Raw genomic sequence first — 110,787 nt, forward strand, 5'->3', positions numbered from 1 at the left:
AACCGGATCAACGGTGCGCCGATCTGAATGAAAGTCCGCTCGTGCCATCGCAGCCGGGGCGGATCGTGTTCAAGACGGGCGGTATTTCAGCAGCCTGCTAGGTCGCTTGCTTCGGATTGCCGTGCCCGAATTTCAGCCGATCGGTGCTCATCCCGATTACCAGGAATCGGCCACGGTGGTGGCGTTTCCCGCGCGCAATGCCAGGAAGGTTTGATGTCGGTCCGTATCCGCAAGGCAGTTTTTCCGGTGGCTGGTCTGGGCACCCGTTTTCTTCCAGCGACCAAGACCGTGCCGAAGGAAATGCTGCCGATCATTGATCGGCCGCTGATCCAGTACGCGGTTGACGAGGCGATCGAAGCCGGCTGCGACACACTGGTGTTCGTCACCAACCGCTACAAGCACGCGGTCGCTGACTACTTCGACAAGGCCTATGAGCTCGAGCATAAGCTTGAGCGCAGCGGCAAAACCGAGCAGCTCGAGCTGATCCGCAATGTCCTGCCGTCCGGCGTTCGTGCGGTGTTCGTGACCCAGGCCGAAGCCCTGGGCCTAGGCCATGCCGTGCTGTGTGCGAAGGCTGTGATCGGCGATGAACCCTTTGCGGTGCTGTTGCCCGACGACCTGATCTGGAACCGTGGCCCAGGCGCGCTCAAGCAGATGGCCGACGCCGCTCAGGCGTCAGGCGCAAGCATGATCGCGGTGCAGGACGTGCCACGCGAGCAGACCGGCAGCTACGGCATAGTCGCGACCGACGCATTCCACGCGCGGCAGGGCCGCATCCGCGCCATCGTCGAGAAGCCCAGGCCCGAGGCAGCGCCGAGCACGCTTGCGGTGGTGGGCCGTTATGTACTGAACCCACGCATCTTTTCGCTGCTCGAATCCACGCAGCCCGGTGCCGGCGGGGAAATCCAGCTGACCGATGCGATTGCCGCGCTCCTTTCCGAGGAAGCCGTCAATGCCTACCGTTTCCAGGGCACGCGTTTCGACTGCGGCACCCACATAGGCTTGATCGAAGCGACCATCCGTTATGCGCTCGATCACGAGAAGCTCAGCGATTCGGCCCGTCAGTTGATGCAGAATGCGCTGGCCGAGCTGGGCGTCGAAGAACTCGGCTGAAGATCGCGTCGCCTCTGCCGGCGTCGCCCACGTACGCAGACTGGCATGATGACGACCTGATTCGTCGTCGCTTCTTCCTATCCCGGTGGCGTGTCCGGCATCGATGGCAGGCCTGAGTTCCAATTACTACAGTGCCACTGTGCCGGATCACGCGGTCGGGCACGGCGCGCTGCAGGGCGCCTGCTCGACCGGGGTCTGCGTGATCGGTGGGGGCTTTGCCGGGCTCAATACGGCCCTTGGGCTCGCCGAACGTGGCTTGCGTGATGTCGTGGTGCTGGAATCCCATCGCGTCGGCTTCGGCGCTTCCGGCCGCAATGGCGGGTTCGTGTTCGGTGGTTTTTCACTCGGCGAAGCGAGCCTGCTGCAGCAGCTCGGGCCTGAGCGGGCTCGGGGCATGTATGCAGGCACCGTCGCTGCCGTCGAATTGATCCGCGCCCGCAGCCAGCGCTATGCCATCGATTGCGACCGGGTCGACGCCGGTGTCATCTGGGCGAACTGGTTCCGCGATGCGGGACTGCTGCACGCGCGCCAGCGCCTGCTGGACGAGCACTTCGCAGTCCGCTGGCAATGGCTATCCGAGGCTAATCTGCTGCAGCAAGTGCATAGCCGCCGCTACCATGGCGGTCTGTTCGAGCCCGATGCCTTCCACTTCCACCCACTCAAATACGCGCAGGGGATTGCCCAGGCTGCGATTGCCCAGGGCGTCACGGTCCATGAGCAGTCACCGGTCGCCGGTCTGCAACGGGTGGGGCAGGGTTGGCGGGTTTGCACGCCCACTGGCGTTGTCGAGGCCGAACAGGTGGTGCTGGCCTGTGGCGGTTACCTGGCTGGATTGCGGCGGCAGGTGGATGCGGCGGTGCTGCCGATTGCCACCTATGTGATGGTGAGCGAGCCGCTGGGAGCGCGCCTGGACGAGGTCATGACGACACGTGCCGCGGTCTACGACACCCGTTTCGCTTTCGACTACTACCGTCCGTTGCCGGACAGTCGCCTGCTATGGGGCGGTCGCATTTCGGTGCGGGATCGCGCGCCGGCGGCGGTCAGGCGATTGTTGTACCGGGACATGCTCAAGGTGTTCCCGCAGCTGGATGGGATTCGCATCGATCATGCCTGGTCCGGTTTGATGAGTTACGCACGGCACCAGATGCCGCAGATCAGCTGTATCGAGCCCGGCTTGTGGCTCGCCCAGGCCTTCGGCGGCCACGGCGTGGCGCCGACGACGTTCGCCGGCGAGTTGCTGGCGGACGCGATCACGCAAGGCAGTACGCGCTGGCGTGAGTTTGCCGACTATGGTCTGGTATCGGCTTTGAAGCCGGCCGGCTTTGCGGGTGCCCAACTGCGCTACTGGTGGGCCGAGTTCAAGGATGCATGGAAAGACCGGATGGAACGGACGAGGCAGTGATGAGCGAGCAGGGCACGATCACCTGGGGTGATTTCGAGAAGGTGTTGATCTGCGCAGGGACTGTGCAACGCGTGGAGGAATTCCCTGAGGCGCGCAAGCCGGCCTGGAAACTGTGGGTGGACTTCGGCCCCCATGGCATCAGGAAAACCAGTGCGCAGATCAAGCACCTTTATCCGGCCGACGCGCTGGTCGGTCGCCAGATAGTGGGCGTGATCAACTTCCCGCCCAAGCAGGTCGGACCGTTCGTGTCGGAGTTTCTGCTGACAGGCTTCCCGACCGAAGACGGCGTGGTCATCACCACCATCGAGCGGCCGGTGCCCGACGGAACCCGTCTGGCGTGACACGGCGACACAGGCCGAGGCGAACCTCGGCCTGTGAACGCGGGCGAAGTTATTGCGCTGTAACGCGGGCGTTTTCGCCGTTGCCCTGGACGTAGACTTTCTGCCCGACGCGCAGGCTGGAAGGCGCTTGCGTCACCGAAACCAGCACGCCGTTGCTCATGCGCACGATGATCTGCTGGCCTGGAAGCGGCTTGTCGTGCTTCTTCTGCACTTCGTTGCCGGCGACCGCACCGCCGATGGTGCCCAGCACCTGCGCGACATCGCGGCCGCTGCCACCACCGATCAGACTACCGACGCCCAGACCGATTGCGCCGCCGACGACGGCACCGACGCCGGTGTGGTGGTTACTGTTGATCTGCACATCGGTGATCTGTTCGATGACACCGGTGCGGATCTCGACTGTGCCGGCCATCGAGCCGGGGCTCGTCGTGGCGCATGCGGACAGCAATACAGTCAGGGCCAGAGCCAATAACGCCCGGAAAGAGGCAGCGCGCTCGAACATGGGATTCTCCTTGAGATGGGTCGAACAGGGTGTGGCGATACGCATTCCGTGCGCCGCTGCGTGCATCCCCAGGCGGCGAGCCACGATGCGGGTCCATCCTAGGCATGGGAAGGGCGATCTTCTTGTGAAGACCCGGTGGACAGACCATCCGGCGCCAACAAAAAACGGGCAGCCCTGGCTGCCCGTTTTCGTAATCGAACGATCCGCTGAGCGATCAGAGCGCTTCGAAGATGCCCGCCGCGCCCATGCCGGTGCCGATGCACATCGTCACCATGCCGTACTTGAGCTGGCGACGGCGCAGGCCGTGCACGATGGTGGCGGTGCGGATCGCACCGGTGGCGCCGAGCGGATGACCGAGCGCGATCGCGCCGCCGAGCGGATTGACTTTGGACGGGTCCAGGCCGGAATCCCGGATTACGGCCAACGCCTGCGCGGCGAACGCTTCGTTGAGTTCGATCCAGTCGAGCTGGTCCTTGCTCAGGCCGGCCTGCTTGAGCGCCTTCGGAATCGCCGCGATCGGGCCGATGCCCATCACTTCCGGGCGCACGCCGGCGACCGAGAAGCTGACGAAGCGGGCGAGCGGGGTCAGGCCGTAGTCCTTGATCGCCTGTTCGGAAGCCAGCAGCACCGCACCGGCGCCGTCGCTCATCTGCGAGCTGTTGCCGGCAGTGACGCTGCCGCCGAACTGGCCGTTGCGGAACACCGGCTTGAGCTTGGCCAGACCTTCGAGTGAAGAGTCCGGACGCGGGCCTTCGTCGATCTCGACCAGCGTCTTCTTCATGCGAATGGTGTTGCCACTGGCCAGGTCGGGGATGCGCGAGATCACTTCATACGGCGTGATCTCGGACTTGAACTCACCGGCCTGGATCGCGGCAATGGCCTTCTGGTGCGAGGCCAACGCGAAGGCGTCCTGGTCTTCGCGCGAGACCTTCCATTCCTCGGCGACCTTCTCGGCGGTGATGCCCATGCCGTAGGCAATGGCAACGTTCTCGTCCTTGGCGAACACCTGCGGGCTCAGAGCGACCTTGTTGCCCATCATCGGCACCATCGACATCGATTCGGTGCCGCCGGCCAACATCAGGTCGGCGTTGCCGAGGCGGATCTGGTCGGCCGCCAGTGCCACGGCCTGCAGGCCGGAGGAGCAGAAGCGGTTGATGGTCTGCGCAGCGACGGTATTCGGCAGGCCGGCCAGCAGCGCGCCGATACGCGCCACGTTCATGCCTTGCTCGCCCTCGGGCATGGCGCAACCGATGATGGCGTCGTCGATGCGGCCCAGGTCGATGCCCGGCGCCTGCGCGACCACGGAGCGCAGCACGTGGGCGAGCATCTCGTCGGGACGGGTATTGCGGAACACGCCGCGCGGGGCCTTGCCGACCGGGGTGCGGGTGGCGGCGACGATGTAGGCGTCCTGGATCTGCTTGGTCATTGTTCTTTCCAAAGCGTGATTGGTGATTGGTGATTTGTGATTCGTGGGAGCGGAGCTTCGCGACGGCGCTTTTCGCTGAGCCGAATCACGAATCACGGCCGGGTCAGTTCCGCAGCGGCTTGCCGGTCTTGAGCATGTGCGCGATGCGTTCCTGCGTCTTGGGCATCTGTGCCAGCGCGACGAAGTGTTCGCGTTCGAGCTTGAGCAGCCATTCCTCGTCGACCAGCGCACCGCGGTCGACTTCACCGCCGCAGATCACGGTGGCGATGCGGGTGGCGATCTCATAGTCGTGCTTGGAGATGAAATAACCTTCCAGCATGTTCACCAGCATCATCTTGAAGGTGGCGATGCCGACATCACCGGCGACCTGGATGCGGCGCGCCGGCAGGGGCGGACGGTAGCCGGATTCGGCCAGTGCGCGCGCCTGCTGCCTGGCGACATGCAGCAGCTCGAAGGAATTGAAGACAACCGTGTCGTTGTCGCGGGCGAGCTTGAGCTCACGCGCCTCGAAGGCCGAGGCCGAGACCTTGCCCATCGCCACGCTTTCGAACGCGGTCTTGAGCTGCGCGAACACGTCGCCGCCCGGGCCAGCGGCCTCGGACGCGCGCACCGCGAACTCCTTCAGGCCGCCACCGGCAGGCAGCAGGCCGACGCCCGCTTCGACCAGGCCGATGTAACTTTCCAGCGTGAACACGGCCTTAGCCGAGTGCATCTGGAACTCGCAGCCGCCGCCCAGTGCCAAGCCACGCACTGCGGCCACGACCGGCACCAGCGCGTACTTGATGCGCTGGCTGGTGGCCTGGAAGTTGGCGACCATCGCCTCGAAGCCCTTGACGTCGCCGGCCTGCAACAGGCCCAGTGCGCCGGCCAGGTCGGCACCCGCCGAGAACGGCTCCTTCGGCTGCCAGATCACCAGGCCCTTGAAGTCGCGTTCTGCAATGGCGATGGCTTCCTGCAGGCCGTTGAGCACGTGGTCGTTGACGGTGTGCAGTTTGGTCTTGAAGCTGACCACGGCGATGTCGTCGCCTTCGTCGACCCACAGGCGCACGCCGTCGTTCTCGTAGACGGTGCGGCCGTGCGAGAACTTCTCGCCCAGCAGCGGATCGGGGAAACGCTGGCGCGCATAGACCGGATTGCCCGAGCGCGCCACGTTGGCGTTGCGCGCCGGGCTGTAGCTGCCGTCGGCGAAATGCACGCCGTCGCGACCGTCGAACACCCAGTCCGGCAGCGGCGCACTGCTCATCGCCTTGCCGGCGACGATGTCCTCGGCGATCCAGTCGGCGACCTGCTTCCAGCCGGCGGCCTGCCAGGTCTCGAACGGCCCCAGCGACCAGCCGTAGCCCCAGCGCATGGCGAAATCGATGTCACGCGCGGTGTCGGCGATCGACTCCAGGTGGAATGCGCTGTAGTGGAAGGTATCGCGGAAGATCGCCCACAGGAACTGCGCCTGCGGATGCGCGCTGGCGCGCAGCGCGGCGAACTTCTTGGCCGGGTCCTTCTCCTTGAGCAGGCCGGCCACTTCCGGGTCGAGCTCACCGGCAGAGGCGCGGTAGTCCTGCGCCTTCAGGTCGAGTACCAGAATGTCCTTGCCGCGCTTGGTGTAGACGCCGGCGCCGCTTTTCTGGCCCAGTGCGCCCTTCTCGATCAGCGCCGCCAGCCACTTCGGTGATTTGAAGTACGCGTGCCACGGATCGTCGGGCAGCGTGTCGGCCATGGTCTTGATGACGTGCGCCATCGTGTCCAGGCCGACCACGTCCGCGGTGCGGAACGTCGCCGACTTCGGCCGGCCGATTGCCGGGCCGGTGAGCGCGTCGACGGTGTCGAAGCTCAGGCCGAACTGCTCGGTGTGGTGCATGCCGGCCAGCATCGAGAACACGCCGATGCGGTTGCCGATGAAGTTCGGGGTGTCCTTGGCGATGACCACACCCTTGCCCAAGGTGGTGGTCAGGAAGGTTTCCAGCGCCTCGAGCACATCGGCGTCGGTAGTCTTGGCCGGGATGAGCTCGGCCAGGTGCATGTAGCGCGGCGGGTTGAAGAAGTGCACGCCACAGAAGCGGTGGCGCAGCTGCTCGGGCAGCACTTCGGCCAGCTTGTTGATGCCCAGGCCCGAGGTGTTGCTGGCCAGCACGGTGTGCTCGGCCACGAACGGGGCGATCTTCTTGTACAGGTCCTGCTTCCAGTCCATCCGCTCGGCGATGGCCTCGATGATCAGGTCGCAGTCGCGCAGCTGCTCCAGGCCGGTCTCGTAGTTGGCCGCGGTGATGCGCTCGGCCAGGGTCTTGCTGGCGAGCGGGGCAGGGCTGAGCTTGCCCAGGTTGGCGATGGCCTTGGCGACGACGCCATTGGGGTCTCCTTCCTTCGCGGGCAGGTCGAACAGCACCGTGTCGACACCGGCATTGGTCAGGTGCGCAGCGATCTGCGCGCCCATCACGCCGGCACCGAGGACGGCGACACGGCGGACAAGAAGTTTCTTAGACATGTTATGCAAATCCTTGTTTTTACAAGAAGTAAGCTTTCAGGCGTTTAGCTCTTGAAACCGGCAGCGGCGAAGCGGATCAGCTCACGCGCGGCACGTTCACGATGCGCCGCCTCGGTGATACCGGCGGGACGCTTGATCAGACCGAAATCGGCCATGGCGTAGGTCAGCGCACCGGCCAGGAAGTCCAGGCGCCAATACAGCTCTTCCTTGCTCAGGCCCGGCATGCAACCGGCGATGGCCTTGGCAAAGTCGCGCAGGACATGGCCGTAATGGTCGGAGAGGAACTTGCGCAGGCGGTCGTTCTTCTCGGCATAGGCGCGGGCGACCACGCGCACGAAGGCACCACCGCCGTGGCGGTCCTGGGCCATGGCCAGGGCCGGTTGGACGAAGGCGGCCAGGATCGGCTCGAGTTCGCCGGGATGCTGTTCCACCGCGGATTTCAATGCCCCCAGGCGCTGGGCGCTCATCTCGTCCATGCGGCGGCGGAAGACCTCGTTGACGAGGTTTTCCTTGCTGCCGAAGTGATAGTTGACCGCGGCGATGTTGACGTCGGCGCGGCTGGTGACCTGGCGCAGCGAGGTGCCGGTGAAACCGAACTGGGCGAAAAGCTCCTCCGCGGCGCCGAGGATGCGGTCCTTGGTGGAGAAGTGGGTGGTGGTGGCCATGTCGGTCCTGAATCAAACGCTTGTTTGGATGCTAGTCCGGGCCGGCTGAACCGTCAACGGAATCTTCGGCGTGACCGTGCAAAAGCGCCTGCCAATCCGCTAGAATTACCGGAGCCTTGTTGGCTAAACCCGCGTCCCGACGCGGGTTTTTCTGTTATCCTCGGGCGCGAACCTCAGGTTCAGCGGCCCGCCTACCCGGAGAATTTCCATGGCGCTGGAGCGCACCCTGTCCATCATCAAGCCCGACGCCGTCGCCAAGAACGTCATCGGCGAGATCTATTCGCGTTTCGAAAAGTCCGGCCTCAAGGTCGCCGCGGCGCAGATGAAGCACCTGTCCAAGGCCGAGGCCGAAGGCTTCTATGCCGTGCACCGCGAGCGCCCGTTCTTCAGCGCGCTGGTCGAGTTCATGATCTCCGGCCCGGTGATGATCCAGGTGCTCGAGGGCGAGGGCGCGGTGCTCAAGAACCGTGACCTGATGGGTGCCACCAACCCGAAGGACGCCGCGCCGGGCACGATCCGCGCCGACTTCGCCGACAGCATCGACGCCAACGCAGTGCACGGTTCGGACAGCCTGGAGAACGCCGCGAACGAAGTCGCGTATTTCTTCCCGGCGACCAGCGTCTACGCCCGTTGATCGAGATACGTTGATAGTAGACAGGCCATGACCACGCAACGCGACAGCATCGAACTCACGCTCGCCGACGCAGGCACTGCCGCGGCGATGGAGTCGGCTGCGCCTGCCGCGGTCGTGGCCGGCAAGTCCGCGGTCGGCTCGGGCAGGACGAACCTGTTCGATCTCGACCGCGCTTCGCTCGAGCGTTTCTTCGAAGAGACGCTCGGCGAGAAGAAGTTCCGTGCGCACCAGGTGATGAAGTGGATCCATCATCGCTACGTCACCGACTTCAACGACATGACCGACCTGGGCAAGGCGCTGCGCGCCAAGCTCGAGCAGCACGCGCATGTGCACGTGCCGCAGGTCGTGTTCGACAAGGCATCCACCGACGGCACCCACAAGTGGCTGCTCGGCATGGACCCCAAGAACGCCATCGAAACGGTCTACATCCCCGACAAGGGGCGCGGCACGCTGTGCGTGTCCTCGCAGGTCGGCTGTGCACTCAACTGCACGTTCTGCTCGACTGCGACCCAGGGCTTCAACCGCAACCTGTCGACCGCCGAGATCATTGGCCAGGTCTGGGTGGCGGCACGGCACCTGGGCAATGTGCCGCACCAGCAGCGCAAGCTCACCAACGTGGTGATGATGGGCATGGGCGAGCCGCTGGCGAATTTCGACAACGTCGTGCGCGCGATGAGCATCATGCGCGACGACCTCGGTTACGGCCTGGCGAACAAGCGCGTGACCCTGTCGACGGCCGGCATGGTGCCGATGATCGACCGCCTGGCGGAGGAGAGCGACGTGTCGCTGGCCGTGTCGCTGCACGCGCCTTTTGACGAGCTGCGCAGCGAGCTGGTGCCGCTCAATAAAAAGTATCCGATCGAGCAGTTGATGGACGCCTGCGTGCGTTACGCACTGCGCAAGCGCGGCACCTCGGTCACCTTCGAATACACGCTGATGAAAGGCGTCAACGACCAGCCGCAGCACGCGCGGGAGCTGGCGCGGCTGATGCGCCAGTTCGACAACGCTGTGCAGATGAAGGACGCGGCCAAGGTCAACCTGATCCCGTTCAATCCGTTCCCTGGGACGCGTTTCGAGCGACCGGAGGAGGCGACGATCCGCTCCTTCCAGAAGCTGTTGAATGACTCGGGCCTGATCGCGCCGGTTCGCCGCACCCGCGGCGACGACATCGACGCCGCCTGCGGCCAGCTCAAGGGGCAGGTCATGGATCGCACCCGCCGCCAGGCCGACTTTCGTAAACAGTTGCAGGCGCAGGGGCTGGGTGATGCGGCGGCTTGACGCCACTGCCAGCTGCCTTCCCACGCGTGGGACCGCCAGCGGTTTCTCGAAGACTTCAGTGGGCGCCTGCGCGCTATCGGCCGTCCGTCACCGGCAACGGGCGCGGGCGGGTGCCCGTACGTTGTTGCTTGCGTCACAAATCCAGCAAAAACCCGGCGACACGGCAGTCTCCGCAAGATACGTTCAGCGCATGAGGGCGGAGTTCCCTGATGCGCAGGGCTCCGGGACAGGGGATGGCGGTAAGCGATGATGCAGTCGAACGAAGTCGCGCCTGACGGCGGCGTCAGCTGTGGCGCACGCCTGAAGCAAGCTCGGGAACAGGCAGGCCTGTCGCACGAGGACGTCTCGGCGCGGTTGAAAATGCCGGTGCGGGTGGTCCGTTCACTCGAATCCGGCGATCTGTCTCAGTCCGGGGCGCCCGTGTTTCTGCGCGGACAGTTGCGCAGCTATGCCCGGCTGCTCGGAATCGACCTCGAGGATCTGCTGAGCCAGACGCCGGTCGCCGCGGTCGCTCCCTCGGTACTGGTCAGCCACACCCACACGCCGCGCTACCGCCGCGTGCTTGAGCAGGCCACCAAGCGTGCGGTTTACATCGTGATGACCGCCGCGCTCGCTGTGCCGGTCTGGCTGGTGACCCGTCCGCACCAGAACAGCAACCTTGCGGTGCAATCGCTGGAAGTGCCGGCCACGGCCACGGCCGAGCCCGCAGCGGCCCAACCGCCATCGCCCCCAGCACAGCGCACACCGTTGATCGCATCGATCGCGTCGTTGCCGGCCAGCACGACCCAGCAAGCGGCGTTGTCGCTGACGCTCACTGGCGACAGCTGGGTCCAGGTGTATGCCGCCGACGGCCATACCATCGAGCAGGGCCTGCTCGGTGCCGGCCAGCAGCGTAACTACGCGGCCGGTGAGGTCACGCGCATGGTGCTCGGCAATTCCGCTGCCGTCGAAGTGCGGCAAGCCGGCAAGCCGGTCGATCTGGCACCGTTCAGCCGCGCGAACGTCGCGCGCTTTACGCTATCCTCTGACGGCTCCCTCGCGCCGGTCGCCGACTGACCCGCGACGCGGGTCATTCCTCGCCACTGGCCTGCACCGCGGGCCAGTGCTCAATCATTAGTGTTCCCGCCGTGCGGCGGGGGCGACACCGCATGGCAGCCTTCGAATGGCGATAGACGATCTTCTCGACGAGCACGAACAAAGCGAACGCGTCCTCCAGTGGCTACGCAACAACGGCGCCGGCCTGATCGGTGGCATCCTGCTCGGTCTGGCCGCGATCGGTGGCTGGAAGTGGTGGGAACACCGCGGTGAGCAGGAGCAGCGAGCCGTGGCGGAGCGATACCAGGCCGCGGTGGTGGCGATCCAGGCCAAGGACAAGCAGGCCGAGGCGAAAATCAAAGGGCTGGGCCAGGGCACGTACCGCACTCTGGGCGCGTTGGAACTCGTCCGCTCCCAGGTCGCTGCCGGCCAGCGTGATGCCGCGATCGCGACCCTGCGCAGTATCAAGACCGACGACGCGGCACTGGCCGAGGTCGTCAACCAGCGCCTGGCGCGGCTGTTGATCGATGCCAAGCAGCCCGATGCCGCGCTGAAGCTGGTGGTCAACGCGACCAGTCCGTCGGCAATCGAAGTCCGCGGCGATGCGCAGTACGCGCTTGGCCAGCGTGACCGCGCCCGTGAAGCCTATACCCAGGCTCTGGCCAAGCTCGATGTGGCCTCGCCGCAGCGTCGCCTGCTCGAACTCAAGCTCACCGAAGTCGGCGGTACGCCCGCCAAGCCCGAGGCCAAGTCCTGATGAAGCCCCGCTCGATGCTGCTCCGTTCTTCCCTTGTGCTGATGTGCGCGTTCGCGCTAGGCGGCTGCGCCACCGTCAAGGGCTGGTTCGGCGGCGACAAGAAGGATGACGGCAAGCCGAACGAACCTGCCGAACTGACCGAGATCGCGCCGTCGGTGACGGTGTCCAAGCTGTGGTCGGCGCAGGCCGGCAAGGGCGAAGGCCGTACGGGCGTGAGGCAGGGGCCGGTCATCGCCGACGGCCGCGTTTACGCTGCCGCCATCGAAGGCGGAGTCCACGCCTTCGATCTGCAGACCGGAAAATCGGTGTGGCAGTACAAGCCCGACAAGAAGGCCGAACTGCGTCTGTCCGGTGGTCCCGGCGTGGGCGAGGGCCTGGTCGTGATCGGCGGTCTCGACGGCGAGGTGATCGCGCTCGATGCCGCCAGCGGCGCCGAGAAGTGGCAGGCCAAGGTTGGCAACGAAGTCATCGCCGCTCCGGCGGTGGGCATGGGCATGGTGTTCGTGCGATCCAACGACGGCCGGGTCACGGCTTTGGACGCGACCAGTGGCGAGCGTCGCTGGTTCTGGGCGCATGAAGTGCCGATGCTGTCGGTGCGCGGCAACGATGCGCCGGTGCTCGGCCCCGGTTTCATCTTCGTTGGCAACGACGACGGTACGGTCAGCGCGCTGTCGGCCACCGACGGTCGCCCGCTGTGGGAACAGGCCGTCGCGCAGGCCGAAGGCCGCACCGAGCTCGACCGCATGGCCGATGTCGACGGCGCGCCAGTGCTGGAAGGCACCACGCTTTACGCCAGCAGCTTCAAGAAGCAGACCATCGCCATCGACGCCCCCAGTGGACGCCCGATGTGGTCGAGCAGCCACGGCGGCGCCGGTCGTATCGGCGTGGGCAGCGACCGCCTGGTCGTGTCCGACCCGGCGGGCACCGTGTACGGCCTCGACAAGGCCGGCGGCAGCGCGTTGTGGCAGCAGCCGGCACTGGCCCGTCGCAACCTGACGGCACCGGCCGTGCAGGGCGATTACGCGGTGGTCGGCGATTTCGACGGCTACCTGCATTGGCTCAAGCTCGACAATGGCGAGTTCGCCGCACGTGCCCGTGCCGGTGGCAAGGCGCTGCGCGCCGCGCCGGTCGTGGCCGATGGCATTCTCGTGGTGCAGAACGTCGAAGGCGAACTGACCGCGTTCCGTCTCGCACAGTAAACACGCCGGGATCTGCCCGGCCCAACCCCGGCCTTCCAAGGTCGGGGTCGTTTCTTTTCTATCGGGTAGGTTCCCATGTTGCCGTTAGTTGCCCTCGTTGGTCGCCCCAACGTCGGAAAATCCACGCTGTTCAACGCGCTCACGCGCAGCCGCGACGCCCTGGTCCATGACCAGCCCGGCGTCACGCGTGACCGCCACTACGGCGTGTGCCGCCCCGAAGGCCAGCGGTCGTTCGCCATCGTCGACACCGGCGGCATCGCCGGCGAGGACGAAGGTCTGGCCGGCGCCACCGCCAAGCAGGCCCGTGCCGCGGCCGAGGAGGCCGACCTCGTACTGTTCATCGTCGATGGCCGCGAAGGGGCCTCGGCGCTCGACGACGACATCCTGGCCTGGCTGCGCAAGACCGCCAGGCCGACCCTGCTGGTGGTCAACAAGACCGACGGCCTCGAGGTCCAGGCCGCGCTCAACGACTTTGCCCGCTACGGCTTCAACGACGTGGTCGCGGTGTCCTCGGCGCACCGCCAGGGCATCGACACGCTGATCGAGCAGGTGCTGAAGAAGCTGCCGGAAGAAGGCGCGGCGACCGAGCTGGACAGCGACCCTGCGCGCATCCGCGTGGCCTTCATCGGCCGCCCCAACGTGGGCAAATCGACGCTGGTGAACCGCCTGCTCGGTGAGGAGCGCATGATCGCCTCCGACGTGCCCGGCACCACGCGTGACTCGGTGGCCATCGACATGGAACGCGATGGCCGTTTGTACCGGCTGATCGACACCGCCGGCCTGCGACGCAAGTCGAAGGTCGACGAGGCGGTTGAGAAGTTCTCGATCATCAAGACGCTGCAGGCGATCGAGCAGTGCCAGGTCGCGGTGGTCATGCTCGATGCCGGCGAAGGCGTGACCGACCAGGACGCCAGCGTGCTCGGTTATGCGCTCGACGCCGGCCGTGCGCTGGTGGTTGCGGTGAACAAGTGGGACGGCCAGACCGACTACCAGCGCCAGCAGGCCGAGCAACTGCTCGCGCGCAAGCTCGGCTTCGTCGACTGGGCCGAGGCGGTGCGCATCAGCGCCAAGCACGGCTCCGGCCTGCGCGAGTTGTTCAAGGCGATCCACCGTGCGCATGCGTCGGCCACGCACGAGTTCAGTACCAGCGAGGTCACCAAGGCGCTCGAGATCGCCTACGAGACCAATCCGCCGCCGGTGGTGCGCGGGCACGTCGCCAAGCTGCGTTATGCGCACCCGGTGGCCAGCAACCCGCCCACCTTCGCCGTGCACGGCAACCGCCTGCGCACGCTCAGCGATACCTACAGGCGTTACCTCGAGAATTTCTTCCGCAAGCGCTTCAAGCTGGTCGGCACCCCGGTGCGCTTTGTTTTCAAGGAAGGCGCCAACCCGTACGAGGGCAAGAAGAACGTCCTGACGGACAAGCAGGTGGCCAAGAAGCGGCGTTTGATCCGGCACGTCAAGCGCGGCAAGTGAGGTTTGGCCCGCGCGAAGCGCGGCATTGCCGAAACGTCATCCCTGCCCACTGTTCGTCATTCCCGCGAAGGCGGGAATGCATGGATTTTGTGTTGCAAGGTACCCAGCGTCTCAGCCTGCGTCCTTGGATTCCCGCCTTCTCGGGAATGACAGGTTGGCGTTCACGGGAATGACGGCCGGCGGGTCACAATAGGCCGTCTCCCGGAGCGCCCATTGACCGCCCACCTGCCAGCCTCCCAGATCACCCTCGGCATCCTCGCCGGCGGCCGCGCGAGCCGCCTTGGTGGTACCGACAAGGCCTGGCTCGAGCGCGATGGCATTGCCCAAGTCATCCGCTGGCAGCGCCGCTTTGCCCTCGAGACCGCTGCCGTACTGGTCAGCGCCAATCGCGACCGGGATCGCTATGCCCGATCCGGGCTGCAGGTGGTGGCTGATCGCACGAGCATCGACATCGGGCCGGTGGCCGGTATCGATGCACTTGCCACGGCCTGCAGGACGCCGTGGTTGTTGACGGTTCCCGTCGATCTGGTCGGAGTCAACGAATGCCTGCTGCCGACGCTGCTGGCCGGGGCGACCGACAACGGCGCGTTTGCCGTCGACGATGACGGGACGCAGCCGCTGGTCGCGTTGTGGCGGGTACTGCCGATGCGCACCGCGGTTGAAGCAGTCATCGCCGCGGGCAACGGCGCCGTGCACGCGCTGCAGGCCGGGCTCGGCATGGCGGCGGTGCGCCTGGACGGCGTACGCTTCGGCAATCTCAATACTCCCGACGACCTGGCTGCGGCCGGCGTCACGATCCCTCGATGACCGAATTCCCGACCGGCTTGTTGTACGGCGACGCGCTCGCCATCGTCCGCGAAGTCGCGGCCGGGCACCGCCTCGACACCGAGACGCTGGCGTTGTCGCGGACCCACGGCCGCGTACTGGCGCGCAACGTGCTGGCACCGCTGTCGTTGCCGCCGTTCGACAACAGTGCGATGGACGGTTTTGCACTGCGCTACGCCGACCTGCACGGCGGGATCAGCGCACTGCGCCTGGTCGGCGAGCAGTTCGCCGGCCGTGCGCTCGACCTCAGCGTGACCGCCGGCGAATGCGTGCGCATCACCACGGGTGCGCCGATGCCGGCCGGTGCCGACACGGTCGTCATCAAGGAGAACGCCCGCGTCGAAGGGGATCGCGTCATCGTGCACGGCGATACGTTGCGCGCAGCCAATGTGCGCCGAGCCGGTGAGGATGTCGCACAGGGCGATGCAGTGCTCCAGGCCGGACAAGTGCTCACTCCGGCGCGGGTGTCGCTGGCGGCGTCGCTCGGACTGGCATCGCTGCCGGTGGCGTGCAGGCCGACGGTGGCGGTGTTCACCAGCGGCGACGAACTGGTCGAGCCGGGCATGTCGCTGGCGCCGGGTGAGATCTACGACAGCAACCGCGAGTTGCTGATGGGGCTGCTGCGTGCCGATGGCCTGGAGCCCACCGCTTGGCCTCGCTTGCCCGACGACCCGAAGCGGGTCGAGATTGCCCTGCGCGATGCGGCCTGTGCGTTCGACGTCGTGATCACCTGCGGCGCGGTCTCGGCCGGTGAGAAGGACCATATCCCGGCGGTGCTGGCGCAGTTCGGCCAGACCCACTTCTGGAAGGTGCAGATGAAGCCGGGCATGCCGTTGCTGTTCGGCAGCCTCGACCAGGCGCGTGTGCTCGGCCTGCCGGGCAACCCGGTGTCGGTGTTCGCGACCTGCCTCACCTTCGGACGTGCCCTGATCGATGGCCTGCAGGGTCGCAGTGAACCGCGACCGGTCTGGCGGGCACAACTGGCCGCGCCGATCGACAAGACGCACGCGCGGCGCGAGTTCGTCCGCGCGCACGTGTTCAGTGGCGAGAACGGGGTGTTGCGGGCCGATCCGAGCCCGGCCGTCGGCTCGCACCGGTTGCGCGCGGTGGCCGAGTCCAATGCGTTGATCGTCGTGCCCGAAGGCCCGCAGCGCCTGGCGGCGGGCGCGGTGGTCGAGTTGCTGCGCTACGCGTGAGCCCGGGCGCTGATGGCGCGATAATGCCGCCATGAGCATCGAACGGACTTTCATCGAACCGGCTGTCATTGAACCGGCTGTCATTGAACAGATCCCTCCGGCCGAGGCCTTGCGCCGGCAGCGTGCAGGCGCGGTGCTGATCGACGTGCGTGAATCACACGAACGCGCTACCGGTCATGCCGAGGGCGCACGTGGCATCGCCAAAGCGGAACTCGAAGCCGATCCGCTGGCAGTCTTGCCCGATCGCAATGCTGCGGTGCTGCTGATCTGCCAGTCGGGTGCGCGCTCGCTGCAGGCCGCGCAGGCGCTGGTCCGGGTGGGCTATCGCCGGGTCGCTTCGGTCGAGGGCGGTACCACCCGCTGGGGTACTGAAGGCCTGCTGCTGGTCCAGCCTGAGGGCGACTTCGACTTCTACGATCGTTACTCGCGGCACCTGCGCCTGGCCGAGGTCGGCGAAGCCGGGCAACGCAAGCTGCAGGCCGCGCGCATCGCCATGGTCGGTGCCGGCGGGCTCGGCTCGCCGGCGGCGTACTACCTGGCCGCGGCCGGTATCGGCACGCTGGTGCTGGCCGATGACGACGTCGTCGATCGCAGCAACCTGCAGCGGCAGATCCTGCATACCGAGGCACGCATCGGCGTGGCCAAGGTCGAGTCCGCGCGGATCGCCTTGTCGGCCTTGAACCCGCAGATCACCATCGAAACCTTCGCCGAGCGCATCACTGCGGAGAATGTCGAGCGCCTGATCGGCGATGCCGATGTCGTGATCGACGGTGCCGACAATTTCCCGGTGCGTTATCTGCTCAACGACGCCTGTATCAAGCGCGGAAAACCGCTGGTGTACGGTGCGATCCACCGCTTCGAAGGTCAGGTCAGCGTGTTCGATGCCGGCCGTCACCGCGGCGTCGCGCCTTGCTATCGCTGCCTGTTTCCGGAGCCGCCTCCGCCCGAGGCCGCGCCCAACTGCGCCGAAGCCGGCGTGCTCGGCGTACTGCCGGGAGTGATTGGTTCGTTGCAGGCGACCGAAGCAATCAAGCTGGTCCTGGGCATCGGCGAATCACTGGCCGGGCGTCTGCTGCATTTCGATGCGATGGCGATGCGCTTTCGTGAAACACGCCTGTCACCGGACCCGGATTGCGTCGTGTGCAGGCCCGGATGTGAATTCCCCGGATACATCGACTATGCGAAGTTCTGCGCCATTACCTGACCTCTGACCGGGGGCGCTTCATGGCAAGCAGGCGGCTGCAGTGGCTGGCGTTGGTCGTCCTTGTCGGCTGCCTGGTCCCGCAGGCGGCGGCTGCGCAGGTCTGTAGCCCCGCGTCGCCCCTGTCGGTGCCGGACACGTACCCGGCACGCATTTCGGCGATTGCCTGTGGCGAAAACGCCTTGTGGTTCACCCCTTTCATCGACAGTGCCGGCCGCCTCGCCAGCACCACGGCGACGGAGGCCGAGGCGGCGCGCCTCAAGGACGGTGTCACGCCCGCCTGGCGGCGGGTCGTCGAGTACTGGAAGGGCAGCGGCCTGCTGTACCAGATGGCGGGTTTTCCAGGAGCCACCGAATGCGGCTACGCCACCGACTCCTCGTTGCAGTCGGCCTCGTGCCGGGCTTTCCTGATCGACAACCCGTGGTCGGCAGTGTTCGTGTCCTACGTGATGGGCCGGGCCGGCGTGCCGGGGTTCCGGCTTTCGCCCAGCCACATCGACTATGTCCGCGATGCCTACCTGCATGCCGACAGCAGCCCTTTCCTGTTCGCCGATCCCGACACGACGGCGCCCGCCACCGGCGACCTGCTGTGCTTCGTGCGGATGCGTTCGACCGTGTTCGGCTACCGCGGGCTGAAGGATTTTCTCGACCGCAGCCCCGGGCAGTCCCTCAACATGCATTGCGACATCGTCGTGGCCACGCCCCAGGGCGGTGCCGGCAAGCTGTATCTGGTCGGCGGCAATGTGCTGCAGGGCGTCACCATGCGAGTGCTGGGCCTGAACCGGAGCGGCCGGCTGTGGTCGCTGCCGCGGCATACCGGCAGCGCCAGCGACTGCCGCCCCGACAACGAAGCCGGTTGCAATTTCAACCGGCAGGACTGGGCGGTGTTGCTCAAGCTCAAGCCGATGCAGGCCTTGCCGATGGTGCCCGCGTCCACGCCTGCGCAGTTGAAGTGCTGCGTGACCTGCACCTTGCCGATGCCACCGAACGTGCAACGCTGCGCATCCGTGCGGCCGGTGCCGGAGCAATGACAAGGCAAGCGGGGGCGGCCGCGTGACTTCAGTTCACGAAGTCGCGCAATGCCGCGCCGAATGCGGGATCGTCGCGGATGGTGTTGTGGCTAGCCCGTGGCAGGACGACCACTTGCGGCGCCTGCGGTAACGCGGCGATGAGCCGCGCGGTGCTGGCCGCCGGGATCACCTCGTCCTGACCGGCGCGGATCACCAGCACTCGGCCACGGAAGCCGGCGAGGTGTCCTGCGGAGTCGAAGCGCTCGCGCAGCAGGGCGCGCACCGGCAGCAGCGGGTAATGCGTCTGCGCCACGTTGGCCAGGTTGTCGAACGGCGCCACCAGTGCCAGCCGGGCCACCGGGCGTGCCGAAGCCAGGTAGCTGGCCACGCCGCTGCCGAGGCTGCTGCCGATCACCGTGATCGGCTGCCCGGGGTGCTGGACCTGGATCAGGTCGTAGAGGGCCAGCGCATCGGCGAACAGGGCCTGCTCGCTCGGCGTGCCCTCGCTGGCGCCGTAGCCACGGTAGGCGACGAAGTACACGCTGTGGCCCGGGAACCAGCGGGCGAAGTCGTCGCGATTGCCCTCGATGCGCTCGGCATTGCCACCGAAGTACAGCAGCGCTCGCGGTCGCCCCGGGTTGACGACCCAGCCGTGCAGGTGGACACCATCGCGAGCCATCACGAAGTCGGCTTCGCTGGCGTTGCTGAGTGTGGCCTGCGGGAAATAGATGAAGTCGCGCTGGCGGAAGTACATCCAGCCGCACAGCGCCGCATAGGCCAGTACCGGCAGGGTGATCGCGGCTAGCACGGGCGCGCGCGCCACGCCCGGCTCAGCCGCTGTGCTTGCGTTGTGCCGCTTCAAAGGCCGCCAGTTGCTCGGGTGTCGCCTCGCGCTGGTGCTGCGCCTTCCATTGCGCAAACGGCAGGCCGTAGACGGCCTCGCGCGCCTCGTCGCGGGTCATGGTGATGCCGCGCTGCTCGGCGGCCTCGCGGTACCAGTCGGACAGGCAGTTGCGGCAGAAGCCGGCATGGATCATCAGGTCGATGTTCTGCACCTCCGGGCGCTCGTGCATGAGGTGCTGGATCAGGCGGCGGAAGGCAGCCGCCTCGATCTGGGTGGTTTCGAAATCGGTATCGGTCATGGCGGCCTCCGATGGGGCGGGGGCGAACAGGGGGTGGCGGGTAAGCGGATGTTGAATCAGCGATAATGCGCGGCCTCGACTGTAGCGCAGCGACTGCATGACCGCCTCGACCCCACCTGCCCATTCGGCCCGCATCCTCGACGGCAAGCGTATCGCCGAGGACCTGCTCGACAACCTGAAGGCACAGGTCGATGCACGCATGGCCACCGGCAAGTCGCCGCCGGGCCTGGCGGTGGTGTTGGTCGGCAACGACCCGGCGTCGAGTGTCTATGTGAAGAACAAACGGCGGGCGGCGCAGAAAGTGGGCATCCGTGCCATCGACTACGACCTGCCGGCCGATACCGGCAATGAGGCGCTGCTGGCCCTGATCGATCGACTCAATGCCGATCCCCAGGTCCACGGCATCCTCGTGCAGCTGCCGCTGCCGGATCGCCGCGATGCCACGCAGCTGATCCACCGCATCGATCCGCGCAAGGACGTCGACGGTTTCCACCCCGAGAACGTCGGTCACCTGGCGCTGCGCCAGTTCGGCCTGCGCCCGTGCACGCCACGCGGCATCATCACGCTGCTTGGCTACACCGATCGCGCCGTGCGCGGGCAGAGCGCCACCATCGTCGGCGTCAGCAACCATGTCGGCCGACCGATGGCGCTGGAGCTGCTGATCGCCGGCTGCACCGTCACCAGCTGCCACAAGTTCACGCCCGCATCGGTGCTGGAGGTCTCGGTGCGCAACGCCGACATCCTGGTCGTGGCGGCTGGCCGCCCCGGCCTGATCCCGGGTGAGTGGGTCAAGCCCGGTGCGGTGGTCATCGACGTCGGCATCAACCGTCTCGACGACGGTCGCCTGGTCGGTGATGTCGGCTTCGCCGCCGCGGCTGAACGCGCCAGTTGGATCACGCCGGTGCCAGGCGGTGTCGGCCCGATGACCGTGGCCACGCTGATGCAGAACACGCTGGAAGCGGCTGAAATGGCCGATTCCGGACGGGGTTGGTCGCCGGTCAGGTGACCAGCTCCTGCCGCTGATCTGTGGTGGAGCGGCGCCCTTGCCCCAGCCATTAAGTTGGGGGTGGTCGCGCCGCAGCCGCGAGGGGCGGATACGGCGCTGCGCTACGTCATTGTTGGTCTCCGAAGCCTGGAACACGTCGTCCCGTTTGCGATGCCAGCGCTGCAAGGCGTAAACGCGGTACAATGACGCGCTTCATCCTCCCGGCCCCTGCCCATGCTGCGCATCCAGGCTGAAGCCCTGACTTACGACGACGTCTCCCTCGTCCCGGCGCATTCGACTGTCCTGCCCAAGGACGTCTCTCTCGCCACCCGCCTCACCCGCGACCTGACCATCCGCCTGCCGATCCTGTCGGCCGCGATGGACACCGTCAGCGAAGCCCGCCTCGCGATCGCGTTGGCGCAGTTGGGCGGCATCAGCATCCTCCACAAGAACATGAGCCTGGAGGCGCAAGCCGCCCAGGTGGCCACGGTCAAGAAGTTCGAGGCCGGCGTGATCAAGGAGCCGTTCACCGTCGGCCCCGAGACCACCATTGCCGAGGTGCTCAAGCTCACCCGTGCCCGCAACATCTCCGGCGTGCCGGTGGTGGACGGCGGCCAGCTGGTCGGCATCGTCACCAGCCGCGACATGCGTTTCGAGACCAAACTCGACGATCCGGTCCGCCACATCATGACCAAGAAGGATCGCCTGATCACGGTGCATGAAGGCGCATCCGACGACGAAGTGCTCGGCCTGCTGCACAAGCACCGCATCGAGAAGGTGCTGGTGGTCAACGACGGCTTCGAGCTGCGCGGCCTGATCACCGTCAAGGACATCCAGAAGAAGTCCGACAATCCCAACGCCGCCTACGACAGCAGCGAGCGCCTGCTGGTCGGTGCGGCCGTCGGCGTCGGCGGCGACACCGAAGCGCGCATCGAGGCGCTGGCTGCGGCCGGCGTCGACGTGGTGGTGGTCGACACCGCGCACGGTCATTCGCAGGGCGTGCTCGATCGCGTGAAGTGGGTCAAGAAGAACTTCCCGCAACTGCAGGTCATCGGCGGCAACATCGTCACCGGCGATGCCGCGCTGGCGTTGATGGACCACGGTGCGGACGCGGTCAAGGTCGGCGTCGGCCCGGGCTCGATCTGCACCACGCGCATTGTCGCCGGTGTCGGTGTGCCGCAGATCACCGCGGTGGCGATGGTCGCCGAGGCACTGCAGGACCGTATCCCGCTGATCGCCGACGGCGGCATCCGCTACTCGGGCGACATCGGCAAGGCGATCGTCGCCGGTGCCTCCACGGTCATGGTCGGCGGCCTGTTCGCCGGCACCGAGGAAGCACCGGGCGAGGTCGAGCTGTTCCAGGGCCGCGCCTACAAGAGCTACCGCGGCATGGGCAGCCTCGGCGCGATGGAGCAGGGCTCCAAGGACCGTTACTTCCAGGACGCTTCCGACGCCGACAAGCTGGTGCCGGAAGGCATCGAAGGCCGCGTGCCTGCGCGCGGCCCGCTGCGCAATGTCGTTCACCAGTTGGCCGGCGGCCTGCGCGCGACGATGGGTTACGTCGGCTGCGCGACGATCGAGGACATGCGCAAGAAGCCCAGCTTCGTGCGCGTGACCAACGCCGGCACGCGCGAAAGCCACGTGCACGACGTGCAGATCACCAAGGAACCGCCGAACTACCGGGCCGGCTGATGCCGGCCCGACGTGATTCGTGATTCGGGATTGGTGATTCGAAAAGCCGGTCCCGCTCCGACCCGTCGGCTCTTCCGAATCACCAATCACGATTCACCAATCACGCCCATATGACCGACATCCACAGCGACAAGATCCTGATCCTCGATTTCGGCGCGCAGTACACACAGCTGATCGCCCGCCGCATCCGCGAGATCGGTGTGTACTGCGAAATCTGGGCCTGGGACCACGACCCGGCCGAGATCGCAGCATTCGGCGCCAAGGGCATCATCCTGTCGGGCGGTCCGGAATCGACGACTGAGCAGGGCGCACCGAAGGCGCCGCAGGAAGTGTTCGACAGCGGCCTGCCGATCCTCGGTATCTGCTACGGCATGCAGACGTTGGCCGCGCAGTTGGGTGGTGCCACCGAGGCTGCCGATGCGCGCGAATTCGGTCATGCGCAGGTCGAGCTGGTGGTGCGCGATGCACTGCTCGGCGGGCTTAGCGACCACGACGGCGAGCCGCGCATCGACGTGTGGATGAGCCACGGCGACCATGTCGCCAAGGCGCCGCCGGGCTTCACCGTGACGGCCCGCACCGACCGCATTCCGGTCGCGGCGATGGCCAACGAAGACAAGCGCTGGTACGGCGTGCAATTCCACCCCGAGGTGACCCACACCAAGCAGGGCACGACGCTGCTGCGTCGCTTCGTCACGCAGATATGCGGCTGCCAGACGCTGTGGACCGCCGCGCATATCATCGAGGACCAGATCGCGCGCGTGCGCGCGCAGGTCGGCTCCGACGAAGTGATCCTCGGGCTGTCCGGTGGCGTCGACTCCTCGGTCGTGGCGGCGCTGTTGCACAAGGCGATCGGCAACCAACTGACCTGCGTGTTCGTCGACACCGGCCTGTTGCGCTGGAACGAGGGCGACCAGGTGATGGCGATGTTTGCCAGCGAGGCCGATAAAGGCGGCATGGGCGTCAAGGTCGTGCGCGTCAACGCCGCTGACCGCTACTTCAACGCACTAGAAGGCGTCAGCGACCCGGAAGCCAAGCGCAAGATCATCGGCAACCTGTTCGTCGAGATCTTCGACGAGGAGTCGAACAAGCTCAGCAACGCCAAGTGGCTGGCGCAGGGCACCATCTACCCGGACGTGATCGAGTCGGCCGGCAGCAAGACCGGCAAGGCCCATGTCATCAAGAGCCATCACAACGTCGGCGGCCTGCCCGAAGACATGAAGCTCGGCCTGGTCGAGCCATTGCGCGAGCTGTTCAAGGACGAGGTGCGGCGCTTGGGCGTCGAGCTCGGCCTGCCGCACACGATGGTCTACCGTCATCCGTTTCCTGGCCCGGGCCTGGGTGTACGCATCCTCGGCGAGGTCAAGCGCGAACACGCCGAGCTGCTGGCCAAGGCCGACCACATCTTCATCGACGAGCTGCGCAAGGCCGACCTGTACGACAAGACCAGCCAGGCGTTCGCGGTGTTCCTGCCGGTCAAGTCGGTCGGCGTGGTCGGCGACGCGCGCGCCTACGAATGGGTGATCGCCTTGCGCGCGGTCGAGACCATCGACTTCATGACGGCGCACTGGGCGCACTTGCCGTACGAGTTTCTAGGCAAGGTTTCAAATAGAATTATCAATGAGTTACGAGGCGTTTCTCGTGTCGTTTACGACATCAGCGGCAAACCGCCTGCAACCATCGAGTGGGAGTGATCCGCACGATCGGCTGAAAGCGGGTCATGGGATGAGCCGACAGGGGGAGCGATGAGGAAGGTCGTACTGTGCGTGTTGCTCGCGGCGCTGGCATCGTGGTATTTCCATTTTGGGCGCAAGATGACCGAGGACTCGGTCAAAGCGTTCTATGACATGCAGACCGGACTGCTGGCCAAGCTGGATGGCGAACCGCTGTGCCGGTTCATGGCGAAGGAGTACCACTCCAGCGACGTGATCTACAGCGGGGCCGGCACCGAACGCACCGAACTCGACAGGGAAGCGGCCTGCGAGCACCTCAAGCAGGGCCTGTTGTTCTTCCAGAAGATGTCCAGCGCGACCCAAGGCCGGGTGGAGCCGACCTTCGACCAGCAGGTCAAGAACGTCAGCTTGAGCGAGGGCAGCAAGCTCGCCACCGTCGAGGGGGTCATGACCGTCAAGGTGGGCGACATTCTGATCGGGCGCACGCGCTTCACCGAAAGACTGGTCCGCCGCAACGGCCGGATCGTCTCGCTGGGTGGCGAGTCGAAAACGTGGATGTATGGACTCGACTGATCACGAGCACTGGATGCGCCACGCGCTGGCGCTGGCCGAGCGCGCCGAGCGTGAGGATGACGAGATCCCGGTCGGTGCGGTGCTGGTGTCGGCTGACGGCGAAGTGCTGGGCGAGGGCTGGAACCGCAACATCACCGAGCACGACCCGACCGCCCATGCCGAGATCGTGGCGATGCGTCAGGCCGGCCGTCGTCTTGGCAACCACCGCCTGTTGGGTGCCACGTTGTACGTGACCCTGGAGCCGTGCGCGATGTGCGCGATGGCGATGGTGCACGCGCGGATCGCGCGCCTGGTGTACGGCGCGACAGACCCGAAGACGGGGGCGGCCGGCAGCGTGTTCGACCTGCTGGCTGATCCTCGCCACAACCACCGCATGGCAGTGCACGGGGGCGTGCTGGGCGACGAAGCCGGCGCACGCCTGACGGCCTATTTCCGTCGCAAGCGCGGCAAGCCGGTGTGACCGGGAGCTGGCTGGCGCGCACTGTGACTCAGTCGTTGCGCAGGTCGACCTTGTCCTTGTCGAGCTGCTCCTTGAGCTCCAGGTCGAGCATGCGCAGGCCGAGCTTGGCCTCGTGACCCAGGCATAGCGAGGCCGCAAACATCAACAGCACGCCGACCATGGCCAAGCCTGTCGGCAACAGGTCGAGCCGGTAGCCGAAGAAGGCGTCCACAGCGATGCCGATGCTGGTGCCCACGAAGGCGCTGATCGCCGCGTACAGCATGCGCACCGACGCCAGCACCAGGTAAGAGCGGCGGCGATGCGTCGCGATCCGCGACTCCAGTGCGACACGCGCCGGGCCCTGCGCGGTAGCGCTGAGCACCTCGATCTCGGCGCGCATGCGATCGACCACGCGCGCCAGGCGGTTGTTCGACGAGATCAGCAGCGAGCTGGCCGCGGTCAGGAAGAACGCGGGCGTGATCATGGCCGAGACGACGGCGTAGTGCGAAGGATCGATCGCGACGGGCGAGGGCATGGGCGGTTCCGGAAATGTGTGATGCCAGGCCGGCATCAGTGGCCTGGTTGTATGATGCTACCGACATCCCACAAGTGCGAGCGCATGGCAGCTGCAACCGCGATGAACGACGAGCATCTGATCTGGATTGATCTGGAGATGACCGGCCTGGACACCGACGCCGACTCCATCCTCGAGATCGCCACGCTGGTCACCGACAAGCAGCTCAACGTGCTGGCCGAAGGCCCCGAGCTCGCCATCGCGCATCCGATCGCACGGCTCGAAGCGATGGACGACTGGAACCGCAACCAGCATCGCAAATCCGGCCTGTGGCAGCGAGTGATCGACAGCGCGGTCACCCTCGAACAGGCGGAAGCGCAGACGCTCGATTTCCTCGCGCATTGGGTGCCGGCCGGCAAATCACCGATCTGCGGCAATTCGATCTGCCAGGACCGGCGCTTCCTGCACCGGCAGATGCCGCGACTGGAGAGGTACTTCCACTACCGCAATCTCGACGTCAGCACGATCAAGGAACTGGCGCGACGATGGGCGCCGAGCGTGCTGGCAGGCGTGAGCAAGGAGGCCAAGCACACCGCGCTCAGCGACGTGCATGATTCCATCGCTGAACTGCGCCACTACCGCGCCTCGATGGGCAAGCTGGGCGGACAGTAGCCAGCCCCATCCACGGGATGCTTGTTTCGGTGTTTTCGTAACGACCTGTGCCGTCGCGGCGATGACCTTGTTGCGGCCGACGGCTCGCCGTTACTTCGGCCCGGTAGCCGGCCCGTTGAGAACCAGGCTGACGCCGTCGCCCGCGTCCTGCGCGACATGGTGGTACATGTGCACATCGCGCTGCGGGTAAGGGATGCTGATGCCGGCCTGGTCGAAGGCCGCCTTGATCCGCTCGTTGAGGTCGCACTTGGTGGCGAAGTGGTCGGCATTGCTGACGTGGCAGCGGATGCCGAGCTTCACCGCGTTGTCGGCCAGCTCGTACACCACCACGTCCGGCTCTGGCTCAGCCAGGATGCGCTTGTCGGCGCGCATGATCTCCATCACCGCAGTGCGGGCGGCCTCGATGCTGTCGTTGTAGCCGATGCCGATCACCAGTTCGATGCGCCGCGTCGTGTCCGGGGTCAGGTTGATGATCGGTGCGGTGGTGATGAGGTTGTTGGGCAACACGATCGTCTGGTTGTCGGCACCGCGCAGCCGGGTCTGGAAGATGCTCACCGCCTCGACCGTGCCGCTGCTGCCGCCGATCTGGACGATGTCGCCGGCACGGAATGGCTTGAGCGTCACCAGCATCACGCCAGATGCCACGTTGGACAACGAATCCTTCAGCGCCAAGCCGATTGCCAGGCCGGCCGCGCCGAGGATCGCGATGATCGAGTTGGGCTGGACCTTGAAGAAGACCTGCAGGATCGCCAGCACCAGCAACACGACCAGCACCACGTAGGTGAGCCGGCTCATGAACTGCATGGCGGTGGGCTCGACGTGCGCCCGCGTCAGCGCCCGCGAGACGATACGCGCCACCCACTTGATCACCCGCAGGCCGATGTAGAGCACCAGCAAGGCGCCGGCCAGCTTGAGGCCGAAGCGGATGGCCATCTCGGTCATTTGCTCCGTCGAAAGCAGGCTGATGTCGGGCATGGCTCGGGCAGCAGGTGCGACGGCGCTCGGCTTCTCTAGCAAGGTATTCCTCCAAATGCGACGCCCCGCTGGGCGGGGCGTCTGGTTTGTCGCGACTGTACGGGCACAGGCGTTAGCCGGTTGTCATCACGCGGCCTGGGCTTTCGCCTTGGCCTTGGCCAGGCGCAGCCAGGTGTCGACCACGGTGTCCGGGTTCAGCGACACCGATTCGATGCCCTGCTGCATCAGCCATACGGCCAGATCCGGGTGATCGCTCGGGCCCTGGCCGCAGATGCCGATGTACTTGCCCTTGGCGCGTGCGGTCGAAATCGCCATCGCCAGCAGCTTCTTGACCGCCGGGTCACGCTCGTCGAACAGCTTGGCAACGATGCCCGAATCGCGGTCCAGGCCCAGGGTGAGCTGGGTCAGGTCGTTGGAGCCGATCGAGAAGCCGTCGAAGATGTCGAGGAACTCGTCGGCGAGCAATGCGTTCGACGGCACCTCGCACATCATGATGATCTTCAGGCCGTCCTTGCCTTGCTCCAGGCCATTAGCCCGGAGCACTTCGACCACCTTGCGGCCTTCGTCGAGCGTGCGCACGAACGGGATCATGACCCAGCAGTTGGTCAGGCCCATTTCCTCGCGCACCTTCAGCACCGCGCGGCATTCCAGCGCGAAGGCATCGGTGAAGCTCGGATCGACATAGCGGCTGGCGCCACGGAAGCCGATCATCGGGTTCTCTTCGTGCGGCTCGTAGCGCGAGCCGCCGATCAGGTTGGCGTATTCGTTCGACTTGAAGTCGGACAGGCGCACGATCACCGGGTTCGGGGCGAAGGAAGCGGTGATCGTGGCGATGCCTTCGGCCAGGCGATCGACGTAGAAGTCGACCGGATTGCCGTAACCGGCGGTCTTGGCGTCGATCTTCTTCTTCGTTTCCGCATCCTGCTGCGCGTATTCCAGCAATGCCTTCGGATGCACGCCGATGTGGCTGGCGATGATCATTTCCAGGCGCGCCAGGCCGACGCCGGCATTGGGCAGCATCGCGAAGTCGAACGCGCGCTCCGGGTTGGCGACGTTCATCATCACCTTGAGCGGCGCCGGCGGCATCTTGTCGAGGTCGGCGGTGTGGCGCTCGAAGGGCAGGGTGCCGGCGTAGATGAAACCGGTGTCGCCTTCCGAGCAGCTGATCGTGACCTGCTGGCCGTCCTGGATGGTATCCAGCGCATTGCCGGTGCCGACCACGGCCGGAACGCCGAGCTCGCGCGCGATGATCGCGGCATGGCAGGTGCGACCACCGCGGTTGGTGACGATCGCGGCCGAGCGCTTCATCACCGGCTCCCAGTCCGGGTCGGTCATGTCGGCGACCAGCACGTCACCGGGCTGCACGCGGGCCATGTCGGCCAGGCTGCGCACCACGCGCGCGGTGCCGCTGCCGATCTTCTGGCCGATCGCGCGGCCTTCGCAGATCACTTCACCGCGTTCGGTCAACTGGTAACGCTCGATCTGGGTGGCCTTGGCGCGCGACTTCACCGTTTCCGGGCGCGCCTGAACGATGAACAGCTTGCCGCTGACGCCGTCCTTGGCCCACTCGATGTCCATGGGGCGGCCGTAGTGCTTCTCGATCACCAGCGCCTGCTTGGCGAGTTCCTGCACGTCGGCGTCGTTGATCGAGAACGTGTTGCGCAGCTCGGCCGGGGTTTCCTCGGTGCGCACGCGCTCGCCGGGCTGGTCCGAATAGACCATGCGCAGCTGCTTGGCGCCGATCGAGCGACGCAGGATCGCCGACTTGCCCTGCAGCAGGGTGGGCTTGTAGACGTAGAACTCGTCCGGATTCACGGCACCCTGCACGACCATCTCGCCCAGGCCGTAGCTGGAGGTGATGAACACCACGTCGCGGAAGCCGGATTCGGTGTCGAGGGTGAACAAGACGCCCGACGAGCCGACATTCGAGCGCACCATCAGCTGCACGCCGGCCGAGAGGAACACGTCCTCGTGCTTGAAGCCGTGGTGCACGCGGTAGGCGATCGCGCGGTCGTTGTAGAGGCTGGCGAAGACTTCCTTGACCTTGTGGACGACGTCGTCCTCGCCGGTCACGTTGAGGAAGGTTTCCTGCTGGCCGGCGAACGAGGCATCCGGCAGGTCCTCGGCCGTGGCCGAGGAGCGCACCGCGACCGCGACATCGCCGCCACCGTTCTCGGCGCACAGCTGGCGATAGGCGGCGCGGATGTCCTGGTCGAGCTGCGGCTGCAGCGGCGCGTCGATCACCCAGCCGCGGATCTCGCCGCCGGCGGCGGTCAGTGCCGGCACGTCCTCGACGTCGAGTGTGGCCAGCTTGTCGAAAATGCGCTGGTGCAGGTTGTTGTGGTCGATGAAGTCCTTGAACGCCTCGGCCGTGGTGGCGTAGCCGCCGGGCACGGAGACGCCAAGGTTGGCCAGGTTGCCGATCATTTCGCCGAGCGAGGAATTCTTGCCGCCCACGCGGGCCAGATCGGTAAGGCGCAGCGCGTGCAGCCAGAGGATGTTCTCGTTCAAGCGGGCGATCTCCAGGTGGGCAGGCGCTTGCGGGCGCTTTGATACGTATATGATCGCCGCTGCGTCGAGTGCATACAAGCTTGATTCGACGGGCTTTTTCGTATGGATGAACGGCAAATTCAGGCGGGGTGAGGCGATGGCAGGCGTACGTCCGGTGTTCTACGTATCCGACGGTACCGGTATCACCGCCGAGACGATCGGCCACAGCCTGTTGACCCAGTTCACCGAGACCCAGTTCGTCACCGACCGCATCCCCTTTGTCGACAGCGTCGATCGCGCCCGCGAGGTCGCCGAGAAGATCAGCAACGCGGCCATGGCGCATGGCGTGCGGCCGGTAGTGATCAACTCCTGCATGGACGGCGATGTCGGTGCCGCGCTGGCCGAAAGCGGGGCATTGATGCTGGACGTGTTCGCGCCGTTCATCGAGCCGTTGGAGCGTGAGCTGGAAGAAACCCGCCAGCGCCGCATCGGCCAGGCGCACGGGCTGGTCGATTTCGATACCTACCATCGCCGCATCAACGCGATGAACTACGCGCTGACCCACGATGACGGGCAGAGCATCGACTACAACGAGGCCGACCTGATTCTGGTCGCCGTGTCGCGCGCGGGCAAGACGCCGACCTGTGTCTACCTTGCACTGCACTACGGCGTGCGTGCCGCCAACTACCCGTTGACCGAGGAAGACCTCGAGCACGACCGCTTGCCGCCGCGGTTGCGCCCGTACCGCAACAAGCTGTTCGGATTGACGATCGATCCGGTGCGGTTGCAGCAGATCCGCCAGGAGCGCCGGCCGAATTCGCGCTACGCGCAACTGGAGACCTGCAAGCGCGAAGTCGCGGCTGCCGAGATGATGTTCCGCGCCGAGCGCATCCCGACATTGAGCACGACGAACACCTCGATCGAGGAAATCTCGAGCAAGGTGCTGACCACGTTGGAGATCCACCGCGAGATGTTCTGAAGCGCCGGCTCGGGCGCCGTTGCGCGGGGAACCCTAACGTTAGGCCGCTTGCCCGGAGGCGTCAACGCTGCCGTGCGGCCATTGCGGCGTGTAGCATCGACGCCATGACGTCTCTTGCCACTCATGCCGCCCGCATCCCGCGACTGAGCCGTTTCGGCTGGCTGATGGGGCTGTACGCGGAAAACCACGCACGACTGGCGCGGCTGTTTGCGCCGGGTGATCTCGCTGCGGGCACCTACCTTTCGAGCATCGGTGATGGCCTTGACCTGCGGCTGGACGTGATCGAGCAGCACCGCTACACCACCGAGCTGCGCCTGACCTATGCGCTGCAGGACCCGCTGACCGGCGAGCCCGACCCGTCCGCCTACCTGCGCCTGTACCACGATGCTCGCCAGTTGGAAGCCACGCATTGCTACATCGGCCGGCGCTGGCAGGACGTGATCGGCATGTACCCGCCACCGGCCGAAGTGATCGGTCATCGCATGCGGATGAATACTTTTCTCGGAAAGTGGCTCGAGTATCTAGCGGAGCGGGGACACGGTGTGGCAACATTGCGCCCCGTCGCCACCGGCACAGCCGGTTACGGCGGTAACGAAAAAAATCTAGCAGCGAACGCTTGACGACATCGCTGGACGCCCGCTAGAATTTTCGTCTTTCCAGCCCCGTGGGGCCATAGCTCAGCTGGGAGAGCGCCTGCATGGCATGCAGGAGGTCGGCGGTTCGATCCCGCCTGGCTCCACCACTTCGCTGGACAGTTTTACAGGCCAAGTTTTACCGCGTCCCCATCGTCTAGAGGCCTAGGACATTACCCTTTCACGGTAGCGACCGGGGTTCGAATCCCCGTGGGGACGCCAACTTAACCCCCGACTCGGGGGTCGCAAGGCGGTAGCAGATGCCACCGCTCAGCGTCTGAGGATCCACCTCGACGCGATCGACAATGGAAATGATCACAGGCCGGAGCAGTTCGCCCCGGCCTGCTTCTTTTGCGTCCGCGGCGATGCCAGCGATCATGCGCGCGACCTCGGTCACGCCGACCTTGGAGATCCACGCGGCGCGCTCGGCCTCGGCTTCCAGGTGCTGCAACTGCTCGGCGCGCTCAGCGCGCTTGCGTTCCAACTCTTCGACCTTTCGCAGCGCCGGCGCCGGATCGGAGAGTTGGACGGCGAGATCCATCGCCCGGCTGATCTGTGTGGCCAGCTCGGTCACTTCGGCCGAGATCCGGCGTAGTGCCGCAGGGTCAGTGTCGCTGGCCAGCGAGGCGCGTGTCGCGTGCACCAGCGCCGGCGCGAAGCCTGGCGAGGCAAGATCCTCAAGCACCTGGTCGATGACCTGCGCATCGATCGACGCCTTCGAGATCGAGCGGGCCTTGCCGTTTCGTTCCCAGCGATACCGATCGGTCTCGGCCCACCACTTCGATCCATCCGGTGCGAACAGAATGCCGCCGAGGAGCGCCGACGAATCACGATCGCGCTGCTCCGCCGCTTCGGTGGCGCGGGCCTTCGCTTTCCGCTCCAACCGCCCGAGGATACGCTCGGCCTCTTCGTCGGTGATCAACGCCGTGTGCGTGTCGCGCTTGATGACCCATTCGGACCGCGGCCTGCGCTTTGTGCCGCCAACATAGGTGCCTCCTTGTCGCTCGGCGTGCACGTTCCAGACCGTGTGGCCGGCATAAACCAGCGCGTTCCACTCGATGCTGATCAGCGTCGAGTCCTTCATGTCCGTGAGCCTGGCCTTGCGCTTTGCCCGCAGGCGCGATTCCCCTGCAGCGCGATCGCGCAGGTAGATCGCCATCGCGTCGGCCACGCTCGGATCTGGCTCCAACACCGACTTGGTCACCGCTTCACCCTCGCGGATGGCGCCGGTGGGGATCTTCCGAAGCACGTAGCCAGTCGGAGCGCGGCCGCCGGCACGGAAGCCGGCTTGCACGTTCTCGCTCATTCCGGCCAGGCCCTTCTGCTTGCTGGAGATGCTGTGGTATTCGTCCCACGCCACCATCACCGACTTGAGCACGATCTCGGTGAGCGGATCCACTTCCGGCAGCGTCTTGTAGACCACCGTGACGCCGTTGTTCTTGCAGTCGATCTCTTCAAAAATCAGCGAGATCACTCGGCGCCGAGATAGGCGTGAGGTGTCATGCAACAGCACGGTGCTCCACCCGCGAGCCGGGTTTCGCACCGCCTTGATCAGCTTCTGGAAGCCGGGACGGTTCTCGTCCTTGCCACTTTCGACCGCGTCGACGAACTCCTCGACGACGGTCAGCCCGCGTGCCTTCGCCAGCTCAAGCAGCGCCCGCCGCTGAGCGTCGGGCGATACATCCTTCCGGTCCTTGCTCGATCGCAGATAGAGCGCGGCGGTGTAGTTCTTCATGCTCATCCTTAAGCCGCGCAGCGATCAGTGGCCCAAGAGCTGCGGCGACCAGTTTGGGGTCGGGCGTGTTGATTGACCGGAGTTTAACCATCTTTACCCGGGTCATCAGCCAGCCCCCAACCACTGCCGCCGCGTGCTCCATTGCCGGCGCATTTCCTCGCGTAGCGAGTTGGCCTCGGCATGACCTCGGCGCTCGGCAATGCGGTGCATCAGCTCGTCGACCTGCACCACGGTGGTGTATCCCTTGCGCAGCCAGTCGCGCGCCTCGCATTGCCGGCGGTGCGCTTCGGTTGCATCGCCCATCACCGCCTCGCTCCTATGCCCAGGCGCAGGCCGAGTTGAACAACGTTGGCCGGCGGCCGCGGACGCGGTGTCCGGATCTGGTGCATCCGCTTCCATTCCGCCAGCGCGCCGTCGAGCTCGGCGTGCTTGCGGGTCTGGCTGCAGGCGCACTCGACCAGGTGGCCGCCGCCGGCGTCGTGCCGGCGCGCGTCGTGGATGTGGCGTGCGGCGTGGCCACGCCTACAGGCGGGCAGCGGCTCGTCGTGCGAGATCTGGCGCTGTGTCACTGGCGCACCTCCCCCGGCAGGGCCATAGCCACCGCAACGTTGCGCACCCAGATCGGCGTCGCCCCCAGGGCGAAGGTCTGGCCGGTCCAGGCCAACAGCAGGGTGCGGCCGATTTCCTCGCCGATCGCCTGCGCCGCCGCCGGCGGCACGGCGTTTCCGATGCGCTCGCGCCATGCCTGGTCGGACAGGCCATCGAGCTCGATCTGGTCCTCAGGGTCAACCAGCGACTGCAGCGCGGCCAGTTCCAGCGTGGTGAACGGACGGTGCCACGTACCGTCCAGGCTGCGGATCACGCACGTGAGGTTTTCCCGCGCTTCTGGCAGGCGTGGATCCGCTACGGACCACCGGCCGTTGTCGTGGCCCGCTGCGGCGCTCACGGCACCGCTGGTGCCGTTCCAATCGACGACACCGTAGTGCCCGTTGGTCAGATAAGCGTCGCCCTGCTGGCGCTGGTTGGTCGGCCGAGGGTCGGCGACGGCGTAAGCGCCGTGGCCGGTGTCGCTGCGGGCAATGACCGTCCCGGCCGCCTCGCCGAAGCCGGTGACCAGGTACTTGCCCTTGCCGCCGAAGCCCCCCGCCGCGCGAGGATCCGCAACGCCGCCACCGCCCGCCGGCCGAAAGTCGCCGGTGACGGTGCCAGCGGTGCCGTCCATTCGCACGATGCGGTAGGCGTTCTTGTGGCGCTCGCCGCTACAACGTGGATCCGCGACGCTGAAGGTTCCTTGCCCCGGCGACTTCACGCCAATCACGGCTCCTGCAGTGTCGCCCATGCGCATCACGCCGTACTGCTGGTACTGCGCTGCGCCGGCCGCCGCGCGGGGATCCGCGACCGAGAATGCGCCATTTCCGGGCAGGCTTGAGCCGGCGACCGTACCGCTGGGCTCGCTCCATTCGCGCACGCCGAGGTAGCCGTTGTGATACTCCGGCACGACGAGGTAATCGCGCAGGTGGCCGTCCTCAATCGCCAGCCGGTTGAGGCTGCGCCAGTCGCTGCCTGCCTCGACGAACGCCAAGCGCACCCACGTCTTCCATTGCAGCGCCGGCACGCGGTGCATCGGCCCCGCGCGCTCCACGTCGCCGGCGAGCGGCATGCGGTCAAGCACCGTGCCGACCGACTGCAGCGGCCGGCGCGTGGGCTCGTACAGGAACGGCGGCACCTTCTCGCGATGGCGGGCGACCAGAAGGAAGCGCTTGCGGCTCTGCGCGAGGCCGCCAAGCTCGCCGCAGTCGTGCGTGGTTTCAGCGACGGCGTAGCCGTATGCGCGCAACAGCGCGGTGATCTGGTCCAGCAGGTGGCGGCCACGGGTAGCGATGCGCGGCACGTTCTCGAACAGAATCACCTCGACCGGATCGTCCTTGTAGGCCTCCAGCGTGAGCATGATCCCGCGCAGCGTCAGCCGGTTGAGCGCCTGGTACTTGTCGGTGCGGCTCTTGCTCTCCGGCATCAGTCCGGAAAAGCCCTTGCACGGCGCCGACAGGAACAACACGTGCGGCCGCTGGCCATGGAACGCGGCGTGGATCTCCGGCGTGCCGGCCTCGCGCCAGCCATCCGGCGGTTCGCTGCCATGGAAGGCGCGGTACTGGTCGCGATCGAACAGATCCAGCACCGTGCCGCGCACGCCGGCGATGCGTGTGAAGTCCGCGATCGCGGCCGGATCGTTGTCGATGCCGCCGACACACGCGAAGCGCGCCCGCGCGGCTCCGATGTCGGGTCGCGCCTGGTTGAAGCCCTTGGCGCCGCCGGCGAGGCCGCAGAATAGGTGGCCGTGGTTGATGATGAATTCAGTGCTCATCGGGCACCTCCCTTCGGTCGCCACGCTTCCACTAGGGGCTCAAAGCGAGCGCCGTAGCCGAGCGTGTCGGGATAGCTGTGTACGCGCGCAACCAGGCAGAACACAGTCGTCATGTCCTGCGCGATCGCGGTGTCGACGGCCCAAAGATCGGTGAGATCGAAGCCACCGTCCCTGCTCGCGTTCCACCACGCCAGCAGGAAGTTGGCGACGCGGCGCGACTGGCCGGTGTCGCTGTCGGCGATCGCGAGCAGCCGTTCGAGCGCAGCAGCTTCATTGGGCTGCATCGGGGCCGACGGCGGGTACATCGCCTCCAGCTCGGCGCGGGTGATGGTGCGGGATTCCGGCTTGGGCAGCCGACCCGTCGCGCAGCACCCCATGGCGCCCCCTGTGGATGCCGCTGGGTTTCGCTTGTGCCACTCCTCCTTCGCGTAGGCGACGGCGGCGGCGTACGTCCAGCCGGCGTTCTTCTGGCGAAGCTCCTCGATGATTGCGCTGATGCCGGGGTGTAGCTCTTCGCAGTTCGCGGTCAGAGGGCGGGGGCCGCCGGTCGGTGTGTTGCGCTCAGCCATGCACCACCTCCCGGCGCACGGCCATAGCGCGCCGGCGGCGCAGGGCGAGGGGAATCTGGCCAACGGCCAGGCCGGCGTGCTGGGCACGCGGCGCACGCGTGCTCCACAGCCGGTACAGCAGCGCACCGCCGGTGGCGGGCGCGATCAGCAGTAGGGTCAGCTCAAGCACGGCGCACCTCCTTGGCTGCCTCGGCCATGGCGGTGATGCTGGCGGCGGTGGGCGGCTTGGGCAGCATGCGGGCGACACGAGCCGGCAGGTCCAGCGCGTCCAGGTATTCAGCCAGCTCCACGCCGATGCGCTGCTCGGCGGCGATGAAGTCCGGCTGCTGCGTGCGCCAGCCGCCCCTGGGGTCGGCGGTCCACGTGCGGCTGACAGTGTGCAGGCCGCCCATGTCGAGGGTTGCGACGATGGCGATGCTGTCGCGCTGGATCTGCAGCATCACCATCACGCTGCTGTCGCGTCGCTTGGCGAGGTCGAATCCGGTCAGCGGCGCGGGCTCTTCTCCGGTCGAAACGCTGCTTACCTCCGGCTTGTTGCGGAAGTAGTCCGCCAGTACGGTGGTGTTGACCGGCGTGTTAGCCTCCGCGCCGGGTCCGGTGCCGGCCCCCTGCGACTGTGTCGCGGCGGCCGGGTTAACGGTCAGCTGTTGCATGGCTCAAGCTCCTAGGCTTCGTAGGTGGAAGGCCAAGGGGCGGCGCGCCAACGCCGCCCGCCGGCCCACTGTTTAGGGCTCAGACTTGCTCTGGCCCGGGGTGGGGAACGTGGGGGGATGGGACTGTGCGCGGCGCTTCTCCGCCTGCCTGAGCACGTTCTCGACGTCCTCGGCGATGTAGTCGGCCACTGCGGCCAGGTTGTCGCGCGTCACGGAGCGCAGATTGGCCGTGTCGCCGTCGAAGGCGGCCAGCAGCGTGGCGGCGTGCTTGGCACGCCACAGGCGCGTCACTTCGTCCTCGCTGAGAACGTAGGTGAGGCCGGTGGGCAGGGAAGGGGCGCTCATGCGTACACCCCGTCGCCCAGCTGGTCGTGGATCTGATGGATGGCGGCGACGACTTCATCGAGCGTCAATTCGCCGGCCGGCTTGCCCGCCGCTTCCAGCTTGGCCATGAGGGCCATCCAGGCGGTGTGGTTCCACTCGATGGTGTTGGCGATGCCGCCGAAGGCAACGGCGATCGTGCGGCGCGCGTTTGCGGGCGCACCTTGGGTGTCGAGGGACATAGAGACGTCTCCTAGTGCTGAGGTGGTCCTCGGGGAGACGTTCTTACGCGCCGCACCGAGGGTGTCGGGAGGGTAAGAACCGGGCACTAGACCGGCGGGCAGTTTTCCCCTTGCGGGTGTTGTATGGCTGCCGCCCTCCCGACGCAGGGAACTTGCGTCGGTGCGCTCGAATTGCAGGCGCAAAAAAACCGCGATGCTGTCGGGCGCGGATACCGCTAGTGCGTCGGAGTTCTTACGCTCCTTGCGGCGGAAGATGCGCCCGGCCGGCGGGGTTGTCAAGCTGGCATCTGCTATAACCCCGGCTCCATTCACCGTCCGTAAGGAGACGCCATGAAGTCGAAGGGCCTCGTTTTTATCCTGTCCGCCACCCTGCTTTTTGTGGCCGGAACCAGCGACGTGCTGGCAGGTCGCTTCCAGGTGACACGCAAGATCGTTCAGCTCTGGACGGCGCCAGGAGACGATATGCGCCCGGAGATTTCCGGCACCGTCACTGCGGTCAGCACCACGGGCGTGAGCCTGGAAGGTGGCGCAATTGTGCCGGTCACCGGCGCCAAGGTGAATGTCGATGATCTGGTGACCTTCATCTGCAAAGAGATCGCCCAAGGCAGCCCCCCCGTCATGAAGGACTGCGAGCTGTTGCGCACTCAGCCACCGGAGCAGCCCAGCAAATCCGGCCAGGTAGAACTCTGGTAAACGCTCACTGCCGCGTCGCGAGGTGAGGGGATGGGCGCTCATTTCTGGAACGTCCAGCACTTGATGATCAGCGGCGGCGCCTTGAACTGCGCGCCTGGCCCGACCGTGGCCCGCGAGCGGATGACACTGTTCACCGCAACGTTGGCGTCGACGAACTTGTGGCGGCGCGAATTGCGAAGCAGCTCACGCAGCACGTTGAGGTCGGCCAGCTTCTGCGAGTGCTTGGCGGCCAGCGCTGCGAACTCGTTGAGGTTGATGGCGATCCGGTTCTCGTCGCGGGAGTGGTTGACCACTGCTGTGTCGCTGAGGCCTTCCAGGTATTCGTAGACCTCCCAGAACTCGGCGACCAGCGGGTTGTCCGCGCTGATGGCGCGCTGTCGCTCCAGCGCCATGTCGACCAGCGCCTGGCGCGTGGTTTCGACCATCTCGGCCGTCAACGGCACGACCAGGCGCAGGCAGTCCAGCAGTGCCAGCATCTGCGCGTGGTTCTTGATCACGCGCTCGATGCGGATATCCTTCTTCTCGCGTAGCGCGGCCTCGTACACGCGCGCGCGCTCGTCGAACTTCGCCATCACCTGGGATTCAGCGCGCACGGCCTTGAGCAGGAAATAGGACAGCGACTCGACCGGCAGGGCGTTGAGGTTGTCGGCGGCCTCGCGGCTCTCTGTGGTGACGTTGGGGCGCTTGAAGTGCAGCTTGACGATACGGGTCAGGATCGCCTCGGAGGCGTCCACCGCGGCGTTCTGGCTGATGACGATGGTGCCGCGGAATGGCGGCTCGTAGGTTTCGTTACCGCCGTTCTTGACGCCGCGGGTGCGCAGCGTTCCGCCGCCGAAGAAGTCCTTCAACTCGTCCCAGTCGAAGCTCTTGGCGTGCTGCTTGTCCGGCTGGCTGCGGTCGGCCTCCAGCAGCACCACCGGCATGTTGGCGACCTGACCCATGGCGCGCGAGCGGCCGGCGACGGACGACTTGGCCGGGTCGAAGCCCTCGTAATCTTGGCGGCCCAGCAGCTTCCACAGGAAGGTCAGCAGCGTGGTCTTGCCGGCGCCGGCCTCGCCGGTGGCCTCCAGGAATGGGAACGATTTGTGGCCGGCGCGGATCTGCTCGGCGAACAGCGAGCCAAACCAGAACGTGAGCGCCACCACGCCGTGCGTACCGAAGCACGTCCAAAGCCAGGGCAACCAGTCCTCGCGATACTCCTCGGCGTCGCGCTGCAGCTGCAGCGCGATCGACTTCTGCATGCTCTTCACGCGCAGCTTGTCGAACTCGAAGAAGTCCTCGGCGTTGGCCTGCACCAGCTCGCCGTCGCGCACAGCCATATCGCCCAGCAGGTAGGCGCGGTGGCCCTTGCTGTACCCGAGGAAGTCGATGGTCTCGACCGACTTGATGTTGAACAGCTGATCCTTCATCACGTGGATCAGCTGGGCGGCGCTGCCGTCGAACACGGCACCCTGGGCAAAGCTAGCCAGGCGGTCGCGGAAGGTGGGTGCGTTGAGCGTTTGCGAGGCCGTGAACGTGCCCTTGACGCTCGGGTGGTCGTGAGGGAAGTCGACGCGGAAGAAGTACCAGGACTCGTCGGTGAGCGGGTTGCGCTGGAAATACAGCGCCTCGAAGTAGCAGTTGGCGATCTCGTGGACACTGGCGGCGGCGCGGCGAAACCTGTCCGCGTCGTCGTCGTCAAATTCATCCTTATTGACGTTCTTGGTCTTGGCTTCTTCCTGCATCAGCTTGTCGAAGCGGACCTTGTCGAACTCGAACCAATAGAGGCGCGAGCGGTGCTCCAGGTGAAACTGCGACCGGCTGTCGTGGTCGTGCATCAGCAGGCCCTTCTCGGTCGCGCTCTTGGCCAGCAGCAGGTCGCCCTGGTACCGAGCCTCCGCCACGTCGTGGGCCCACTGCTTGTCCCGCTCAGCGGGGTCGGACAGGGCGAGGGCGCGCAGATGCAGGTCATCCCAGTCGGTCTTCCTGCCCTCGCGCTGAACGATCTGCGCGGCCCGGCACCGAAAGCCCATCGCCTCGGCACGGCGTACATGCTTGCGGATGTAGTCGCGGGTGACGGGCTCGGTGTCCAGCGCCCAGATCAGCGTCGGCAGGTGGCCGGCGCGCCGCTTTGCCAGGGCGCGCAGTGACTCCTCAGGGAACTGGTTGTTGCTCATTGCCGCGACGGCGGCGTTGCCGTGCTGCAGGTGGGCGATGGCGTGGAAGATGCCCTCGACGACCCACAGCTCGCTGATGGTGTCCAACTGCGCCTCGACGCTGGCGGCGCACCACCACACGCCGGCGAAACTCTGGCCCGGCATGAAGCGGGCCTTCTGCTTGCCGAAGCGGTGTGGCCGGTCGATCAGCCGTTCCCAGTAGCCGCCCTTATGCAGGGCGAAGCGAACGGTCGCTGTGCCGAGCTGCAGCTTGCGGTCGTAGTAGGTTTCCTGCGTATAGAGCCCGCGCAGGTCTTTGAGGTCAAAGCCGCGGTTGTATTCCAGGTAAGCGTCGGCTGCGGCGTTGGGGGTGCTCGGCGTCTGTGTGAAGCGCTTGGACCAGTCATCGAACAGGTCGTCGTATAGATCCTTCACGTGCAGCTCGCGGCCGCACTTGGCCTGGCGGCCGCAACGCACCACCCACGGCTTCTCGTGGCTGGTGTAGAGCTCCTTCTTGCCACACGACGGGCATTTTCCACCGCGCATGTAGTTGGTGCCCGGGCGGGGCACGAGCCCGTAGTCGAGCTTAAGGCGGTCGATGACCTTGAGACGGATTTCGTCTTGCATGCGGTCAGGCCTGTTGTGTGTTGCGCGGGCGCGGCGCCGGCTGTTCGATGCGTTCGTAGGCGCCGCCGCCGTTGATGAAGGCCTCGACCTGGTCGCGCAGCGCATTGGCTTCGCGTGCCTTCAGCTCGGGGTGGACGAAGGTCGGCGCCTGCGTCGTCATCACGAAAGCGGGCATCTGCACCGTGCCCCATCCGGTATCCGGCCTCATGGCGTCACCTCGCTGCGGGTGTAGCCGGTATTCAGAAGCTCGATGCCGTCGTCGGTGATGCGGACGATGCTGTTGTGCACGGCGATACATGCCAGCAGCCTCAAATCGATCAGTGCATTGATGTCGGCCGGCGTGTGTGCGGCGCCCACTTCCCGCGGGTGGAAGTGACGCGGGACGTAGGCGCAATACGGCGACGTCTGGATCAGTCCGCCGCATCGATCGGCTGACTGCAGGCAAAGCTGTAGCGTCGACGGCAGAGCCGCCAGTTCGATGGTGCGGAGCATGTGGACCTCAGTGGTCGGCGGTGGCGAGCTGGCTGTCGAGCAGGTCGAGCTGCTGGTCCGCCTGGGCTTCTCGGTACGCCTTCAACGCGAGGTTGCGCGTATAGGCCGGGGCCTCGGGCAAATCGCTGGGTCGGGCGTTGGGCATGCCGCTGGGGCTGGCGATGGCGGTCAGCTCGGTGTGGCCGGTGTAGCTGGCCGAACAGACCGGGTTGTCGCACACGTAGGTGTCGTGACGCAGGTGCTGGTGCGAGAGGTAGCTGGTGCGCTTGATCAGAACGCCACCGCACGCCTCGCAATTGAACACCACCCGTTTCCTCGGGCTAAACGCTCCCATCTCCACCTTCCCCCTGGTTGTCGTCAACGACGCCGGCCTTGATGCCGAGCAGAACTGCGGCGCGATGCGCCTCGCCGCGTAGGCCTTTCTTCCCGCCGTGCAGCACCTGGTAGACCGTCATGTATCGGAGCTGGTGGGCTCGGGCGAAGGCCGCGATCGATACACCGCGCCGATCCAGGTCGGCGAGCGCTTCCTCGGGCGTCTTCAGTGCTGGGCCTTGTGCGCGGGTCATTGGTTAAATAAAGTTAAGAAGCGGGTAAGTTCGGTTAATCATTGGGTAGAAATTTACCCATGTCAATACACGATGGGACAAAAAAATGGACGACGTGGCACAAATCTGCGCACGGCTCAGGGAAGAACGGCTCCGGCTGGGCTTGAATCAGCAGGATTTCGCCGAATCCACTGGAGTCAGCCGCAAGACACAAAGTGCTTACGAGAGCGGCGCCAGCGCGCCGGACGTGGCCTATCTGAAGATCGCGGCGAGCCTGGGCGTCGACGTGCACTACGTGATCAGTGGGCGGCGCGAAGGCAGCCCGATCGATGGGCATGTGGAGATCCAAGCACTGGCCGGCTTCGGTCCCGCCGATGGGCCGTCGACGATCCTGCTACCGGACTTTCTGCTGCAGCAAAAGATCGGCATGACCTCGGCCGCTAACGTGCGTTGGGCGCTGAATCCATCACGTGCGATGGAGCCCGAGATCGAGCGTCATCAGCTGGTGCTGGTGGACGTGACGCAGTCGACTCTCGCGGACGTCATCGATGGCACGACCTATGCATACACGCTCTGGGGACGGCCTGATATCCGCCGCGTGTTGCACCGGCGCGACCATTGGTCAGTAGTGGGTTTCGGCAAAGGCGCTGAATCTACCGACGTCTATAAAGACGATCAGGACAGCTTGCAGATCCTCGGCGCGGTTGTAGGCGCCGTGTAGTTCTACAGATGACAAATCGATAGCAATCCACCGAAAGGGAACACAGGGGGCGGCATGGAGGTTGGCAGTTGGAAATCGGTGTTGAAGGGCATGTGCCTAAGCGTCATCTATGGTTTTTTGATGCTGGGTGCCTGGCGCCTTTCCGTCGATCAGTGGTATCTGCCCGCGGGGATCAGGGTGGCCGCGTTGCTTCTGCTGCCGACCCGGTTGTGGCCGTACATCTTTGCCGGCGACGCGGCTGCGTTCCTGTTCCTGCGCGCTCCAAAGGCTGAGCAATACAGCGAGCAGTGGGCATACCTCAGCCCGTTCCTTCTGGCGCCGCTGGTTGCCGTGGTCCCTGCGATATCCCGCCGCCTGCTCGGGGATATCAGCGATCACGAGCGTTGGTTTCCGGCTGTCGCCCTGGCCATCGCGGTGTGGACCGCCCTGGTCAACATGAGCATCAACTTAGTACTGTCGGGGCCGGCAGCCAGTAACACGTTGGAGAACTTCCTGCGCTACGTCGTCGGCCAGTACTTGGGCATCTTCATCTTTGTGCCGGTGCTGATGGTGTGGAGGCGGCGCAACGATGGCATGTCGTGCCCGCGTCGCCTGCTCGCGCACTCGGCCATCGCCACAGGGCTGACGGCCGTCATGTACCTCGCCGCGAACCTCGGCGACAGCGAGCCCGCGCTGCGCCAGATGCTGCTCCTGCTGATGATCGCGCCGGCGGTTGCGCTCACGTTCCTGCACGGCTGGCGCGGCGCGTCGGTCGGGGTTGCCGTGGCCAGCGTCGCCTACGGTCTGCCGACCACCGCCTTTGACACCGCCGGCGCACACGACGCGGTGACCTTCATCGCGCAGCAGACGTTGGCCATCGCGACTACGGCGCTTTTCGTTTTCGGGTCGGTAATCTCCGCCCACTTTGATCGGGCACGCAAGCTCGGCGTCGCCGAGCGTCACGCGCTGAAGATCGCCCAGAGCACCTTCCTGTCCACCGAGAGGCACCTGCGCGATCGTGTGCTCGCGATGGCGCAGATCCAGGCGCACTTGGACGAGTCGAGGCAGGCGATGATCCGGTGGCTGGAGGACATGGGGCACAGCGCCGCCGTGCTGGACTTGAAGCGTAGCGGCCAGAAGGACACACAGTTGTTCGACGAGCACGCCGACGCGTTGTATCCGATGCGCATCGAGCAGCAGGGGCTCTACGACGTGTTGCAGTCGCCGGCGTTTTCCAGCGTGTGGGCGGGCGGGGCCGACGTCCGCTTCCAGTTGCGCGGCAAGGCGCGGGCACTGCCGGTGGATCTGCAGCTGGCGGCCTACCGTTGCGCGTGCAACGCCGTTGCGCTGCTGTCACAGGGGCGCCCCATCCGGCAGACGGTCCGGGCGCGTGCGTGGGCCTACAAGGGCCAGCGCGGCATCGTGGTCACGGTCAACGCGTGCGGTGGCCGCGATGTGAAGCCTAGCCAGACATCGATGCTGGCCTCGCTGGAGCTGGAAGGTCGCGTAAAAACGCATGGCGGCGCGATGAAGCGCCGCCATGTGAATCAGGTGAGTTTCCTGCTGATCGAGTCGAGCGACACGACCAGCGCACCTCAGCGCGTGGACGCTGGCCCCACCGTCCACCAATCGCTGCTGCTGGTCTGATGCAGCCACACTTCGAGCGCCTTGGTGCTGTAGACCAGCCGGGCGTTCGAGTAGCTAGGAATGGCCTTCGGGCTGCCGGGCACCGACACGCGATCGGCGTCGGTTCCGATGGGCATGACCCAGAACGTGTCGGCGATGCGGCCAACGGCTACCCGCACGGCGCCCGTGCTGTCGTTGATCTGCACGTATCGGACGCCGTCGCGCTCGAACTCGTAGACGCTCCACGTCGAGTCCGGAGAAAGGTCGGGGGCGACGGGGTGGCTCTGGCCGAGCCCCGCCTTGGCGGCGTGGTCGCCGTTACCGTCCGATGGGCAACAGGCGAAGGCGGCCAACGGGGCCGCAAACATCGCGGCGCCTACCAGCAGGGCGAACAGTCCAAACTTGAAGCGGCTGAGCATTGATTTCTCCTTTGGTTGATGGTGGGCGCTAGCGTCTTGGGTGCGCCTCGCTCCTGCGATCCAGACAGTACTGGAATGTGATTGCAGTCACACGCAGACCGAGTGAAGCGGGGCGTCGCCGGCGCTAGCTACCGGCGACGCCCGTGGACGCCCCTACTGCTGTTCGTATCGCGTGTGCGAGCCTCCGGTGCCACCGCCGGAGCCGGTACCGCCGCCGATAACACCACCGCCGCTGCGCGACGTGGACTTCCGCCGCCGGCGGTACACGAACACGAAGGCGGCGACGACGATCAGCAACACGACGAACAGCGTGCCGTAGCCGGGTGACGCGGCCGCGGCATCGGCGGGCACGCCGCCGGCGGCAAGCACGACCGTGGCGAACAGGGAGAACAGCAGCATCAGCAGCAGGGAGAGCAGGGGCTTCATCGGGCGTTTCCTCTTGAGGGTGGGTGGGGCACCGTGGAGCCGGGGCAGTCACCCGCCGCCGGCGTCGGTCTCGAGCTCCAGCTGGGTGGTGAAGCCACCCGAGCCGGTGATGTTGTGGGTGGCCTTGGCGATCAGCCACGCGGTGTCGTCGATCTCCGGCTTGAAGTCGCGCAGGCGCAGCTTCTGCTCCGGGTAGAGGTCCGCGCGGCCCAGCGCGAGCGTGTAGGCCATCGTCGCGGCGCCGCGCTGGATGCGCTGCCAGGCGGCCTTGGCGTGTTCCTTCGCCTCGACCTCGCTGTTGTAGGTCTCGCGCAGGCGCTTGGCGTTGCCGCTGTCGCCGACGAGCACGGACTTCCGGTTGGCGCCGGGCTTGTTGTTCCAGTACGCGCGCACGCCGCTATAGGTGTCGCGATCGGCAAGGGAGTAGCGGTGACTGTCGCCATCGCGGCGCGTGATCAGCGCGGCCGGCAGCGGCGTGCCGTTGGCCGTGGTGCCGCTGCCGATCGGCATGAAGAGCAGGCTGCCGGCTTTGACCGTGGCCACGGCGTCATAGCGTTGTCCCAGGCGGCTGAGCAGGTTCACGTCGCTCTCGCCGGTCTGGTCCAGGTGCGCGATGGTCACGCTGGCCAGCGCCGGTGCGATGCGCGCCTGCAGGCCGTGCTCGCCGGCGAGGTTGCGCACGACGTCACCGAGCGTGACCTGGTGCCAGCTGCGCTCGCGCCGCGTGCGCAGCGGGTGGGTGAGGTCGGCGCTGCGGGCGCGGATGGTAATCACATCGGGCGCGCCGCTGTGCTCGACTTCGTCCACGCGGAACGTGCCCTTCTTCACCCGTCCGGCGTCGGCCCAGCCGATCTCGACGGACAGCTCGACGCCACGCTTGGGCAGCGCCATGCGGCCGTCGTGGTCGTGGATTCGCAGGTCGAGCTGGTCGGCTTCGCCGCCGCGGGCCTCGGTTAGCGTGAGGTCGAGCAGGCGCGGCTTGATGCGATCGGTCAGATCCTTGCCGTCGAGGACCACGAGCCAGGCGGGGATGGCGTAGGGCGCGGCGGTGCTCATGCCTGCGCCGCCTGGTCGGTGGGCTCGGCCATGGCGTCGTCGTCGACGCGCAGCAGCGAGAGCTGGAACTCGATCCGGCGCGCGGCGCCGTCCGCGAAGAACAGCGTCAGCGTCTCGTTGAGCGAGGTGATCACGAAGGCGCCGTGCACGACGCCGGTGCCGTCGACCAGCGACAGCGGGCGGCCTTCGCCGGCCATGTTTCGCAGCAGGTCCAGCGAGGCGGGATCGCCGGTCAGTTCGGGCGCGACGATGCCGCTCAGCTCGAACGTCTCCTCGCCGGGGCCGAGGAACTGGTGCGCAGCGCGGGCGCCGACGCGCTCGGTGCTGGCGTGGCGCCATGCCGTGGCGTGTTGCAGCTGCTGGTACGCGAGCTGCGGAAGCGAGAACACGAAGGTGCCCAGGGCCATCATCATTGCGGCAGGCCCTCAACAAGCTGCCACACGCTGTTGTTGGCCGTTGACCAGGGCAGGTACTTACTCACGATGCCATCTCGCTCCATGTGACAAAGCTCGGCGCGAACGCTTCGAGTTGGCTTCCCCAGCCGCCGCGCGATTCGCCAGGTCGCCATCGCGTGATCGCCACTTGAACGCATCACGCCAACGATTTCTTCCCTCATCGCCACGGCCCTCAGTCGTAGTCGCCGAGGCGCGAGCGGGTGCGCGCGCCCTTTTCGCGCTCGATGCGTTCGAGCTCGAGGCGCACCAGCGTCGCGATGTCCTGTGCCGGCGCGCCCGCCGCCGCATTGATCGTGATGTGGTACGTGTTGCCGGCGGCGACCGGCGCGGCGGACGCCGCCGTGATCGGCGCTCGGTTGTCGATGGCCGCTGCCGGTGCCGCCGCGGCCGCGATAGCGAGGCCTGCGCCGGCTTGCTTCATGCGCTGGCCCAGCGAATCGATCTGGCGCAGCGGCGCGCTCTGACCGCGCTGCAGGCCGCCGGCGAGGCCGTCCATGGTGTAGCCACCCAACTGGGCGAACACGCGCGACGGGCTGTGGATGCCGAGCTTGCCCTTGAACCAATCGACCACCTTGCCGCCGATGCTGGTGATGGTGTCGCCAACGGCCTTGAGGCCGCCGAGCAGGCCGTTGACCAGGCCTTGCATCAGCTGGCCGCCGATGGCCTGGAAGCGCGTCCACAAGCCGCCGAGGAAGCCCAGCACGCCGTTCCATGCGCCAACGACGATGCCCTTGAGCCCATCCCACGCTTGCCGGGCATAGATCGTGATGCTCTCCCAGATGCCGGCGAGCATGGGGCCGATGGTCCCCCAGTTGCGGTAGATCAGGTAGCCGATGCCGGCGAGCAGCATCAGCACTGCGGCGATGGGGTTGGCGATGACCGCCATGCCGACCATGCGGATGGCGGTGGCGACCAGCGGCAGGATGCGGCCGCCCAGGCCGATCAGTGGTCTCGCGAGCTTGCCCACGTTCGCGAGCAGGCCGGCGAATCCCGTGCCGCCGGTCAGCAGTGCGACCACGTTGATGATGTTGCCGATCATCATGGCGGTGGTGCCGCCGATGACCAGTAGCCCGCCCAGCGCGGCGATCAGCGCGGCGCCGGCGATCGCCACCTTCAGCAGGCCGGCGGCGAGCACCGGATGCCGCTCGGCGAAGCCGCCAATCCGGTCGAGGAAACCGCCGGCCGTCTTCGCCAGCTGCTCGAGGGTGGGCAGCAGCATCGCGCCGGCCTTGAGCTTGAGTTCCTGCAGGCGAATGTTGAACTGGTCGATCTGTTTCTGCCCGGTATCCATGCGCGCGGCCCAGTCGGCGTTGATGCCGCCGCTGGCGCTCCCCGCGCCCTGCTGGATGCTGGCCAGCTTGCCGCCGTTGGTGAGCGCCGGCCGCACGAACGCCATCGCCTGGGCGTCCTGGAACAGGGCGCCAAGCGCGTAGGCCGACGCCAGCTGTTCCAGCGCCGCCTGCCTCTGCTCGTTGTCCTTAAGGGCCATGGCCTGCTGCAGTTTGCGTGTGGCCTCGGGGCCCTTCTTGCCCATGTACTCGGTGATGAGCTGCAACGAGCCCTGCAGCGGCGAGATGCCTTGCGCCTGCAGTTCCAGCAGGCGTGTCTTGAGGTCGATGCCGGCCTTGTCGAAGTCCTTGATGGTGTCGGGCGAGGTTAGCTTGGTGAGGTAGTTGCGCAGGTTGTTGGCGGCCTCATCCGAGTCGCCGGCGCCCAGGCGCGCGACCTGCAGGGCGGCACCCAACTCGTCGACGGCGGTGCGGCCGGTTACGCCCAGTGCCGTCATCATCGGCGTCAGCTTAGGCATCCACCTGGCCATGTCGCGCAGCTCGAACGAGCCTTGCTTGCCGGCGTAGGCCATGCTGTCGAGCGCGCCACCGACGCCTTCCTTGGCGATGCCCAGGTTCTTCTGCAGCGTGACGACCAGGCTGCCGAGATCCTGCATTTCGGCGCCGGTGGCAACGCTGCTCTTTGACAGCAGGCCGGAGTAATAGGCCAGGTCGCTGGACGACGAAATGCCGTTGGCCACCAGTACGCCCAGGCCGTCGCTGATGACGTCGGTGAACTGCCCCCAGCGCTTCGCATCCGCACGCACCTGCGCGCCGAGGATGGCCTCCTGCTCGCGCGAGAATCCGCCGGTGATCGAGATGTCGCGCATGCGCGACTCGAAGTCCACCGCGGGTTGCATCTGGTTTGCGGCCTGGGCGACCACTGCACCGCCGCCAATGACGGCGCCAGCGCCGTGCGCGGCGACCTTCATGCCGGCCGAGTGCAGGCGCTGCATCTTGGCCTGGGCGGCGGCGAGCTTGCCCAGCTTCCCTTTCTGCGTATCGATCGCGCGGTTGGCCGCGGCGATGTCGGTCTGCAGCTGGCGTTCGTGCACAGCCAGGCGCGAGGTGCTGATGCCGGCCGCTTCGAGCGCTTGCCGCGAACCGGCCAGCGTGGCGCGTTGGCGGCTTTCCAGCTCGCGCAGACGGGCGACGGCTTCGCCTTGCTTCTTGAGCGCTGCGGTCAGCTTCTTGCTGGGCGTCTCGGCGGCGTTGACCTCGATGCCAAGCCGGCGCAGCTCGCGCTGCGCCTGCACCAGCTGATTCGACGTCGAGCCCAGCTGCGACTCCAGCTTGCGGAAGCCGGTGATGTCACGCTGCGCGCCGTCCAGGCGCTTGAGTTCGGACTGGGCGGATCGCAGCGCCTTGGTGGCGGCGCTGCTGCCGCCCATGATGCGCTTGAGCGGGCCGGACGCGCGATCGATCGCGCTCAGCAGCACCTGCAGTTTGAGGTTGTTGCCGGCCATGTCAGCGCGCCCCCTGGCTGGGGGCGGCTGGCCGGATCAGCGCCGGGTCGGGTCGGGTTCCGCGAGCAGGCGCGCGATCTTGCGATCCGCGGCGGTGGGCATGCGCCGCGTGAGCCGCTGTGTGGCGCCCGCGAACAGCTGGCCGAGCATGAGCGCCGTTCCCGCCAGCATCAGCAGGAACACGATCAGGGTGATCACCAGCGCGGAGCCGATCAGGAAGTCTTCCATGGGGCGAGGTTAGCATTCAGTCGGCTCCGCTGCGTTCACGGGCGCGCTCGCGCCACTCCATCAGTTCGGGCAGGGACATGTCCTGCATCGCCGCCGGCGGCCAGTGGAAGACGGCGGCGATGTCGGCCATGGCGTCCTCTACGCGGCGAGGGAGAGCGCCGCCCGATCCGCCCGACTCATGAAAAAACTCACGATCTCGCTGCCGATGGCGACCAGGTCGACCAGGTCGAGCTGGCCCACGTCCTGGGCGGTCAGCGTCGGCGCGGTGATGCGCGGCAGCAGCACGTGCAGCGCGCCCACGTCGAGCTTGAGCAGGTCGGCCAGGGCGATGCCGCGCAGCTCGCCGGCGGTGGGCTTGCGCAGGGTGATGGACTCGATCTTCTGCTCGCCGCGGACGATGGGCGTGTCCAGGGTGATGGTGGCAGTGGTCGGAAGCTGCGGCTTGGCGGCCTCGATGGCCTTCTCAGTCTTGCCGGTCATGGGGTCTCTCTCAGGGGAAAGGGAGGCCCGGAGTTCTCCCCGGGCCAAGGGCGAAGCCCGGGGCGCTCCCCGGGCGAAGGGGAATCACACGCCGATCGCGCGGCGGTGCTCGGCGAGGCGATCCACGCCGCCGACGTTCTCGATCATGTTGACCAGGTCGATCTCGACCTCGGTCACGCCGTTGATCGCGAGCTTGTAGTAGCTGCATGCGGTCTTGACGGTGAACTCGGTGTCGTCGCCGGACTTGGCGGTACCGGCGTCGATCTCCGAATGGCGGCCGCGCACTACCACCTCGACCGCATCGACGGCGCCGGTGTCGTCACGCTGGTAGGAGCCGGCGAAACGCAGCTGCACGCCGTCGTGTCGGGCGATGCCGTACTGGCGCAGGATCGAGCGCATCAGGCCGCCGAACTTGGATTCCAGCTCGATGGCCTCCTGGCCGTTGTCGATCTTGACCGGGCCGCTCATGCCGCCGCCGCGGTAGTCCTCCATCGAGCGGGTCAGCGTGGGCAGCTTCACCTCGACGACTTGGCCGAGATAGCTCTCGCCATCGCCGAACAGGTTGAGGTGCTTCAGTTTGCGGGGCAGTGCCATGGGCGTCTCCGGGTATCAGGCAGTGGTGGGCGATCAGCCGGTGACGCGGCTGGCGAAGTCGGCCAGGTAGCGGTCGGTGATGCGCTGGCGCAGGGTCAGGTTTTCCAGCGGCGGCACCGGCGTGTAGTCGTAGTCGATGTGCAGTTCGCCGGCGGCGAGCGTGGCCGTAGTGTTGACGGTCTCGTCGTACCAGGCGCTGGCGTCGATGACGTAGCCATCGGTCTTGAGCGAGCGGAACTTGGCGTTGATCGACTCGACGATGTCCTTCACCAACGATGGGTGCATGGGCTTGTCGACCGCCCACAGCAGCGCCTCGGCGATGGTGTCGGCCAGCACCTGCGCGGTGCGCGTGGCCGACTCGAAGGCGAACAACGGGTCGTCGCTGCAGGTGCGCGAGCCCCAGAAGCGGAAACCGTTGGCGTTGACCAGGGTGGTCACGTCGCCAGCGTTGAGGACACCTGCGTCGGTGGTCGGGTCCTGTAGATCCCAGTGCACGTCGCGCGAGATGCCGGTCACGCCGTCGACGGCGATGTTGGACAGCGTCTTGTGCCAGCCGTGTTCCTGGTCGATCTTCGCGCGCAGGCCGACCGCGCGGGCGGTGGCGTAGGCCGGCTTGGAGGTACTGGTGGTGGTGTCCCAGCCCATGAAGTCCGGCCAGATGACCATCAGCTCACGGGCCGCGAAGTTGTCGCGGTACAGCACCGCAGCCTCCTTGTCGGCGCTGGCGGCGGCGCTGACATAGGCCATGGCGCGCAGCTTCTTGGCGACGCTGGCCAGCGCCGCGGAGACGGGCTGCGTATCGACGCCGGGGCAGGCGAGGATGCGCGGCTTTACGCCCAGCTGGCTCTGCGCGGCGAGCAGCGCCTGCATGCCGGTGTAGGTGGCGCCGGTGCTCGCACCGATCACGTTGGTGGTGGTGGCGGCGTCGTCGGCGCCGGTTTCCACGCGCACCACGATGGTGAGCGGATCCGACTGGTCGGCGATGGCCTGCAGCGTGGGCTTCAGGGTGCCGTTGATGCCGGCCTTGGCGATCGCGGCGCGCAAGTCAGTCAGCAGCACGGGTTTGTTGAGCGGGAACGTCGCAACGTCGGCGTCGCTGGAGGTGCACACCACGCCGACCACCGCCGTCGATACGGTGCGGATCGGGCGCGTGCCCTGGTTGATTTCGATGACGCGGACGCCGTGGTGGTAATCGGGCATGGCGGGCTCTCCTGGGGATCAGATGAAGCGGCTGCGGAGCGGGATGGTCAGGCGGGTGTACTCGTTGGTCGGCGCCGCGTCGGTGCGGCGGCCTTCGAGGCCGAGCGTGTAGGCGCCCGGTTCGGCGCCGGGCACCAGCTCGATGCGGGTCAGGCGGATGCGACGTTCCCAGCGCATCAGCGCGGTCGCGGTGGCGCCGTACAGCTTCATGCGGGTGGCGCCGTTGAACGGCTGGTCGATCAGCTCGGGAATCAGTGAGCCGTAGTCGCGACGCATGACGCGGGTGCCGATGGGCGTGGTGAGGATGTCGGCGATCGACTGGCGCAGGTGGTCGACGCCATCGAGCGCGCGGCCGGTGTTGGCGTCCATCCCCCTCATTGCGGCGGACCCGACAGGGCGCCGCCGGCCATGACGCCAGTGGTCTTGTGGTTCTTGAGGCTGACGCCGCCGCCGATGACGTCGGTTTGCACGGTCGCGGTGCCGCTCACGTCGGCGTCGCCGTTGACCTGCGTGTGGCCGTTGATCTCGGTATCGCCGTTGACGGTCAGCGGGCCGTTGATGGTCACGCCGCCATCGGCCGTGATCTCGGCAGTGCCGCCGCTGGGGAGCGCCGCCTTCAGCGCATGCGCGACGTGGTCGTACTCGACCAGGGCGGCATCGGGGAAGCGGACCAGGTGCTTGGCCGCGGCGTTGCCAGGCGCGGGGAACGCATCGGAATAGACGCCACGCAGGAACACCGCGCCGTGGGTGTCGCCGCCCGGGCAGAGCAGCACGCCCTGCTCGCCGGCGACCGGCGCCGACCACTCGATGGTCTGGCCGGCACGAGGTACGAACCACGGCACAAAGTCGGTCTTGATGTCGCCGGTGTCGATGCGGCAACGCGCTGCGGCAAGATCCACCTCGGCGACGGTGCCGAGGCGGATCGCATTGCCGAGCTGGCGCTGGAGTTCGGAAACCTGGTCCATGCCACCATGGTGTGGCCGTGCTCGCGCGTGCACATGGACTTGGAGGTGTAGTGCCGCCATCTACACGGAGCGGCGGCGCGTCAGTTCTTGTCGGTCGGATTGTGGCTCAGGATCGAGAGCCCGTCGAACGCCACGAACAGGAAGTTGTCGACCTCCTCGACGTTGATGTTGGCCACGCGCATCGGGTGTTCGACCAGTTCGACGGACTCGATCGCGACCTCGCCCAGATCTTCCGACAGGAACGCATCGCCAGGGCGCAGGTGCTCGGCGCGCTGCCAACCCCATTCCGCGCCGCGCAGGACCAGGAACGTGTGCTCGTACGTCGCGCGCAGCGCGCCATTGACCAGGTAGTGGCGGGGGTACTCGCTGACCATGGTCGTGACCACGGTGACCGGGATCAACGTGCCGGATGCGACACGCTCGCGCGGCATCGTCCAGGCCTCCCAGCCGGGCGAGGATTCGTCGGCCAGGCCGTCGACGTAGTAGCCAATCACAACGTCGCCGGGGCGGATCTCGCCCAGCGGCTTGGTGCCCTGTTCCCATAGCAGCACCGGCGTTTCGAACGGCAGACAGCCGCCGCTACCGCCTCCGCCACCGCCACCGCCCGGCGTTCCGATCGTCCCCGCCTTGGCGTAGAGGGTGCGCAGATCGACACCGGCGCCAGCACCGGTGCGGATACCGGTGTCGACCTCAAGCTGGGTGCCGCCCGCTGTCAGCGGCACGAACCAGTCGGACATGTCGCGTCCGCTCGGGCTGGCGATGCCGACGTTCGCCGCCGGTGCCTGCCCGTTGCGCAGGTGGAATACGGTGTCCAGGTCGACGGCGCCGTAGTAGGTGACGCCGTTGATCGTAGTGCCGTTGAGCGTGGTCGATATGCCAGTCGGCATGGCTCAGCGACCTCGATCCATGGCTTCGACGCGCTCGATCAAGGCATCGAGCCGATCGGCCAGCGCGATGATCGCACCAGCGAGATACGGCTCGGCCTTGCCGTAGCGAACAAACAACATCCCGTCGTCCCCCTCATGGACTGCCTGCGGCAGCACTTTGCGGTGTTCCTGCGCAATCCAGCCGACGTCATCGCTTCCATCCGCGATCATCTTGTACCGGCGCGGGCGGAAGCGGCGCACTGTTTCAAGACAATCGCGCAGGTCACTGATATCGGTTTTCAGCCGGGCATCGGACGACGTCGCCTGCATGGTCGGCATCGTGACGGGGCCAGTGAAGTTTGCTCCGCTGAGATTGGCCTTGCTGGCAGGATTGAAGTTTCCAGCGTGCCAGACCCCGTTTCCGTTGACGGTGACGGTGCCGGTAAATCCCGGAGACGCGACGTTAGCTTTCGTTTCGGGGTTGAAGTTTCCAGAGTGCCAAACGGGGTTCCCCGCCGAGTAAAACGTGCCGGAGGTATCAAAATCTAATGGCGAAGCTGCGTTGTTTGGATCCCTGGCGTAAGCAGTGAACCTGCGCCTGCCGCCGCTCCCAGAGTAGTAGCCTTCCATGCGGCCACCGTCGTCGTGCAGGCCTCCGTATGGCCGCACAGTGAAATAACCGCCTGAGTGCGTCAGGGACGCTGTCACCCCGACAGCATCGACTTTATCGAAGTTGGCATAGGCGCCGAGTGTCGCTTTGGTCGCAGGATCGAAGTTGCCGGAGTGCCATACCGCCGGCGCCCCGGTGAGCTGCGTCCACGCAATGCTGAGTGCACCTTGATGCTGGGTGACGCTGGATTGCGAAACTCGGGCATTGGCAAGCGTTCCGGAAGTGATGTCAGCGGCTGCGTGTGTGTGCGCGCTGGGCGGGAACGCGGCTGGCCTCCCGGTCACCTCGAGCCAGTCCGGCCAGCGGGTCGACGTTGCCGGCGGGTTGATGATGTCGGCCCAGACGTGCGTGTGCGCGCTCGGGGCGAACGTGGCCGGTTTGCCAGTGAGGTTCGCCCAGGACAGGTAATAGGTGCCGTGCTGACCGTCCAGCAGGTCCGCATCGAGGCCGTTGTTGTGCCCTTCGTTACGTGTGGCGGCGTTGCCCAGGCCGATGGCGGTTCGCATCAGCGCGGCCGTGGCCAGGGTCAGCAGGCCCTTGACGAAAGCGCTCGGTGCGCCAGCGCCGAAACGGGCGTCAAGCAGGGCCTTCGCGCCCGCCGGCGTCATGGCGCGCGTGCCGTCGAGACCGTCGATCGATTCGACGCTGTCCGCCAGCTCGACCACGCCTTGCACGGCGGTGGTCGCGGGTGGATTGATCCAGTTGGTGTCGCCAAAGGTCAGGCTCGTGGCGTCGATCTGCACGAAGCGGACGTCGGCCGCCAGCAGCAGCATCGCTTGCGCCGACTTTTCCAGGATCACGCCGGCCTGCGCGTACCAGGCGAACAGCGTGCCGTCCTGGAGGTAGAGCGCGAATCCGCGCAGGGTGTAGACGTCCCCGCCGTCGTCGCGGATGGTGACGTGGACGGTGTCGTCGGCCACCGCCGAGCCGGCAAACGTCGACAGACGTTTCAGCTCGCCGGACAGTGCGCCGTCGACCAAGCCGGCACCGGACGACGTGACGCCGATCTGGGCGATCCGCACGGGCGCGGTGCCGGTGTTCTCCGCGTTGACGATCGCGGCGCGGCCGGCGGGGGTTACGTTGATCTGAAGTCCGCTCACGGGCGCTCCTAGGGTTCGATGGCCTGGAACTGCAGGCGGCGGTACACCGCCGCGCGGGCGCCGGCGCCGATCCCGACGCCGCCGATCCCCTGCAGGCCCTGGGTGAAAGTGAAATGCGAGCGCACCGGCTTGGTTCGGGACACTTCGCCGATGACGTCGTCGACGTACTGCGCGGTTGCTGTTTCGCCGCCTTCGCCGGACAGCGTCAGCACCATCTCGAAGGTGTGCGGTGGGCCGCGTGGGTCCAGTTGCCACCACTCGCGCAGCTGCACGAAGCCGCCGAATGCGGCAACCACCTGGCGAACGCTCTGGGCGGTGCCCTTGCGGCGCTGGATATCGAGTGCCATGCGAATACGAGCCCGCTTCACGTGCTCGGGCCAGTACGGCTTCCAGCCGTCGATCGACAGCGCCCAGGCCAACCACGGCAGCATATCCGTGGGGCAGGTATCCGGGTTCCACAAGTCTCGTAGCGGCGTTGGCACGTCGCCGATGCGCGCGGTTGCGGCTTCGATCGCGCGTTCGGCTGGCACCGAGTTGCGCGGCAGCAGGCTACTCATCCACGCCGCCGGCGACGATGGTGATGCTGCTGCACCAGGATGCCTGGGTACGGTCGATCACCAGGCCAGCCGCCGGCGAGGTGATTTCCACGCGCTGCACGCCCTCGGAATGCAGCACGGAGTAGATGCCCGACAGCGGGACGTCGCGGCCCAGGCGGTGCGACTCCTCCACGTAGCGCTCCAGGCGGCGCTGCGATTCGGCCAGTACCAGCGCCGAGTCGGGGCCGGCGTAGGTATACACGGTGGCGTTGAGCGCGTAGGGAACGATCGTCGCGGCCTGTACGGTGACGTGATCGGTCAACGGCCGCACCGCGTCGTCGGCGAGCTTGGTCGCCACGGCGTTGACCAGCGCCACGCTGGCGGTGCCGTCGCCGGCGCGGGCGAGCACGGTCACCACGACTTCGCCAGGCGTCGGGCTGGTCGCGGACGCATCGAGCACGCCGGGATCGGCGCTGAGCGCGTGAAAGATGTACGCGCCCTCGGGGCCGGCGACGCTGAAGCCTTCGGGCGCCAGCTGGATGCGGCGTCGGAACTCCAGGTCGCTCTCCAACGTCGGCGGAATTGACTGCGCGGGATTGCCCGGGTCCAGCTGCAGGCGCGTCACGCCCAGCAGCGCGCCCAGCTGGTCGAGATCCGCGCCGCCGGCGTAGGCGAGCATCACCGCCCGCGCGGCTTCGTTACAGCGCTGGCGAACCTGCATTTCGCGATAGGCCGCCACTTCCAGCAGCTTGTATGCGGGCTCGGACTCAGCCAGCGCGGTGAACTGCGGGTCGCGGGCGCGCAGGTCGGCCACCATGTCGGCCAGGATGACCTCGTAGTCGATCGGCTCGACGATGGCGGGCGCGGGCAACCGCGAGAGATCGACGGCGGTGAACGTGGACATGGCGTGGCCGGTCGCGGGATGGAGTCAGGTTCGCCGTCCGCCACGATTCGCAGCAACGCGCTCGCGCTGTAACCCGCGTGCCAACAGACCGCGATCTTCGGGCGTCATCGCGCGAGGTGTTCGATCAGCAGGTCGCTGATCATGCGCAGGTCGACGTCGGTGAAGCCGAGCAGCTGGCGACGCTCGTACCGCACGGTCGGGCCACCTCGGCTCACGCGGTCGGCCAGGCCTTCCTGGTGTACGCGAGCGATGCGCGCGATGCGCCCGTAGAAGCCGACAGTCACGTCATGCTCGGTGGCCTGGGCCTTGAGGTAGTCGGTCTTGGCGATGCGCCGGAACATCTTGAGCTTGCGACTCTTGATGCGCCCAGCCTTGAGCGTTCGCTTGCGCGGCAGAAACGCGCTGCCGTCCGGGTTGCGCTGCTCGCCGACGCGCTGGTGTTGGCTGCGTCGTAATGCGATGCCCACCTTGCGCGCCAGGGCGCGCCGCGCGCCCGGCTGCAGCTTCGCCAGCAACGGCGCGACCCAGGTCTCCAGCTGCTGCAGATCGTCCACGGCGTCCCCTACGGCGAGTCCCAGCCGCCGATCCACTCGCCCTTGAGGTACACGTCCCAGCGCCCGGGCGGGAACGCGACCTCGAGCTCGGGCTCGGGGTAGTGCTCGATGTCGTAGCCGCCGCCGTCGCGCGGGTGCACGCCCACGCGCTCGGTCAGCGGAACCTTGATCTCCAGATCGACCTTGTCGTTGGCCAGCAGTTCGGCCTCGAAGCCGATCTGCTCGCGCCGATCCGGGTTGGCCAGCAGTTCGGGCTGGTGCCGGGACAGCCACACCAGCAGCGGCACCATGACCGCATCGGGATGGCCGGCGAAGTCGGTCACGATCAGGCTCAGGGTGTATCGGTACTCGAACGATAGCCCGGGGGCGTAGGTCGCCACCAGGCTGCCACGCTCGATGAAGATCAGCAGCCGGTCGGGATCACGCGCCAGCTCCGGCACCGCGGTCGTGATGTGCGCGCGCAGGCTGTCGGGCTTGATCACGGTTGCGCACCCGATGGCAGCGACCGGATGTAAGCCTGCAGGCCGATCACTTGTTCGCGGAGGGCGTGGCAAGAGGTGTAGTTGTCGGCGACGGTGTCGGCGACGGCAGAGAGCGTAACGCCGGCGGCCGGCGCATCAGGATCTCCGGCGGCGGGTTGCGGGGGGGCGTTGGCGGCGGCGGCGTCGTGGATGCGCACGAAGCCAGCAGGAATAGCGCAAGCGGCGTCAGCTTTCGGGGTGACATAGACCGGGATCTCCTTGGTGATGGTGGCGCCGGCCACGCGCACCACTTGCACGCGATCGACGTACTGGGTGACCACGCGGACGTTGCTGCGTGCCGCGTCGCGCTCCTGGCGTGCGGTGTCGCGTTCCGCCGTCATGTCGCGCAGCTGCCGTTCGGCCTTGGCTTTCTCGGCCTTGGCGGCGCCGATCCGGCTCTGCTGGAAGGCGGCACCGAAGCCGATGGCGAGCATCAGCGCCAGAACGATCACGGTGAGGATGGCGCGGGCGGACATCAGCTGGTCCCCAGGGCGGCGAGGGCGCGGTGCGTGCGGGCGATCCGATCGCTCAGACCTTCCGGTGTCCGCTTCGACGTCGGCGAGCCGAGGTTGATCTTGCGGCTGACCATCAGCACGTCGCCGGTGTCGGCCAGCGCGTTGAGGCCGCTGTCGCGCCAGTACGCTGCTGCGGCCATGGCACCGGCGTCAACCTCCAGCAGCAGCGCCGGCTGCTCTTCCAGCGGGGCGCCGATCAGCTCGCCGACACGCCGATAGTTGCCGCGCCCGGTGTGCTGCATCGGACCACGGCCGCGGTAGCGGTAGCCGTCGCTGCTGGCCACGTTGCCGTTGCCGTTGCGGTCGGCGTAGACGTAGTTGCCTAGCTTCTCCGGCTGGCGCACGAACAGGCTGGCCGAGTGGGTCGGGATACGGTGGCCGAACACCTCCAGCAGCCGCGGCAGGCTGTAGCTCAGGCTTTCCTCGACGCGCGACAGGCTCAGACTTTCGTGGCCGACCTGTGCCAGGAAGTGGGCCGCGCGGCGCGGCGTATTGATGCCGAAGCGGCGCATGGCTGTCGCCAGCGCAGGTCGCCAGCGTTCCGCCCGCTTGGCAGGGCACTGCATCAGCTTCACCAGCTGCGCGTCCGTGATCATCAATTCACCCTCAAGATGCGCGCCACGTTCCCCCGGGCGCGGTAGGTCAACACGGCCAGCACCGCGAGCACGCCCAGCTGCCACGGGCTTGCGCGCGCGGCGGCGCCGACCAGCGCGATGTGGATGGCCTGGCCGCCGGTGCAGACGATCAGCAGCCAAGCGCACAAGCCGACGCCGACGCGGTGCGTGGTGTCTGGTCCGCGCTGGTAGGTCAGCAACCGCACGCAGATGGCGACGCAGGCGACCAGCGTCAACACGGTGACGGCGCTATGCATTCGGCGGCCCTCCGCGGCGAAGCCAGCTCAAGTCGAAGGCGCGGCTCTTCTCGATCAGGGCCAGCGTGACCGTGATGCCGACCGCCGCCGCGATGAACGCCGCGACGCCGGTGGAGCGGATCGGCATCCAGCGCACGATGTCGGGCGCTGCCAGGTAGCCGGCCACCACGCTGATCAGCAGGTAGACCAGCCGCTGCCAGAGCGGCAGCGACTTGGCCGACACCACGAACAACGTGGCGCCGGCGAATGCGCCGATCAGTGCATTGCCGTCGATGCCGGGCAGCACTGCGGCCAGGCCCACGCCGGCGGCGAGGGTTGCAGCACTGGAAAGGGAAGTCGGTTCGGCCATTAGGTCAGTCCCACAGCTGTACCAACGCCCGCGTGGCGGCGGCGGGCGTGGCAGTGATTTCGGGAAGATCCACGGACGTGCCGTGGGGCAGCACCGGGCCGTGCTCGCACAGGCCCGGGTTGAGTTCGAAGGCCTTCTCGACCAGGCCGGCGGTGCGGCCGAGGTAGCGCCAGCACAGCGCGTCGAGCGTGTCGCCCTGGTGCGCGTAGACCCGCATCAGATCAGCTCCACGGTCATGCGCGGCGTGCCCAGGAAGTCGCGGATCGCCCAGCGCTGGTCGCGGCGCAGTTCGTCGATGCTTGGGGTCAGATCGTCCGCCCGCTGGTTGCCGGCCGCGGTGGTGTCGTAGGAGCGGTAGCGCTCGGCCACCTCGGCGGCGGTGGCGCAGGACACCGCGCGCAGGTAGAGCTGTTCCTGGCGCGTCTTGCCGTCGACGCCGGCGGCGGGCACGGCCTGCAGGTAGGCGTACCCGGCCGCCTCTTGCCGTGCTTTCCACGCGGCCAGTTCATCGTTAACGGCCATCACCGCGGCGACGATGGCGGCGCGCAGCCGCTCGGCCGCGATGCTGCCGTCCAGCCGGATGCGCTGGCGCAGGGCGGCGGGATCGATCGACGGCCAGAAGCCGTCGTTGTCGATCGCCGCCTCGACGCCGGCGGTTCCGTTGGCGATGAATCCGCTCATGACTGGCCCTTAGGTCGCCGGTGGTCGGGGCGTCACCGCATTGGAGAGAGAGCCATGCGGATCGGCCCCGAGCCGGCGGGGTTGCGTGGGACGCTCGGTTAGCTGCCGGTGGTGCCGTCGCCGTTCCCGGCGTTGGCGTCGGTGCCCGAGCCGCTGTCGGCGGCGGGCGTGGCAGCGTGTTTCTTCAGCAGGCGCTCGGCGCGTTCCAGGTCTTTCTTGCCGCCGCAGCTGCTGTGCAGGGCGATGGCGCGCTTGAGATTGGCGATAGCCACGTCAAGGGAAAGCTCCGAGTCCGTTCGCTCCGCCTCAGCCAGGCTTGCGCGGCCGATAGCCAAGTGCAGCTTCGCCCGGACCTCGTCCGGCATGTCCTGGCCTTCGGTCAGATATGCGGCGCGACCGAGAATCTGCAGGTCGAACACCGCACCCGTGCGCTGGGCATTCAGGGCCGCCTCGGCGATTTCCTCGGCGACCAGGCAGCCGGTGGTACGCGCGAAGCGGTCCGGCATCGCCATGTTGTGCTTGAGCACGTACTCAGCGATCTCCAGCGCTGCGTTGTAGTCGGTCACGTCGATGCACCAGAGCATCGTGGTGGTGACCACTTCGTCGGCGGCGCCGTTGCCGCCTTCGATCACGCCGGCGACGTAGCTGCCGTACGCCGGCAGCATCTGGCGCTTGAGCTCGGCCTTGCCCTGGTCGGACTGCACTTGCTTAAGGCGCAGGCGGTCGTGCTGCAGCATCGCCATATGCTGCTCGTAGGCGGTGGCGCCGGCCATCAGCTGGTCCGGTGCCTTGCTGGCAGCCTCCTGGGCTGCCAGCACGCGGTTGTAGTGACGCTTGGCGGGACTGTCGGCCATGGCTGTCAGTCCTTACGGCAGGATTTCGATGTTCTGGACGACGCAACCCAGGCCGTAGTCCTCGACCACGTACGCGTCGTTGGACGACTCGTAGTTCGCGATCTGGTTGGACTCGGGCTCTTCCTTGATGTAGCGACGACGGCCGCCCAGCTGCCAGTAGATCGATAGGTTCTTCATCGAGGTGATCAGCATCGTGCCGTCCGGGATGTACGGCACCTCGGCCAGCGGCAAGCCGCCGGCGCGGCGCTGCGACAGGATGATGTCGGTGGCCAGTTTCTCGGTCGCCGGCTGGTCCTTGTTGACCAGCGGGAAATACTTGTCGTGCACCAGCTCGCGGCCGAGGATCACGACCAGCGACGGGTCTTTGCGGTGCCACGGGTCGATCAGCGAGCTGACCGCGTCGTACACCAGGGCGTCGATGTTCTTGTAGTCGCCCGCGGCGCCGATCGTGACCTTGCCGTTGACGGTGCCGGCATCGCTCATCACGCGCGCCGCCGCATTGGCACGGTACTGCTGCAGCCAGCCGATGTTCACGTCCTGCAGCAGCGGATTGGTGGCGCGGTTGGTGTTGGCCGCGGCGCTGGTGCCGTTGAAGCCGATCACCAAGCGGTCCAGCGCCTGGCGCTTGATGATTGCGTCGCGCAGGCGGGCTTGGAAGTCCGGGAAGCGCGACCAGGCGTCGAGCAGCGCGTACGGGATCGCGGTGTCGAAGTCAGTCTTGGCGCACTCGTAGTTGTTGCCCTGCAGGTCGGCCACGTTGCGCGGCTGGCGCTTGGCGCCACCGGTGGTGTCGGTGCGGCCGGCGATGGTGCCGCTCACGCCCAGGCCGACCTTCTGGCCCTTGAGTTCGTCGACGCCGAGCACGTTGATCTGGCCGAGGAACTCGCTGGATTCCTGGATGCGGGTTTCCAGGCGCTGCTGCACGGTGGGTTCGACGGCGAAGGTCGCGGCGGCCGACGCCACGCCGTTGAGTTGGGCGACCTGGTTGGTGAAGGCATTGACCTGCTGGCGGGTGTCGTTACGCATGGGGTGCTCCGGGGATATCGGCGGAATGGAGTGAGGTGGGCAGGGAGCAACAGGCTCAGCAGTCGGTCAGCTCGGCCTTGTTGTTGCCGGTGGCCGGGGGGCGCGGTACCTGGCCGTGGCTGGCCGTGCCTTCCAACTGGGACTTGAGCGCGGCGAAATCGGTGCTCAGCTTCTGCAGCTGGGCCTTCAGCTCGGTGTTCTCACGCTCGGCCGCGGTGAAGCGCTGGTCCTGCTGGCGCACGTGCTCGGCCACGGCCGTCACCGCTTCGCCGATCTTGGAGAAATCGCTGGCGGCAGGCGTCGACGGCGGCGCGGTCTCTTCCGGCTTCGGCTTGAGCAGCGCGTCCAGGCGCGAGAACAGCGCGTCGATGACGCCGGGCTTGTCCTCGATTTCCTCGAACTCGATGTCCGACTCCAGTGCCACGCTGAAGAGGTTCTGGGGCGACTGCTTGCGCGCCTTGAGCGGGCTGGCGTCGGGGTTCTGCGAGGCGAACGCCAGCATCTCGGTGCCGAGGCTGGCCGGGCTGTCGGTGACACCGAGGCCGACCAGGTAGGCCTCGCCCTTGCCGGCGAAGTCGGGATCCACCTCGATCGAGCTGTAGATCTTCTGGCCCGCCTTGTTCATCGCGACCATCTCGTCGGTCGGCTGGATCTGGGCGAACAGCGCCAGGTGATCCTTGCCGTCGATCTGCACCGTGTCGGTCTTGACCGCGAGCACGTCGCCCATGCAGCGGAAACCCCACTCGGGATTCAGGCCGCGGATGTGCTCGACGAAGATGCGGGCGCCGTACTTCAGCGGGTTGTAGGTCTGGGCGATCTGCGACAACCACGTGCGCTCGATCTTGCGGCCGTCGGACGTCGAACCCTCGACGGCGACACGGAACCACTTGGAGCGGAATTTCTTGGTCTTGGCCGACATGCTGTCCTCTGCGCGTTAGGCGTGGTCGATGCGATCGCATCGCTAGAGGTTTCATGGTCGGCAGGCGCAAAAGCACCGGCAACGCGGCCGTCATGTAAAGGCCGCCGATACGCAGGCGAAAACTGTTTGCAGGGGAGTGCGCTGGGCAGGCTATTCGCATGAATAGCGTTGCCGCCCAGCTGCCCATGGATACCCGCCGCCAGGCGAAGTTCCTGTACTGGATGGGCTGGCGGATCTGCGAGATCGCCGAGGCCACGGGCGAGAAGGAGAAGACTCTACACAGCTGGAAGGCGCGCGACGAGTGGGACCGCGCGGACAACGTGGAGCGGATCGGCGGCGCGCTGGAAGCGCGGCTGGTGATGCTGATCATGAAGCCGGAGAAGTCCGGTGGCGACTACAAGGAAATCGACCTGCTGCACCGCCAGCTGGAACGGCAGGCCCGGATCCAGCGCTACCAGGGCGGCGGCACCGAGGGCGATCTGAACCCGAACATCGAGCGCCGCAACGCCGAGCCGAAGAAGAAGCCCAAGCGCAACGAGTTCACCGAGGAGCAGGTCGAAAAGCTGACCGAGGCCTTCCTCGACGGGTGCTTCGACTACCAGCGCGACTGGTACCGGGCCGGCAACCAGCGCACGCGCGTGATCCTGAAGTCGCGCCAGATCGGCGCGACCTACTACTTCGCCCGCGAGGCATTGATCGATGCGCTGACCACCGGCCGCAATCAGATTTTCCTCAGTGCGTCCAAGAGCCAGGCGTACTTGTTCCGCGGCTACATCCAGAGCTTCGTGCGCGAGGTGGTCGGCGTGGAGCTGAGCGGCGACCCGATCGTGCTGCCGAACGGCGCCGAGCTGTTCTTCCTTGGCACCAATGCCCGCACGGCCCAGGGCTATCACGGCAACTTCTACTTCGACGAGTTCTTCTGGACCTACAAGTTCGACGAGCTGAACAAGGTCGCCTCGGGCATGGCGATGCACAAGAAGTGGCGAAAGACCTACTTCAGCACGCCGTCGAGCATGGCGCACCAGGCCTACAGCTTCTGGACGGGCGAGCGGTTCAACAAGGGCAAGCCCGCGGCGCAGCACCTGAAGATCGACGCAAGTCACGACGCCCTGGCCAGCGGCCGACTGTGCGAGGACCGTCTGTGGCGCCAGATCGTGACGATCATGGACGCCGAGCGGCGCGGCTGCGACCTGTTCGACATCGAGGAGCTGCGGGACGAATACAGCGCGGATGCGTTTGCCAACCTGCTGATGTGCGAGTTCGTCGACGACGGCGCCAGCGTCTTTCCGCTGGCGATGCTGCAGCCGTGCATGGTGGACAGTTGGGTGGACTGGGGCAACGACTACCGGCCCTTCGCGGCGCGGCCGTTCGGCGATCGCGCGGTCTGGATCGGCTATGACCCGTCGGAAACCGGCGACAGCGCCGGCCTGGTGGTGGTGGCGCCGCCGCAGTCGCCGGGCGGCAAGTTCCGGCTGCTGGAGCGCCACCAGTTCCGCGGCATGGACTTCGCCGCCCAGGCCCGCTTCATCCACCAGGTCACCCAGCGCTACTGGGTCACGTACATCGGCATCGACACCACGGGCATGGGCACCGGCGTGGCGCAGCTGGTCAAGCAGTTCTTCCCGAACCTGACCACCTTCAGCTACTCGCCCGAGGTCAAGACGCGCCTGGTGCTGAAGGCCTATGACGTGATCCACAACGGCCGCTTTGAGTTCGACGCAGGTTGGACCGACGTCGCGCAGTCGCTGATGGCGATACGCAAGACCATGACGGCCAGCGGCCGCCAGATGACCTACACCGCCGGGCGCACGGATGACACCGGCCACGCCGACCTGGCGTGGGCGCTCTTCCACGCTTTGCACAACGAACCGCTGGAAGGCCAGACCGGCCGCAACACCGGCATCTTGGAGATCATGTGATGTTGAACGGCGAACCGCTTTCGTCGTCGGCGCCGCCGCCTGCGCGCGCCGAGGCCTTTACCTTCGGCGAGCCCACGCCCGTGCTCGATTCGCGCGGCCTGCTCGACTACATCGAGTGCTGGCAGAACGGCCGCTGGTACGAGCCGCCGGTCTCGCTCGATGGCCTGGCCAAGACCACGCGCTCCAACGTCTTCCTGCAGTCGGGTCTGACCTTCAAGCGCAACATGCTGGCGCGCACGTTCATCCCGCACCGGCTGCTGTCGCGCGAGGCCTTCGAGCAGCTGGCCCTGGACTGGACCACCTTCGGCATGGCGTACGTCGAGGAGCGGCAGTCGGTGCTCGGCAGCACGATGGCGCTGAAGCCGTGCCTGGCGAAATACATGCGCCGTGGCGTTGACCTGGAATCGTTCTTCATGGTGCGCGGCTGGCACAACGAGCACGAGTTCAAGCCAGGCACGGTGCTCCAGCTGCGCGAGGCCGACGTCGATCAGGAGATCTACGGTTTGCCCGAATGGCTGTCGGCGCTGCAGTCGGCGCTGCTCAACGAGTCGGCCACGCTGTTCCGCAGGAAGTACTACAACAACGGCTCGCACGCGGGCTTCATCCTCTACTTGACCGACCAGCAGGCCTCGGAAGGCGACGTCGACAACCTGCGCCAGGCGATGCGCCAGGCCAAGGGGCCGGGTAACTTCCGCAACCTGTTCGTCTATTCGCCAGGCGGGAAGAAGGACGGCATGCAGCTGATCCCGGTCAGCGAGGTGGCGGCCAAGGACGAGTTCGGCGGCATCAAGAACATCACGCGCGACGACATGCTGGCGTCGCTGCGGATCCCGCCGCAGCTGATGGGCATCGTGCCGCAGAACGCGGGCGGCTTCGGCTCGATCCGCGACGCCTCGGTGGTGTGGGCCGCCAACGAGCTGGAACCGCTGCAGACACGCCTGGCGCGCCTCAACGAGCTGGTGGGCGAGGAGGTCATCCGCTTCCGTCCGTACGAGCCGCCGGCGACCACCTGACCATGCGCATGACCCTGCATCCCCTGCGTTGTGGCGAGTGCGCGCGCCTGCTGGCCAAGGCCGCGCAGTTCGTCGAGATCCAGATCAAGTGCCCACGATGCGGCACGCTCAATCACCTGAAGGCCCCGAGCCTCCCGTCAGATCGCCGCGAGCGATGTGAAGAAGGCTCACACGATGCAAAACCAGTTGTTGCAGGGCGACGCCCTGAAGTTGTTGCCGACGCTTGAGGCCGGCAGTTTCGACGCGCTGATCACTGATCCGCCGTACGCCAGTGGGGGCGTCCATGCCGGTGCCAGGCAGCGGGCGCCGTCGGAGAAGTACGTCAGCAGAGATCTGCACGCGGACTTCGTCGGTGACGAGCGCGACCAGCGATCACACCTGTGCTGGATGGTGCTGTGGCTGTCGGAATGCGCTCGGCTGCTGAAGGATGGTGCGCCGGTGTGCGTGTTCACCGACTGGCGGCAGCTGCCGCTCACGACCGACGCGCTGCAAGCGGCGGGCTTCACCTGGCGCGGCGTGGCCGTGTGGGACAAGACCGAAGGCGTGCGGCCGCAGCTCGGCCGCTTCCGCTCGCAGGCGGAATACATCGTGTGGGGTAGCAAAGGCGCCATGCCGCTGTCGCGCCGCGCGCCGGTGCTGCCCGGCGTGATTCGCGCCAAGGTGCTGAAGTCAGACAAGCTGCATATAACCGGCAAGCCCACCGAGCTGATGCGCCAGGTGGTGCGGATCTGCGAGCAAGGTGGACGGATCCTCGATCCCTTCGCCGGCTCCGGCACCACGCTGGTCGCGGCCGAGCTCGAAGGCTACCGCTGGCTCGGCTGCGAGATGACCCAGCACTACGCCGACGTGACGCGCGAGCGCCTGGCCGCCTTGTAGCCGCGACGCCACCAATCTGTAGCCGCTTCCGAGCCGCCCCACAGGGCGGCTCTTCTTTTGCCTGACACCCGGCGCAGCTGCCCACCGCGCGAGCGCTGGCGGCCGCTGGCGCGGCCTGAGAGCCATTCAGACGCTCGGGACCAGGCAGCCCGGCGGCGCCGGGCGCCGGGCTGCCCCTGGCGCGCGCAGTCGTCCCCCCGCCACGCCTGCGGGCTATGTACCCCTCTTTTTCTGCACGTCTGCGGCACGGCCTCGGGCAGCGCCAGTGCGGCGCGTGATGGCGATCGCGGGTACCCGGAAAGCCTGCGGAACCCTGCGAAGGCGAGCCGCCTCTGGCGGCCTTCTGTGGCCCTCCGGCGAGGGCGGCTCAGTGCCGAATTTTTCGGATGCCCATCGGAAACGGGTAACTGGTAATCGGATCGGACGGGGCATGGTCATCAGACTGATTTAAAAGGGATTTTTCGATAACCCGACGTGGTAACACCGGGGTTACTGGCGAGGTAACAAATTTGCAAAGCATTGAAACAAAAGGGCTTTTAGAGCCGACCGTGTTACCTCTCACGAAGGTTACCTAATTACCTGTTCGTTACCCTATTGTTACCTTCAATAAACATATTTAAGTGACTGATATTGAAATGAAAAATTGCTTATCTTTTGCCAGGTTACCTTTGTAACCCGTTCCCGGTGGGCATCCGAAAAATTCCACTTAAAGGCGCGGGGCTACCCGCTCGCTGACTCTGATCGAGCGGACTGAACTGCTCGGCGTCGGCACGCAGCGACGCCTGCCGATGCCGGCCAGGCATGCTCGATCGAGAAGGGATGTGTGGCCGCGGCCTGGGCTATGCCGGGTCGTCGTATTCCGAATCCACGGGCGGGTCGAAGTCGGGCTCGTGCCAGCGTAGGTAGCGACGGCTCGCGATGGTGCGGCGAGGCGTGCCGTCGACCCACAGCGCAAAGCGTCCGCCGGCGGTGCGGTCGTACGTCATCGATCGGGCGTGCCGCGACCAGTAGCGGACCAGGTGCGCGCAGATCAGGCGCCCAGGGTCGCCCCAGTCATCGGGCAGCCGCTCCTCTTCCATGTCGATCACGGCCGAGTTGCGGCCGGTGTGCCCGGTGGCCATGCCGGACCCGTCGTTGAACAACACGTCGTAGCGTGCATCGCAAGCGGGCATCCGCATCACCTGGCCAGGGGCGATGCGTAACCGTATCAGGCCGTATCGAGCCGGTGGTTAAGCGCTCTCGGCCAGCCAGCGCCTTGTACGCGCAGGCGGCACAACGCGGAAGGGGCGTCTGTGCTGCAGGACTTGTCGGGGGTTAAGCAGTGATCCCCGTGGGGACGCCAATTTGTTACGCGACGCAGGGCTCCGGCAACGGGGCCCTGTTTCGTTTTGCGCATCGCTTCGACATCGACAGGTGCAAGCACATGAAGCCGAGCGCGGAAAGCTGCCGCCCCGCATCTGGGCCTGCGGTGCTCTGGCGTGCTTCGAGGCCGACTGAATGATCGACCTGGCGCTCGACACGCCGTGAATCCAGAAGATTGATGGCTCTGTAGCGGCTTTGTCATTGAAATGTGATGGGTGCGATTGCGTCTGTAACGGCGCTTTCATGACCCGGGGGTGCGGTGTGGTCACGGTGAGGGAACAGGGGATGCGCGGCGGCGATGTGCTGCCGGGGTGTTCCTTTGACACCTCCAACCGAGAACCGACATGCCTTTCAAGCCGTCCGCTCAACGACTGCAACGCCACGTTTTGACCGTTGCCCTTCTGTCCGCCCTGGCGCTGCCGGCCTACGCGGGTGTCAATTGCCAGCTGGTAGATGATGCCGGCACGCCGATCCCGGTCGACAGCACCGCACCGGGCGCGGAAGCCCTGGCTTGCGGCCCGGATGCCAAGGCCATCGGTGACGGCTCGGTTGCGGTCGGCGACGAGACCAAGGCCGACGGCAAGAACGCGACAGCGGTCGGTTCCTGGATCGACCTCGACGGCGACGGACAGATCGATGCAAACGAGATCACCTGGGCCAGCGCCGCCAATGCGACCGCGCTCGGCGCTGCCGCGCAAGCGACCGGCACGGCCGCCACGGCGGTGGGCTGGACGGCGCAGGCCAGCGGCGCCAACGCGACCGCGCTTGGCGCAGGCTCGAAAGCCAGCCTCGACAACAGCGTGGCGATCGGCAACCAGTCCACGACCCGCCATGCCCAAGCCTCAACGGTCACCACCACCGTCTACAGCACGCCGCGCCAGACCACCACCGTCACTACTCCTGACGTCGCGCCCGGCAGCAGCAAGAACAGCATCGCCGTAGGCAACAACGCCAACACCAATGGCAATGACTCGGTCGCCATGGGCACCAATGCCGCGACCACCATGGTCAGCGGCAGCTACGCCCCCTCCACCACCGATGCCAACGGCATCGTCACCACCGTGCAGACCGTGGTCGAGTCGCCGGGGCGCAACGCGATCGCGATCGGCACCAACGCCAAGGTCAACGGCATGAACTCGATCGCGATGGGCTCTGGTGCCAGCGTCGAGGGTGTCTACGGTCAGACGATCAACTTGGCCGCCGGCCCTGCTTATTTCACCTCGCCAGAGGCGGCGGTCAATTCGATCGCCATCGGCAACAACGCCAAATCGCGCGGCAACAACAACGTGGTGATCGGCGCCGGCGCACAGACGACCGGCGATTTCTTCTACCAGTCGCTGGGCGCCTGGCAACTGGACGAGAACTCGACCGTGGTCGGCGCCAATGCCGTGGCCAACCGCGGTTACGGCAGCGCATTCGGCTATTCGTCGGTGGCCTACAGCAAGTACAGCGTGGCGATGGGCTATTACTCGATGGGCCTGGGGAGCAGTTCGACCGCCGTCGGCGGCTATCTTGACTGGGGCCTGGCCTTTGGCAACGCCCCGCGGAATCCCGGTCGCCTGACCGACCCATACGGCAAGGCCTATGCGGCCGGTCTTGGTTCACAATCTTTCGGCAGCGGCGCCTACACCTGGGGCAACTACGACACGGCGGTCGGCCCGGGTGCGAGCACCGGCGATCGGGACTCAGAGTTCAACCCCGCTCAGCCCACCAGCCAGTTCAACAGTCTTGATCCGACCGTGATCTCGGGTTCGGCAGCGATGGGCTTCATGGCCAATGCAGACGGCCGCGGCAGCGTGGCCATCGGTACCAACAGCCTTGCCCACGAGGCCGAGGCCGTGGCCATCGGTTGGGACAGCGTGGCCTGGGGCCGCGACAGCATCGCCCTGGGCAGCGGCGCGGTCTCGACCTGGCACAAGAACATCGCCATCGGCGAGAGCGCGTTTGCCGATGGCGGCGCGGGTGTGGCCAACATCGCCTTCGGTGTCGGCGCCAGCACCGGCCCGACTGCCGGCGTCGACACCAACAATGCCATTGCCTTCGGCAGCGGCGCTTATTCGGGCGCCGACAATGCCATGGCGTTCGGCACAGGCGCGATGGCGACTGGCATCGGCGCCATCGCCAGCGGCGCGGCCGCGCAGGCCAGCGGCCTGTCCGCCGCAGCCTATGGCGACAGCAGCCAGGCGGTGGGCGATTACGACACAGCGTTCGGCGCCTATGCGATGGCCTCCGGTGGCAACTCCACTGCGGCCGGCGCCAATGCCTTCGCCGTCGGTATGGACAGCGCGGCGCTGGGTTACAACAGCATGGCCCTGGAAGACGGCAGTGTGGCGATCGGCGCGTACTCGGTGGCCGACCGTGCCAACGCCGTATCGGTGGGCGACCTGGGCGCCGAGCGCCAGATCATCCACGTCGCCGCCGGCACCGAAGACACCGACGCGGTGAACAAACGGCAGATGGACGCTTCGATTTCCAGTGCCATTCTCAGCGGCGACCCGACCGTGGCGGCCGTGTTTTATGACGACGACGGCATGGGCGCGGTCACCCTCGGCGGTAGCAGTGGCACGCGGATCTCCAATGTGATGGACGGCGTCGATGTCATGGATGCCGTCAACAAGGGGCAGCTCGACACCGCCATCGCGGATGTCGATACCGAACTCGGAAACCTCGGCTCGACCATCGCCAGTGTCGATGCATTTGCGGTCAAGTACGATGATGCCGCGTCCATGGACGCCATCACCCTGGGTGGCTCCAGCGGCACCCGCATTTCGAACGTGATGGACGGCGTCGATGCCATGGATGCCGTCAACAAGGGACAGCTCGACACCGCCATCACGGATGTCGATACCGAACTCGGAAACCTCGGCTCGACCATCGCGAATGTCGATGCATTTGCAGTCAAGTACGATGATGCCGCGTCCATGGACGCCATCACCCTGGGCGGCTCCAGCGGCACCCGCATTTCGAACGTGATGGACGGCGTCGATGCCATGGATGCCGTCAACAGGAGGCAACTGGATAGCGTCCTGGCAGGTATCGGTGCGGACAGCCTGATCCACCTCGGCGCAGTCGCCTCGGCCTTCGGCGGTGGCGCCGAATTCCGCAACGGCGCGTTCAGCGTGCCGGCGTTCGCCTTCGGCGGTTCCAGCTACAGCTCGGTGGGCACCACCTTCGACGCGATCAATTCGGCCTTTGCGGGTCTCGATGACCGTCTCGCCACGCTGGAAGCCACGGTAGCCAGCAGTGTTGCGAAGGGCACCGGCAGCGGCCTGGCCATCGGCAACGGCAGCCACGCGCAGGACGCCAACGACACTGCGATCGGCAACGGCGCGGTGGTCGATGCCGACGGTAGCGTGGCAGTGGGCAACAACAGCGCGATCAGCGCGGCCGCGACCAATGCCGTCGCCGTCGGTGCCGATGCCAGCGTCACTGCGGCCAGCGGCACCGCGATCGGCCAGGGCACCTCGGTGACCGCCGACAACGCCGTTGCCCTGGGTCGTGGCTCGGTGGCCGACCAGGCCAACACCGTGTCGGTCGGCAGCGTCGGTGGCGAACGCCGTGTGGTGAACGTTGCCGCTGGCACTGCGCCGACCGACGCCGCCAACGTGCAGCAGGTGCAAGACGGTGACGTAACCACGCTGGCATCGGCCAACACCTACACCGATACCACTGCGACGCAGACGCTGACCCGTGCCAACACCTACACCGACACCACCGCAACGCAGACGCTGACCCGTGCCAATGACTACACCGATGCGCGTTTCAACGCGCTCAGCGACGACTTCAACGCCATCAGCGGCCAGATCGATCAACGGCTCAACCAGCAGGACCAGCGCATCGACCAGCAGGGTGCGATGAGTGCGGCGATGTTGAACATGGCCACCAGCGCCGCCGGCATCCGCACCCAGAACCGGGTCGGCGTCGGTGTCGGCTTCCAGAACGGTGCCAGCGCGGTCTCGATCGGCTACCAGCGGGCGATCTCCGACCGCGCCACGGTGACCATCGGTGGCGCCAGCAGCAGTGACGACACTTCGATCGGTGCCGGCGTCGGTTTCGGCTGGTAACCCGCAACGTCGTCCGTCCGCAGGGGGCCACTGGTCCACTGCGGCGGTTCGGCGGTCGAAAGAACCCGCAACAAGGCGTTGAAACGAAGGTGGCGGGGCTGACCCGAAACAGCCGCCCCGGCGCCTTCGTCCCTCTTGAATTCATCGAGAACCACTCATGAAAAAGAACACCCGCACTCTCCGCCGTACTGCACTCAGCATGCTCCTGGCCGGTGCCTGCCTGCCGGCACTCGCCGCCGGCGCCCGCATCGATTTCTCATCCATCGAAGACGCCGGGATCAGCCCGCGCTTCATCGTCAAGTACCGCACCGGCAGCACCGAGCGCGTGCAGCCGGCAGCCCGGCAACGCTCGCTGGATGCCGCGGTCAGCCGCACCCAGGCGGCGGGCGTGAAGCGTTCGACCGCACTGAAGGTCAACACGTTGCGCGCCACCGCGCGTGGTGGCATGCATGTGCTCAAGGCTTCGCAGCGCCTGTCGCGCACCGAAGCCGAGACGCTGATGCGCCAGATCGCCGCTGACCCCAATGTCGAATACGTCGCGGTCGACGCGATCGTGCGCGAGTACGCGCTGCCCAACGACCCGGCCCTGGCCACGCACCAGATGTGGCATTACGGCACCGGTGCCGGCGGTGCCCGCGTCACCACGGCGTGGGAGCAGGCCAAGGGCGCCGGCGTAGTGGTGGCGGTGGTCGACACCGGTGCGACGGCGCACGCCGACCTGGTCGGCAACCTGCTTCCGGGCTACGACTTCATCACCGATCCGTTTGTCTCGCGCCGCGAGACTGCCGAGCGCGTGCCGGGCGGTTGGGACATCGGCAGCTGGAATGCCGCTGGTGAATGCGGTACGGGCTCGGCCAAGCGCGACAGCAGCTGGCACGGAACCCACGTCGCCGGCACGATCGCCGAAGTGACCAACAACGGCGTCGATGGCGCCGGCGTGGCTCCGGACGCGAAGGTCGTGCCGGTGCGCGTGCTCGGCCGTTGCGGTGGCCTGACCTCGGACGTGGCCGACGCCATCGTCTGGGCCGCCGGTGGCACGGTGACGGGCGTACCGGTCAACGCAAACCCGGCCGAGGTCATCAACCTCAGCCTCGGCAGCGGCCAGACCTGCCCGCAGGTCATGCAGGACGCGATCAACACGGCCGTCTCGTTGGGCGCCACGGTGGTGGTCGCGGCCGGCAATTCCAACGCCGATGCGGCCACGCATTCACCGGCCAGCTGCGCCAATGTGGTCAACGTCGCTTCGACCGGCTACACCGGCGTCCGCGCCAGTTACTCCAACTACGGCGCCTCGATCGACCTGTCCGCACCCGGCGGTGGTGCCGACGTGAGCGGGGCCAACGGATACATCTGGTCCACCCACAACACCGGCACCACGGTGCCCGTGGCGGATCGTCTCGTCGGCATGGTCGGCACCTCGATGGCCGCGCCGCACGTGGCCGGCGTGGTCGCGCTGATGCAGAGCGCAGCCCCGCAACCGCTGACGCCGGCCACGATCGAGGGCCTGCTGGTGGCCTCGGCGCGACCGTTTCCGGTGGCGCCGTCGCCGTCCAAGCCGATCGGCGCCGGCATCCTCGATGCGAACGCAGCGGTCGAACGCGCCAAGACCTTCGGCCAGCCGATCGTGTCGCGGCCGTTGACCAGCGGCGTGGTCGAAGCGATGCCGCCGCTGGCGGCCGGGCAGGACGAGATCTACGCGATCGACGTGCCGGCGGGCGCCACCCGGCTCGAGTTCCTGAGCTACGGTGGCCGTGGCGTGCTGCGCGTCTACGCCAACTACGAAGCCGAACCGATGCCGACGATGAACATCGGCGCGTCCGTGCGTCCTGGCACGAACCAGACCATCGTGCTGTCGTCGCCGGCAGCGGGGCGCTACTACATCAAGGTAGTCGCCAGCAGCGACAGCGCGGGCGTGATGCTGCGCGTCAAGGTGCTCTGAGAGCGAATCGCGGCACGGAAGCAATAGGGGCGGTGCGAATGCCCGGCCGGGGGAGGCCCCGGCCGGTGCTTCGATCAAGGAGAAGTGTCATTGCGATTTGCAGGCATTACTGGGCGGGACTTGCGCTGGTGGTTCTGTTGACTTCGTGCGATAGCGACGGCCGCGGGTCTTCTGCGGGGCGCGCGAATACAGGCGAGCGCCCGTATGCGCGATACATAGGCACGCTGCCGTGCGTCGACTGCCGCGCGATACGCTGGGACCTGCTGCTGCATCAAGGACTGCGGGGCGCCCCCGCACGTTTCTCGCTGCGGAAAACCCGCCTGCGCGCGGTCGACGCGGTCGAGGATGCGGCCATCGAGCTGCATGGTTCATGGTCGACCCGAGCCGCTCCTGCGCTGAGCGGTGGGCTGGACATGCTCCGGCTGGAACCCGACACGTCGAAGGATTCCGTCGTGCTGTTGCGGATCGGTGAGAGCCAACTGCGTCCCTTGGGTGCTCCGACGGCGGCACTCGCGGGGGGCGGGGTGCTGCAACGCGTCGAGTCACGCCGCGATCCGGATGCCATCGATGCCACCATCGGTGATGTGCTTGCACCGATACAGCTTCGTTCGGGGCAGGTGCTTCGTGTTCATCTCCCCGTGAGTCCGGCGACGGGCTACAGGTGGGACCTGGACGGGGCCGTTCCGCCCGCGTTGCGGATCGAGTCTGACCCAGGCACGGAATCAGCCGAGCGGGTGATGCCGGTGCACACCTGGGACTTCCGCGCGCAGCAGGCGGGGGCGATGCGGCTTCGGTTTGCCTATCGACGATCCTGGGAGGCCTCGGCGTCGCCGCTGTGGTCGGTCGCTTTCGATGTCCAGGTGCGCTGAAACCCCGTGCTGATGCCCCCGGACCGGACCCCGATCGCTTAGGATCGGTAGTCTGGCAGCCCGATGCCGGACGGGGGATCGGGGCAAACGAAGTAATCCGGCGCATGCCCCAGACGCGGTTTCGCTTTGGCGAATACACCCTTGATCCTGCGTCCCGCGAGCTTTGGCGCGGTGACGCACGCATTGCGCTGCCGCCCAAATCATTCGAGTGCCTGGCTTACCTGATCGCACACCGCGATCGCGCGGTCGGCCGCGACGAATTGATATCGGCCGTCTGGGGGCGGGTCGACACCAGCGACACCGTGGTCGCGCAGACGCTGCTGCGCGCACGCAAGGCGCTGGACGATACCGGCGACAAGCAGGCGATGGTCCGCACCGTGCCGCGCTTCGGCTACCGCTGGGTCGCACCGGTCGCAGAGGAGGTGGCCGACACACCGAAGGCCGGAAGGTTGCCGGCCTCCGAATTGCCGCTGCCGCCGAGCGATACCATCGCATTGCCGCAGGATGACGCGGCGCCATCGGCGCAGTCGCAGGCACCGCTACCATCGCCTCCACCGCGTCGCGCCTGGGTCTGGATCGCGCTGGCGGTGCTGCTGACGGTCGTGGCGGCAGGTGCGGGCTGGCATGCCTGGCAGAGCCCGCGTGAATCGACGCCGACGCAGCAGGACATCGTGCTGGTGTTGCCGGTCGCGGTTACGCCGGTCGATGCCGAATCGGCCTGGGTGCGACTGGGGGCGATGGATTACATCGCCAGCCGGCTGCGCCGCAGCGGACTGAAAGTCCTGCCCAGCGACCAGACCCTGCACCTGAGTGCGCAGCTCGGATCCGATGGTGCCCCCGGAGAGGCGGCACTGCGGCAACTGCAGGCGACCAGCGGTGCGCGTTGGGTGCTGGCACCCGAGGCCAGCCGCGATGCGCGCGGCTGGCGGCTGCGCGTGTTGCTGCAGGAAGGCAAGCAACCACACCTGATCGAAGCGCGCGGGGCCACGCCGCTGGCGGCGGCAGCCGCTGCCAGCGATTCCTGGCTGCGCCGGCTGGGACGCAAGAGTGGAGATCCCGAGGCAGCACCGAGTCCTTTGACTGAACGAGTCCAGCAGATCGATGCCGAACTCAAGACCGGTCAATTGGCGGTGGCGCGTCGCCTGATCGAATCCGCGCCGTCAGATCAACGCGTCGACCCCCGATTGCAGGTGCGTGCGGGGCAGCTGGAGTACCGTTCCGGTCGCATCGATGAAGCTGCGCGCATTTTCCAGGCAGTGTTGGAAGAAACCACGCAGCCCGGCGCAGAAGTCCGCGCCAGAGCCCTGATGGGCCTGGGCGCCGTCGAGATCCGTCGCCGCAACTTCGCCGAGGCCGAAAAACGCTACACCGGAGCCTTGGCCGTGATCGAGGCTAATCCAGCCGCACTGGACGATCCTTCATTGCCCGGCAATGCCTACAACGGTCGCGGCGTGGCCCAGGTCGAACAGCAGAAGATGGAAGCAGCCGTGCGCGACATGGGCCACGCACGCATCGCCATGCAGCGCGCGGGCGACCTGGTCGAAGCGGCGATGGTCGACAGCAACCTGGGGATCATCGAAACCCGGCGCGGCCACTACCCGCAGGCGCTGCAGGAGTTCGATCGCGCCATTGCGGTGTACGAGCGCTTCGACGTGCGCGACTACCTGGCGGCCACCCTGAGCTCCAAGGCCGCCACCCAGCTCAAGCTGGCGCAACCGGCGGCTGCGTTGGCGACGATCGAGCGCGCCCAGGCGCAGGCTGAGGCGGCCGAGGATGCCGACCTGGGGCTCGCCGTCGGCGTGGTCCAGGTGCAGGCGTTGCTGGCCAACGGCCGCCTTCGCGCAGCCGCGCAAGGTCTTGATCGGCTCAAGGCACTGGGCCTGGACGACAGCCATCCCGCACTGCGGGAGCTGACGTTGCGGCTGCGCCTGACGCAAGGCGCGACCGCACAGGCCGGGGCCCTGGCCCGGCAATATCCGGAGACCGACACCAACGTGCGCGGCTCCTGGGCGTTGGCGGCCGTGCAGGCGGCGTTGCGCAACAATGACGAGGCCAGCGCGCGTCATTGGCTGTCGCGAGCCCCGCAATCCGGAAGCCCCGGTGCCGATGATGCCGTCAGCCCCTGGGATGTAGCCCGTGCCCTGGTGGCCAACAGCGCCGGCGACAGCGCCGCCGCGATGCAGTCGGTGCAGCGGGCCGCGAACCGGGCCGAGCAGGATGGCAATCCCGACGAGCGCGTACGCGCTGGCGTAGTGCAGGCGATGTTGCTGTTGGAGCAAGGTCAGTCCGAAGCCGCGGCTTCGGTGCTGGGCGACCTGGATACCTTTGCCGGCAGCGACTACCGAGTGGCCTGGGCGATGCTGGCCCTGTACCGCGCCCTCGGCGACCCGACGATGACAGCAGAGGCCGAGTCGCGCGCGCAGGCACTGCGCGGCGAGCGTGATCCATCGCTCAAACCGGTGCTGTAGCCATCGCGACCGCAGCCCCCGAGTCGGGGCGTGCGGTACTCACGGCTTCGTCGTTTTCGCTTTCAGCGGTTTTGTCGCGGCGGCGACGGGGCGATCGTGCGCCGTCGCCAGGTCGTCCAGGATCGGGCAATCCGGACGGTTGTCGCCGTGGCAACGGTGTGCCAGATCCTGCAGCGTGCGCTGCATGGCCTGCATCTCGCTGATCTTCTCGGCGAGTTCGTCGGCATGGGACTGTGCCAGCTTCTTCACTTCGGCGCTGGCACGCGAGCGGTCGTCCCACAGGCCGAGCAGGGCTTCGATCTGCTTGATCGAGAACCCCAGGTTGCGCGAGCGCCGGATGAAGCGCAGGCGGTGCACGTCGGTATCGCTGTAGATGCGGTAGCCGGCAAAGGTGCGGCCGGCCTGCGGGATCAGGCTGATGCTCTCGTAGTGGCGGATCATCTTGGCGCTGACGCCACTCAGGTCGGCCGCTTCGCCGATGTTGTGCAGGCCTTGCAGGCGCGCATCAGCCAGTTCCGGGCGTGGGGTGCGGGGCATGGACGATGACTCCTCAGTGACCGGTATCTGCGCGCCAGCGGCGCAGCAACAGGGTATTGGACACCACGCTGACCGACGAGAGCGCCATCGCCGCACCGGCGACCACCGGATCGAGCAGGCCGAAGGCAGCCAGTGGAATGCCCACCAGGTTGTAGATGAATGCCCAGAACAGGTTCTGGTGGATCTTGCGCGTGGTCCGGCGCGAGATGTCGATGGCGGCGGCGATCAATCCCGGTTCCGGCCGCATCAGGGTGATGCCGGCGGCGTGCATGGCGACATCGGTGCCGCTGCCCATGGCGATGCCGACGTCGGCGGCAGCCAGGGCAGGGGCGTCGTTGATGCCGTCGCCGACCATCGCCACGCGGCCGTGCGTGCGCAGTTCGGCGATGGCGGCGGCCTTGTCGCCTGGGAGTACGTTGGCGCGTACCTCGTCGATGTCGATGGCCTGGGCGACCGCCGCGGCTGCTCCGGCGTTGTCGCCGGAAATCATCACAGTGCGCAGGCCGAGCTCGTGCAGGCGGGCGATCGCACGGCCGGCACCGGCACGCGCCTGGTCACGGAAGGCCAGCAGGCCGAGCAGCCGCGCACCGTCCGGACCGGCTTCGCCCAGCCACGACACGGTGTGTCCCGAGTCGGCCAATGCCTCGGCGCGGGCGGCCAGCGCGCCCAGGTCGATGCCCGCTTCGAGCATCATCCGGTTGCTGCCGAGCAGCAGCGGGCGGCCGGCGATCATGCCGCGCAAGCCGCGTCCAGGCACGGCCTCGATGTCGGCCGCCGCGATGCCGTGCGCAGTGTCGCCCGCAGCCTCGATCACCGCCTTGGCCAGCGGGTGCTCGCTGCCGTTTTGCAACGCAGCGGCCAGCGCCAACAGCGCCGGTGCATCACCGTCGACCGCCACTGTTTCGGTCAACACCGGGCGCCCTTCGGTGAGCGTGCCGGTCTTGTCGAAGGCGATGACTGCGACCTTGTGCGCGGTTTCCAGTGCCTCCGCATCCTTGATCAGGATGCCGGCGCGTGCCGCCACGCCGGTGCCGGCCATGACTGCCGTCGGCGTGGCCAGGCCCAGCGCGCACGGGCAGGCGATCACCAGCACGGCGACCGCGTTGAGGATGGCCTGACTCCAGTCACCGGTGCCCAGGCCCCAGCCGAGCAGCGTCAGCAGGGCGATACCCACGACCACCGGCACGAAGATCGCGCTGACCCGGTCGACCACGCGCTGGATCGGCGCCTTCTTGGCCTGCGCGTCCTCGACCAGGCGGATGATCCGCGCCAACGCGGTTTCCGCACCGATCGCGACGGTCTCGACCTCGATGCGTCCTTCGCCGTTGACGGCGCCGCCGGTCACGCGATCGCCTTCGCCCTTGGCCACCGGCAACGACTCACCGGTGATCAGCGATTCGTCGGCGTGGGTGCGACCGGCGGTGATGCGGCCATCGACCGGATAGCGTTCGCCCGGCAGCACGACGACGACTTCGCCGACTCGTACTTCGGCGACGGGCACCTCGACCTCGGCGCCGTCGCGGCGTACCCGCGCCGTGGTCGGGCGCAGCGCTTGCAGGGCGCGGATCGCGGCGGTGGTCTGCCGCTTGGCGCGCGCCTCCAGCCACTTGCCGAGCAGGATCAAGGTGATGACGACCGCTGAGGCCTCGAAATACAGCGGCGCCGTGCCGTGGCCGTGCGAATCAGCGAACAGGTGGTAGAGGCTCAAGCCGTAGCCGGCGCTGGTGCCGAGCGCAACCAGCAGGTCCATGTTGCCGGTGCCGGCCTTCAACGCGCTCCAGCCGGCCTTGTAGAAGCGCGCGCCCAGCCAGAACTGCACCGGTGTCGCCAGTGCCAACTGCCACCAGCCCGGCAGCATCCAGTGCCGGCCGAACAGCATGCCGACCATGGGCAGCACCAGCGGCAACGACAACGCGGCGGCGATCAGCAGATGACGCGATTCGCGCGACACGGCGGGTTTGGCGGCATCGTCGCTGGCACGCGCTTGTGTGGCGACCTGCGCGGTATAGCCGGCCTCGCGCACGGCGGCGATCACGTCGGCATCGGACACCGCGTCGGTGATGCGTACCTGGGCGCGCTCGGTCGCGAGGTTGACGCTGGCCTCGAGCACGCCGGCCAGCTTGCGCAGCGCCTTTTCGATACGGGCCACGCAGGAGGCGCAGGTCATTCCACCGATCGCGAAGTCGACGGTACGTGCGGGCACCTCGTAGCCGCTCTTGACCACGGCGGCGGTGAGTGCGTGCAGCGCGACGGAGCCATCGGTGACGACTTCGGCGGTTTCGGTGGCCAGGTTGACGTTGGCCTGCTGCACGCCGGGCACGGCAAGCAGGCCGCGCTCGACGCGACCGACGCAGGAGGCGCAGGTCATGCCGGCGATGCCGAAACGCAGGTGTGCGGCCTGGTCGGCAGCGGCTTGTAAAAGCGGGGTGTTCATTGGCTCAGCTCCATGCCTTGGCGATGTGCTGGCGAAGATGGGGCTTCCCATGATGGGAAGGTCAACCATCGCACTTCCCGATCCGGCTCGCTTGACCTTGCCACGGTGGTAATCCGCAACCTTCCGTTGCCGGCACTGGGCCGGCCAAACGGAGAACCCACATGCAATTCACGGTACAGGGCATGACCTGCGATCACTGCATCCGCGCGATCACGGCGGCTGTCCTGCGACGCGACCTGGGTGCGCGGGTCAATGTCGACCTGGCTGCCGGCGAGGTACGTGTCGAAGGCCGGCTGTCGCAGGCCGAAGCGGTCGCGGCGATCGAGGAGGAGGGCTATGCCGTCGTCAATGCCCCGATGCCCGCGGCGCCGGCGATCGCCTCCGCCAGTTGCTGCGGCTCCTGTCACAGCTGAGGCGTGCTTGGTCTCCAAGGGCGACGTTGCCACCCAGGCAACGTCGCCGGGCACGTGCTCAGCGGAAATGCGCCTCGATCTGCTCCAGCGACTTGCCGCGGGTCTCGGGCAGGAAGAACGCCGCGACCAGGAAATAGACCACGGTGCAGCCGGCCCAGAAGAAGAACATGCTGGCGTAGCCGTAGTGGCCGACGGTGGGCAGGAAGATCGCGGCGATCACCGTGGAGACGAACTGGTTGATCAGCAGGGCGATGCTCATGCCGTTGGAACGGATGCGTGTGGGCATCAGTTCCGACAAGGCCAGCCATACGCACACGCCGGGGCCGACCGCGAAGAACGCGACGAACACCAGGATGCACACGGCCACCGCCCAGCCGTGCGCCGGCGACGGCACCGGGCCGAGGCTGGCGCGCTCGATCCGCAGCGGCGCCTGCGCGGCGGTGGCCGGGTCGGGGAAGGGGTTGAGGTGCAGGCGGCGGAAGAACGCGCCGATCACGCTGTCGGCCTGCACCGCGTCCTCGCGCCGGATCGACAGCTCGGCCGCGCCGGGTGCATCGCTGCGCAGCGAGCGCACGTTGCTGAAGCCGCCGTAGGCGTAGGACACGGTCAGCTGCTGCGGCTGGGTCGTGTCGGCGACGCCCAGGCGCTGCCACTGCGCCGCATCGAGCCGCAGCGCCAGCGCATCGCCGGTCACCTGCTGCTGCAGCGACTGCTGCACGTCGACACGGCCGCGTTCGGCCTGCAGGAACAGCAGACCCGCCGCCACTAGCGCCACGGTGATGCCACCGCTGCCGAGCATCAGCAGGAACTTGCGGCCCTTGCGGTCGACCAGCACCAGCGCCACCACCGTCATCACCGCGTTGAGCAGCTTGATCGCCACGTCCGCGCCGTTGGCGACCGCGCCGGGCAGGCCGGCCTGGTTGAGGATGTTGACCGCGTAGGCCAGCACCGAATTGATGCCGGTGGCCTGGGTGCAGGCCAGGATCACGCAGGCGAGCAGGAACGGCCACACGTGGCGGCGACTGAGCAGGCGGTCGCGCTCGTGCGCCGTGCCGGCATGGACGTCGGTCGCCTGCATCTGCTGCAGGGTGGCCTCGACCTGCGCCGCCGCCACGGTGCGTTGCAGGGTCGTGCGCGCCTGGGCAATGCGGCCGCGCCGCACCAGCCAGCGCGGCGATTCGCTCAGCGCCAGCACGCCGCCGGTGAACACCAGGCCCGGCAGCAGGCAGCTCCAGAAGATCGTGCGCCAGGCGTGGTCCTTGACGTCGAACAGCAGGCGTCCCTGTTCCTCGCCCGACAGGTGCTGCACCGCCGCGCTGGCGGCGTCGACCGCGTGCGCGTGGTACAGGCCGATCAACGCCGCCAGCAACAGCCCGACGGTGAGCAGCAGCTGGAACATCGCCGCACCGCGACCACGCCGCTCCGGGCTCAGCACTTCGGCCAGGTACAGCGGCACCACCACGCCGATCAGGCCGCCGCTGACGCCCTGCAGCAGCCGGCCTAGTAATAGCGGCAGGTAGCCGGCGGCCAGCGCCATGATCGGAATGCTCGCGGTGAACAGCACGCCGGCGAGCAGCATCGCGCCGCGGCGGCCGATCAGGTCCGCCACCACGCCGGCGAACAGCGACGACAGCACGCTGCCGAGCAGCACCGCCGCGACCACGAAGCCGAGCTGCTGGCTGGTCAGGTGCCAGCTGGCGGTGGCGGTGGCCTCCAGGTACGGCAGCGCGCCGGCGATGATGCCGATGTCGATGCCGTAGAGCAGGCCACCCATGCCGGCGATGAACAGCAGGTAGCGCACCCGCCACAACGGCGCTGCGGTGTGGATTTGCACGGGCGTTGCGGCGGAAACGTCGTTCATCGTGCGGTCCTGTCTGTGCTGGCCCTGTTGGGACGGGAAGCGCCGCGCGGCGCGGGAGTGCGGCGCTCAGCTGATTGCGATTTCGTCGCCTTCGACGAAGATCTGCTGCACCTGCAGTTGTGGGTCCAGCACCACGAGGTCGGCCCAGGCATCGGCCTGCAAGCGGCCGCGGTCGTGCAAGCCGAGGTAGTCGGCCGGGTAGCGCGACAGCCGGTTCGAGGCGTCGGCCAGCTCCAGGCCGATCGACACCAGATTGCGCAGCGCCTGGTCCATGGTCAGCGCGCTGCCGGCCAGCGAGGAACCGTCGGCCAGGCGCACGCAGCCCAGGCATTTGTGCACGCGCTGCGAACCCAGCGCGTATTCACCGTCGGGCATGCCGGTGGCGGCGGTGGCGTCGGTGACGCAGTACAGGCGCGGAATTGCACGCAGCGCCGCGCGGATCACGCCCGGATGCACATGCTGCAAGTCGGGGATGAGCTCGGCGTATTCGGCGTGCGCCAGGGCCGCCGTGGCGATGCCCGGGCGGTAGTGGTCGACGCCGGTCATGCCGTTGAACAGATGGGTGAAGCCGGCGGCACCGGCTTCGAGCGCGGCCACGCCGTCGTCGTAACTGCCGACGCTGTGGCCCAGCTGCACGCGAATACCGAGCGCGCTAAGCTGAGGAATCAGTTCGCGGTGGTGGCCGATCTCCGGTGCGATCGTCAGCACGCGGATCGGCGCAATCGCGTGCAAGCGCCTTACTTGCTCCAGCGTCGCCTCGACCACCAGCGGTGGCTGCGCACCGAGGCGCTCGCGGCTGATGTACGGGCCTTCCAGATGCACGCCGAGCACGCGTGCAGTGTCCTGCGTGCGGGTGGCGATCGCGTCGGCCAGGCCGTGCAGCGCGCGAACGATGTCGTCCTCGTGCGCGGTCATGGTGGTGCCGAGCAGGGCGGTGGTGCCGTGTCGCGCGTGGGTGCGTGCCACCGTCTGGATGGCATCGCCGCCCTGCATGATGTCGACGCCGGCGCCGCCGTGGACGTGCAGGTCGATGAAGCCGGGAAGGATCAGCAGCTCATGGTTCAGTAGATCATCGCCGCCGTCTGCGTCGTCCTGCGTGGCGCGAATGCGCCGCACACGCTGGTCAAACTCGATGTCGCCCCGCACCCAACCCGTTGCGGTGAGGATGCGGCCGTGCACGGTGCGCGTCGTGGTCAAGGCGGTGGCTCGGCGATGATCACCTCGATGCCCAGCCGCTGCAGTCCCTCGCGGTACTCGCTGTCGATGCTGGCGTCGGTGATGATGGTGTGGACCTGATCGAGGCGGGCGATGCGGTGCAGGCTGACCCGTCCGAACTTGGACGCATCGGTCAGCACCACGATCCGGCGCGCGCGTTCGACCATGCGGTGGTTGAGGCTGGCTTCGGCCTCGTGGTGCGTGGTCAGCCCGAACTGCAGGTCCAGTCCGTCCACGCCCAGGAACAGGGTGTCGAAGCTGTAAGTGTTGAGGCTGCTCTCGGCCTGGATGCCGTGCAGCGACAGCGACTGCTTGCGCAGCAGTCCGCCGGTCAGCAGCAGCTCCACGCCGGGCGCGTTGGCCAGCTCCCAGGCGATGTTGAGGCCGTTGGTCATCACCGTGACGTCGCGATGCCCGCGCAGGTGGCGCGCCAGCGTCATCGTGGTCGAGCCCGAATCGATGATGATGTTGTCGCCGGGCTTCACCAGCCGCGCCGCGTGCGCGCCGATCGATTCCTTCAGCGGCAGGTTGAGCGCGTCCTTCTCGTGGATGTCCTGCTCCGGCGGCGGGGTGCGCACCAGGCTGGCGCCGCCGTGGTTGCGCGTGGCCAATCCCTGCGACTCGATATGGCTCAGATCGGCGCGGATCGTCACCGAAGACACGCCAAAGCGCTCCACCAGGTCCGAGACCTGCACGCTGCCGTGCTGGACCAGCAGTTGCAGGATCTGTTGCCGGCGTTGGCGGGTGTTTCGCATGGCGGGCGTTCTCGATCGGGGTGAAAGCGGAAGCTTACCGGTCCGAAAACACGGCGGCTTTGGAGGTTTCGTTCTCGCTGTGCCGGCCGACCCGGTTGCGCGCGCAGGCGCGGGCGTATTCGGCCAGCCGGCCGAACACCTTGTGCTGGATCAGCGCGTGCGAGTCGGGTGCCAGCCGGCCGGCCACGACCTCGTCGTGCTGCTCGGGCATGTACTGGCTCAACAGGAGCAGCAGGTTCGGCGACGACGCATGCGGTTGCAGGTTGTCGATCAGCCGATCCACCGCCGCCCGCACTTCGGGCTCGCCCCAGTAGTAGCGGCAGCGGTCGCTGAGCGCATAGCGGCGCAGCAATTGCAATTGGTGCTCGTCGCCGCTGTAGTGACTGCGCCAGTGCGCCGGCTTTTCGACCATGCAGCGGTCCAACACCTCGAGCAGGTCCGAACACTGCGCTGCCGGCAGCAATTCGCGTTCGATCGCGGCCAGTGCGAACAGCGCCTCGCGCAGCGCGAAGGTCGCGGCCGGGCCGACCTTGAGGATGGCGAAGTGGTCGCGCACCAGCGCGTGCAGCGCGCCTTCCGTCTGGTAGTCGGTGGAGTGCGCCTCGAACACGATGCACGGCCGGGTCTCGACGAAGGCCGACAACGCAGTCGCTGCCTGCGGGTCGTAGTGCTGCACGGCGCTGTGGTCGAAATCCACGCCCGGCTGCACCACCATCGCGACCACGCGCTCCCAGGCTGCGGCCAGGTCCGGCGCCGAAAACGCCTGGCGATGGATCTCCAGCGTCTTGGCGGCGGCCGCCGGTGTGGTTACCGCCAGGCCGCCGGCCAGCGAGGCTTCGCCGCCCGGCACCGGCACCTCGGTGCCGATCACGTACACCGGCGGCGGCAGCCCGGCCTCGGCGGCAGTGCGCTCGGCGATCCGCGCCAGTTCGGCCGAGCGTGCGGCCACGGTCTCGTCGAGCAGTGGCGTGGGGTCGTCGGCGCAGGACATGCTGCAGTCGAGGTGGATCTTGTGGAAGCCGGCGGCGACGTAGGCTTTGATCAGCTCGCGTGCATTGGCCATGGCTTCGGCGGCGGGGTGCTTCTGCCAGGCGTTCGGGCCGAGGTGGTCGCCGCCGAGGATCAGGCGCTGCGCCGGGAAATCCTGGGTGCGCGCCAACTGCAGCACGTACTCGCGGAACTGCACCGGGTTCATGCCGGTGTAGCCGCCGAACTGGTCGACCTGGTTCGAGGTGGCCTCGATCAGCAGCACCGTGTCGTAGTGCCGCGCCACCTGCATCGCCGCCAGCAGCACCTGCTCGTGGCTGCAGCAGACGCTGTACAGGCCGACATTCTCGCCACGGCGGTGGGCGGCGATGAGGGATTGGACAGCGGACATGGATGCGGTCTCCGGTGACGGGGGATCAGACGGGGGGTCAGGACGCCGCGCTGCGCTGGCGCGCCAGCAACGCTGCGCCGCGTGCGCCGCCGGCATCGCCGAACTTTGGCGGCACGATCGGCGGTACGCGCATGCCCTTGAACAGGTGCGCGGCCACTGCGGAGGGCAGGTCCCGGTAGAGCTGTTCGAGCTTGGACAAACCGCCGCCGAGCACGATGACGTGCGGGTCCAGCGCCATGATCAGGCTGGCAAAACTGTGGCCGAGCAGGTCGCGGTGGATGTCCAGCGCCTGCGCGGCGATGGCATCGCCCTGGTGGGAGAGCGTGACGACCGCGCTGGCGTCGATGGGCGCGCCGCCGCGGCGGTGATGGATCATCGCCAGGCCACTGCCGGAGACGTAACGCTCCAGGCATCCGCGCAGCCCGCAGGGGCAGTCGAGCAGCGGCAGCGCATGCTGGGCCAGCAGCGTGGCCGGCACGGTCCAGTGGCCCCATTCGCCAGCGATGCCGTTGTAACCGGCGACCAGGCGGCCTTCGAGGCAGTAGCCGCCACCGGCACCGGTGCCGAGGATGGCGCCGAACATGCTGGGATAGCCCTCGGCAGCACCGCCGTGGGCTTCCGACAGGGCAAAACAATGCAGGTCGTTGCCCAGCTGCAGCGGACGCTGCAAACGCGCCTGCAGGTCCGCGCCGACCGTGCGGCCGGTCAGTGCCGGCACGTTGGAGCTGAGCTGGCGCCCGCTGGCGCGGTCGAGCACGCCCGGCAGGGCCACGCCCACCGTCGTGCAGACGCCGCCGAGTTCGGCATCGGTGTCTTCCACCAGCCCGGCCACGGCCTCGATGAAGGCCACGTAGCCGTCCTGCGGGGTGGCGACGCGGCGCCGATAGCCGACCTCCAGGTCGTCACCACAGGCGACCAGTTCGATCTTGGTGCCGCCAATGTCGATGCCGTAGGTCTGCATGGCGCTGCGCTCTCAGCCGTGGCGATGGATGGTCACGCCCTGGACGACGCGGTTGACCGTGCCGTCCGGGAAGGGATTGTCGGGCGTCAGGCCCAGCGCCGCCGAACGGTGCAGCGCGTAGCGCTGGGCCACGGTCAACCACAGCGGCGCGAGCCAAGGGTCGGGCAGGGCGGGCACGGCCAGGGTGAAATCGGTCGGCTCGCTGTCGCCGGCCTGCGGACCGACCGACAGCACGCGCCCGGCGACGCCGTCGCGGCGCAGCTCGTCGAGCAGGTCCTGCTCGTAGCGGCGCGCGAGCGGTTCGGCGCTGCGCAGCATCACCACCAGGGTGTAGGCATCGAGCGTGGACTTGGGACCATGACGGAAGCCCAGCGGCGTGTTGGCCAGTGCCAGCACACGGCCGGCGCTGAGTTCGAGCAGCTTCAGTGCGGACTCGCGTGCAAGCGCTTCCAGCGGGCCGCTGCCCAGGTAGATCACTCGTGCATAGGCAGTGCGCGCGAGCGTCGCCACGGCATCGTCCCATTGCGTCAGCGCCCGCTGGCCATGCGTCACGAGCGTGCGCAGGCGGTCCAGTCGTTGTGGCCACGGCGCCGCGTCGAAAGCGATCAGTGCCGCCAGCAGCATGCAGGTCAGGCTGCTGGTCATGGCAAACGCGCGGTCGCAGCTGGCGGCGGGCATCAGCAGGGTCAACGTATCGGCACGGCCCTGGCCGCGACGCGCCAGTTCGCCTTCGGGGTTGCAGGTGATGTCGAGGAAGCGCGCCTGCGCCACGTTCTCGCGCACCAGTTCGACCGCGGCCACGCTTTCCGGGCTGGAGCCGCTGCGGCCGAACGACACCAGCAGGGTCGGGCGCTCGCGCTGCAGGTACAGCGCCGGGTGGGTCAGCAGGCTGGTGGTGTGGATCGCCCGCACCTCGGCCGGCCACTGCGCATTGATCTGGTCGGCCACCATCTCGGCGATGAAACCGGAGCTGCCGGCGCCGGTGAAGATCACCCGGTGCCCGGGCTGACGCAGCCAGTCGCCGAGAAAGCGCTCGATGCGCTCGCGCGCCAGCTCGAGTGAATCCGCCAGCTCGTCCCAGAGCGCAGGTTGCTGGGCGATCTCTTCGGCGGTGTGCTGCCCGCCGAGGCGCTGCCAGGCGGGCAAGTCAGGGAGCAGGGAAGCGTCCATTCGTGATTCCAGTTGGGCGTGCGCACGATCCGTGTTTTCTTTCGAAATGTCAATTATTGAAAGATAACGGAAAGTTTTGGCTGTTCATGTCGCCAAGGCAGGGTCAAGGAGAATAAGCGCACGTCCCACACCAATACGCTCGACAAATCCAATCTCTGCTGCTGGCCATAAAGATGCAACAGCGCGTTTGGAAAGTTGTGCTTTGCACAATGTTTCGTTTTATGGAAAATATCCTTCTTTTGTCTTTCAATTTGTTGACATATTTCGACAGGCTGCCCTAGAGTCGGTTGCAACGGTTTCGGATTCCCGTTTTGGCGGGGCTTGGGGGCAAGGTGGCAACTCGCGGACGACGTAGCGCAGGCCTGCTGATCACGCTGTTGGCTTCGCTACTGGCTGGGCCGGCACCGGCCTGGGCCGAGTCCCTGAGCAACCTGCGAGAGATCGCTCCGGTCGCGGCGGGTGAGGGCACCACCAGCTGGAACCTGACCACCGACGACGGCACCCGCGTGCGTATCGACCTGCTGCGCCCGGACGTTTTGCGCGTGCAGGCCGGCCGCCACGGCAAGTTGCTGCCGGCCGGTGACAAGGCCGCCCCCATCGTAGTGCCCGCCGTACTGCCGCAACTGGCGGCCACGGTGCCTCATACCTATGAGGAAGACGCCAGCGAAGTGCGCATCCGCACCGGTGCGCTGGTGCTGCATGTCCAGCGCCAGCCGCTGCGTTTTGCCCTCGACCGGCTCGACGCTGGCAAGGTGATCCCGCTGTGGCAGGAGCTGCAGCCGTTGGACCTGGCCAAAGAGCAGAGCGTGCAGACGCTGTCGAGCGAGGCCGGTGAACACTTCTACGGTGGCGGCCAGCAGAACGGGCGCTTCGAGTTCAAGGGCCGCGAGCTGGAAGTGTCGTACTCCGGCGGCTGGGAGGAGGGCGATCGGCCCAATCCGGCGCCGATGCTGCTCAGCTCGCGCGGCTGGGGCATGTTGCGCAACACCTGGAGCGACGGTGTGTACGACCTGCGCCAGAGCGACCAGGCCACGCTGCTGCACCGCGAGGACCGCTTCGACGCGTATTACTTCGTCGGCGCCGGCCTGCACCAGTTGCTCGACCGCTACACCGCGCTGACCGGACGCGCCGGCCTGCTGCCGCGCTGGGCGCTGTCCTACGGCGACGCCGACTGCTACAACGACGGCGACAACAAGAAGAAGCCCGGCACCGTGCCCGAAGGTTGGAGCGACGGCCCCACCGGCACCACCCCGGACGTGGTCGACTCCGTCGCCAAGCAGTACCGCGAGCACGACATGCCCGGTGGCTGGATCCTGCCCAACGACGGCTATGGCTGCGGCTACACCGACCTGCCCAAGACCGTGCAGGGGTTGGCGAAGTACGGCTTCCAGACCGGGCTGTGGACCGAGAACGGGGTCGACCAGATCGCCTGGGAAGTCGGCACCGCCGGCAGCCGCGTGCAGAAGCTGGACGTGGCCTGGACCGGCAAGGGCTACCAGTTCGCGATGGACGCCAACCAGTCGGCGTTCAACGGCATCCTCAACAACTCCGACTCGCGCCCGTTCCTGTGGACGGTGATGGGCTGGGCCGGCATCCAGCGCTACGCGGTGGCCTGGACCGGCGACCAGAGTGGCAGCTGGGACTACATCCGCTGGCACATCCCGACCCTGATCGGCTCGGGCCTGTCCGGCTACGCCTACGCCACCGGCGACGTCGACGGCATCTTCGGCGGCAGCGCCGAGACCTTCACCCGCGACCTGCAGTGGAAGAGCTTCACGCCGGTGCTGATGGGCATGTCGGGTTGGTCGGCCAATTCGCGCAAGCACCCGTGGGCATTCGACGAACCCTACCGCAGCATCAACCGCGATTACCTGAAGCTGAAAATGCGCCTGACCCCGTACATGTACGGGCTGGCGCGCGAGGCGGAAAACACTGGCGCACCGATCGTGCGCGGCCTGATGTGGGATTACCCGCAGGACCCGCAGGCCTATACCGAGGCGCACAAGTACCAGTTCCTGCTCGGCCGCGAGTTGCTGGTCGCGCCGGTCTACCGCAGCCAGGCCGCCAGCCGCGGCTGGCGCCGCGACATCCACCTGCCGCCCGGCCGCTGGATCGACTATTGGGATGGCCGCCAGGTGACGGCCGATGCGCAGGGCCGTCAGCTCGACCGCGCGGTGGAGCTGGCGACGCTGCCGGTGTTCGTGCGTGCCGGCGCGATCGTGCCGATGTACCCGACCATGCTCTACGACGGCGAGAAGCCGCTCGACGAACTCACCCTGGATTTGTACCCGCAGGGCGAGTCGCACTACACCCTGTACGAGGATGACGGCGGCACGCGCCGCTACGCGCAGGGCGAGTTCAGCGAACAAGCGATCACGATGCAGGCGCCGGACATGCCGTCAAAGGCGGGGGGCAGTGGCGAGGTGCGCGTGCGCATCGACCCGGTCAAGGGCAGTTACGCCGGCCAGCTGCCGCAGCGCCGTTACGGCCTGCGCGTGCTCAGCCGCCAGGCGCCGAAGGCGGTGGAACTCGATGGCCGTGCGCTGCCGAAGCTGGCCGATCGCGCCGCTTTTCAGGCGGCCGCCGAAGGCTGGTACTTCGATCCGGCCGAGCGTCGTGGCACGCTGCACGTGCGTACCGCCAAGCTCGACATCCGCCGTGCGCTCGAGGTCCGCCTCGACCTCCCGGTCGCCAAGACATTGCCCGACGACGCCTTCCCGGCCGCGCCGGCACTCGGCCGCGCCTTGCCGTCCGACAGCCTGCTGGTGGTCAACCGCCCGGCGGAGGAGCCCGGCCACCCGCTTGAGAACGCCTTCGACGACGACCCCGCCACCTGGTTCCGCAGCGTGCGCAACCAGGCCGTGCGCACCGGCGCGCACGAATGGACGATCGGCTTCGGCGAACGCCGCCTGATCGACGGCATCGAGCTGGCGCCGCGCAACGACCAGCACTGGAAGCATGGCCAGATCCGCGATTACGAGCTCTACCTGGCCGACAGCAACGGCGAGTGGGGCGAGCCGATCAAACGCGGGCACCTGACGCTGCAGCAGGGCCTACAGCGCATCGAGTTCCCGGCCCGCGCCGGCCGCCTGCTGCGCTTGCGCGTGCTGAGCACGCAGAACCCCGACGGCGCCACCGCCGATGGCAGTGACCCGATGGTGTCGGCGGCGCAGAACGGCGATGCGCGCGCGTTCGACGCGTTGCAGCCGCGCGATGTTGGGCCGATCACGCTGTCAACGTTCCGCGTGCTCGAACATCAACCGGCCGAGCGCCCGGCGCAGCAGCGCTATGTCTCCGAACTGACGCTGCCGCCGACACTGGCGAACGCCGTGGCGCGCGACCGCGCCCACGGTGGCGCGAGCGAGATGCGCATGAACGGTCTGCACTTCCGCCGCGGCCTCGGCGTCGGCGCGTCCAGTCGCATCGATCTGCAACTGCAGGGCGACTGGCGCCTGCTGCGCGCCGATCTCGGCATCGACGATACCTGCCGCGACGCCGGCGGCCTGCAGTTCCAGGTCTGGGGCGACGACCGCCTGCTCTACGACAGCGGCCTGGTGCGTGCGCCGGGCGTGGTCAAACCCGAACTCGACATCCGCGGCCTGCAGCGCCTGAGCCTGCGCACGCTCGGTGCACAGGGCAAGCAGCCGGCACAGGTCTGCGGCAACTGGGCCAATGCGGTCCTGATCGGACAGGAGGGCGACGCCGCCACCATCGCCTCGCCCTAGCCAGCCTCACCCCATCCCCCTCGACATCCGACTGCGGCCCACGGCCGCGGCCCGGGACCGCTGTTGCCTCACGCAAGCCCAACCACTGCGCAGCGCACCGCGCTGCAGACCGAAACGAGGAGAGAGAGATGTTGCCAGCAAGCCGCCGTCATCGCTGCATACCCGCCACCGCCTTGTCCATCGCCCTCAGTGCAGCCTTGGCCGCGACGGGCCCAGTCTCGGCACAGACGTCCGCGGTGGACCCGGTCCCCGCACAGCCCACCGATGCCTCCGCTCCACAGCCGGAGGCCGGGCGCGGTAACGGCGACATGCCCACCGATCTGGAGCGGATCGAAGTCACCGGTTCAAGCATCAAGCGCATCGATGGCGAGACCGCCTCGCCGGTGCAGATCATCAGCAAGCAGGACATCGAGAACATGGGCGCCCGGACCTTGCTCCAGGTGCTCGACAACCTGCCTGCGAACCGGCCCGCGCAGGTGGATTCCAAGTCGTTGTTCACCGGCTCCGACGGCGCTTCGCAGGCCAACCTGCGCGGCTTGGGCGCGCAGGGCACGCTGGTGCTGTTGAACGGCCGCCGCCTGTCGTACTACGGCGCGCCGGCGGGCTTCCAGACCCAGTTCGTCAACGTCGACTCCATCCCCGCCGCGGCGATCGAACGCATGGAGGTGCTGACCGACGGCGCCTCGGCCGTGTACGGCACCGACGCGGTGGCCGGCGTGATCAACGTGATCACCCGGCGTGAGTACCAGGGGCTCGAGGTCACTGCGACCACCGACATGTCGTCGCGCTTCGACAGCTACGGCGAGCACCAGGCCAGCATCACCGGCGGCTTCGGCGACCTCGACGAGGACCGCTACAACGTCTACGGCACCGTCAATATGTACAAGCGCGAGGGGATCCCGCTGAGCGAGTGGTACGACAAGAAGCCGGCCCAGTACTACGTCAACAACCCGAACTACATCAGGAACCTGCGCCTCGACACCGGCAGTGCGCCGGGCGTGTTCAACCCCGGCAGCTATTTCGCCTTCGATCCAGTAACCAAGGCGCGCAAGCAGGAGCCGGCGCCGGGCTGCCAGAACGTGACGATCGAAGCCGCCGGTGCGCGCTGCATCTGGCAGACCTGGCTGAACAACGAGATCGACGGCGGCGCCGAGTCGGAGCGCATCACCGCCTACGTCAACGGCCATTTCCTGATCGGCGACACCACCGAGGCCTTCGCCGAGGCGACCTACACCGACATCGACCTGCGCGCCAACGGCGGCACGCCGCGCTCCTACGGCACCACCACCGGCAACCCGAGCAGTTGGTTCTCGCGCAACACCGGCACCAACGTCAACCAGTTCTTCTACCCGTACCTGGGCCCGAACAACGTCTACAACAAGGCAAGCCCCGAGCTGAAGGCGCTGATGGGCGGCGTGGTCGGCCTGCAGTACCTGCTGCAGGACGCGGGCGACAACTACTTCGGGCAGCGCAACACCGACGAAAGCTATCGCGCCCTGGCCGGACTGCGTGGCAGCTTCGGCGACTGGAGCTGGGAAACCGCGTTCGCCACCGCCGGCACGCATTCGACCACCTACCAGACCGTCAACGTCAACCTGGAAGGCTTCGAGAGGGCATTCGGCCCGTTCACCACCGACCCGGGTACGGGCCGCGTGATCATCTCCGACAACCCGGCGTACCAGTTCGGCGTGATCAGCGAAGCCAACGCGGCGCTGCTGCGCGAGGCCTACCCGACCTTCGACATCCAGTCCTGGACCCGGCTGCACACCTTGGATGGCACGGTCGAAGGACCGGTCTACACCTTGCCGGCCGGCGACGTGCGCGCGGCCTTCGGCTTCAACGTGAGCCGCGAGACCTTCTACACCCCGGGCAACGAGGACGCGGCCAACGGCCTGATCACCCAGCAGGGTGGTTCGTGGTTCGACGGCGCGCGCAACACCTACGCGCTGTTCGCCGAGGCCGTCGCCCCGATCACCGAGAAGCTGGAGCTGGAAGCGGCGCTGCGCCTGGACAAGTACCCGGACTTCGATGCCAACATTGCCCCGAAGATCGGCCTCAAGTACCAGGCGCTGTCGCAGCTGCTACTGCGCGGTACCTATTCGCAAGGATTCCGCGCGCCCAGCCTGGCCGAGTCCGGCAGCGGCGGCGTGTTCGCCCAGATCGGCGGTTACCGCGACGAAACCCGCTGCGACGAAACCAATGCGATGGCCGACCTGCTGCTGCAGTCCAGCCGCCCGGGCGACGTGGATCTGGGCAGGACGGTGCTCAACTCCGATTGCGCCCGCACCGTGGCACGCATGACCGAGCCCAACCCGGACCTGGAGCCGGAGAAGGCCAAGATCGCCACGTTGGGCATCGTGTACGAACCGACCAACTGGCTGTCGGTGTCGGCCGACTATTGGTTCATCTATCGGCGCAACGAGATCGTCGCGCCGGACTACAGCAAGCCGGAAGACATCATCTCGATGACGCGCTTTCCGATCACCGATACTGACCGCGCCAACGAGGCCGTGGTGGCGGCGATGTGCGCCGACCCGGCCAGCGGCGTGGCCTGTCCGAACCCGTTGCCGACCTACACCGTGGGCAACGTGGCCAGCGTCGTCGGCCAGTACAAGAACCGGGGGCGTACCCTGGTGGATGGCTTCGATATCGATGCCCGCAGCCGTTTCGACCTGGGCGAATGGGGCAGCCTGAACATCGGCCTGGCCGCGACCATCGCGCGTCGCAACATGTACAACTCCGACGATGGCAGCGGCTGGTACTACGGCAACACGGTTGGTTACTACAACAACCCGCGCCTGCGCGCCACCTTCAACACGGACTGGAACTACCAGAACTGGACCACCAGCTTCTACGTCAACTACGTCGGCAAGACCAAGTGGGCCTGGGAGCAGGTCGATGCGCTCGACAACAATGCGGAAACCTGTACCGGAAGTCTTGTGAATGTGTCCCCAAGCCAGTGCGACGGCGCGCCGTCGTGGTGGACGGCCAACCTGGGCGTGAGCTGGAGGCCGACGGAGAAGCTGACCGTGGGCGTCACGGCGAAGAACGTGTTCAATCGCCTTCCGTTCTACGATCCGAACGACTGGATGAGCTTCTCCGGCTACGCGAACAATTTCGGACGTATCTACAGTTTTACCGTCGGCTACAAGTTCTGATGGTTCCATCGCGCCGGTACTTGCCGGCGCGATCTCAAGAGGAGGTGCTTTTTCCATGCAACGTAGGGAATTCATTCTGGCCAGCGCCGCCGTGGCGGCCACCACGCTGCTGCCGCAGACCCCGGCCTGGGCGCGCGAGCGCAAGGTGCGGCTGGGCATGATCGGCACCGGCATGCGCGGCCAGGTGCTGCTGAAGGAGCTGCTGCGCCGCGACGACGTCGAGGTCGTCGCGCTGTGCGATATCGAGCCGATCATGCTCAAGCGCGGCATGGACATGGCGGCCAAGGCCGGCAAGTCCGCGCCCAAGGCCTACGGCCAGGATGGCGACGTGCATGCCTACCGCCGCCTGCTGTCGCAGCGCGGCCTGGACGGCGTGATCATCGCCACGCCGTGGGAATGGCACGCACCGATGGCGATCGAGGCGATGCAGGCCAAGGTCGCGGTGGGCTGCGAAGTGGTGGCCGGCATCACCCTGCAGGACCATTGGGACGTGCTGAACACCCAGCTGCGCACCGGCACGCCGTACATGCTGCTGGAAAATGTCTGCTACCGGCGCGACGTGATGGCGGCGCTGCAGATGGTGCGTGCCGGCCTGTTCGGCGAGCTGGTGCACTTGCAGGGCGGCTACCAGCACGACCTGCGCGCGGTGAAGTTCAACTCCGGCGACTCGGCGCAGCCCTACGGCAGCGGCGTCGAGTTCGGCGCCAAGGGCTGGTCGGAAGCGCGCTGGCGCACCGAGCATTCGGTCGAGCGCAACGGTGAGCTGTACCCCAGCCACGGCATCGGCCCGTGCGCGATGTACACCGGTATCAACCGCGGCAACCGCTTCACCCACATCAACAGCTTCGCCAGCAAGGCGCGCGGCCTGCACGAATACACCGTGGCCAAGAGCGGCGGCACCAGCCATCCCAGCACGCAGGTGAAGTTCAGGCTGGGCGACATTGTCACCACCACGTTGGCCTGCGAGAACGGTGAGACCATCCTGCTGCAGCACGACACCTCGTTGCCGCGGCCGTACTCGCTGGGCTTCCGCGTGCAGGGCACCCACGGCCTGTGGATGGACCTCAACCAGTCCATTCACATCGAAGGCCGCAGCCCGCCGCACAAGTGGGAGCCGTTCCAGGGTTACCAGGATGAGTTCGATCATCCGCTGTGGAAGAAGTACGAGAAGGACGCCGCCGGCGCCGGCCACGGCGGCATGGACTACTTCGTCATCCATGCCTTCGTCGAGGCCGTGAAAGCCGAGGCGCCGATGCCGATCGACATCTTCGATGCGGTGACCTGGAGCGCGCTCACCCCGCTGTCCGAGCAATCCATCGCCGAAGGCTTCAAGACGCTGGAGTTCCCGGATTTCACCAAGGGCCTGTGGCAGTCGCGCAAACCGATCTTCGCGTTCGACGCGAAATACTGAGTTCTGCTGACGTCGCCGGCAAAGCCGGCGACGTTGCACGAGCCCGACAACCAGCCTTGCCAACGGACGCCATTCGACCGTGTTCGCGGGATACGGAGGGTACTTGCGCGGCGAGCAGGCTCGCCACGCTTGGAATCACCAACATCGGATCAGTGCGGGTGATGGCCGTGTTCTTCGGCCGGCACAGCACCAGTAGGCGACGTTGCGTCGGGTTTGGTCACCGGTTTCGGTGCACCCTCATGCACATGCTCCTTCCCATCGGCATGGTGGTGCGTGGAGGTGTCGGCCTGAGGTGCTGGCTCTGGGTGACCGGGTGATGCTGCCGCATCGTGTCCATGCGCCATCGTTTCACCCCTGCCATGGGAATGACCGTCGCTGCTGGTCACCAACGCCCGGTACTCGTCGGCATCGAGCGAAGGCAGTTGTTGCAGGAAGGCGACCATGTTCCAGAGGTAGTCGTCGCCCATGCTCTTGCCCCAGGCCGGCATGCCCGATGCCTTGATCCCGTGCTTGATCACCCAGAAAGCCTCGGCTGCATCGACCGTGGCGCGTGTGAGATCCGGCGGGGCAGGGTAGAGGCCCCGGCTGAGCTCGGTGCTCTCCACACCCGGGGCCAGGTGGCACCCCGCGCACATGGCGTCGTAGTTGCCCGCGCCTTGGCGGATGTGGGTGGGGTCGGTGAGGTCCGGTGCCGTCAATCCACGCGCGCGCACGGCGATGGAGCGTTCGCGCACGACTTGCAACAGTGCATTCACCGGTGCGCTATGACGGTCATCCGCGGCAACGTTGTAGGCCCCTGACCAGATGACGCCGGTCGCGATGGCGATGCCGCCGGTCAGGACGGCCAGACCGATCAGCAGGGGGCGACGCAATTCGATTGTCATGGTCGCCCCCTCAGAACCAGATGCGCAGACCGGCCACCAGGCTCGTGTCCCGGATGGCTTCGCCTTCGTCGCGGCGGAAGTCTGCGGTCTTGCCAAAAGCGCGCTCGTGGACGACGCCGATGTACGGTGCGAAGCGACGAGTGAATTCGTAGCGCAGGCGCAGCCCAACCTCGGCCGTGCTGAGGCCGGAGCCGATACCGCGACCGGGATCGTCCTTGCCGTTGAGTTCGACCTCGACCAGCGGCTGCAGGATCAAACGGTTGGTGAGCAGCAATTCGTATTCGGCTTCGAGGTTGGCGCTGGTGCGGCCGCTTTCACCGATGTACGCCGTCGCGGCGACCTCGAACTTGTATGGCGACAGGCCTTGCACGCCAAAGGCTGCCCAGGTCTGCGATTGTCCCGGCTTGAAGTCGTGCTTCACGCCTGCCACCACGTCCCACCATGGTGTGATGCTGCGGCCGTAGAGCGCTTCCAGGTTGGCGCTTTCGGTATGGCCGTGCTCGCGCTCGCCTTCGCTGCGCACCCACAGGCGGTCGAGGTCGGTGCCGACCCAGCTTTGCAGTTCCCAGGCCTGGCCGGTGCCGTCGTCGAGATCGATCGCTTCGAGGCGATCGAACAGCAGGTAATGGTTGATCTCGGGCGCGTGCTGCATACCGTGTCCGAGCTCGGGAAACGCGGCCGCGCGGTCGGCGTCGCTCACTTCGGGAATAGGCACGATGGGTTCGACGCGAGCAGGTGGTCTGCCATGTCCCATGGCCGCGTGATCGACTTCGGCTGCCGGCGTCGATTCGGCGGGCAGGGCATGGCCCATGTCGGAATGGTCATGGGCTGATCTGGGCTTGGCCTTCGGCGGATCTGTCGGAGTGGAATGCCCATCGTGCTTGGAGTGATCCATGCCAGACACAGGAGCCGCGGGCTCGCTTTCGACCTTGCGCTCCTGGGGCGGTGCAGCGGCAGGGGCGTGCTGATGCTGCGAGTGGTCCTGTGCCATGACCGGCGCGCCGAACAACAGCGACAGCGAGAGGGCGAGGGCGAGGGCAGTGTGCTGGAGAGGACGGTTCATGTTCATTCCTCCACCCGCACTTCGCGCATCATTCCCGCTTCCATGTGGTAGAGCAGATGGCAGTGATAGGCCCAACGGCCGAGCGCATCGGCGCGGACGCGGTAGCTGCGCCTGGTACCGGGCGGCATGTCGACGGTGTGCTTGCGCAGGTGGAAGTTGCCGTGCTCGTCCTCGACGTCGCTCCACAATCCGTGCAGGTGGATCGGGTGGGTCATCATCGTGTCGTTGACCAGGACGATGCGCATGCGCTCGCCGTAGTTGAGGCGCACCGGCTCTGCGTCCATGAACTTCTTGCCGTCGAACGACCAGGCGAACTTCTCCATGTGACCGGTCAGGTGCAGCTCGATCGTGCGGCTGGGTTCGCGTCCATCGGGGTCGTCGAACAGGCTCTTCATCGCCCCGTAGGTCAGCACCGTGCGGCCGTTGTCGCGCAGGCCGATGCCAGGGTCGTCCAGCTTCGGCGCGAGCATCATGCCCTGCATGTCGACCAGCGGATTGCCGGTCTCGCTGGCTGGATGCGTCTGCATACCGTCGCCGCTGCCGTGATCCATGGTCGGCATGGCGTGCCCGGTTTGCTTGTCGTGGCCCATGCTGGCGCCGCAGCCGCCTTCCATGCCTTTCATCCCCATGTTGGCGCCACAACCACCTTCCATTCCCTTGGCGCCGTGACTGCCGTGGTCCATGCCGCCATGCCCCATGTCATTCATGGTCAGGATCGGGCGTGGGTCGAGCGGGGGCAGGGGGGCTTCCAGGCCCTGGCGCACCGCCAGCGTGCCGCGCGCATAGCCGGTGCGGCCCATGTCCTGGGCGAAGATGCTGAAAGCATCCTGGCCGCTGGGCTCGACGATCACATCGAAGGTTTCCGCCACGGCGATGCGGAACTCGTCGACCGTGACCGGGTGGATGTACTGGCCATCGGCGGCGACCACGGTCATCTTCAGGCCGGGGATGCGCACGTCGAAGTAGGTCATCGCCGAACCGTTGATGAAGCGCAGCAACACCTTCTCGCCACTGCGAAACAGCCCGGTCCAGTTGCCGGCCGGTGCGTTGCCGTTGAGCAGGTAGGTGTAGGTATGGGCATTGATGTCGGAGATGTCAGTGGGCGTCATGCGCATCTCGCCCCACATCTTGCGGTCCTGCAGCGTCGCCGACAGGCCGTCGCGCCCCACGTCGCGAACAAAATCGCCCACCGTGCGCTTATAGAAGTTGTCGTGCTCGGCCATCTTCTTCATGCGGCGGAAGAGGGCGGCGGGATCCAGGTCGGTCCAGTCCGACAACAGCACGACGTGCTCGCGGTCGTAGTGGTACGGCGCCGGCTCGCGTGGATCGATCACGATCGCGCCGTACAACCCGGCCTGCTCCTGGAACAGCGAATGGCTGTGGTACCAGTACGTGCCGGACTGCTTGATGTCGAACTTGTAGACGAAAGTCTCACCGGGGTGGATGCCGTCGTAACTCAGGCCCGGCACGCCGTCCATGTTGGCCGGCAGCAGGATGCCGTGCCAATGCACGGAGCTGGGTACGTCCAGGCGATTGGCCACGCGCAGCGTCACCGTATCGCCTTCGCGCCAACGCAGGATCGGTGCCGGCAGCGAGCCGTTGACGGTAACCGCGGGCCGGGTGTGACCGGTGAAATTCACCGGCGAACTGCCGATCGACAGATCGAAGTCGGTGCCCGACAGCACCGGCGCCTGTCCGGCGTGTTGAGGGGCGGCCGCGAAGGCCGGCACACGCCACAGACCTGCGCCGGCCGCGACACCGCCGAGGGCCAGGCCAGTAACGAAACGACGCCGGGAGAATTGAATGCCCGAGTTCGACCCTGGGCCGAATGGATGATGAGACATGGAAGCTCCGAATAAGACGGATGAGCGCGAGCATCAGCTCGCTTGCTTGCGTAGTCGCCAGATACGACACCTGTCGCCGCAGCAGAGCGGCACGTTCGATGCGTGACAACACGCTGGATCGTGCCGGCATGCGGCACGGCAGACTCAACCGATGGGAGGTCGGATCAGGTTCGGTAACACGGGCGAGGCATGGCCTGTGGGCATCGGGCGCAAGCTCGGCGCCCGGATGATCAACGAATCGGCTACCTGCACGGCCATGGCGGCCGAGACATGCTGCAGGCAGTCACAAGCACACTGGGACGACTGGCAGCAGTCCGGCGCCGGGTCGTGCTTGGAGCTTGCGCTCGATGCTTGCGCATGCGCGGTCGCAGTCACGTCATGGCATGCCTGCGAGGCGTCTTCATCGCCAGCCTTCGCCTGTACCGGCATCATCACGACTGCCGAAGCCATGTGCGCCATCTGCATCTGCGTGACAGCCACGGCAAAGCCCGATCCATTGAGGACCAGGCCGATGCACAGCAACACGCGGAGCAGGAAAGCGAAGGGAGTCATGCCGAGCGCACTCTATCATGCTGCCGTATAATTTTACATAATATTCATTATGCGAAAAAGTGGTACTTATTGAGGTGTTGCGTTGAGAAGGCCCTCTAGCCTTATTTGACCGCAACAGTGACGTGATAAATGGTACAAATCATGTTGCTCTCTCCAAGAGTTCCTTGTGCTTAGACTGCTGAACGATCCTCAGGTCCCGAGCTCACTCCGAGGCGCATTAATTGTCGATCGCTGCAAGTTGCCTCGCTACTGGGCCAACGTCTGGGCATCGATGTCGAGTTCTGAGCTTGCCGCGTCGACTCAGATCAAGCGGCTACGCTACGTGGAGAACCTATACGTCCACGCAGACAGCCTATTTGGAACCAGTTCTCTAGACGATGCGTTGGGCGATCTGGACGACGTTCGGCTTGCCGAGATTCTTGAGTCCTGGTTCATATCCATCCGAAACCAAGCCTACGTAGGATCCGCCGACGAGACACGTTGGAGAACCGGGTTGTCCTTCGTCACGGCCATAGTCACTTGGCTGTCGAAGACAACCCTGCCGACGGATCGATTACGGCACATCGAGGGTCGGCTGCATCGCCTATCCAATCTCTATGGGCAGCTACATGTGCGAAAGAGCAAGCACGCGAGCCAGATCCGTTCACTGCCGGCCAACGTGGTTGAAGTTTTATACGAAATGCTGGACCCAGCATCCGCCATCAACCCATTCCCAAGAACGCATACCAGGTGGCTTACCTTCTTGGCGTTCCTGTTGATGCTCCACCAGGGCCTCCGGCGCGGTGAGCTGATGCTTCTCACGGTGGATGTTGTCAAAAGCGGATTCGATGATCGTCAACAGCGACCCCGGCACTGGCTGAACGTCTCGGAAAGCAAGTATTCCGATGACGAGGTTGATCCACGATACTCACGGCCCGGCATTAAATCTGCGGACTCCGTTCGTCAACTGCCGGTCAGCAACACGATTGCTGCGTTGGTGCAAACCTACGTCGAGAACTATCGAGGAAAGCCAAGTCACGCATTCCTGCTGAACACCCAGCAGAACAGGCCGTTGTCAACGGAGTCTTTGACGAAGATGTTCGCAAAGATATCCGCGAACCTCCCACGCGCTGCCCTTAAAGAGCTGGCGGACAGAAATCAGAAGACGGCCATAACGCCGCACGATCTGCGTCATACATGCGCCGTGGTAAGACTGAATCAGCTGCTGCAGCAAGGTGATCCGATGGAAGAAGCGCTCCAGAAGCTCAGGGCCTTTTTTGGTTGGTCCAGAGAGTCACAGATGCCGGTTCGCTATGCTCGGGCAGTGTTTGAAGATCGCCTCTCGTCAGTCTGGAACGACGCGCTAGATGAGAGAGTTGCCGTTCTAAGAGCGATCCCGTCCTAGACCTCGCTTGGAGCGCGACATGGCTAGAAGTGAACATATTCAATGGCAACTGGAAGCTGAGGCTTGCGAAATAGTTGCTCAACTACCGTCGTTGCCTCCGGTGATTCGGTACTACGACGATTTCGACGGAAAGCAACGATCAATTCGAGATCCAACCACTGCCAATTGCTTTGCGGTCCATATCGATGGTCGCGTTGTGAAAGTCGGTTTTGATCATCTGCCAGAACAACTCGCCCTGTTGATAAAGCACGTCTTCTTGTACCTCCTTGGCGAATGGCTGGCTCCATCGTCGGCAAGCAAATACGCCCTTGGCAGCAAGGCAGTCGGCGAGGCAGAAATCGTCAAGTTGTTGGGGGTGGCACCAACAGAAATAGGATCATTCTGGGCGACATTTTTTGCACGCGACCTGCCGGCGGAAGCGTATGCGTGCGCGAAATCGATCCTGCGACTGCTATGCAAATATCGACTCAACCGATGGACTGACTCCTACCACGGGGTGATATCCGCCCTACCTCTCCCCTTCAAAGACAAATACGCCGTCGTTCGGTCCGGTGAAGCCTTTATTTCGGTGGACGATGAAGCTGCAGTAGTTCGGTTTTTGGATGAAGCGGCGATCCAGGTCAAAAAGTCGTCGCTGGCTCTCGAAGATGTGCAAGACGCTGCGATGTTGCTTTGTGCGTACCAGTTCGCAATGCGGCCGGTTCAGATTGCAATGCTCACGTTTCGTGACCTAAAAGTTCGTCGAGAAGGCGTCGACATGCTCGCGTCCGTCCACATCACATTCCGCATGGCAAAACAGCGGAGTTCCAGTGCCGCCAAGCCGCTGCTTAGGCGAGTGAAACGCGAGTGGACCCCTCTCTTCGTCGAGATCGACCGGCGCTTTCAGGTTGATGGCGATGACTCGGGCGCTAGGGTGTTCGGCGCCACATCCGCTAATGAAGCAAGTCGTCGCATCAGCGCCCTACTCCGTGATCTGCTCGATCTCGGCGCGACTGCCGTCAATCTGCGGCATACAGCCGCCCAGCGCCTCGTAGACGCAGGCGCAAGCCAAGAGGAACTGGCCGAGTTCCTCGGGCACTCCGATACAACTACCGCGCTCGTGTACTACGAAACATCGACGAATCAGGCTGAGCGGGTGAACAAGGCGCTCGGAATCTCTGAGATCTATCAGCGCGTAGCTCGCATTGCCCACGACCGGTTTATTGGCCCCGAAGAGCTCGCGCAGCTGAAGGAATCCCAGCAGATCGGCGGAGCGCCACATGGTGTGCCGATCGCGGGGATCGGTGGATGCACCTCCGGGCAGGCTGCGTGTCCCTATAACCCGATCTTGTCCTGCTATGGCTGCAGGAAGTTCATGCCGATTCACGACGTTCAGATGCACTCGAAAGTTCTAGCGGACTTTCGGGGCGTGGCGCGGTTCTTCCATGACTCATCTCGTGGCGACGCGGTTTCGCCCGCCTATCTTCAGCTTGAGCGGACCATCGCTGAAGTTCAGGCAGTAGTGGCCGAGCTCGAAGGTTCGCCCTCTTGAACCCCCACTTCTCCGCATTTATCCAGCTCGGAAAGGAGTTGGCCGCCACTCGTGGGGTTGTCTGGGAAATTCCGCTGGACCAGAACGGCATGGCGGTCAAAGGGCATGACTGGGATCTCACGGCGCTAGCGGGAGGCGTCGCTCCCAAGCATCGCTTGCGCCACTTCAGTTCGGAGCGTTCGGTTCTCGATGCGCTCAACGCAGCCCGCTCATCTAGCGGGCTGCCGCTTCTGTCCCACAGCACTCTGTCGCCCGCATGGCAGGACCTCATCAAAGCTGCCGTCATGGAACAGCTGTTTGTTCGCCGGAACTCGTTTGGTCACATTGCCAACAATGTGGCGCGCCCCTTGCGAGTGATCGCTACGTGTGCGGCAGGCACCGAGCCATGGAGTGTCACCGTCGATGAGATGGCTCTCGCGGTTCGTACCGGCAACAGCATCCAAGCATCGGGCAAGCTTGGCGATCTGATCGCGGGGTTGACCAAGGTGTTGTTTGATACCAACCACTTGGCCGATGTGGGGCCGCTCTACCCTGCCCTGGCCACCACCCGCCTTCAGCCCAGGCTGGAGCGACGATCCAAATTCCTGAAATCGCATTCGGAGATTCGGCACAACCTGGAAGATCGCAAGCGCGCTGAGCGTCTGCCCGAACGTCGCGCATTCTGGGAGCTGGTCCGGATCATCATGACCGAGCAGCCCCTGACCTTCATGGACGAACTGCGCTTTGCGGCCATTCGCATCATGATCTTGACGGGCTTCCGAATTGGCGAGGCCACGCTCCTCCCCGCTGAGTGGCGTACAGACCGGCACTACTACGACTCGAAGCAGCGGCCAGCAGGGGAGCTAGGTGGGTATTCCCAATCGCTCATGATCCGGCACTTCGCCGAAAAGCAGCAGGCAAAGAACGCAGACAGCAAGGTGCTCATCGACAAGACGCACTACGTTCCCCAAATGTTCGAGGAGATTGTGAGCGAGACCCTGACCCGTGCTGCGGCAATCACCAGTCCGCTACGGCACACGCTGAGGAAGCAGACGGAATCAGGGCGTTTCATTCCAGAGTTTGGAGTCAGTGATCTCGTCCCGGCTACACAAATCTACACTCGCCTTACCGGGAACGCCTTTTGGCTGGAGTTGAGCGAGGAGCAGAAGCGGCCGTGGATACAGAAGTGCCGTCAACACTATGCGGCCGAATGCTTCGATGAGCTTCAGCAGATGCAGGGCGAGTTGCATTCCAGTGGCAACGGCACGATGAGCGCGACGGCCCGGATGTTTTACCGTCGCATGGCCAAGTATGAAAGGAAGGATGGCGCATCTATAGCGTCTATAGCGTCTATAGCGCTATTGGACGCTGATGGAAACGCGACATCGCTCCAGCGTGACATGAGCCAAGTCTTTGTGAGAATTGGCGAGCTCGAAACCTACCTTCGCGCCGCTTCTGCTTCGAAGTTGCCTGACACCGATCCATTCCGGTTGCCTGATCGTGACTTTGATTCCTGGGAGTTTCTTTTCCTACACCCAAAGCGCTCCTTAGCTGAGGAGCGAAACGATGGCATTTGCGATGTCACCCGGTACATTGCTGTCGGTCGACCCGATACGAGTTTGGTTAGCCTTTCCCTTGGCGAGCAGAAGTCCTGCGATACGCTGTTCAAACGTTATGGGCAGTCTGACGGCGACAAAGCGTTGGTGCTCACTTCCCACACCCTGCGCCACCTCCAGAACACCGAGCTTTTCCGCCTCGGCGTGGCCGATACCATCATCTCCAAACGCTTCAATCGCCGCAGCGTGGCCCAAAGCTACGAATACGATCATCGCAGCCTGGCGGAAGAGCTGGATCAACTCGAACTACCTGTCGACGTGGAAATGGCGCTCGGCGAGAAGGCCAGCACTGTCGCCAAGATGATCCAATCCGGCAAAGCCAGCGGCCCGATCGTGGATGCGTTCAAACGAATCCAGAGCAGCGAGGGCGACGCCGCAGCATTCGAGTTCCTGAAGGTCGAAGCCGACGGCTTTCACGCGACTCCCTACGGGCATTGCTTGAACAGCTTCACGGTCGATCCGTGCCCGAAACATCTGGAGTGCTTTTCCGGCTGCCGCCATCTTTCGGCGACCAATTTGCCTGAGAATCGTGGCCATCTGCGCACCCTTGAACTCAAGCTGGCCGCGGCTGTCGAGACCGCGGAGGCCAAGCCATCAAAGAGCATCGGCCGCACCAACCAGATTCAGCACGCGAAGGTCAGGCTTGAGGGCGTGCGTACGCTCTTGGCGACCAAACCGGGCGAAAAGCCATTTCCAGATGGTCCCGACCTCTCTATTCCGCGAAGCGCGGGAGTAATGGATGGATAATGCCTTGGACAAATCGACTGCCGAGCCGGAACTCGAAATGCGTCAGGTGCTCGAAGACCTGCTCGCACGGGATGAGGACATCACCGCACGGGCAGTTGCACGATTGCATCCGCGAATCAATGCGGCGTCGTCGATCACCCGGAGCGCCGAACGCAGCCACATGCTTGCGCAGTATCAGGAGCGGCAAGCCGAGTTCCGTCGTTGGCGTGGCAGGCCGGGCAAGCTCTCCGGTGTCGCCGCGGCTAGCGCACTGGCAGATCGCGACGTGCGCATCGCCGAGCTCGAATCGCAGGTCGCCCTGCTAACGGCATCCCACGTCGCGATGATCCGCGCCGTCGGCGAACTGGGCGGCTTCAGCAAGTGGGCGCAGTTCTATGAGTCGTACCGCGGCTCAAGGGATCAGCTGGCGCGGTTGGGCGCGCTGCCGGAAGCGACGGTGGAGTCGCTTCCACCGCGCAGGCCAAAGTAGCCGGCCTACCCTGCCCCGCTTTTCCGCGCTCTGCTTTTTGATGCGCCGGTGGCCAGAGCTTTGAACACGGGCGCATGTTCTTTCAGAAAATCAGTCATCACGCAGCGAAATCTGAACACTTCGGCCGATGCAGGTACGCCGAGTCTCTTGGTTATCGCAATCGCGTAAGCCGTTTGCGCTGCGGTGGGTGGCTTCAGATCGTTGTCCAAACAGTCGATCAACGAGGACTCAAGAAGAGCACCAAGCTTCTGCGCGAAGGCGTCTTTGGTCTGGTCATCGGCTAAGCGGCCCCATTGCACCCTTACCGTCTCGGGCACGAGCGCTGAGCCTGGAATTTCGACCAGGAGGTCGGATTCGGTGTCGATGAGGAGCCAAGCCATCGCCATTGGTCCGTCTGGTATATATATGTAGACTACATATGAAGGAGTAGCTGTAGAAGTATCACATCCATAGCGTGTGCTGATGGATGAGACATCGCTTCAACGAAAGTTTGGGGCCGCAGTGCGGAAGCGTCGCCTGGCCTCTGGCCACAGCCAGGACACTTTCGCAGACGCTATCGAGATGCATAGGGCTTACTTCAGCTCCATCGAGCGAGGCGAGCGGAATGTCACATTGCAGACGATGCGGCGAGTGGCTGAAGGCTTGGGAACCTCGGTTGCTAGCCTGATCAGCGACGCAGGGATATAAGACTGGTCCGCCGCCCTCATAGCGGCGGACCGTAGTACTCAGTCGAGATCGGGATCCTTGAGCCCCAGCGCCTTGCTGTTCTCCCGGGCAGCTCGAACGGTGCCTTCACCAAAGCCTCGCTGATCTTCTGCCTCGATATCCACCTGGATACGGACCTTGGTTCTCGGCATAGCTGAGAACAGCTCGACCAGCTCAGAAAAAACCTCGCTGAACCTCAGCGTCGCAGTGACAGGATCAAGCTCCAGCGTGCCGTAGAAGCGTGTTGGCCGCACCCTACCCTCGCTTCTGGTGCTTGAGGCGCAACTCCCTGATATCGGCCCTCGATGCCTCGCCACGCAAGTAATGCCCTGGCGGTGTCTTTCAGGTGCATGACACTGGTCGGCATCCGAGCCTAGCCCGAGTGGTAAGGGAAACCGATGGCGCATTTGTGTAGTATCTACATCACTAGTGTAGGATACTCTACCGATGAGCTGGCTGGTCCTAATTCTTTCCCTGCCCACCGAGAACGCCACGGTGCGCCAGCGGGCATGGCGCTCGCTGAAGGCGGCGGGTGCTGCGGCCTTGCGGGACGGCGTTTACGTGTTGCCGGTCGCGGCAGAACGCCGTGCCGTGTTTGAAGCGGTGGCCGCCGATGTGACCGGCAGTGGCGGCGTCGCTTATCTGCAGACCGCACAGCCCGCGGACGAGGCTCCCTATGTGGCCCTGTTCGAGCGCAGCCGGGACTACACCGAACTGCTGGCCGAAGCCACCCGGCTCCGTGAAAGCCTGCCCGGTACCACTTCGTCAGAGGCGTTGAAGCGCACGCGCAAGTTGCGCAGGGCCTTCGAGGCGATCAGCGCGATCGACTTTTTCCCGGGCGAGGCGCGGCGTCAGGTCGAGGACACGCTGGCCGAACTGGAAACGGCCTGCGCCTGCCTGCAGGCGCCGGACGAGCCGCACTTCGCGGCAGGCGCGATTCATCGGCTGCGCACCGCCGACTACCAGGGTCGCCTGTGGGCGACGCGACGGCGCCCGTGGGTGGACCGGCTGGCGAGCGCGTGGTTGATCCGCCGCTTCATCGATGCCGAGGCTCGCATTCTGTGGCTCGCCGATCCGGCCGACTGCCCGCCAGAGGTGCTGGGGTTCGATTTCGATGGCGCGACCTTTAGCCACGTCGGCCACCGCGTCACCTTCGAGACCCTCGCCGCTAGCTTCGGCTTGGAACAGGGACCGGTCGCGCGCATAGGCCTGCTGGTGCACTACCTCGACGTGGGCGGCGCGCCGCCACCCGAAGCTGCCGGTGTGGAAAGCGTGCTGGCGGGGTTGCGCGCCGACACGACCGACGACGACCTGTTGCTGGAACGCGCCTGCGCCGTGTTCGACGGTCTGTTGACCAGTTTCCGCAACAACGCGAGCGCATCGTGATCGCCCCGTGCCCGGTCGCCTTGCACTCGCAATGCCGGACGTATCGTGTGCGCCGGTCGCGCACTCGCCCCCAGCCACAACCCGTGACCACGAGGTAACCATGAACCGATCGATCGACACGCAACGCCGTCACGTTCTGAGCCTGGCCGCGGCGGCACCCCTCATGTTGGGGGCTGCCAAAGTCGCCCATGCCGTTCCGACTTCGGAGACAACCGCCATGACCAACCCTACTCCTGCGCCCGATAGCGCTTCCACGCCCAAGCCTCTTTCATTCAATCCGGCCAAACTGAAAGGGTTGTCCGAACGCCTGATCCGCTCGCATTGGGAAAACAACTACGCCGGCTCGGTCAAGGCGCTGGCCGTGACCAAGAAGCACCTTGCCGAGGCGCTCGCTGCCCCGGATATGCCGCCGTACCTCTACAACGAACTGAAGCGGGAGCACCTGTTGCGCACCGGCTCGGTGGTGCTGCACGAGTACTACTTCGACAATCTCGGCGGCAGTGGCCAGGCCGATGCCGCCAGTCGCAAGGCCCTTGCTGATGCTTTCGGCAGTTTCGATGCGTGGGAAACCGAGTTCCGCCGCATCGGCTTGGGATTGGGCGGTGGCGCGGGCTGGGTGATGCTCGGCTTCAACACCCACCTGCACCGGCTTGAGAACTACTGGATGGCGGATCACGCCCACGGCCCGGCGGCCACGTTGCCGATTCTGGTGATGGACATGTACGAGCACTCCTACCAGATGGACTACGGCGCCGCAGCGGCGAAGTACGTGGACGCCTTCTTCCAGAACATCCAATGGGACGAGGTGGCGCGTCGACTTGAGGCGCATCGAGGCGCGGCGTAATTCGCCGGGCAAGATCAACCAGCCGATGACCGCACCACCTGCTGAGGAATCGATGAGCCCCGTCCACGATCCAGCGCAATCGACCCAGGCGCCCGAGGCAGGACCATACGCCGTGCCTCGCGAGCCGTGGCTGCGGCTGTTCCTGCGCTTCCTGCATTTCGGTGCCCTGGCCTGGGGCGGACCAGTCGCGCAGATCGCCATGATCCGGCACGAGCTGGTGGACCAGGATCGCTGGGTCAGCAGCGCTCAGTTCAACCGGGCGCTAGCGGTCTACCAAGTCCTGCCAGGCCCCGAGGCGCACGAGTTGTGCGTGTATTTCGGGATGCTGTCGCGCGGGCGCTGGGGCGGCATTCTTGCCGGTCTTGGTTTCATGCTGCCAGGATTCGTGCTGATGCTGGCGTTGTCGTGGGCGTATGTGCGCTTCGGGCTGAAGACCGACGGCGTGCAAGCTGTGTTCGCGGCGGTGCAGGTGGCGGTGGCGGCGCTGATCGTGCGGGCCGTGTTTCGCATTGGCGCGCATGTGGTCACCGACCGCTGGCTGTGGGCGCTCGCGCTCCTTGCGGCGGGCGCGCAATTGGCCGGCGTGCACTTCGCGCTGATCCTGACGGTTTCAGGAGGCATCTATCTGATCGCGCGTCACCGCCTTGGCAGTGCCGCGCTGGCCGTGATCGGACTGGCGACGGCCGGGACCGTGGGCTTTGCCGTGCTCAACGGTGGCTTGGTTGGACTGGACACCTTGAGTCAGGTAGGCATTGCCAGCGCGGCCGTCACCCACGCGGCAGTACCGCTGCTGGCGTTGTTCTGGTCCGGATTGAAGGCTGGCCTGTTGACGTTTGGCGGCGCCTATACCGTCATTCCGTTCCTGCAACGCGATGCGGTGACCCAAGGCGCGTGGATGAGCAACGCCCAGTTCCTAGACGGACTTGCGCTGTCGGGATTGCTGCCGGCGCCGCTGATCATCTTCTCGACCTTCGTAGGCTACCTCGGCGGCGGACCGTGGGGCGCCGTGGCGATGACCGTGGGTATCTTCCTGCCGGCCTTTTCCTTCACCCTGCTGGGCCACGACGCGCTGGAACATCTGGTCCATCAACCGCGCATCCGGCTGTTCCTCGAGGGCGTGACAGCAGGCGTCGTCGGCCTGATTGCGGGGACGACCGTGGCCATTCTTCGAGTGAGCCTGACCGGGCTGGAAGCCCTGACCCTGTTCGCGATCGTCCTGGGCATCCTGTTCGCTTCCAAGGCGCGGCTGCTGATTCCGGTCGTGATAGCG

The 110,787-nt window shown here is 66.3% G+C and carries 108 protein-coding genes, 2 tRNA genes and 3 pseudogenes (1 of these 113 only partly in view); 48 read left to right on the plus strand and 65 right to left on the minus strand.

Annotated elements, in window-relative coordinates:
* The first annotated feature begins 213 nt into the window (after positions 1-213).
* From galU to ACFOLC_RS00015, 3 genes are all read left to right on the plus strand, one after another.
* Positions 214-1,113, plus strand: coding sequence for a UTP--glucose-1-phosphate uridylyltransferase GalU (galU, locus tag ACFOLC_RS00005; RefSeq protein ID WP_386757899.1), 900 nt, complete (start codon positions 214-216; stop codon positions 1,111-1,113).
* Between the two features lie 103 nt (positions 1,114-1,216).
* Positions 1,217-2,515, plus strand: a complete 1,299-nt coding sequence (locus tag ACFOLC_RS00010; protein ID WP_386756621.1) for an NAD(P)/FAD-dependent oxidoreductase — start codon at positions 1,217-1,219, stop codon at positions 2,513-2,515.
* On the plus strand, positions 2,515-2,856 hold the full coding sequence (locus ACFOLC_RS00015) for a tRNA-binding protein (RefSeq protein ID WP_386756622.1): 342 nt from the start codon (positions 2,515-2,517) through the stop codon (positions 2,854-2,856). The genes ACFOLC_RS00010 and ACFOLC_RS00015 overlap by 1 nt, the downstream gene beginning before the upstream one ends.
* Positions 2,857-2,905: 49 nt before the next feature.
* Here the strand turns inward: ACFOLC_RS00015 and ACFOLC_RS00020 are convergent, their stop codons facing one another.
* The 4 genes from ACFOLC_RS00020 to ACFOLC_RS00035 all read right to left on the minus strand — a co-directional run bounded on the left by ACFOLC_RS00020 (position 2,906) and on the right by ACFOLC_RS00035 (position 7,928).
* Positions 2,906-3,358 carry an outer membrane lipoprotein gene (locus ACFOLC_RS00020; RefSeq protein ID WP_386756623.1) on the minus strand — a complete coding sequence of 151 codons (453 nt, stop codon included), beginning with the start codon at positions 3,356-3,358 and terminating at the stop codon, positions 2,906-2,908.
* A 214-nt stretch (positions 3,359-3,572) separates the two neighbouring features.
* A complete protein-coding gene (locus ACFOLC_RS00025; RefSeq protein ID WP_386756624.1) occupies positions 3,573-4,784 on the minus strand; it encodes an acetyl-CoA C-acyltransferase in 1,212 nt (403 codons plus the stop codon).
* Positions 4,785-4,887: 103 nt separating this feature from the next.
* Positions 4,888-7,263, minus strand: coding sequence for a 3-hydroxyacyl-CoA dehydrogenase/enoyl-CoA hydratase family protein (locus ACFOLC_RS00030; protein WP_386756625.1), 2,376 nt, complete (start codon positions 7,261-7,263; stop codon positions 4,888-4,890).
* Positions 7,264-7,307: 44 nt separating this feature from the next.
* Positions 7,308-7,928: a TetR/AcrR family transcriptional regulator gene (locus ACFOLC_RS00035; protein WP_386756626.1), complete on the minus strand. Its 621-nt coding sequence runs from the start codon at positions 7,926-7,928 to the stop codon at positions 7,308-7,310.
* A 208-nt stretch (positions 7,929-8,136) separates the two neighbouring features.
* Between ACFOLC_RS00035 and ndk the strand changes: the two genes are divergently transcribed.
* The 10 genes from ndk to ACFOLC_RS00085 all read left to right on the plus strand — a co-directional run bounded on the left by ndk (position 8,137) and on the right by ACFOLC_RS00085 (position 18,560).
* On the plus strand, positions 8,137-8,562 hold the full coding sequence (gene ndk / locus ACFOLC_RS00040) for a nucleoside-diphosphate kinase (protein WP_386756627.1): 426 nt from the start codon (positions 8,137-8,139) through the stop codon (positions 8,560-8,562).
* A gap of 87 nt (positions 8,563-8,649) precedes the next feature.
* On the plus strand, positions 8,650-9,840 hold the full coding sequence (gene rlmN / locus ACFOLC_RS00045; RefSeq protein WP_386757901.1) for a 23S rRNA (adenine(2503)-C(2))-methyltransferase RlmN: 1,191 nt from the start codon (positions 8,650-8,652) through the stop codon (positions 9,838-9,840).
* Between the two features lie 246 nt (positions 9,841-10,086).
* Positions 10,087-10,896 (plus strand): helix-turn-helix domain-containing protein, encoded by an 810-nt coding sequence (locus ACFOLC_RS00050; protein ID WP_386756628.1) that lies wholly within the window; start codon positions 10,087-10,089, stop codon positions 10,894-10,896.
* 106 nt (positions 10,897-11,002) lie between these two features.
* Entirely contained in the window at positions 11,003-11,632 is a 630-nt protein-coding gene (locus ACFOLC_RS00055; protein ID WP_386756629.1) for a YfgM family protein, read from the plus strand.
* Entirely contained in the window at positions 11,632-12,831 is a 1,200-nt protein-coding gene (gene bamB, locus ACFOLC_RS00060) for an outer membrane protein assembly factor BamB (protein WP_386756631.1), read from the plus strand. Before ACFOLC_RS00055 ends, bamB begins: the two co-directional genes overlap by 1 nt.
* A gap of 75 nt (positions 12,832-12,906) precedes the next feature.
* The gene (gene der, locus ACFOLC_RS00065) at positions 12,907-14,307 is read left to right on the plus strand and encodes a ribosome biogenesis GTPase Der (protein ID WP_386756633.1); all 1,401 of its coding nucleotides are present in this window, start codon (positions 12,907-12,909) and stop codon (positions 14,305-14,307) included.
* 213 nt (positions 14,308-14,520) lie between these two features.
* On the plus strand, positions 14,521-15,114 hold the full coding sequence (mobA, locus tag ACFOLC_RS00070; RefSeq protein ID WP_386756634.1) for a molybdenum cofactor guanylyltransferase: 594 nt from the start codon (positions 14,521-14,523) through the stop codon (positions 15,112-15,114).
* Positions 15,111-16,328, plus strand: a complete 1,218-nt coding sequence (locus tag ACFOLC_RS00075; protein ID WP_386756635.1) for a molybdopterin molybdotransferase MoeA — start codon at positions 15,111-15,113, stop codon at positions 16,326-16,328. The genes mobA and ACFOLC_RS00075 overlap by 4 nt, the downstream gene beginning before the upstream one ends.
* Before the next feature lie 31 nt (positions 16,329-16,359).
* Positions 16,360-17,532, plus strand: coding sequence for a molybdopterin-synthase adenylyltransferase MoeB (gene moeB / locus ACFOLC_RS00080; protein ID WP_386756636.1), 1,173 nt, complete (start codon positions 16,360-16,362; stop codon positions 17,530-17,532).
* A gap of 20 nt (positions 17,533-17,552) precedes the next feature.
* Complete coding sequence (locus tag ACFOLC_RS00085) at positions 17,553-18,560, plus strand: DUF2272 domain-containing protein (protein ID WP_386756638.1); 1,008 nt, start codon at positions 17,553-17,555, stop codon at positions 18,558-18,560.
* 28 nt (positions 18,561-18,588) lie between these two features.
* Here ACFOLC_RS00085 and ACFOLC_RS00090 read toward each other — a convergent pair whose 3' ends face one another.
* Positions 18,589-19,362 (minus strand): alpha/beta hydrolase, encoded by a 774-nt coding sequence (locus tag ACFOLC_RS00090; protein ID WP_386756639.1) that lies wholly within the window; start codon positions 19,360-19,362, stop codon positions 18,589-18,591.
* A gap of 7 nt (positions 19,363-19,369) precedes the next feature.
* Positions 19,370-19,681: a DUF1244 domain-containing protein gene (locus ACFOLC_RS00095; RefSeq protein ID WP_386756640.1), complete on the minus strand. Its 312-nt coding sequence runs from the start codon at positions 19,679-19,681 to the stop codon at positions 19,370-19,372.
* 97 nt (positions 19,682-19,778) lie between these two features.
* On the opposite strand from ACFOLC_RS00095, the gene folD reads away from it, so the two are divergent.
* From folD to tadA, 5 genes are all read left to right on the plus strand, one after another.
* A complete protein-coding gene (gene folD / locus ACFOLC_RS00100; RefSeq protein WP_386756641.1) occupies positions 19,779-20,687 on the plus strand; it encodes a bifunctional methylenetetrahydrofolate dehydrogenase/methenyltetrahydrofolate cyclohydrolase FolD in 909 nt (302 codons plus the stop codon).
* A 213-nt stretch (positions 20,688-20,900) separates the two neighbouring features.
* Complete coding sequence (guaB, locus tag ACFOLC_RS00105; RefSeq protein WP_386756642.1) at positions 20,901-22,358, plus strand: IMP dehydrogenase; 1,458 nt, start codon at positions 20,901-20,903, stop codon at positions 22,356-22,358.
* Between the two features lie 110 nt (positions 22,359-22,468).
* Positions 22,469-24,049 carry a glutamine-hydrolyzing GMP synthase gene (guaA, locus tag ACFOLC_RS00110; RefSeq protein WP_386756644.1) on the plus strand — a complete coding sequence of 527 codons (1,581 nt, stop codon included), beginning with the start codon at positions 22,469-22,471 and terminating at the stop codon, positions 24,047-24,049.
* Between the two features lie 51 nt (positions 24,050-24,100).
* Positions 24,101-24,601 carry a hypothetical protein gene (locus tag ACFOLC_RS00115; protein WP_386756645.1) on the plus strand — a complete coding sequence of 167 codons (501 nt, stop codon included), beginning with the start codon at positions 24,101-24,103 and terminating at the stop codon, positions 24,599-24,601.
* Entirely contained in the window at positions 24,588-25,061 is a 474-nt protein-coding gene (gene tadA, locus ACFOLC_RS00120; protein ID WP_386756646.1) for a tRNA adenosine(34) deaminase TadA, read from the plus strand. The genes ACFOLC_RS00115 and tadA overlap by 14 nt, the downstream gene beginning before the upstream one ends.
* Positions 25,062-25,089: 28 nt before the next feature.
* On the opposite strand, the gene ACFOLC_RS00125 is transcribed toward tadA, so the two are convergent.
* Positions 25,090-25,575, minus strand: coding sequence for a DUF2721 domain-containing protein (locus ACFOLC_RS00125; RefSeq protein ID WP_386756647.1), 486 nt, complete (start codon positions 25,573-25,575; stop codon positions 25,090-25,092).
* 84 nt (positions 25,576-25,659) lie between these two features.
* On the opposite strand from ACFOLC_RS00125, the gene orn reads away from it, so the two are divergent.
* Entirely contained in the window at positions 25,660-26,226 is a 567-nt protein-coding gene (gene orn, locus ACFOLC_RS00130; RefSeq protein ID WP_386756648.1) for an oligoribonuclease, read from the plus strand.
* 90 nt (positions 26,227-26,316) lie between these two features.
* On the opposite strand, the gene ACFOLC_RS00135 is transcribed toward orn, so the two are convergent.
* Both ACFOLC_RS00135 and ppsA read right to left on the minus strand, forming a co-directional pair.
* Positions 26,317-27,168: a mechanosensitive ion channel family protein gene (locus tag ACFOLC_RS00135; RefSeq protein ID WP_386756650.1), complete on the minus strand. Its 852-nt coding sequence runs from the start codon at positions 27,166-27,168 to the stop codon at positions 26,317-26,319.
* 159 nt (positions 27,169-27,327) lie between these two features.
* Positions 27,328-29,712: a phosphoenolpyruvate synthase gene (gene ppsA, locus ACFOLC_RS00140; protein WP_386756651.1), complete on the minus strand. Its 2,385-nt coding sequence runs from the start codon at positions 29,710-29,712 to the stop codon at positions 27,328-27,330.
* A gap of 136 nt (positions 29,713-29,848) precedes the next feature.
* Between ppsA and ppsR the strand changes: the two genes are divergently transcribed.
* The 5 genes from ppsR (at position 29,849) to ACFOLC_RS00165 (ending at position 32,291) form a co-directional block, all read left to right on the plus strand.
* Positions 29,849-30,670 (plus strand): posphoenolpyruvate synthetase regulatory kinase/phosphorylase PpsR, encoded by an 822-nt coding sequence (gene ppsR / locus ACFOLC_RS00145; protein WP_386756652.1) that lies wholly within the window; start codon positions 29,849-29,851, stop codon positions 30,668-30,670.
* Between the two features lie 104 nt (positions 30,671-30,774).
* Positions 30,775-31,290: a DUF1249 domain-containing protein gene (locus ACFOLC_RS00150; protein WP_386756653.1), complete on the plus strand. Its 516-nt coding sequence runs from the start codon at positions 30,775-30,777 to the stop codon at positions 31,288-31,290.
* Positions 31,291-31,336: 46 nt separating this feature from the next.
* Positions 31,337-31,412 (plus strand) — tRNA-Ala (locus tag ACFOLC_RS00155).
* A gap of 36 nt (positions 31,413-31,448) precedes the next feature.
* Positions 31,449-31,524 (plus strand) — tRNA-Glu (locus tag ACFOLC_RS00160).
* Between the two features lie 155 nt (positions 31,525-31,679).
* Positions 31,680-32,291, plus strand: a complete 612-nt coding sequence (locus ACFOLC_RS00165) for a hypothetical protein (RefSeq protein ID WP_386756654.1) — start codon at positions 31,680-31,682, stop codon at positions 32,289-32,291.
* 323 nt (positions 32,292-32,614) lie between these two features.
* On the opposite strand, the pseudogene ACFOLC_RS00170 reads toward ACFOLC_RS00165, so the two are convergent.
* The 9 genes and pseudogenes from ACFOLC_RS00170 to ACFOLC_RS00210 all read right to left on the minus strand — a co-directional run.
* Positions 32,615-33,043: pseudogene (locus ACFOLC_RS00170) on the minus strand (recombinase family protein); the annotation flags it as partial.
* Positions 33,044-33,142: 99 nt separating this feature from the next.
* The gene (locus ACFOLC_RS00175; RefSeq protein WP_386756655.1) at positions 33,143-33,340 is read right to left on the minus strand and encodes a DUF7696 family protein; all 198 of its coding nucleotides are present in this window, start codon (positions 33,338-33,340) and stop codon (positions 33,143-33,145) included.
* On the minus strand, positions 33,340-33,606 hold the full coding sequence (locus tag ACFOLC_RS00180; protein ID WP_386756656.1) for a hypothetical protein: 267 nt from the start codon (positions 33,604-33,606) through the stop codon (positions 33,340-33,342). Before ACFOLC_RS00180 ends, ACFOLC_RS00175 begins: the two co-directional genes overlap by 1 nt.
* Complete coding sequence (locus ACFOLC_RS00185) at positions 33,603-35,399, minus strand: DNA cytosine methyltransferase (protein ID WP_386756658.1); 1,797 nt, start codon at positions 35,397-35,399, stop codon at positions 33,603-33,605. Before ACFOLC_RS00185 ends, ACFOLC_RS00180 begins: the two co-directional genes overlap by 4 nt.
* Entirely contained in the window at positions 35,396-35,968 is a 573-nt protein-coding gene (locus tag ACFOLC_RS00190) for a DUF7673 family protein (protein ID WP_386756659.1), read from the minus strand. The genes ACFOLC_RS00185 and ACFOLC_RS00190 overlap by 4 nt, the downstream gene beginning before the upstream one ends.
* Positions 35,961-36,137 (minus strand): hypothetical protein, encoded by a 177-nt coding sequence (locus tag ACFOLC_RS00195; protein ID WP_386756660.1) that lies wholly within the window; start codon positions 36,135-36,137, stop codon positions 35,961-35,963. Before ACFOLC_RS00195 ends, ACFOLC_RS00190 begins: the two co-directional genes overlap by 8 nt.
* Positions 36,130-36,621 (minus strand): hypothetical protein, encoded by a 492-nt coding sequence (locus ACFOLC_RS00200; RefSeq protein WP_386756661.1) that lies wholly within the window; start codon positions 36,619-36,621, stop codon positions 36,130-36,132. The genes ACFOLC_RS00195 and ACFOLC_RS00200 overlap by 8 nt, the downstream gene beginning before the upstream one ends.
* A 72-nt stretch (positions 36,622-36,693) precedes the next feature.
* Positions 36,694-36,966 (minus strand): hypothetical protein, encoded by a 273-nt coding sequence (locus ACFOLC_RS00205; protein WP_386756662.1) that lies wholly within the window; start codon positions 36,964-36,966, stop codon positions 36,694-36,696.
* Positions 36,963-37,184, minus strand: a complete 222-nt coding sequence (locus ACFOLC_RS00210; RefSeq protein ID WP_386756663.1) for a hypothetical protein — start codon at positions 37,182-37,184, stop codon at positions 36,963-36,965. The genes ACFOLC_RS00205 and ACFOLC_RS00210 overlap by 4 nt, the downstream gene beginning before the upstream one ends.
* 330 nt (positions 37,185-37,514) lie before the next feature.
* Here ACFOLC_RS00210 and ACFOLC_RS00215 point away from each other — a divergent pair, with 330 nt between their 5' ends.
* Entirely contained in the window at positions 37,515-37,877 is a 363-nt protein-coding gene (locus ACFOLC_RS00215) for a hypothetical protein (protein WP_386756664.1), read from the plus strand.
* 38 nt (positions 37,878-37,915) lie between these two features.
* On the opposite strand, the gene ACFOLC_RS00220 is transcribed toward ACFOLC_RS00215, so the two are convergent.
* From ACFOLC_RS00220 to ACFOLC_RS00240, 5 genes are read right to left on the minus strand one after another with little or no spacing between them, the layout of a single operon-like run.
* On the minus strand, positions 37,916-40,639 hold the full coding sequence (locus tag ACFOLC_RS00220) for a toprim domain-containing protein (protein WP_386756665.1): 2,724 nt from the start codon (positions 40,637-40,639) through the stop codon (positions 37,916-37,918).
* A gap of 4 nt (positions 40,640-40,643) precedes the next feature.
* Positions 40,644-40,847, minus strand: a complete 204-nt coding sequence (locus tag ACFOLC_RS00225) for a hypothetical protein (RefSeq protein WP_386756666.1) — start codon at positions 40,845-40,847, stop codon at positions 40,644-40,646.
* The gene (locus ACFOLC_RS00230) at positions 40,844-41,131 is read right to left on the minus strand and encodes a hypothetical protein (RefSeq protein ID WP_386756667.1); all 288 of its coding nucleotides are present in this window, start codon (positions 41,129-41,131) and stop codon (positions 40,844-40,846) included. The genes ACFOLC_RS00225 and ACFOLC_RS00230 overlap by 4 nt, the downstream gene beginning before the upstream one ends.
* 7 nt (positions 41,132-41,138) lie before the next feature.
* Entirely contained in the window at positions 41,139-41,435 is a 297-nt protein-coding gene (locus tag ACFOLC_RS00235; protein WP_386756668.1) for an ogr/Delta-like zinc finger family protein, read from the minus strand.
* Between the two features lie 16 nt (positions 41,436-41,451).
* On the minus strand, positions 41,452-41,697 hold the full coding sequence (locus ACFOLC_RS00240) for a DNA-binding protein (RefSeq protein WP_386756669.1): 246 nt from the start codon (positions 41,695-41,697) through the stop codon (positions 41,452-41,454).
* An 85-nt stretch (positions 41,698-41,782) separates the two neighbouring features.
* Here ACFOLC_RS00240 and ACFOLC_RS00245 point away from each other — a divergent pair, with 85 nt between their 5' ends.
* Together ACFOLC_RS00245 and ACFOLC_RS00250 are read left to right on the plus strand one after the other, a co-directional pair.
* The gene (locus tag ACFOLC_RS00245) at positions 41,783-42,397 is read left to right on the plus strand and encodes a helix-turn-helix domain-containing protein (protein WP_386756670.1); all 615 of its coding nucleotides are present in this window, start codon (positions 41,783-41,785) and stop codon (positions 42,395-42,397) included.
* 54 nt (positions 42,398-42,451) lie between these two features.
* A complete protein-coding gene (locus ACFOLC_RS00250) occupies positions 42,452-44,023 on the plus strand; it encodes an MASE1 domain-containing protein (protein ID WP_386756671.1) in 1,572 nt (523 codons plus the stop codon).
* On the opposite strand, the gene ACFOLC_RS00255 is transcribed toward ACFOLC_RS00250, so the two are convergent.
* The 27 genes from ACFOLC_RS00255 to ACFOLC_RS00385 form a co-directional block, all read right to left on the minus strand.
* Entirely contained in the window at positions 43,972-44,421 is a 450-nt protein-coding gene (locus ACFOLC_RS00255) for a hypothetical protein (protein WP_386756672.1), read from the minus strand. The genes ACFOLC_RS00250 and ACFOLC_RS00255 overlap by 52 nt on opposite strands.
* A 153-nt stretch (positions 44,422-44,574) precedes the next feature.
* Complete coding sequence (locus ACFOLC_RS00260) at positions 44,575-44,847, minus strand: hypothetical protein (protein ID WP_386756673.1); 273 nt, start codon at positions 44,845-44,847, stop codon at positions 44,575-44,577.
* 48 nt (positions 44,848-44,895) lie between these two features.
* A complete protein-coding gene (locus ACFOLC_RS00265; protein ID WP_386756674.1) occupies positions 44,896-45,903 on the minus strand; it encodes a phage late control D family protein in 1,008 nt (335 codons plus the stop codon).
* Positions 45,900-46,316, minus strand: a complete 417-nt coding sequence (locus ACFOLC_RS00270; RefSeq protein WP_386756675.1) for a phage tail protein — start codon at positions 46,314-46,316, stop codon at positions 45,900-45,902. The genes ACFOLC_RS00265 and ACFOLC_RS00270 overlap by 4 nt, the downstream gene beginning before the upstream one ends.
* Before the next feature lie 214 nt (positions 46,317-46,530).
* Positions 46,531-49,152, minus strand: coding sequence for a phage tail tape measure protein (locus ACFOLC_RS00275; RefSeq protein ID WP_386756676.1), 2,622 nt, complete (start codon positions 49,150-49,152; stop codon positions 46,531-46,533).
* A gap of 36 nt (positions 49,153-49,188) precedes the next feature.
* Positions 49,189-49,380: a hypothetical protein gene (locus tag ACFOLC_RS00280; protein WP_386756677.1), complete on the minus strand. Its 192-nt coding sequence runs from the start codon at positions 49,378-49,380 to the stop codon at positions 49,189-49,191.
* A gap of 16 nt (positions 49,381-49,396) precedes the next feature.
* Positions 49,397-49,510 (minus strand): GpE family phage tail protein, encoded by a 114-nt coding sequence (locus ACFOLC_RS00285; protein ID WP_386756679.1) that lies wholly within the window; start codon positions 49,508-49,510, stop codon positions 49,397-49,399.
* A gap of 8 nt (positions 49,511-49,518) precedes the next feature.
* Positions 49,519-49,860 (minus strand): phage tail assembly protein, encoded by a 342-nt coding sequence (locus ACFOLC_RS00290; protein WP_386756680.1) that lies wholly within the window; start codon positions 49,858-49,860, stop codon positions 49,519-49,521.
* 84 nt (positions 49,861-49,944) lie between these two features.
* Positions 49,945-50,454 carry a phage major tail tube protein gene (locus ACFOLC_RS00295; protein WP_386756681.1) on the minus strand — a complete coding sequence of 170 codons (510 nt, stop codon included), beginning with the start codon at positions 50,452-50,454 and terminating at the stop codon, positions 49,945-49,947.
* Positions 50,455-50,487: 33 nt separating this feature from the next.
* Positions 50,488-51,654 (minus strand): phage tail sheath protein, encoded by a 1,167-nt coding sequence (locus ACFOLC_RS00300; protein WP_386756682.1) that lies wholly within the window; start codon positions 51,652-51,654, stop codon positions 50,488-50,490.
* 18 nt (positions 51,655-51,672) lie between these two features.
* Positions 51,673-52,032: a GPW/gp25 family protein gene (locus tag ACFOLC_RS00305; protein WP_386756683.1), complete on the minus strand. Its 360-nt coding sequence runs from the start codon at positions 52,030-52,032 to the stop codon at positions 51,673-51,675.
* Positions 52,029-52,619, minus strand: coding sequence for a phage baseplate assembly protein V (locus tag ACFOLC_RS00310; RefSeq protein ID WP_386756684.1), 591 nt, complete (start codon positions 52,617-52,619; stop codon positions 52,029-52,031). Before ACFOLC_RS00310 ends, ACFOLC_RS00305 begins: the two co-directional genes overlap by 4 nt.
* 80 nt (positions 52,620-52,699) lie before the next feature.
* Entirely contained in the window at positions 52,700-53,506 is an 807-nt protein-coding gene (locus ACFOLC_RS00315; protein ID WP_386756685.1) for a Hint domain-containing protein, read from the minus strand.
* A 3-nt stretch (positions 53,507-53,509) separates the two neighbouring features.
* On the minus strand, positions 53,510-55,255 hold the full coding sequence (locus ACFOLC_RS00320; RefSeq protein WP_386756686.1) for a tail fiber domain-containing protein: 1,746 nt from the start codon (positions 55,253-55,255) through the stop codon (positions 53,510-53,512).
* An 8-nt stretch (positions 55,256-55,263) separates the two neighbouring features.
* Positions 55,264-55,812: a phage tail protein I gene (locus ACFOLC_RS00325; protein ID WP_386756687.1), complete on the minus strand. Its 549-nt coding sequence runs from the start codon at positions 55,810-55,812 to the stop codon at positions 55,264-55,266.
* Positions 55,805-56,695, minus strand: a complete 891-nt coding sequence (locus tag ACFOLC_RS00330) for a baseplate assembly protein (protein WP_386756688.1) — start codon at positions 56,693-56,695, stop codon at positions 55,805-55,807. The genes ACFOLC_RS00325 and ACFOLC_RS00330 overlap by 8 nt, the downstream gene beginning before the upstream one ends.
* Before the next feature lie 104 nt (positions 56,696-56,799).
* Positions 56,800-57,249 (minus strand): phage virion morphogenesis protein, encoded by a 450-nt coding sequence (locus ACFOLC_RS00335; protein ID WP_386756689.1) that lies wholly within the window; start codon positions 57,247-57,249, stop codon positions 56,800-56,802.
* 8 nt (positions 57,250-57,257) lie between these two features.
* Positions 57,258-57,731 (minus strand): phage tail protein, encoded by a 474-nt coding sequence (locus ACFOLC_RS00340; RefSeq protein WP_386756690.1) that lies wholly within the window; start codon positions 57,729-57,731, stop codon positions 57,258-57,260.
* A complete protein-coding gene (locus tag ACFOLC_RS00345) occupies positions 57,728-58,246 on the minus strand; it encodes a hypothetical protein (RefSeq protein WP_386756691.1) in 519 nt (172 codons plus the stop codon). Before ACFOLC_RS00345 ends, ACFOLC_RS00340 begins: the two co-directional genes overlap by 4 nt.
* Positions 58,246-58,881 carry a glycoside hydrolase family 19 protein gene (locus ACFOLC_RS00350; RefSeq protein ID WP_386756692.1) on the minus strand — a complete coding sequence of 212 codons (636 nt, stop codon included), beginning with the start codon at positions 58,879-58,881 and terminating at the stop codon, positions 58,246-58,248. Before ACFOLC_RS00350 ends, ACFOLC_RS00345 begins: the two co-directional genes overlap by 1 nt.
* Positions 58,881-59,156: a phage holin family protein gene (locus ACFOLC_RS00355; protein ID WP_386756693.1), complete on the minus strand. Its 276-nt coding sequence runs from the start codon at positions 59,154-59,156 to the stop codon at positions 58,881-58,883. Before ACFOLC_RS00355 ends, ACFOLC_RS00350 begins: the two co-directional genes overlap by 1 nt.
* Complete coding sequence (locus tag ACFOLC_RS00360; RefSeq protein WP_386756695.1) at positions 59,149-59,505, minus strand: putative holin; 357 nt, start codon at positions 59,503-59,505, stop codon at positions 59,149-59,151. Before ACFOLC_RS00360 ends, ACFOLC_RS00355 begins: the two co-directional genes overlap by 8 nt.
* A gap of 4 nt (positions 59,506-59,509) precedes the next feature.
* On the minus strand, positions 59,510-59,722 hold the full coding sequence (locus tag ACFOLC_RS00365) for a tail protein X (RefSeq protein ID WP_386756696.1): 213 nt from the start codon (positions 59,720-59,722) through the stop codon (positions 59,510-59,512).
* A complete protein-coding gene (locus tag ACFOLC_RS00370) occupies positions 59,722-60,186 on the minus strand; it encodes a head completion/stabilization protein (RefSeq protein ID WP_386756697.1) in 465 nt (154 codons plus the stop codon). The genes ACFOLC_RS00365 and ACFOLC_RS00370 overlap by 1 nt, the downstream gene beginning before the upstream one ends.
* A gap of 98 nt (positions 60,187-60,284) precedes the next feature.
* A complete protein-coding gene (gene gpM / locus ACFOLC_RS00375) occupies positions 60,285-61,040 on the minus strand; it encodes a phage terminase small subunit (protein WP_386756698.1) in 756 nt (251 codons plus the stop codon).
* Between the two features lie 12 nt (positions 61,041-61,052).
* On the minus strand, positions 61,053-62,066 hold the full coding sequence (locus tag ACFOLC_RS00380; RefSeq protein ID WP_386756700.1) for a phage major capsid protein, P2 family: 1,014 nt from the start codon (positions 62,064-62,066) through the stop codon (positions 61,053-61,055).
* 55 nt (positions 62,067-62,121) lie between these two features.
* On the minus strand, positions 62,122-62,985 hold the full coding sequence (locus tag ACFOLC_RS00385) for a GPO family capsid scaffolding protein (protein WP_386756701.1): 864 nt from the start codon (positions 62,983-62,985) through the stop codon (positions 62,122-62,124).
* A gap of 158 nt (positions 62,986-63,143) precedes the next feature.
* Between ACFOLC_RS00385 and ACFOLC_RS00390 the strand changes: the two genes are divergently transcribed.
* The 4 genes from ACFOLC_RS00390 to ACFOLC_RS00405 are packed head-to-tail and all read left to right on the plus strand — an operon-like array spanning position 63,144 to position 66,793.
* Positions 63,144-64,904: a terminase ATPase subunit family protein gene (locus ACFOLC_RS00390; protein WP_386756702.1), complete on the plus strand. Its 1,761-nt coding sequence runs from the start codon at positions 63,144-63,146 to the stop codon at positions 64,902-64,904.
* A complete protein-coding gene (locus ACFOLC_RS00395; RefSeq protein WP_386756703.1) occupies positions 64,904-65,917 on the plus strand; it encodes a phage portal protein in 1,014 nt (337 codons plus the stop codon). Before ACFOLC_RS00390 ends, ACFOLC_RS00395 begins: the two co-directional genes overlap by 1 nt.
* An 8-nt stretch (positions 65,918-65,925) precedes the next feature.
* Entirely contained in the window at positions 65,926-66,144 is a 219-nt protein-coding gene (locus tag ACFOLC_RS00400; RefSeq protein WP_386756704.1) for a Com family DNA-binding transcriptional regulator, read from the plus strand.
* Positions 66,092-66,793 (plus strand): DNA-methyltransferase, encoded by a 702-nt coding sequence (locus ACFOLC_RS00405; protein ID WP_386756705.1) that lies wholly within the window; start codon positions 66,092-66,094, stop codon positions 66,791-66,793. The genes ACFOLC_RS00400 and ACFOLC_RS00405 overlap by 53 nt, the downstream gene beginning before the upstream one ends.
* Positions 66,794-67,632: 839 nt before the next feature.
* Here the strand turns inward: ACFOLC_RS00405 and ACFOLC_RS00410 are convergent.
* Positions 67,633-67,965: a hypothetical protein gene (locus ACFOLC_RS00410; RefSeq protein WP_386756706.1), complete on the minus strand. Its 333-nt coding sequence runs from the start codon at positions 67,963-67,965 to the stop codon at positions 67,633-67,635.
* A gap of 534 nt (positions 67,966-68,499) precedes the next feature.
* Here ACFOLC_RS00410 and ACFOLC_RS00415 point away from each other — a divergent pair.
* From ACFOLC_RS00415 to ACFOLC_RS00430, 5 genes and pseudogenes are all read left to right on the plus strand, one after another.
* Positions 68,500-71,187 (plus strand): annotated as a pseudogene (locus tag ACFOLC_RS00415) (hypothetical protein); the annotation flags it as partial.
* A 204-nt stretch (positions 71,188-71,391) separates the two neighbouring features.
* Positions 71,392-72,219, plus strand: a pseudogene (locus ACFOLC_RS16190) (YadA family autotransporter adhesin); the annotation flags it as partial.
* 157 nt (positions 72,220-72,376) lie between these two features.
* Positions 72,377-74,158 carry a S8 family peptidase gene (locus tag ACFOLC_RS00420; protein WP_386756708.1) on the plus strand — a complete coding sequence of 594 codons (1,782 nt, stop codon included), beginning with the start codon at positions 72,377-72,379 and terminating at the stop codon, positions 74,156-74,158.
* 128 nt (positions 74,159-74,286) lie between these two features.
* Positions 74,287-75,027 carry a protease inhibitor I42 family protein gene (locus ACFOLC_RS00425; protein WP_386756709.1) on the plus strand — a complete coding sequence of 247 codons (741 nt, stop codon included), beginning with the start codon at positions 74,287-74,289 and terminating at the stop codon, positions 75,025-75,027.
* Between the two features lie 104 nt (positions 75,028-75,131).
* Positions 75,132-77,495, plus strand: a complete 2,364-nt coding sequence (locus ACFOLC_RS00430) for a winged helix-turn-helix domain-containing protein (RefSeq protein WP_386756710.1) — start codon at positions 75,132-75,134, stop codon at positions 77,493-77,495.
* 39 nt (positions 77,496-77,534) lie between these two features.
* On the opposite strand, the gene cueR is transcribed toward ACFOLC_RS00430, so the two are convergent.
* Positions 77,535-78,032 (minus strand): Cu(I)-responsive transcriptional regulator, encoded by a 498-nt coding sequence (gene cueR, locus ACFOLC_RS00435; protein WP_386756711.1) that lies wholly within the window; start codon positions 78,030-78,032, stop codon positions 77,535-77,537.
* Between the two features lie 13 nt (positions 78,033-78,045).
* Positions 78,046-80,466 carry a heavy metal translocating P-type ATPase gene (locus ACFOLC_RS00440; RefSeq protein WP_386756712.1) on the minus strand — a complete coding sequence of 807 codons (2,421 nt, stop codon included), beginning with the start codon at positions 80,464-80,466 and terminating at the stop codon, positions 78,046-78,048.
* Positions 80,467-80,627: 161 nt separating this feature from the next.
* On the opposite strand from ACFOLC_RS00440, the gene ACFOLC_RS00445 reads away from it, so the two are divergent.
* The gene (locus ACFOLC_RS00445) at positions 80,628-80,879 is read left to right on the plus strand and encodes a heavy-metal-associated domain-containing protein (protein ID WP_386756714.1); all 252 of its coding nucleotides are present in this window, start codon (positions 80,628-80,630) and stop codon (positions 80,877-80,879) included.
* A gap of 58 nt (positions 80,880-80,937) precedes the next feature.
* Here ACFOLC_RS00445 and ACFOLC_RS00450 read toward each other — a convergent pair whose 3' ends face one another.
* The 6 genes from ACFOLC_RS00450 to ACFOLC_RS00475 form a co-directional block, all read right to left on the minus strand.
* On the minus strand, positions 80,938-82,740 hold the full coding sequence (locus ACFOLC_RS00450; RefSeq protein WP_386756716.1) for an MFS transporter: 1,803 nt from the start codon (positions 82,738-82,740) through the stop codon (positions 80,938-80,940).
* A 66-nt stretch (positions 82,741-82,806) separates the two neighbouring features.
* Entirely contained in the window at positions 82,807-83,937 is a 1,131-nt protein-coding gene (locus ACFOLC_RS00455; RefSeq protein WP_386756717.1) for an N-acetylglucosamine-6-phosphate deacetylase, read from the minus strand.
* Positions 83,934-84,710, minus strand: coding sequence for a DeoR family transcriptional regulator (locus ACFOLC_RS00460; protein ID WP_386756718.1), 777 nt, complete (start codon positions 84,708-84,710; stop codon positions 83,934-83,936). The genes ACFOLC_RS00455 and ACFOLC_RS00460 overlap by 4 nt, the downstream gene beginning before the upstream one ends.
* Positions 84,711-84,744: 34 nt before the next feature.
* Entirely contained in the window at positions 84,745-86,088 is a 1,344-nt protein-coding gene (locus tag ACFOLC_RS00465; protein WP_386756719.1) for a D-tagatose-bisphosphate aldolase, class II, non-catalytic subunit, read from the minus strand.
* A gap of 37 nt (positions 86,089-86,125) precedes the next feature.
* Entirely contained in the window at positions 86,126-87,049 is a 924-nt protein-coding gene (locus ACFOLC_RS00470; RefSeq protein WP_386756720.1) for an ROK family protein, read from the minus strand.
* A 12-nt stretch (positions 87,050-87,061) separates the two neighbouring features.
* The gene (locus tag ACFOLC_RS00475) at positions 87,062-88,219 is read right to left on the minus strand and encodes an SIS domain-containing protein (protein WP_386756721.1); all 1,158 of its coding nucleotides are present in this window, start codon (positions 88,217-88,219) and stop codon (positions 87,062-87,064) included.
* A 377-nt stretch (positions 88,220-88,596) separates the two neighbouring features.
* Between ACFOLC_RS00475 and ACFOLC_RS00480 the strand changes: the two genes are divergently transcribed.
* The 3 genes from ACFOLC_RS00480 to ACFOLC_RS00490 all read left to right on the plus strand — a co-directional run bounded on the left by ACFOLC_RS00480 (position 88,597) and on the right by ACFOLC_RS00490 (position 96,513).
* The gene (locus ACFOLC_RS00480; RefSeq protein ID WP_386756722.1) at positions 88,597-91,944 is read left to right on the plus strand and encodes a TIM-barrel domain-containing protein; all 3,348 of its coding nucleotides are present in this window, start codon (positions 88,597-88,599) and stop codon (positions 91,942-91,944) included.
* A gap of 128 nt (positions 91,945-92,072) precedes the next feature.
* Complete coding sequence (locus ACFOLC_RS00485) at positions 92,073-95,102, plus strand: TonB-dependent receptor domain-containing protein (RefSeq protein WP_386756723.1); 3,030 nt, start codon at positions 92,073-92,075, stop codon at positions 95,100-95,102.
* Positions 95,103-95,157: 55 nt separating this feature from the next.
* Complete coding sequence (locus tag ACFOLC_RS00490; protein ID WP_386756724.1) at positions 95,158-96,513, plus strand: Gfo/Idh/MocA family protein; 1,356 nt, start codon at positions 95,158-95,160, stop codon at positions 96,511-96,513.
* 149 nt (positions 96,514-96,662) lie between these two features.
* On the opposite strand, the gene ACFOLC_RS00495 is transcribed toward ACFOLC_RS00490, so the two are convergent.
* From ACFOLC_RS00495 to ACFOLC_RS00510, 4 genes are all read right to left on the minus strand, one after another.
* Complete coding sequence (locus tag ACFOLC_RS00495) at positions 96,663-97,397, minus strand: c-type cytochrome (protein WP_386756726.1); 735 nt, start codon at positions 97,395-97,397, stop codon at positions 96,663-96,665.
* A gap of 10 nt (positions 97,398-97,407) precedes the next feature.
* Positions 97,408-98,460 (minus strand): copper resistance protein B, encoded by a 1,053-nt coding sequence (locus tag ACFOLC_RS00500; protein WP_386757903.1) that lies wholly within the window; start codon positions 98,458-98,460, stop codon positions 97,408-97,410.
* 2 nt (positions 98,461-98,462) lie between these two features.
* Positions 98,463-100,304, minus strand: a complete 1,842-nt coding sequence (locus tag ACFOLC_RS00505) for a copper resistance system multicopper oxidase (protein ID WP_386756728.1) — start codon at positions 100,302-100,304, stop codon at positions 98,463-98,465.
* 144 nt (positions 100,305-100,448) lie between these two features.
* Positions 100,449-100,856 (minus strand): CopL family metal-binding regulatory protein, encoded by a 408-nt coding sequence (locus ACFOLC_RS00510; protein WP_386756729.1) that lies wholly within the window; start codon positions 100,854-100,856, stop codon positions 100,449-100,451.
* Positions 100,857-101,349: 493 nt separating this feature from the next.
* Here ACFOLC_RS00510 and ACFOLC_RS00515 point away from each other — a divergent pair, with 493 nt between their 5' ends.
* Genes ACFOLC_RS00515 through ACFOLC_RS00530 form a run of 4 tightly spaced genes read left to right on the plus strand, consistent with a single transcriptional unit; the run spans position 101,350 to position 106,582 of the window.
* Positions 101,350-102,240 (plus strand): site-specific integrase, encoded by an 891-nt coding sequence (locus ACFOLC_RS00515; RefSeq protein WP_386756731.1) that lies wholly within the window; start codon positions 101,350-101,352, stop codon positions 102,238-102,240.
* A gap of 19 nt (positions 102,241-102,259) precedes the next feature.
* On the plus strand, positions 102,260-103,771 hold the full coding sequence (locus tag ACFOLC_RS00520; RefSeq protein WP_386756732.1) for a site-specific integrase: 1,512 nt from the start codon (positions 102,260-102,262) through the stop codon (positions 103,769-103,771).
* Complete coding sequence (locus tag ACFOLC_RS00525; RefSeq protein WP_386756733.1) at positions 103,768-106,113, plus strand: hypothetical protein; 2,346 nt, start codon at positions 103,768-103,770, stop codon at positions 106,111-106,113. Before ACFOLC_RS00520 ends, ACFOLC_RS00525 begins: the two co-directional genes overlap by 4 nt.
* Positions 106,114-106,150: 37 nt before the next feature.
* Complete coding sequence (locus tag ACFOLC_RS00530; RefSeq protein WP_386756734.1) at positions 106,151-106,582, plus strand: hypothetical protein; 432 nt, start codon at positions 106,151-106,153, stop codon at positions 106,580-106,582.
* Positions 106,583-106,587: 5 nt separating this feature from the next.
* Here ACFOLC_RS00530 and ACFOLC_RS00535 read toward each other — a convergent pair whose 3' ends face one another.
* Complete coding sequence (locus ACFOLC_RS00535) at positions 106,588-106,962, minus strand: hypothetical protein (protein WP_386756736.1); 375 nt, start codon at positions 106,960-106,962, stop codon at positions 106,588-106,590.
* A gap of 82 nt (positions 106,963-107,044) precedes the next feature.
* On the opposite strand from ACFOLC_RS00535, the gene ACFOLC_RS00540 reads away from it, so the two are divergent.
* Positions 107,045-107,269, plus strand: a complete 225-nt coding sequence (locus tag ACFOLC_RS00540) for a helix-turn-helix domain-containing protein (protein ID WP_386756737.1) — start codon at positions 107,045-107,047, stop codon at positions 107,267-107,269.
* A 38-nt stretch (positions 107,270-107,307) separates the two neighbouring features.
* Here the strand turns inward: ACFOLC_RS00540 and ACFOLC_RS00545 are convergent, their stop codons facing one another.
* A complete protein-coding gene (locus tag ACFOLC_RS00545; protein WP_386756738.1) occupies positions 107,308-107,541 on the minus strand; it encodes a hypothetical protein in 234 nt (77 codons plus the stop codon).
* A 193-nt stretch (positions 107,542-107,734) separates the two neighbouring features.
* Here ACFOLC_RS00545 and ACFOLC_RS00550 point away from each other — a divergent pair, with 193 nt between their 5' ends.
* The 3 genes from ACFOLC_RS00550 to chrA all read left to right on the plus strand — a co-directional run.
* A complete protein-coding gene (locus tag ACFOLC_RS00550; protein ID WP_386756739.1) occupies positions 107,735-108,673 on the plus strand; it encodes a chromate resistance protein ChrB domain-containing protein in 939 nt (312 codons plus the stop codon).
* 100 nt (positions 108,674-108,773) lie between these two features.
* Positions 108,774-109,517, plus strand: coding sequence for a superoxide dismutase (locus ACFOLC_RS00555; protein ID WP_386756740.1), 744 nt, complete (start codon positions 108,774-108,776; stop codon positions 109,515-109,517).
* On the plus strand, positions 109,492-110,787 hold the 5' portion of the coding sequence (gene chrA, locus ACFOLC_RS00560; protein ID WP_386756741.1) for a chromate efflux transporter. The gene runs 45 nt beyond the window's last position; the window shows 1,296 of its 1,341 coding nt (coding positions 1-1,296); the start codon lies at positions 109,492-109,494; its stop codon lies beyond the right edge, outside the window. Before ACFOLC_RS00555 ends, chrA begins: the two co-directional genes overlap by 26 nt.

The organism is Lysobacter cavernae (assembly GCF_042648505.1).
In the GTDB taxonomy this organism is placed as follows: domain Bacteria; phylum Pseudomonadota; class Gammaproteobacteria; order Xanthomonadales; family Xanthomonadaceae; genus Lysobacter_L; species Lysobacter_L cavernae.

Excerpts from the sequence above, each read along its gene's own strand:
- galU (WP_386757899.1), top strand. The coding sequence starts at position 214 with ATGTCGGTCCGTATCCGCAAGGCAGTTTTTCCGGTGGCTGGTCTGGGC.
- ACFOLC_RS00010 (WP_386756621.1), top strand. The coding sequence starts at position 1,217 with ATGGCAGGCCTGAGTTCCAATTACTACAGTGCCACTGTGCCGGATCAC.
- ACFOLC_RS00015 (WP_386756622.1), top strand. The coding sequence starts at position 2,515 with ATGAGCGAGCAGGGCACGATCACCTGGGGTGATTTCGAGAAGGTGTTG.
- ACFOLC_RS00020 (WP_386756623.1), bottom strand. The coding sequence starts at position 3,358 with ATGTTCGAGCGCGCTGCCTCTTTCCGGGCGTTATTGGCTCTGGCCCTG.
- ACFOLC_RS00025 (WP_386756624.1), bottom strand. The coding sequence starts at position 4,784 with ATGACCAAGCAGATCCAGGACGCCTACATCGTCGCCGCCACCCGCACC.
- ACFOLC_RS00030 (WP_386756625.1), bottom strand. The coding sequence starts at position 7,263 with ATGTCTAAGAAACTTCTTGTCCGCCGTGTCGCCGTCCTCGGTGCCGGC.
- ACFOLC_RS00035 (WP_386756626.1), bottom strand. The coding sequence starts at position 7,928 with ATGGCCACCACCACCCACTTCTCCACCAAGGACCGCATCCTCGGCGCC.
- ndk (WP_386756627.1), top strand. The coding sequence starts at position 8,137 with ATGGCGCTGGAGCGCACCCTGTCCATCATCAAGCCCGACGCCGTCGCC.
- rlmN (WP_386757901.1), top strand. The coding sequence starts at position 8,650 with ATGGAGTCGGCTGCGCCTGCCGCGGTCGTGGCCGGCAAGTCCGCGGTC.
- ACFOLC_RS00050 (WP_386756628.1), top strand. The coding sequence starts at position 10,087 with ATGATGCAGTCGAACGAAGTCGCGCCTGACGGCGGCGTCAGCTGTGGC.
- ACFOLC_RS00055 (WP_386756629.1), top strand. The coding sequence starts at position 11,003 with ATGGCGATAGACGATCTTCTCGACGAGCACGAACAAAGCGAACGCGTC.
- bamB (WP_386756631.1), top strand. The coding sequence starts at position 11,632 with ATGAAGCCCCGCTCGATGCTGCTCCGTTCTTCCCTTGTGCTGATGTGC.
- der (WP_386756633.1), top strand. The coding sequence starts at position 12,907 with ATGTTGCCGTTAGTTGCCCTCGTTGGTCGCCCCAACGTCGGAAAATCC.
- ACFOLC_RS00075 (WP_386756635.1), top strand. The coding sequence starts at position 15,111 with ATGACCGAATTCCCGACCGGCTTGTTGTACGGCGACGCGCTCGCCATC.
- moeB (WP_386756636.1), top strand. The coding sequence starts at position 16,360 with ATGAGCATCGAACGGACTTTCATCGAACCGGCTGTCATTGAACCGGCT.
- ACFOLC_RS00085 (WP_386756638.1), top strand. The coding sequence starts at position 17,553 with ATGGCAAGCAGGCGGCTGCAGTGGCTGGCGTTGGTCGTCCTTGTCGGC.
- ACFOLC_RS00095 (WP_386756640.1), bottom strand. The coding sequence starts at position 19,681 with ATGACCGATACCGATTTCGAAACCACCCAGATCGAGGCGGCTGCCTTC.
- folD (WP_386756641.1), top strand. The coding sequence starts at position 19,779 with ATGACCGCCTCGACCCCACCTGCCCATTCGGCCCGCATCCTCGACGGC.
- guaB (WP_386756642.1), top strand. The coding sequence starts at position 20,901 with ATGCTGCGCATCCAGGCTGAAGCCCTGACTTACGACGACGTCTCCCTC.
- guaA (WP_386756644.1), top strand. The coding sequence starts at position 22,469 with ATGACCGACATCCACAGCGACAAGATCCTGATCCTCGATTTCGGCGCG.
- ACFOLC_RS00115 (WP_386756645.1), top strand. The coding sequence starts at position 24,101 with ATGAGGAAGGTCGTACTGTGCGTGTTGCTCGCGGCGCTGGCATCGTGG.
- tadA (WP_386756646.1), top strand. The coding sequence starts at position 24,588 with ATGGACTCGACTGATCACGAGCACTGGATGCGCCACGCGCTGGCGCTG.
- ACFOLC_RS00125 (WP_386756647.1), bottom strand. The coding sequence starts at position 25,575 with ATGCCCTCGCCCGTCGCGATCGATCCTTCGCACTACGCCGTCGTCTCG.
- orn (WP_386756648.1), top strand. The coding sequence starts at position 25,660 with ATGGCAGCTGCAACCGCGATGAACGACGAGCATCTGATCTGGATTGAT.
- ACFOLC_RS00135 (WP_386756650.1), bottom strand. The coding sequence starts at position 27,168 with ATGACCGAGATGGCCATCCGCTTCGGCCTCAAGCTGGCCGGCGCCTTG.
- ppsR (WP_386756652.1), top strand. The coding sequence starts at position 29,849 with ATGGCAGGCGTACGTCCGGTGTTCTACGTATCCGACGGTACCGGTATC.
- ACFOLC_RS00150 (WP_386756653.1), top strand. The coding sequence starts at position 30,775 with ATGACGTCTCTTGCCACTCATGCCGCCCGCATCCCGCGACTGAGCCGT.
- ACFOLC_RS00165 (WP_386756654.1), top strand. The coding sequence starts at position 31,680 with ATGCGCGCGACCTCGGTCACGCCGACCTTGGAGATCCACGCGGCGCGC.
- ACFOLC_RS00175 (WP_386756655.1), bottom strand. The coding sequence starts at position 33,340 with ATGGGCGATGCAACCGAAGCGCACCGCCGGCAATGCGAGGCGCGCGAC.
- ACFOLC_RS00185 (WP_386756658.1), bottom strand. The coding sequence starts at position 35,399 with ATGAGCACTGAATTCATCATCAACCACGGCCACCTATTCTGCGGCCTC.
- ACFOLC_RS00190 (WP_386756659.1), bottom strand. The coding sequence starts at position 35,968 with ATGGCTGAGCGCAACACACCGACCGGCGGCCCCCGCCCTCTGACCGCG.
- ACFOLC_RS00200 (WP_386756661.1), bottom strand. The coding sequence starts at position 36,621 with ATGCAACAGCTGACCGTTAACCCGGCCGCCGCGACACAGTCGCAGGGG.
- ACFOLC_RS00205 (WP_386756662.1), bottom strand. The coding sequence starts at position 36,966 with ATGAGCGCCCCTTCCCTGCCCACCGGCCTCACCTACGTTCTCAGCGAG.
- ACFOLC_RS00210 (WP_386756663.1), bottom strand. The coding sequence starts at position 37,184 with ATGTCCCTCGACACCCAAGGTGCGCCCGCAAACGCGCGCCGCACGATC.
- ACFOLC_RS00215 (WP_386756664.1), top strand. The coding sequence starts at position 37,515 with ATGAAGTCGAAGGGCCTCGTTTTTATCCTGTCCGCCACCCTGCTTTTT.
- ACFOLC_RS00220 (WP_386756665.1), bottom strand. The coding sequence starts at position 40,639 with ATGCAAGACGAAATCCGTCTCAAGGTCATCGACCGCCTTAAGCTCGAC.
- ACFOLC_RS00225 (WP_386756666.1), bottom strand. The coding sequence starts at position 40,847 with ATGAGGCCGGATACCGGATGGGGCACGGTGCAGATGCCCGCTTTCGTG.
- ACFOLC_RS00230 (WP_386756667.1), bottom strand. The coding sequence starts at position 41,131 with ATGCTCCGCACCATCGAACTGGCGGCTCTGCCGTCGACGCTACAGCTT.
- ACFOLC_RS00240 (WP_386756669.1), bottom strand. The coding sequence starts at position 41,697 with ATGACCCGCGCACAAGGCCCAGCACTGAAGACGCCCGAGGAAGCGCTC.
- ACFOLC_RS00245 (WP_386756670.1), top strand. The coding sequence starts at position 41,783 with ATGGACGACGTGGCACAAATCTGCGCACGGCTCAGGGAAGAACGGCTC.
- ACFOLC_RS00250 (WP_386756671.1), top strand. The coding sequence starts at position 42,452 with ATGGAGGTTGGCAGTTGGAAATCGGTGTTGAAGGGCATGTGCCTAAGC.
- ACFOLC_RS00255 (WP_386756672.1), bottom strand. The coding sequence starts at position 44,421 with ATGCTCAGCCGCTTCAAGTTTGGACTGTTCGCCCTGCTGGTAGGCGCC.
- ACFOLC_RS00260 (WP_386756673.1), bottom strand. The coding sequence starts at position 44,847 with ATGAAGCCCCTGCTCTCCCTGCTGCTGATGCTGCTGTTCTCCCTGTTC.
- ACFOLC_RS00265 (WP_386756674.1), bottom strand. The coding sequence starts at position 45,903 with ATGAGCACCGCCGCGCCCTACGCCATCCCCGCCTGGCTCGTGGTCCTC.
- ACFOLC_RS00270 (WP_386756675.1), bottom strand. The coding sequence starts at position 46,316 with ATGATGATGGCCCTGGGCACCTTCGTGTTCTCGCTTCCGCAGCTCGCG.
- ACFOLC_RS00275 (WP_386756676.1), bottom strand. The coding sequence starts at position 49,152 with ATGGCCGGCAACAACCTCAAACTGCAGGTGCTGCTGAGCGCGATCGAT.
- ACFOLC_RS00280 (WP_386756677.1), bottom strand. The coding sequence starts at position 49,380 with ATGGAAGACTTCCTGATCGGCTCCGCGCTGGTGATCACCCTGATCGTG.
- ACFOLC_RS00285 (WP_386756679.1), bottom strand. The coding sequence starts at position 49,510 with ATGGCCGACATCGCCGCCGTCTTCCACTGGCCGCCGGCGGCGATGCAG.
- ACFOLC_RS00290 (WP_386756680.1), bottom strand. The coding sequence starts at position 49,860 with ATGACCGGCAAGACTGAGAAGGCCATCGAGGCCGCCAAGCCGCAGCTT.
- ACFOLC_RS00295 (WP_386756681.1), bottom strand. The coding sequence starts at position 50,454 with ATGGCACTGCCCCGCAAACTGAAGCACCTCAACCTGTTCGGCGATGGC.
- ACFOLC_RS00300 (WP_386756682.1), bottom strand. The coding sequence starts at position 51,654 with ATGCCCGATTACCACCACGGCGTCCGCGTCATCGAAATCAACCAGGGC.
- ACFOLC_RS00305 (WP_386756683.1), bottom strand. The coding sequence starts at position 52,032 with ATGAGGGGGATGGACGCCAACACCGGCCGCGCGCTCGATGGCGTCGAC.
- ACFOLC_RS00310 (WP_386756684.1), bottom strand. The coding sequence starts at position 52,619 with ATGGACCAGGTTTCCGAACTCCAGCGCCAGCTCGGCAATGCGATCCGC.
- ACFOLC_RS00315 (WP_386756685.1), bottom strand. The coding sequence starts at position 53,506 with ATGCCGACTGGCATATCGACCACGCTCAACGGCACTACGATCAACGGC.
- ACFOLC_RS00325 (WP_386756687.1), bottom strand. The coding sequence starts at position 55,812 with ATGAGTAGCCTGCTGCCGCGCAACTCGGTGCCAGCCGAACGCGCGATC.
- ACFOLC_RS00330 (WP_386756688.1), bottom strand. The coding sequence starts at position 56,695 with ATGTCCACGTTCACCGCCGTCGATCTCTCGCGGTTGCCCGCGCCCGCC.
- ACFOLC_RS00345 (WP_386756691.1), bottom strand. The coding sequence starts at position 58,246 with ATGTCCGCCCGCGCCATCCTCACCGTGATCGTTCTGGCGCTGATGCTC.
- ACFOLC_RS00350 (WP_386756692.1), bottom strand. The coding sequence starts at position 58,881 with ATGATCACGGACGCGCAGCTGGTGAAGCTGATGCAGTGCCCTGCCAAG.
- ACFOLC_RS00355 (WP_386756693.1), bottom strand. The coding sequence starts at position 59,156 with ATGCATAGCGCCGTCACCGTGTTGACGCTGGTCGCCTGCGTCGCCATC.
- ACFOLC_RS00360 (WP_386756695.1), bottom strand. The coding sequence starts at position 59,505 with ATGGCCGAACCGACTTCCCTTTCCAGTGCTGCAACCCTCGCCGCCGGC.
- ACFOLC_RS00365 (WP_386756696.1), bottom strand. The coding sequence starts at position 59,722 with ATGCGGGTCTACGCGCACCAGGGCGACACGCTCGACGCGCTGTGCTGG.
- ACFOLC_RS00370 (WP_386756697.1), bottom strand. The coding sequence starts at position 60,186 with ATGAGCGGATTCATCGCCAACGGAACCGCCGGCGTCGAGGCGGCGATC.
- gpM (WP_386756698.1), bottom strand. The coding sequence starts at position 61,040 with ATGGCCGACAGTCCCGCCAAGCGTCACTACAACCGCGTGCTGGCAGCC.
- ACFOLC_RS00380 (WP_386756700.1), bottom strand. The coding sequence starts at position 62,066 with ATGCGTAACGACACCCGCCAGCAGGTCAATGCCTTCACCAACCAGGTC.
- ACFOLC_RS00385 (WP_386756701.1), bottom strand. The coding sequence starts at position 62,985 with ATGTCGGCCAAGACCAAGAAATTCCGCTCCAAGTGGTTCCGTGTCGCC.
- ACFOLC_RS00390 (WP_386756702.1), top strand. The coding sequence starts at position 63,144 with ATGAATAGCGTTGCCGCCCAGCTGCCCATGGATACCCGCCGCCAGGCG.
- ACFOLC_RS00395 (WP_386756703.1), top strand. The coding sequence starts at position 64,904 with ATGTTGAACGGCGAACCGCTTTCGTCGTCGGCGCCGCCGCCTGCGCGC.
- ACFOLC_RS00400 (WP_386756704.1), top strand. The coding sequence starts at position 65,926 with ATGACCCTGCATCCCCTGCGTTGTGGCGAGTGCGCGCGCCTGCTGGCC.
- ACFOLC_RS00405 (WP_386756705.1), top strand. The coding sequence starts at position 66,092 with ATGCAAAACCAGTTGTTGCAGGGCGACGCCCTGAAGTTGTTGCCGACG.
- ACFOLC_RS00410 (WP_386756706.1), bottom strand. The coding sequence starts at position 67,965 with ATGCCCGCTTGCGATGCACGCTACGACGTGTTGTTCAACGACGGGTCC.
- ACFOLC_RS00420 (WP_386756708.1), top strand. The coding sequence starts at position 72,377 with ATGAAAAAGAACACCCGCACTCTCCGCCGTACTGCACTCAGCATGCTC.
- ACFOLC_RS00430 (WP_386756710.1), top strand. The coding sequence starts at position 75,132 with ATGCCCCAGACGCGGTTTCGCTTTGGCGAATACACCCTTGATCCTGCG.
- cueR (WP_386756711.1), bottom strand. The coding sequence starts at position 78,032 with ATGCCCCGCACCCCACGCCCGGAACTGGCTGATGCGCGCCTGCAAGGC.
- ACFOLC_RS00440 (WP_386756712.1), bottom strand. The coding sequence starts at position 80,466 with ATGAACACCCCGCTTTTACAAGCCGCTGCCGACCAGGCCGCACACCTG.
- ACFOLC_RS00445 (WP_386756714.1), top strand. The coding sequence starts at position 80,628 with ATGCAATTCACGGTACAGGGCATGACCTGCGATCACTGCATCCGCGCG.
- ACFOLC_RS00450 (WP_386756716.1), bottom strand. The coding sequence starts at position 82,740 with ATGAACGACGTTTCCGCCGCAACGCCCGTGCAAATCCACACCGCAGCG.
- ACFOLC_RS00460 (WP_386756718.1), bottom strand. The coding sequence starts at position 84,710 with ATGCGAAACACCCGCCAACGCCGGCAACAGATCCTGCAACTGCTGGTC.
- ACFOLC_RS00465 (WP_386756719.1), bottom strand. The coding sequence starts at position 86,088 with ATGTCCGCTGTCCAATCCCTCATCGCCGCCCACCGCCGTGGCGAGAAT.
- ACFOLC_RS00470 (WP_386756720.1), bottom strand. The coding sequence starts at position 87,049 with ATGCAGACCTACGGCATCGACATTGGCGGCACCAAGATCGAACTGGTC.
- ACFOLC_RS00475 (WP_386756721.1), bottom strand. The coding sequence starts at position 88,219 with ATGGACGCTTCCCTGCTCCCTGACTTGCCCGCCTGGCAGCGCCTCGGC.
- ACFOLC_RS00485 (WP_386756723.1), top strand. The coding sequence starts at position 92,073 with ATGTTGCCAGCAAGCCGCCGTCATCGCTGCATACCCGCCACCGCCTTG.
- ACFOLC_RS00490 (WP_386756724.1), top strand. The coding sequence starts at position 95,158 with ATGCAACGTAGGGAATTCATTCTGGCCAGCGCCGCCGTGGCGGCCACC.
- ACFOLC_RS00495 (WP_386756726.1), bottom strand. The coding sequence starts at position 97,397 with ATGACAATCGAATTGCGTCGCCCCCTGCTGATCGGTCTGGCCGTCCTG.
- ACFOLC_RS00500 (WP_386757903.1), bottom strand. The coding sequence starts at position 98,460 with ATGAACCGTCCTCTCCAGCACACTGCCCTCGCCCTCGCCCTCTCGCTG.
- ACFOLC_RS00505 (WP_386756728.1), bottom strand. The coding sequence starts at position 100,304 with ATGTCTCATCATCCATTCGGCCCAGGGTCGAACTCGGGCATTCAATTC.
- ACFOLC_RS00510 (WP_386756729.1), bottom strand. The coding sequence starts at position 100,856 with ATGACTCCCTTCGCTTTCCTGCTCCGCGTGTTGCTGTGCATCGGCCTG.
- ACFOLC_RS00520 (WP_386756732.1), top strand. The coding sequence starts at position 102,260 with ATGGCTAGAAGTGAACATATTCAATGGCAACTGGAAGCTGAGGCTTGC.
- ACFOLC_RS00530 (WP_386756734.1), top strand. The coding sequence starts at position 106,151 with ATGCGTCAGGTGCTCGAAGACCTGCTCGCACGGGATGAGGACATCACC.
- ACFOLC_RS00535 (WP_386756736.1), bottom strand. The coding sequence starts at position 106,962 with ATGGCTTGGCTCCTCATCGACACCGAATCCGACCTCCTGGTCGAAATT.
- ACFOLC_RS00540 (WP_386756737.1), top strand. The coding sequence starts at position 107,045 with ATGGATGAGACATCGCTTCAACGAAAGTTTGGGGCCGCAGTGCGGAAG.
- ACFOLC_RS00550 (WP_386756739.1), top strand. The coding sequence starts at position 107,735 with ATGAGCTGGCTGGTCCTAATTCTTTCCCTGCCCACCGAGAACGCCACG.
- ACFOLC_RS00555 (WP_386756740.1), top strand. The coding sequence starts at position 108,774 with ATGAACCGATCGATCGACACGCAACGCCGTCACGTTCTGAGCCTGGCC.